Origin of the sequence: Sphingopyxis sp. (assembly GCF_965227415.1) — a bacterium.
GTDB lineage: Bacteria > Pseudomonadota > Alphaproteobacteria > Sphingomonadales > Sphingomonadaceae > Sphingopyxis.
The window spans coordinates 3069931-3185273 of the sequence record NZ_OZ245749.1; the positions used below are offsets into that span (position 1 = coordinate 3069931).

Consider the following 115343-nt stretch of genomic DNA (forward strand, 5'->3'; position numbering starts at 1 on the left):
GGCTCGGCGAACGGCTTGCGCTCGACCGTAACGACAATCTCCGCCGCGCCTTCGCCTTGTCGAAACAGACGTCGGGGCTCTCCGATTCAATCCTCGAGGCGCAATATCGCTCGATCCCCTATTTCTTCGCGCGCGACGCGGTGCGCGAGACCGCCGAGCTTTCGGTGGGCATCGATTATCTCGAGGGATGGGTCCCCCAGCCCTCCGACCCCGCACTGCCGACCCGGACGAAGATCCGCGCGTTCGGCGCCCGCGCCGTGCACATCATTGCGGGCAACGCGCCGGCGATCGCGATCAACACGATTGTGCGCAACGCCTATACCCGGTCCGACGCCGTCATTAAGACGCCGTCGAACGACCCGCTGACCGCGACGGCGGTCGCAATGACCATGGTCGAAATGGACCCGACCCATCCGCTGAGCCGGCATTTGACGGTGGCCTATTGGAAGGGTGGCGACGAGGAAATCGAAGCCTATCTCTATGATCCGCGCCGCATCGAGAAGATCATCGCATGGGGGGGCTTTGCGAGTGTCAAGCATGTGACGCGCTATCTCCAGCCGGGCATCGACCTGATCACGCTCGATCCGAAGCAGAGCGGGACCATCATCGGTGCCGAGGCGTTCGACGACGAGGCGTCGCTCGACGATGTCGCGACGCGTCTCGCGCTCGACGTGGGGAGCCTCAACCAGGAAGCCTGCGTCAATGCCCGCGTCGTCTATGTCGCGAGCGGGACCGACGAGCAAGGGCTGCGCCGGGCCGGCGAGCTTGGCGAGCGCGCCTTCCGCGCGATGCAGGATCTGCCCGCGACAATCAGCACCCAGCACAAGGCGATCGATGCGTCGCTGCGCGAGGAAATCGATGGCCTGCGTTTCGCGAGCAACGAATATCAGCTGATCGGCGGGCGCGGCGATGAAGGCGCAGTGATCGTATCGCTGAGCGACGCACCAGTGGATTTCGCATCCTCGCTGATGGGGCGCGTCATGAACATCGTTCCCGTTGACGATGTTGAGACCGCGGTGCGCTCGACGACCTCCTATACCCAGACTGTCGGTGTCTATCCCGACAGTCTGAAGGAAGCGTTGAGGGACCGGCTGGCTTTCCATGGCGCGCAACGCGTCGTGTCTCTCGGCACAGCGGTCCCAATCGTCATGCGCTCGGGTCCGCACGACGGAATCGAGCCTGTCCGGCGCATGTGCAAATGGCTGACTGACGAAACAACCGACGCCGCGCCGTTGATCGAGCGGGCGCGCGCACATCTCGTGGAGCCGGCGCAATGAGTGAAAATATGAAGAACGAACAGGCAGGAAGCGACCGTATAACGTCGCGCTTCGGGCGCGAGTCGACCGCCGCCGAGGTGGCCGAGGGCTTGGACCTGGCCGGCAAGTCCGCCATCGTAACCGGCGGCTCGTCAGGCCTGGGACTCGAGACCGCGCGCATTCTCGCAGCGAAGGGCTCGGCAGTCCATCTGGGCGTGCGCGACCTGGCGGCGGGTGCCGCCGCGGCGCGCAAGATCAATGACGCGATCGGCGCCGAGCGCGTGACGTTCGGTCGCATCGATCTGTCCGATCTGGCCTCGGTGCGCGACTTCGCCAAACAATGGGGCGATGCCCCGCTGTCGCTGCTCATAAACAATGCCGGGGTCATGGCTTGCCCTTTGCAGCAGACCAAGGATGGTTTCGAATATCAGTTCGGCACCAATCATCTCGGCCATTTTCTGCTCGCGACCCTGCTCGTCCCGGCACTCAAGAAGGGCGCACCGTCGCGGCTCGTTTCGCTCGCATCTTCGGGGCATCAGGCAAGCGCGATCGATTTCGACGACATCCATTTCGCGCGCCGCGACTATCAGCCCTTCGTGGCCTACGGCCAGTCGAAAACCGCGAATGCCCTGTTCGCGGTCGAATTCGACCGTCGCTACAAGTCCGACGGTATCCGGGCCTTTTCGGTTATGCCGGGCGTGATCTTCACCAATCTTGGCCGCCACATGAGCGACGAAACCAAGGCGCAGATGGGCTATACATCCGAGGCGGCCGAAGCGGCGCCCGATTTCTTCAAGACGATCCCGCAGGGCGCCTCGACCACCATATGGGCCGCGACCGCGCCCGAGCTGGAAGGCGCCGGCGGCCTCTATCTCGAAAACTGTAGCCAGGCTCGCCCGCACGGTCCCGACACACCGCGCGGAACCGGAGTCATGAAGCATGCGCTCGATCCCGACGACGCGCGGCGGCTCTGGACCGAGTCGGAGACCATGGTTGCGGCAGCACTTGCCGGCGAGACTGTGCGATGAGCGCTGCCCTGCTCTACGACGGCCTCGACTATTGGGCGCGCCACGCACCCGACCGACTGGCGGTGATTCTCGATGGCGAGGAAAGCCTCACCTACGAGGAACTCGCGCGCTGGAGCGACGGCGTCGCCGACCTGTTGCAGCGCTCGGGGGTCGCCGCGGGCGACCGCGTCGTGATCACCGGCATCAACATGCTCGAATGGCCGCCAGCGCTCGCGGGAATCCTGAAGGCCGGCGCCGTTCCGGTGCCACTCAACGAACGGTTCGTGGCCGCCGAATTTTCCGATCTCATTGATCGAATCGCACCGGCGGCGATCATCGCCGACGCACCGCGCGCCGCGCTCCTCGCGGAGGCGGTGCCTGACGTACCGCGCATCGCGATGGAAGAATTGGCGCAGGTTCGCGGTGGTGCGCGGCCTGGCTGGTCGGCGGTGCGCGTCGATGCGCGCGCGCTGTCGCTGATCGTGTTTACGAGCGGCACGACGGGACGGCCGAAGGGGGTCACCTTCACGCACGAGCGCCAGATGGCGAAATTCGCAGAATTCCGGCTGATCGAGGCCACGATGGTCGCTGGCATGAACGTTCTGATGCCCTTCGCGATGCAGTCGGGCCCGGGGAGCCTTTGGGCCTTTCCGCTTACGACCATCTATGGTGGAACGATGCATTTTGTTCGCAAGTTCGATGCCCAGCGGCTCCTCGAGATCATCGTCCGGCACCGCGTCTCCTACGTCAACGGCATGCCGGTGCTCTATGAGCAGATCGCGCGCCTTCCCGAATTCGAGACCGTTGACCTATCCTTCCTGACCATGGCGCAGGTGGGCGGCGCGCGCGTGTCGAAAGAACTCACTGCGCGTTGGCGCGAACGCGGCGTCGCGTTGCGCCAGCTCTACGGCATGACCGAGGCCGGCGGCCTCGCGATCGTCGCCAGCGAGGCCGACGCGATCGCAAGCCCCGATGCCTGCGGCCGCGGCGGGATGTTCACTCGGGTCCGCATCGTCGACGAGGAAGGCCGAGACTGCCCACGCGGGGTGCAAGGCGATGTGCGCATCAGCGGGCCCGGCTTTACGGCAGGATACTGGATGGATCCCGAGGGTACCAAGCAATTGTTCGATACCGATGGCGCGATGATCACCGGCGATATCGGCATGATTGACGAAGAGGGGCATTTCTTCTTCATCGACCGGTCGAAGGACCTCATCATTTCGGGCGGCTTCAACATCGCCCCGAGCGAAATCGAGCATGTGATCACCGCAATCGATGGCGTGGCGGAGGTCGCCGTCTTTGCAGTTCCCGATGCGAAGTTCGGCGAAGCGCCGGCCGCCTGTATCCACAGCATCGATCCGCTCGACGCGGAAGCGATCCGCGAGCACTGCCGCCAGCGGCTCGCCGGCTTCAAACAGCCGCGGCACATCTTCTTTCACGACGGTCCCTTGCCGCGCATGGCAAGCAACAAGATCGCCAAGCGCGACCTTGCGGCCCGATATACCGCGATACTCGATACCCAGGCCGCCGCCGAACCGGTCGCGACGGCCGCCAGCGCTTAGGGAGAATGATCATGTCGACAGCTGCCATTGCCCGCGTCCAAGACGTCCCGACGCTCGAGAGCCTGAGCGCCGACCAGATCGCGACGATCAAGGCGATCCCGCCGCATGTGGACGACGAAATCAAGGCCATCTCGGACTCGCGTCCGCTGTCCTTCTTCCTCGGCGAAGACCAGTTCAAGCTAGAACAGGAGAAGGTGTTCCGCCGGCTCCCGGTCCCGATGGCGGTGTCGGCGCTGCTTCCGAACCCTGGCGATGTCCTCGCGGTCGACAGCTATGGCCCCGATGTCCTGCTGACCCGCGCGAAGGACGGCGTCGTTCGCGCCTTCCTGAACGCCTGCACCCACAAGGGCGCCTCGCTCGTCGAGGCGGGCGAACCGGCGCGCGCACCGCGCCTCATATGTCCCTATCACGCCTGGACGTTCAGCCTTGAGGGCAAATTGATCGGTGTTCCCCGGCAGGAAGGCTTTGCGGGCCTCTGCCGCGAGAAGCGGAACCTCGCCGAACTGCCTTGCCGTGAAATCGGCGGCATGATCTGGGTCGGACTGACTCGCGACAGCGAGCCCGATTTCTCCGATCTCGAAGGCCAGTTGATGGTCGATCTCGATGCACTGCGGATACCGCAAATGTATGCTTATGGCCGCCAGCGTTTCGAGCTGAAAGCGAACTGGAAGCTGGTCCTCGAGCCCTTCCTTGAGCCCTATCATGTGAAGCGGCTGCACGCCAATTCAGTGGCTCCGCTGTTCGCCGACGTCGCGGGAATGTCGCACCGGCTCGGACGCAATATCCGGCAGATCTCAGGCAAGGTGCAATTCTCTCCCGACAAGGTCGAGGGCGGCGAGAATATCCACAAGTCGATCACCCACGCCTATACCGCATTCCCCAATCTGGTCGTCGTCACCAGCCCTTATTATATCAGTATGATGATCCTCGCACCGCAGGCGATCGATCGCACGATCGTCGATTATGTGATGCTGACTCGCGGCGCGCCCGACAATCCCAAGGCCGAGGAACTGTTCGCCAAATCCTATGCGATGATCCTTGATGTCTTCGGAAACGAGGATTTCAAGGCCGCCGAAAAATGCCACCGCGGGCTCGAGCAGGGCGCGATGCCCGACGTCATCTATTGCGGGCTCGAAGACATGATCCCGCTCTATTATTCGATCCTCGACGAGGAAACCGGCGCCGCCTGAGCGGTACCGGTTGCCAAGCGCTAGGCAGGCGCGCGTTCGACGCGAACTGGCAGGCAGTCGATGAGTGACATGCCCGAAACGGTTTCGACCCATTCGGCACCCGCGCCAGCAAGGATATTGGCGTTAGCGCCGCCTGTCGCATTGGCGCGGTTCCAGCCCGCCCGATGGCCCCAGCCATGCGGATAGCTCGCCGTTCCGGCGACGATGTCGTTGCAAATCTCCGCCTCGAGGGTGAGCGAGCCGTTCGCATTGGATACAAGTACCGCGTCGCCATCTGCGATGTCGCGCTCGCGCGCGTCGTCAGGATGGATGAGAAGCGTCGGCGCGCCCGCGCGGACAAGCTTGTCCACATTATGCATCCATGAATTGATCGATCGGATATCGCGGCGGCCGATCAGGATGAGGGTCTCGGGATCGCTCGCCGCGCCGCCGGGCGCTGTGCTCGCGACCAGTCGCTCGAACTCGGCAGCAATAAGGGGATGCCAAAGCCTCAGCTTTCCGTCCTCATGCGCAATGCGTTGCTGCCAGAGCGCGTAGTCGTCTGGAATATTCTCGACCATCACGCCATGCGGATGGTCGCGCAGCCGCTCACGGGACCAGCCCTCGGGATTGTCGCCATAGCGGTCACCTGCCGGCCCCTGACGAATGGCGGCGTCGAACTGGCCGACCGGATCAGGCAGTTCGCCCCGCCGCGCGGCCGCCTGTTTCTCGGGCGAAGGCGAGGGCGCATCCAGCCCGAGACGCCGCGCGATCTCGCAATAGATCCAATAATCGTCGCGCACGTCGCCCACAGGTTCGATGACCGCCTCAGTATATTGGAGGAACGGCTGTAGCAGCTTGCCCATGCCGACGAAGGGCCAGTCGGCCCTTTCGAGAAAGGTCGGCGTCGGCAGGATGTGCGTCGCGAGCCGGTTCGACTCGTTCATATAGAAGTCGAACGACACGAACAGCTCGAGCTGGCTCAGCGCGCGTTCGAGCACTGCGCCGCCGGGGGCGCTCAGGACGGGGTTCCCGGCCGACATGAGGAGCGCGCGGACCTGCCCTTCGCCCGGTTCCTCGATGTCGGCGGGAAGCATCGCCGTAGCCAGCATGCCGGCGATGCTCGGGATATGCCCGATCCGCGTGCAGGGCTCGCCGTGCCCGCCGCCGAACGGTTTAACCGCGCCTGCTAGATTGAGGCCGAAGCGCGTCCCGCCGGGCTTGCCGTACCGCCCAGTTAGCGCATTGAACGCATTGTACAGGAACGCGCCGAGCGCGCCATGATGGCCGCGGCAAAGGCCAAGACCGGCATAGAGCGCCGCGCGTTCGCTTGTCGCAAAATCTCGGGCCAGCGCGGCGACGTCCTCGAATGCCAGCCCGGTACGCTCGGCCGCCGCCACCGCATCGATGCGCGCAACCGCGGCGAACAAATCGCTCCAGCCTTCGCTGTTCGCCGCCAGCCAGTTGGTTGCGGCCAACCCTTCGTCGATGATCACCCGCATCATCGCTAGGAGCAGCCAGGCATCGCTGTCAGGACGGACCATGACATGTTCAAAGGGCCGCGCCGTCTCAGTACGGCGCGGATCGACGACGACGACGCGCCCGCGCGCCGCAATCGCGTCGAGATCATGCCGGATCCGCGGGGCGCAGATCCCCCAGCCGTTAGAAACGAGCGGATTTGCGCCGATAATCAGTAGAAAGTCGCAGCGCGCCAGATCCGGAATATTGAACGGGTAGGGCGCGCCATGCACCACGAAATTGCCCAGCATCCGCGCATTGGTGTCCTGTGATGCAGCGCCGTAGAATTTGCGGCAATTGATGGCGCCGAGAAACTCGCCAAAGCCGATGATGGCATTGGTCGAGAAAGCCGTCGGATTCCCGAGATAGCTCGCGACGGCCTCCGATCCATGCTCCGAGATGATCGTGCGCAGCTTGTCGCCGATCTCGTCGAGCGCCTGCTCCCATTCAATCTCGACAAACTCGCCCGCGCTCCCGCTACGCTTGAGCGGTTTTGTAACACGATCGGGATCGTGGGTGACGGCATGCATATTCACGCCCTTCACGCACACATGACCCTTGGAATGCGGGTTATCGCGGTCAGGACGCAGTCCGATCACACGGCCATCGGCCACCTCCGCGACGAGGCCGCAGAAAGCCTCGCATATACGGCAAAAGGTTACATGCTCGCCATTCTGGCCAGTTTTGACTCGCATATCGCGGATTCCTCTCCCATTTTGGGGTTAGCAAGTCATGATATTGCGCATATGCGATACAAAATCAATCCAATGTCACATTTTGGTTGATTGGTGCCCGTTCCTTTGGCATAGGGCGCGCATAACAAGAGACGCGGCCTTGGCCGTGCCGGTGGGCAGAGAAATGGGAAAGTGGTGTCAACACAGCGTCCCGTACCAAAGCGTTCGCGGATGACCGCCGCGGCGCCCCACTATGTCATCGTCGGCGCGGGCGCCGCGGGCTGCGTTCTGGCCGAGCGTTTGACCGCTGACGGCACGACGCGCGTGACATTGCTCGAGGCAGGTGGCGAAGCCCGGCATCCCTTTTTTCAGATTCCCAAGGCGGTCGGCAAGCTCGCGATGCGGCCGGCCAGCTTGTGGGCGCACCGCACTAAGGCTGAGGCAAGCACCGGCGACAAGGTCGAGAGCTGGCGGCGCGGCAAGGCGCTCGGCGGATCCACGGCGATCAACGGCCTCGTCTATGTCCGCGGCCAGCCCAGCGATTTCGACAGCTTCGCCGAACTGGGCGGCTCCGACTGGGGCTGGGACCATATCGGCCCCGCCTATGAGGCGATCGAGCGGCATGAAATGGGGGCAGGCGACGGGCGCGGCACCAAGGGGCCCCTGCGCATTTCGCTGCCCGGTTCCGATGTGCGCATGCGGTGGCACGAGCGCATTCTCGAAACCGGCCGCGCCTTCGGTCTTTCCGAGAAAGACGATATCAATGCGCCCGACGATATGCCGGCGGTCGGCTACTGCCCGCGCACCATCGCAAAAGGGCGGCGCCAGAGCGCCGCAACCGCCTTTCTCCGGCCTGCGCGCCGCCGACCCAATCTCACCGTCATCACCGGGGCGACGGTCGATCGCATCCTGTTCGACGGGATCCGCGCGACCGGCGTCGCCTTTGTCCACCGCGGGCAGCGGCGCGAACTGGCTGCGCGCGCCGAAATCATTATTGCCGGCGGAGCCCTGTCGTCGCCCGGGATCCTCGAGCGCTCTGGAATCGGCGATCCCGAACGGCTTGCGCACCTTGGAATCGATCTTGTTGCCGCCAATCTGCAAGTCGGCGAAAATCTCCTCGAGCATCGCGCCTTGCTGATGCAGTGGCGAATGGCCAGCGAAGCCGACAGCTATAATCGCAGCCACCGTGGCCTCGGGCTCATCGCGAGCGGCATTCGCTACATGTTCGGCGGACGCGGTCCGCTCGGGTCGGCGACGTTCGACATGGGCGCATGGCTCAAGAGCCGCCCCGAACTCAATCGCCCCGACGTCCAGTTCCTGATCGCGCCGCACAGCATGGACCGGACCGCCGGTAAGCCGACTACCGAAAGCTTTCCCGGCATGTCGATGGTCGTCTACCCGCTTCGCCCGAACTCGGCAGGCAGCGTCCATATCGACTCGCGCGATCCCGCGGCCCTTCCCGTGATCGCGCCCAATCATCGCTCGAGCGAGAGCGATCGCCGCGAGATGATCGCCGCTGTGCGCGCGGCCCGGCGCTTTGTCGCGATGGCACCGCTCGCAGCGCATGTCGCGGAGGAAACTTTGCCCGGCACGGCCTTTGAGACCGACAACGAGATTCTCGCGGCTTATGATCGCTTCGCGACCTGCGGCTACCATGCCGTCGGCAGTTGCCGGATGGGCAAGGACGACCGCTCGGTTGTCGACCCCAAATTGCGCGTGCGCGGCGTCGAGGGCCTGCGCGTGGTCGACACGTCGGTCATGCCCGTGGTGCCGTCCGGAAACACACAGGGTCCGACCATGGCCTTCGCCTGGCGGGCCGCCGAAGTCATCGCATCAAGCAAGCAGGAACGAAGCGGCCGGTGAGCCGCAATATTTTAAGCACAAACCTTATGGGAGGGGACAAAATGAAGACCACAGCAGACATGCGCCGTACCCGGCGCCAACTCGCCGCCGCCGGATCGGCAATCATGCTCGCGGCGATCCTCGCCGCGCCGGCCTATGCCCAGGAGGCCGCCGCAGACGTGACGCCCGCCGGTGCAGAAGAAACCAGGGGAGCCGAGGATATCATCGTCACGGCGCGGCGCCGCGACGAGCGCCTCCAGGACGTGCCGATCGCGATCAGCGCGATTACCGGTGATACGCTCCGCGAGCAGAATATCACCAATATCCAGGATGCGGCCAAGCTGGTGCCAACGCTTCTCGTCGGCCGCTCGTCGTCGGGTGCGGGGTCGGTCATCTATATGCGCGGCATCGGAACCGGGTCGCTCAGCCGCGGCTTTGAGCAGTCGATCTCCATCAATATCGACAACGTCCAGATCAGCCGCGGCAACGCCATCAACATCGGCTATCTCGACCTTGCGCAGATGGAGATCCTCAAGGGTCCGCAGGCGCTCTTCTTCGGCAAGAACAGTCCCGGCGGCATCATTACGATGACCTCTGCCGATCCGACCGACGAGCTCGAACTGTCGGTCAAGGCAGGCTATGATTTTGAATCGCGACAGGCTTATGGCGAAGCCGTGGCGTCCGGGCCGTTGACCGACACGATCGGCGCGCGGGTCGCCGTCCGCGCCTCCGACGCGCAAGGCTATTTTCATAACGACGCGGTCGCCTTCACCGACGCGCGCGGCCTGCTCATGGGTACGTTCGGCGGTCGCTACCCGCGCCAGCGCGAAATCGCCGGCCGCCTGACGCTCCAGTTCGAACCGAGCCCGGATTTCAAGGCCCGCTTAAAACTCTTCGCCTCGAAAAACGATGCGCAGCCGGTGATCCGCCAGAATCTCTACTGCCCGAACGGAACGCCGCAGCCCGTGTTCGGGGTGGTCGACCTGCGCGAGGATTGCCGCATCAATCGCAGCGTCTCGATCTACTCGTCGCCGGCGGCGCTGATCGTGGGTTATCCCGAGCCTCGCGATGGCGTGCCCTACACAGAAAATCGCGTGCTGTTGACGTCGCTCGACATGAGCTACAGCCCGGGGGATATCGATCTCACTTCGGTGACCGCCTATTTCGTCAACGACCAGAAGCAATATTCGACCTTCTCCTTCGGGCAGTTCGGGGCGAACGAACTTCAGAAATATTCGGCCTTCAGCCAGGAACTGCGCCTGGCGACGGACTTCGATTTCCCGCTGAACGCGACGGTCGGGACCTATTATCAAAAGACCAATTTCCCGGTCACCAACGCCGCGCTGTTTCAGAATACGCCGGTCGATCCGGTCACCGGCCGCCGCTTCACCGCGCAGCAGGACATGGATCTCGATACGCGCACCTATTCGGTGTTCGGCGAACTTTCGCTCAAGCTCGGCGACACGATCGAGATCAACGGCGGCGCCCGGGCAACTTGGGAGCGCAAGGATTTCGATTACACGCTGAGCTATGTCGCGCCGGCCCTGCGCGGCGCCTTCCCAATGGGCCGCAACGTCAACGATACCCTCAAGGAGAGCGACGTCTCGCCGCAGGTCACGATCGCATACAAGCCGAGCCGCCAGCTCACCATCTATGGCGGATACCGGACCGGCTACAAGTCTGGCGGCTATAACCAGAGCCAGTATCTGCGCAACGCTACGACGATCCGCGACCTGATCTTTCGGGCCGAGACGGCGTCCGGCTTCGAACTGGGCGCTAAGGGTCAGCTCGCCGACGGCCGCATGACGTTCAATGTGGCGCTCTATGATTACGACTACAAGAATCTGCAGACCCTTGTCTTCGATGCCGCGACCGTTTCCTACAATGTCGCGAACGCGGGCCTCTTGACGACCCGCGGTATCGAGATCGACACGAGCTACAATATTCTCGAAGGCGACAGCGACCTGCGCGTCAATCTCGCCGGCAGCTACAATGATGCGAAGTTTCACGACTATGTCGGTCAATGCTATGGCGGCCAGACCATCGCGCAAGGCTGCAGCCTGAACCCCAATGCCACCGGCGTCTTCACCGGCCAGGATTATGATGGCCGCACTCCGCCGCGGGCGCCCGAGTGGAGCCTTGGGGGAGGGTTTAATTTTGGAACGCCCGTCGGCGAGAATCTCCGCTTCAAGCTCGTGGGCGACGTTCGCTACACGAGCAGCTTCGATACGCACGACGCACTGAATCCGCGCGCGAAGCAGCCCGGCTACGCCCTAGTCAATGGAAGCGTAACGCTGGGACAGGAAGAAAATGGCTGGGAGCTTTCGCTGATCGGGCGGAATCTCACCAACAAGATAATCTATTTCGCAACAATTGATCAGACGGGGCAGGGGTCGGGAACGGGCACGGCGGCGAGCGTCTTTCCCGACCTCGTCTCGACCACCGAAGCGGGCCGTTCGGTGAGCCTGCAATTCAGTTATCGATTTTGACCTTTCCAGCCCTGCGGCGCGAGACCGCCGCAGGGCTGGATCGACGAAGGAGTAAGCAACGATGGCAAGCCTGGGCGAGATCCCGACCTCGGTCGCTACCGAGGCGCCGACGAGTCCCCGATCGACCGCGCCGCTCTTCAGGCCCTTTTCGCTCAAATCGCTAGAACTGAAGAACCGCATCGTAATGGCGCCGATGACGCGCTATTTCTCGCCCAGCGGCACGCCCGGCGACGATGTCGCGCGCTATTACCGCCGGCGGGCCGAAGGCGGATGCGGACTGATCATCACCGAAGGCACGACGATCGAAACGCGCGATGCCGGGGGCTACAAGGCGGTGCCGCATTTCTGGGGCGCTGCTGCGCTCGAAGGATGGCGCCGGGTCGCCGACGAGGTCCATGCGGGCGGCGCCAAGATCATTCCGCAGCTCTGGCATGTCGGATTGCAGCGCGATCCCGCCATTTGTCCCGATCCGGAACTCGTTGGCGTCGGTCCCTCGGGCCTCAACCGTCAGTTCGAGACCGTTCGCGACCCTGCAACCCCGGCCGAGATCCAGGAGATTGTCGACGCCTTCGCGCGCGGCGCGGCCGCCGCGATCGAGACGGGCTTCGACGGCGTGCAGTTGCACGGCGCCCATGGATATCTGATCGACCAGTTTTTATGGGCGCGCACCAATCTGCGCGACGATGAATTTGGCGGCAGCATCGAGCGCCGCGCCCGCTTCGCTATCCAGGTGGTCGAAGCGGTGCGGCGCGAGGTCGGCCCCGATTTTCCGCTCCTGCTACGCATCTCGCAGTGGAAAGGGCATGATTATGCGGCAAAGCTCGAAGATGCTCCCGAGCGCCTTCGGCAATTGCTCGCACCGATCGCCGCCGCGGGCGTCGACATGTTCGATTGTTCGCAGCGCCGCTTCTGGGAAGCCGAATATGCAGGGTCGACCCTCAATCTCGCGGGGTGGGTCAAGGAGCTGACGGGCGTGCCCACGATTACCGTGGGCAGTGTCAGTCTCGACCGTGACTTCATCGGCGGTGTGCTGCGCGCGGAAACGGCCGGCACCGGCGATCTTGGCCGGATCGACGAGCTGGTCGATCGGCTCGCACGGGAGGAATTCGATCTCGTTGCGGTCGGCCGCGCGCTCCTGTCCGATCCGTCGTGGCCCGAGAAGATTCGCGCGTCGCGCTTCGACGAACTTCAGCCCTTCGATCCGGCAATCCTCGCCACGCTAGAATGATGTGCCGTCGCGCCTTGAAAGGATCCAGATGACTGCCTCTCCCGATACTCTCGCTGATTTCATGACCGATCCGGTCGAATATTTCGACTGGTCGGCGACGCGCTTGTGGTCGATGCCCGATGCCGATCGCCAAGCCTTCCAGCTTGCTGGAATGAAGGCGCGCTTTGCGCAGCACCGCGATGCAATCCCCTATCTGAAGAAACTCGCCGATGCCGAAGGGGTCGATACAGTGGAGGATTTCGACGATCTCGTCCCTCTGCTGTTCGAACACACCGTTTATAAAAGCTATCCGGCCTCGCTTCTCGCAAAGAGCCAGTTCCGCTTGATAAACGGATGGCTCGAGAAGCTTACCACACTCAAGCTCGGGGACATCGACGTATCGGGCTGCGACAGCATCGACAGCTGGCTCGACGTCATGGATGCACAATCGCCGCTCGTCGTTCACCACAGCTCCGGTACGAGCGGCACCGTCTCGCTATTTCCAAAGGGCAAGCGCGAGGTCGATTCCTTCGGCAAGCAATATCCGCTGCGCTTTCAGACCTTCGGCGAGCCGCGGCCTGCTGATCCCAGCCCGAAAGCGCATGTCATCATCCCGAGCTACCGCGCCGGGGGCTCGGCGCATTTTCGCGTCAACGACGCCTATTTCAAATATATCGCCAAGGGCGACGAAGCCTTCATGCATGTCGCGCTTCCGGGCAAGATGAGCGCAGACATTCTCTACCTGGCGGGCCGGTTGCGCGCCGCGAAGGCAAGGGGCGAACTCGACCGGATCGAAGTGCCGGAGGCGCTCCTTTCGCGGCTCGAGCAGTTCGAAACGAGCCAGGCCGATCGCACGGCGCGCATGCACGCCTTTCTGGCCGACGTCAGCCGCGATCTGTCCGATAAACGCATCTTCATGACCGCGGCGCCGAGCTATCTGGTGCCGCTCGCCGAAAAGGGGCTCGCGGACGGGATGCGCCAGGTCTTCGCCCCCGATAGCTGCGTCTCCACCGGTGGCGGCGCCAAGGGGATGGTGCTTCCCGACGACTGGCGCGCGCGGCTCTGCGACTTTGCGGGGGTGCGGAACGTCCAGATGAACTACAGCATGACCGAGCTCAGCAGCAGCAATCTCGACTGCGAGCATGGCCATTATCATATCGCTCCCTGGGTCATTCCGTTCGTCCTCGACCCCGATACGAGCAAGCCGCTCCCGCGGACAGGAACGACCACCGGACGCATGGCCTTTTTCGACCTGCTTCCGGATATCCATTGGGGCGGTTTCATCACCGGAGACGAGGTCACCATGACTTGGGACAAGCCCTGCGCTTGCGGCCGGACGGGTCCCTATCTGGCGTCGCGGATCGGGCGGTTCAGCGAGCAGCGCGGCGGCGACGACAAGATTAGCTGCGCGGCCTCCTATGACGCGCATGAAGAAGCGATGGAATTCCTCGTCGGGATGCAATCGACCGCGGTGTGAAGCGCCGGCAGCAATGAGAAAGTGAATTCGATATGGCCTCCGTCCTGTATACCGAAACCCTGCCGCTCGCGCCGGCGATCATTCGCGGCGAGGTCGTTGCCTCCGGCCTCGTGCCGTTCGGCGGTCGCAACGGCGACCTTCAATTTGCGGCGCCCGATCCGATGTCGCTGCTCCGCCGGCTGCCGATGGGCAATCCCCAGCGCCTCGCCGACCTGCAGGCCATTCCCGTCGATGACATCGTCGAATATCTGCGCGCGCTGGGCGATGCGCTGACGCTCTCGCGCAACGAGCATCTTCAGGCATCGATCGAGCTCAGCATGCAGACCGCGCCCACGACGCCGCCGCTGGTGCGCAACCAATATGAGCGACTGCCCTCGCTTTTCACGCGTGACGCGCTCGAAGACACGATCGACCAGATCGGACGCCCCTTTCTCGAGGGCTGGGTCCATACGCGAACGGCCGAGTCCGGGGCGAAGCGGTTTGTCCGCGCATTCGGGGCGCGTTCGATCCATGTCGTCGCCGGCAACAGCCCCGTGCTTTCGGCAGTCACCGTCATTCGCAATGCCGTCGCGCGTAGCGACGCCATCATCAAGGCACCCTCGAACGATCCCTTCACGGGCATCGCGATCGCCCGAACGATGATAGACATGGCCCCCGATCATCCGATCACGCGCCACCTCAGCGTCGCCTATTGGCGCGGCGGCGACGAATCCTTCGAAAGCCAGCTGTACCAGCCGCATAATATCGACAAGATCGTCGCCTGGGGCGGCTTCGCTTCGGTCAAGCATGTGTCGCAATATCTTCAGCCCGGTCTCGAGCTCGTCACGCTCGACCCGAAGCGCAGCATCAGCATCGTCGGACAGGAGACATTCGCCGAGGAAGCGACGATCGATGACGCCGCGCAGCGCATTGCCGCCGATGTCGGCGCGCACAACCAGGAAGTCTGCGCCAGCGCGCGCGTCGTATATGTCCAATCGGGAACCGACGAAGCGGGGATCGCGCGCGTCTCGAATCTCGCAAAGCGCGTCTACGACCGGATGATGGTGCTTCCCGAACGGCTCAGCACTAAGCCCAAGCTCGGCATCGACCGCGAGCTGAAGAAAGCGATCGATGCAGCGTCAATGCTCGACGATTTTTATGAAGTGGTCGGCGGAAACGACGGCGAAGGCGCCATCATTGTCTCGAAACTCCCCGAGCCCGTCGATTTTGCGCCAACGCTGATCAACCGCGTCGCCAATCTCGTGCCGGTCGACAGTCTCGACGAAATTTATCCGAGGATCGACAGCTACACCCAGACGGTCGGCATCTATCCCGAAACGCTCGCGCCGCAGATCGCCGACAAGGTGGCGATCGCGGGCGGGCAGCGACTCGTTTCGCTGGGTTTCGCCGGGGCGACGATGACCGGTTTCGGCGGCCCGCAGGACGGGCTCGAGCCGACCCGGCGCCTCGTCAAATGGATTTTCCGCGAAGAGGTCGACCCCGCTGTTACCCGCCCGCTCTGGGCAGATTGACCCGGCGGCAGCAACTCATGGAGAGAGCATATGGAAACCCTGGTTAGCGCGGTGCCGCCGCATGTCGATCCGGCGCTTGTCGTCGATTTCGATATCTACCGCGATGCGGGACTGCTCGAGGACGTCCACCTCGCCTATTCGGCGTTGCAGCGCCGCGTGCCCGACGTCTTCTACACGCCGCGCAACGGTGGCCATTGGGTCGCGACGCGGCATGACGTCATTTCCGAGATCGTCCGCAGCCCCGAGCATTTCTCGACCCAGCAGATGAATATCCCTTACAATCCCAACCCGCCGGTATTCATCCCGCTGTCGCTCGATCCGCCGGAGAATATTCCCTTCCGGCAGCTGCTCCAGCCCATCTTCGCCGCCAAATCGGTTCGCGAGATGGAGCCCGATCTGAAAGCCTTTGCGGACGAGCTTATCGACCGGGTTGCGGACAACGGCGAATGCGACTTCCTCGAAGACATTGCCGCCCATTATCCAGTCGGGGTGTTTATGCGGCTGATGGGGCTGCCGATGGAGAAGCATAGTATTTTCCGCCGCCTTGCCGAAGAGCATTTCGCCGTTTCCTCGCCCGAGGAAATGCGTGCTTCGATGGCGGACATCACCAGCGAGCTGGGCTTGTGCATTGCCGAGCGCCAACGCGAGCCGCGCGAGGATCTTCTAAGCCAGCTCATCGCTGCCGAGCTCAAGGACGGCCGCCGCCTCACCGACAGTGAATTGATGTCGATGGTGCAACTGCTCTTCCTGGCCGGACTGGACACGGTGACCAATGTCATGACCTTCGGCTGCCGCCATGTCGCGCGCGACCCCGCCTTGCAGGAACGGCTGCGCGGCAATCCAGCCGACGCCGGAGCCTTTGCCGAGGAAGTCATCCGCATGTTCGGCGTCGTCAATACGCCGCGCCTCGTGGTGGAAGATATCGATCTCGCCGGCGCGCGCTTCCGCAAAGGCGACATGGTGCTGAGCATCCTCAGTCTCGCCGGCCGCGACGACCGCCACAATGACGATCCGCTCCGCTTCGATCTCGACCGCGAAGCGCGAAGCCATCTGACATTTTCGACCGGACCCCATCTTTGCCTCGGCCATGCGCTCGCCCGCACCGAATTGCGGATCTTCTACGAGCAATGGTTCAGCCGCATGCCCGAATTCCGCGTCGCCGATGATCGCAATCCGGGCAGCCGCGCCGGACTGGTGATGGCGCTCGACAGTCTTCCGCTTCGCTGGGACGCCGCCCCTGCGGAAGTTCGCGCGGCCTGATCGATGACGTGCATCGAAACACGCGCCGCCGCCCTGCAACTGACGATCGCCGGACGCGGCGTCGATGGGAAGGGGGCCGCGCTCGATATCGTCGATCCGTCGACCGGCGCGGTTTTCGCGCAGGCGCCTTGCTGCTCGGTCGAACAGCTTGACGAGGCCGTTACCGCCGCCCGCGCAGGCGCCCGCCTGTGGGCCGCTGTTCCCTTCGGCGAGCGCAAGGCGAAGGTCGCGGCCATCGCGCCTTTGATCCTCGCACACGCCGAGACCTTCATGGACCTGCTCGGCCAGGAGCAGGGCAAACCCCGCTGGCTCGCCGAGGGCGAAGTGCGCGGCGCGGCGGCATGGGCCGCGGCGGCGGCGGATTTCGTCCTGCCCGAGGAAAGCATGGAAGATGGGCGCGGAGGCATCGTTACCATCCAGCGCGTGCCGGTCGGTATCGTCGCGGGGATCATTCCCTGGAACTATCCGCTGCTGACGGCGATCATGAAAATCGTCCCCGCCCTGACCGCGGGCAATGCGCTGCTGTTGAAGCCCGCGCCGACGACGCCATTCTCGGCGCTGTACCTCGGCGAATTGCTCCGCGGCCACTTCCCGCCCGGCGTGCTGAACATATTGAGCGGGGGCGATGCGCTCGGTCCCATGCTTGTCGAGCATGAGGGGATCGACAAGATTTCCTTCACCGGATCGACCGCCGTCGGCAAGAAAATCATGCGCGCCGCCGCAGACCGTCTGAAACGCGTGACGCTCGAGCTGGGCGGCAATGACCCTGCGATCATCCTTGCCGATGCCGATATCGCCGCCGCCGCCGAACAGATTTTCTGGGGCGCGTTTCGCAACTCGGGCCAAGTGTGCGTGGCGACCAAGCGCGTCTATGCCCATGCGGATATTTTCGACGGCCTGTTCGCGGCCTTGACGAAACTGGCCCGCGAGATACCAATGGGGAGCTGGACGGACCCCGAGGCGCGTCTCGGGCCGATCCAGAACAAGGCGCAATTCGACCGGGTGAAGGCGCTCGCCGATGGTGCCCGCGCTGCGGGGCTCACGCTTGTCGAGGGCGCTGCCGGCGGCAACGCCAACGGATATTTCTTTCCCGTCACCCTCGTCGAAGACCCGCCCGAACAGGCACCCGTCGTCCAGGAAGAAGCTTTCGGGCCGATCCTTCCGGTGATGCGCTTTACCGACGTCGAGGATGTGATTGCCCGCGCCAACGGCACCCGCTTCGGCCTCGGAGCCTCGGTCTGGTCGCGCGACGTGGAAGCGGCCCGCAAGATTGCCGCGCGGCTGGAAAGCGGGACGGTCTGGGTGAATCAGGCCGGGGGCGGCGGACCGACCCAGCCGCTGGCCGGTCATAAGGAGTCGGGCATCGGCGTCGAGAATGGCTCGATCGGCATGCTGGATTATATGCTGGTGCGCGTGACGACCGTTCCCGCCGCGACGGCATGATTCGGGGCAAGCGTATCGTCCTGACGGGACTCACCGGGCGACTCGGCAGCGCTATCGCCGAGGCGCTCGCGGCGGACAATGAGCTGTTCGGGCTGGCACGCTATTCGGCGCCGGAGTCGGAATCCTATTGGAAGGCTCGCGGTGTGCACACGGTGCGCTGCGACTATGCGAGCGGCGATTTTTCCGGGGCGCCCGAGGCGGCAGACTATGTGCTCCACGCGGGCGTTTGGACCGGCGAGGGCAGCGCTGGCGGCGAAGCCGGCCATGCGATGGTGCAAAATGCCGAGGGCACGGGTCTTCTCATGGCCCGCTACCGCGGCGCCGCCGGCTTCCTCGCCTATTCGACCATGGGTGTCTATCATCCCGACCCGCCGGCCCGCGGCTATGGCGAGGACGATGATCTGGGTCCGGGGCCCGCAAGCATCAACTATACCGCGAGCAAGCTCGCTGCCGAAGGCGTGGTGCGCGCCTTGTGCCGCATCTATGGCGTCCCCACGACGATCGCGCGGCTGACCTGCCAATATGGCGAGCATGGCTCGGGCGGCATTCCCAAGATGTTCGCGCTCGATCCACTGGTATCGGGGCAACCGATTGTGGTTGCTCACGATGGCGAAAAATTGCGCTCGCCGATCCATAACGACGATGTCATCGCCTTCATCGAACCGATGCTCGCTGCGGCGTCTGTTCCTGCCACGATCGTCAACTGCGGTGGCGACGAGCCGGTCAGCGTCGAAGCCATGGCGCGCGAGTTTGCGCGGCTTACCGGAATCGAACCACTCTTTGCGGTCCGCGACCCTTACCCCTATCCCTACGGCCATCTCGATCCCGCCCGACGCATTGCGATCACCGGTCCATGCAGCGTGCGCTGGACCGATGGGATGCGTCGGCTCCTGCTCCACTCCTATCCGCAACTTCTGGTCGGCGACGCGACTGACTAAACTGCGGATTGCCGATCAGCCGTGTGCCGAAGTCTCGCCGGCACCGAAGTCGGGAGCCCGGCCGAGCAATAGGAGTAGCGACGCACAAACGAGCAATGCCGGTATGGCGAGGTGGAAGAGTAGCTGATAGTTACCGCTACTATCGTAGATCAGGCCAGCAACCAATGGTCCGGTCCCGGAACCCAAGGCAATCAAACCGACAACCGTACCCCAGAGAAGACCGTAATTTTTTAGCCCGAAATAGCGCGCCGACAGATAGGCAAGCACATCGATCTCAGCGCCGATCGCCAGTCCGAGCAGCGCCGCAGCGGTCGCTGCCCATAGCACTGAACCATCGTATCCTAGCAGTATGATGGGCGCGAACACCGGAATGCTGAACGCCAGCAGACCGATGATGCGCCCATCGATGTGATCGAGCGCCACGCCCGTTACGAACCGCGCAATGAGCGCGGCAACGCCAAAAGCCCCAGCCGCCGCCGCTGCCGACGCGCGATCGAGACCGCCACCGGTCACGATCGGCACAAAATGGACGAGCATTCCGGTCCCAGCAGCGGTCGCCAGGAACCCTGCCGTCGCGAGATGGATGAACGCACGCGAGCGAAACCCATCTGCGGCGGAGAGCCCCGGCCGCAGGCTCGGGTCGATGGCGATCTCGTTGCGCGTACGTCGCAAGTCGCTCGCGTCGAAGAACAAAAGCCATACCAACGGCAGGATAACGAAAAGTCCAAGTCCTCCAATCGCCAGATAGGCGCTTCGCCAACCGTGAAGTCCCGTCAGCCAGTTCAGGATGGGAGGGCCGATCATTGATGCGATGCCGCTGCCGCAAAGCGCAAAGGCGAGGGCAATGCCGCGATGCCGCTCGAACCGACTGACGACGGCCGCCGACCATACGGTCGGCTTGATCAGGATCGAGCCCGACGCCACGAAAAGCCAGCCAAGCCACCAGGTCCAGATGGTCGGACCGGCGAGCGGCAAGGCAAGCATCGCGACCGAATAGAGAAACACTCCAGTGAGCGCGATCCGCCGCGCGCCGAGCCGGTCGATGAGCCGTCCGACGAAGGGTGACCCGATAACGGTCGTGACGCTGACAATCGTGAGGCCCGAGGAGATCGCAGCACGCGACCAGCCATATTCCTGCTGGATCGGCGCGATCAAGACGCCGAGGCTATAGACGTAGAGCGTGCCCAGACCGAGCCCGACGCAGGCTGCGAATACGACCGAGGCGCCGGCATCCCTGATCATATTCATTCCCGTTCCCAGTCTCGCTTGCGCCGCCCGAGCGGCGCGCAATGCGAGTGCCTATTTTCATACATTTTATGTGATTTGTATCAGGGTAGCGCCGCGCCTTGTCAAGCGGACTTGCGCCGCGCACGATCGGCCAGCCATCAGTGCATGGTGGAAGGGGCGAGACTGAGTTCGACATCGAGACAGTCGATCAGCGTCATGCCTGTCGAGCGTTCCGTCCATTCGGGCCCAACGCCGAGCAGGATGTTCATATTCTCGCCCGCGGTGTGGTTCGCACGGTCCCACCCTGCGCCATGGCCCCAACCATGCGGGTAGCAGATCGTGCCGCGCACGATGTCCGGGGAAACCTCGGCCTCGAACGCGACCGCTCCGTTCGGCGATCGCACGCGGACGATATCGCCCGTCATGATCGAGCGGGCCTCCGCATCGGCGGGATGAACGAGCAGGACGGGTCGCTGCGAGCGGACCAGCTTATCGACATTATGCATCCACGAGTTCATCGAACGGATATCGCGCCGGCCGATAAGGCGCAGCGTCGCGGCGTCCCGGGGGGCTGAGGTTTCGGCCACAAGCCGCGCGATTTCCTCGCCGATCAGCGGGTCCCAGAGCCGAAGCAGGCCCTCGTCGTGACTGATCCGGAGGCGCCATTCATGCGCGTCGTCGGGCAGATCGTCGACCATCACGCCATGCGGAAAGTCGAGCAACCGCTCGCGCGACCAGCCGTCTTCGCGTTCGCCGAACCGGTCGCCCACCGGCCCTTCGCGCAGCATTGCGTCGATCTGGTCGCGCGGTGACGGCAGATTTCCGGCTTCGGCCAGCGCGATCTTCTCCGCCGAGGCCGTCGGCGCCGCCATGCCGAGGCGACGCGCGATTTCGCAATAGATCCAATATTCGTCGCGGGCTTCGCCCTGGGGATGAACCACGGCTTCGCTATATTGGAGGAATGGCGACTGAAGCTCGCCAAACGCGACGAAAGGCCAGTCGCCGCGCTCGAGAAAAGTGGTGGTCGGAAGGATATAATCGGCGAAGGAGTTCGTCTCGTTGCGGTAGAAATCGAACGATATGAACAGGTCGAGGGACGCCAGGGCCTGCTCGAGTATCGCGCCACCGGGCGCCGACAGGATCGGGTTGCCCGAGGACATGAACAGGGCGCGGACACGGCCCTCGCCGGGCTCCAATATGTCGCCGGGCAGGACGGCGAATGGCATCTTTCCACCGATCGAGGGAAGGTTGCCGATCCGGCTGAACGGTGCGCCATAGCTCCCGCTGAAAGGCTTGGCCGTCGACGCGAGCATCTGCTGGCCGAACCGTGTGCCCCCCGGCGCACCGTAGCGAAGCGTGACGGCGTTCATGACGCCGAGGAGAAAGGCGCCAAGCATCCCGTAACGGCCGCGGCACAGTCCGAGTCCCCCATATACCGTTGCCCGGCGCGCGCGGGCGAAGTCCGCGGCAAGCTGGCGGATCGCCTCGGTCGCAATCCCGGTCCGCGCCGCTGCGGTCTCGAGATCGATCCGCGCTACTGCGGCCAGAAGATCGGGCCAGCCGCTCGAAATTTTCGAGATTTCCGCCTCGTCGAGAAGCCCATCCTCCGCCATCGCCTTGAGCATCGCGAGGAGAAGCCAGACGTCGCTGTCGGCCTCGATCGGCATATGCTCGTAGCGCGCGGCGGTCTCGGTGCGCCGCGGATCGACCACGATGACGCGTCCTTTGGCCGCGACGCCGTCCAGATCGTGACGGATGCGCGGAGTGCACATGAGCCAGCCATTCGACACAAGAGGATTGGCGCCCATGATGATGAGAAATTCGCAATGCGCGAAGTCAGGGAATGTGACCGGGAAGGGGGCGCCGTGCAGGATATTCGTCGCCACCATCCGCGCGTTCGTGTCCTGCGATCCTGCGCCATAGGACTTGTAGCTTCCCAAACCGCGCATGAAGTCGAGAAAGGTCATCACGCAGTCGCTCGAAAAAGCGGTCGGATTTCCGAAATAAGATGCGATCGCCCCGTCATCGCCCACCGACTGAATCTCGGCAATCCGGCGCGAAATGTCGTCGAGCGCCTCATCCCAACTCACTTCAATGAATTCGCCCGGAGCGCCGGAGCGCTTAAGCGGACCTGGCACGCGATCGGGATCGTGCGTCACGCGGTGCATGTTCACGCCTTTGACGCAGGCATGTCCTTGCGAGAGCGGATTGTCCTTGTCGGGCGCAATCGACTCGATGCGTCCGTCCTTGACCCGCGCGACGAGGCCGCAATGGGCCTCGCAAATTCGGCAAAATGTGGCGTGATTACCGTCGCGACCGGTCTCCGGATTGCGTGTCACGAGCCTCTCCTTGCATCGCTGTGAGACGAATTCGGCTCAAACATGATACAAATTAGACTGAAAGTATAGGTAAACTGCTTCGCCGCCGCCGAAGCTAGGATGCGTTTCGCGGGAATTGCGGCAGTCCCGGAGGGATATCGACCCACGGAAGCGCCGATTCGGTCCAGACATGCAGCGCCGGAACGAACTGGCCCGGGTCGTCCGCCGTGCCCGCCTTGACGATCGCGATTTTCGGCGACGCCGCCGAAAGCGACCGGATCGGCGATCCGCAAGTGGCGCAGAACTGGCGCAGCACCGGCGAGCCGCTCTCGGTATCAAGATCCTCATAGGTCGCAAGCTCGCCGGTCAGGCTCATGGCGTCGGCCCGGACCACGACGTTGACCGAAAAGGCGCTTCCCGACTGGCGGCGGCAATTGGCGCAATGGCACACCGCGACGGCGAGCGGCTTGCCAGCGAGGCGATAGCGTAGCGCCCCGCAATTGCATCCGCCTTCGGTTTCGCCCTTTGACATCCTTCATCTCCCACAATCGGCTTTTCGGGTTGCACAATTATCTAATGACATTAGTTTGTAAAGTCGGGAAGCCAATCGAGCCGCGGAATAGCGGACATTCATGGGTGAGAGGTCGAATGAACGAAAATTTTGCAATGACGATCGATGGACGCGCCGCCTCCGCCGCCGCGACGATCGACGTGCGCAACCCCGCCACCGGCGAGATATTTGCCAAGGCGCCCGACGCTTCCGCCGCTGATCTCAATGCCGCGGTCGCCGCCGCGACGCGAGCCTTTCCGGCGTGGCGCGACTTGGCGATCGCCGAGCGCAAGGCGTGCCTTGTCCGCGCCGCCGAACTTATCGAGTCGCATGCCGACGAACTGGCAGCGCTGTTCGTGCGCGAACAGGGGCGCCCGCTTCCCGGTGCGATGGCCGAGATCCAGGGCGCCGCGATGTGGATGAAGGCGACGACGATGCTCGATATCCCGGTTGACGTCACCGAGGACAGCGACAGCCGCCGGATCGAAGTTCATCATGTCCCGCTTGGGGTGGTGTGCGGGATCGTCCCGTGGAATTTCCCGGTTCTCCTCGCCTCGTGGAAGATCGCCCCGGCGCTGATGGCAGGCAACACGCTGGTGCTGAAGCCGTCGCCCTTCACGCCGCTCTGCACGCTGCGCATCGGCGAAATCGTCCGCGATGCCTTCCCGCCCGGCGTGCTCAACATCATCAGCGGCGGCGATGCGCTCGGCCCGCTGATGACCGCGCATCCGGGTTTCGCAAAAATCAGCTTCACCGGCTCGACCGCGACTGGCCGCCGGGTGATGGAAACGGCGGCGAAGGATCTGAAGCGCATCACGCTCGAACTTGGCGGCAACGATGCTGCGATCGTGCTGCCCGACGTCGATATCGATGCCGTGGCGGCGCAATTGTTCGAGGGCGCGTTCAACAATACGGCGCAGGTCTGTGTGGCGACCAAGCGGCTATATATCCACGCCGATATTTACGACCGGCTGCGCGATCGCCTCCACGAGCTCGCGAAGAGCCTGCCCGTCGGCGACGGAGCGGAGCAGGGCAATCGCTACGGCCCGATCCAGAACGAACCCCAATATCGCCGCGTCCTAGCGCTGCTCGACGATGCGCGCGCGGCCGGGTTGACCCTGCTCGAAGGCAGCGCGGTGCCCGACCGCGGCTATTTCGTGCCGCTGACGCTCGTCGACAATCCGCCCGAGGACAGCCGCGTCGTGGTGGAAGAGGCCTTTGGGCCGGTGCTGCCGCTGCTCAAATTCACCGATGTCGACGATGTCGTCGCGCGTGCGAACGACAGCGATTATGGGCTCGCGGGCGCCGTATGGTCGGCCGATGTCGAGGCGGCGACCGCGATCGCGCACCGGCTCGATACCGGGACGGTCTGGATCAACCAGAATTTGCAGTCGACACCCTTCACGCCGCTCGCCGGGGCGAAACAGTCGGGCTTCGGACAGGAAAATGGCCTACCCGGTCTCCTCGAATTTACCCGGTCCAAATCGATCTTCATTCCCAAGGGCGGCACTAATGGCGCAGCTTGAGCCAATCGACGAGGCATTTCGCATCGAAGTTCGCGCCTTCTTCGAGACGGCGCTGACACCCGAACTCCGCCGTGCCGGCAAGCTGATGACCAGCGTCTACGCCGATCATGCGGCGCAAATGGCGTGGCATGCGAAACTGCATGCCAAAGGCTGGGTCGCGCCGGGCTGGCCCGTCGAATATGGCGGCTGCGACTGGAGCGTGGTGCAGCATCATATCTTCGCGAGCGAGCGCGTACGCACCGGCGCGCCGCCTGTCTCGCCGATGGGGATCCAGATGGCGGGCCCTGCGATCATCGGCTTCGGGACGGCCGAGCAGAAAGCCTATTATCTTCCGCGCATGCTCTCGGGCGAGCATTTCTGGTGCCAAGGCTATTCCGAGCCGGGCGCCGGGTCGGACCTCGCCGCGCTGCAGACAAAAGCGGTGCGCGAAGGCGATATGCTCGTCGTCAACGGGAGTAAGATCTGGGTGACACATGCGAATGTCGCCAATTGGGTTTTCTGCCTGGTCCGGACCTCGACTGGCGCGCGCAAGCAGCAGGGCATCACTTTCCTGCTCATCGATATGGCGTCGCCCGGGGTGACCGTTCGCCCGATCGTCATGGCGTCGGGCGAACATATTCAGAATGAGATTTTCTTCGACGACGTCCGTGTGCCCGTCGCCAATGTTCTCGGCGAGATTGACGATGGCTGGACGGTCGCCAAATATCTACTCGAGTTCGAACGCGGCGGCAGCGCGTACGCACCCAAGATCGAAGTCGCACTTGACGAACTGGCCGGGCAGCTCGCCGATCTGCCCCCCGCCGCCGGACGGATGCAGCTCGAAGCCCGCATCGCCGAGGCGCGCATCCGCTGCGATATTCTCGCGCAGCTCGAGAGCGACATCCTCTCGCGCCTGTCGGCTGGGGAGCCGGCGGGAACCGACGCCTCGATGATGAAGATCCTCGGAACCGAATTGCAGCAGCGCGTAACCGAACTCGCGCTCGAGGCCGCGGGTCCGCTCGCGCGCGCCTATCAACCAGGTGTCGCGATGCCGGGCGGACCGATCCCCGGCTATCTCGCCGACGATTATTGCAGCGGCGAGATTTGGCAGGCCATCGCGCCATTGCACTATTTGAACGAGCGCGCGAGCAGCATCTATGCCGGGACTAACGAGATCCAGCGCAACATCTTGGCAAAGGCCGAGCTCGGACTTTAGGCGAGCGCCATGTAGCGGGCGAGATGCTCGTCGCGGCCGCCGAACTCGCTCTCGATCACCGTCAGCCGCTTGAACAGCGCCGATATCGGCAGCGCGTCGGTCATCCCCATGCCGCCGTGTAACTGCACAGCATTCTGCCCCACAAAGCGGGCGGCGTCCGCCACCGCGACCTTGGCCGCGCTGACGGCCTTGGCGCGCGGGCCGGGTGCGAGCTCAAGAGCATCGACGGCGAGCGTTGCCGCCGCGGCAGCACGGCGCGCCTCGATGTTCATGTCGACGAGCCGGTGCTGCACAACCTGGAAATCGGAAACCTTCTGGCCGAACTGCTCACGGTCGCGGCAATAGTCGCGTGTGTCGGTGACGAGCCGCGCCATGATCGCGGCGGCCTCGGCGGCAACTGCTGCCGCGCCGACATCGAAAATCTGTGCGATGTCGTTGGGCGTCAATGCGAGCCGCGCCGAGGCGGGCAGCGATACATGGTCGAGCAATATGTCGGCGGCCCGCCGGCCGTCGATCGTCGGATAGGCCTTCATAGCGACCGCGTCGTGCGGCACGAGAAATGCGGCGCGCCCTTCGTCGGATTGCGCGATCAGGATCAAGACGTCCGCTTCGGCCGCCCCGATCACGAGCAATTTGCCGCCGCCGAGGCGCCAGCCGGTGGCCTCGCGCTCGGCGCGTGCCGGATCGGCGTCGTCGAGCCAGGCAAAGGCGAGGCGCGCCTCGCCCACCGCGACGCGCGGCAGCCAGCTCGCTGCATGGTCGCCGCCCGCCCGATCGAGCAGGGTTCCGGCAAGCAGCACCGATTCGAGATAGGGAAGCGCGATCGCGCGCTCGCCAAGCAGTTCGAGCACCGCGAAACCTTCGCGCGCCGCAAGGCCGAGCCCGCCATGCGCCTCGGCAAAAGGCAGCCCGAGCACCCCCGCGTCGGCTAGCTCCCGCCAGCCATCCTCGCCGGCTTTAAGCCGGTCGAACCGCGCGCCGAGCGCATCCTTCAAGGCGACTGCATTTTCCATTTACACGGTCCCCGCTGCCCGCGCGTCGCGCAGAATGATATCGGCGGCGCGCCAGGCCATAGCCATCGTCGGTCCATTGGTATTGCCCGAGGGGATGACCGGCATGATCGACGTGTCGATCACGCGCAGCCGGTCGGTCCCTCTCACGCGAAGCGCCGGGTCGACCACCGAGGCGTCGTCGGCGCCCATGCGGCAGCTCCCCACTGCATGATAGCCGCAGGTGCCGAAGCGGTCATAGGCGGTGAGGATCTCGGCATCGGTGGCGAAGGCCGGGCCCGGCATCGTCTCGCCGGCGATTAGCCCGGCGAGCGGCGCTTGCTTTGCATAGTCGCGCATCACCCGCACCGCTCCGACCATCGCGGCGCGGTCTTCCTCGGTCGAGCGGTAATTGGGTCTGAAGCTTGCCGCGATATCTGGATCGCGCGTCGCGATATGGATGCTGCCGCGCGAGGTCGGGCGAAGCGGATAAATGACGGCGTTGATCCCCGGATGTTTTTCAAGCTCGGCGCGCTGCTTTTCGAAATTGAAGCTGAACGGCGCGATCAGCATCTGCGCGTCGGGCCGGTTAAGCCCGGGGCGCGTCTTGAACCAGCCGCCAATCTCATAGGCAGCGGCGGCCATCGGGCCGTCGCCGGTGAGATAATAGCGCAAGGTCGCAAGCAACAGCCGCCAGCCGCCGAAGACGCGGTTCTGCGACATCGCCGCCTTGGTCAGCTTCCACTGCATGATGATGCCGCGATGCTCAATGAGCCCTTCGCCGACCTGCGGATTATGGTGGATGAGCGGGATGCCGAGCGCGGCCAGGCGGCTCGAATCGCCCACGCCCGAGCGCTCGAGGATTCCCGGAGAGGCCATGGCTCCGCCGCACAATATGACTTCCTGCGCGGCTTCGATGCGTTCGCGCGCGCCATGGTGGACAAGCTCGACCCCGACCGCGCGCGTGCCTTCGAACAGGACGCGGTCGACCGTACGGTCGGTCAATATGGTGAGATTGGAGCGCTTCTCGGCGGGCCGCAGAAAGGCCTCGGCCGCGCTCTGGCGCTTCCCTTTGAAGATGGTGCGCGGGGCATAGCCGATCGCAACCTCGTCGTCGGGGGCGTTGACGTCGGCCTTCCGCGTCCAGCCCAGCGCCTCACCCGCCGCGATCTGCGCGTCGGAAATCGGCAGACGCTGCGTCGGCATCGATATCTTGAGCGGACCTTTGTCGCCGCGCGTCGCATCGGCGCCGAGCTCATGATTCTCCAGTTCGCGATACGCGGCGCCGATATGCGTCCAGCTCCAGTCGTCGCTCGACTTTTCGGCGATCGCATCGAAATCGGCCGGCTGGCCGCGGACATACATCATGCCGTTCACCGAGGACGATCCGCCGAGCACCCGGCCGCGCACCCACGCCTCGGACCGGCCTTCTGTCGCGTCTTCGGGTTCGCTCATATGAACCCACAGGTGCTTGGGATCCTTCATCACTTTCGCGAGCCCCTTGGGCATCGAAATGAACGGATGCCGGTCGCGCGGCCCGGCTTCGATCAGGGCAACCTGGACCGCGGGATTCTCGGACAATCGATACGCCAGCACGCAGCCAGCAGCGCCCGCACCGCAGATGATATAATCGAAGCGCATCCTCTTATCCCTTCAAGCGAGCCGCCTTTTCGAGGTCCCGTCCGCCACCCATAAAAAACTATTGTCATTAGGTAAAGCCTCGAATAGGGTCGAGGCGTTGATCAGGAGAGGATCAGTCCCATGAACCAGGTTGCAGAGGTCGAACGGCCCGCACGCAAGGTCACGACGCTCGGCGATCTGACCGTCAGCCAGAATGAGGCGATTCGCAAGATTCCCGCCGAGAAGGACGCTGTCGTCGAACCCTTTGGCGCGACTCGGCCCAATGCGATCTTCACGAGCCGCGATCATTACGACCTTGAACAGCTGAAGATCTTCCGCCGCTTTCCCGTGCCGGTCACCGTGTCGGCGCTGCTCGAGCCCGGCAGCATCGTGGCATGCGACGGCTATGGCGTGCCCTTGCTCGTCTCGCGAACCCGCGACGGCACGATCAAGGCCTTCGTCAACGCGTGCCAGCACAAGGGATCGAAACTTCTCGAGGATTGCGCGGTCCACAAACAGGGCCGCGTGACCTGTCCCTATCACGCCTGGACCTATGGCATCGACGGCAAGCTGATCGGCGTGTCGCGCAGCGAGGCCTTTCAGGATTTCGACAAGAGCAAGCGCGGCCTCGCCGAACTCGAAGCACGCGAGTGGGGCGGCATCGTCTATGTCCAGCTCAACCGGGACGTGCCCGCCGACTGGTCGCAGCTGTCGCCGCAGATCGCCGGCGATTTCGAGGCGATCGGTATCCCGGCGGCGCATGTCTATGGCCGCAAGACCTTTGACCTCAAGGCGAACTGGAAAGTCGTGCTCGAGCCTTTTCTCGAAGGCTATCATGTCCAGCGGCTCCATGCCGCGTCGATCGGCGACAAGTTCCAGGACGCCCCCAATATCGTCGACATGTTCGGACCCAATATCCGGCAGGTCTCGGGGCGCATCGGTTATGTCCCCGAAATGCTCGACGAGGATCCCTCGACGAACGTCCACAAGCTCGTCACTCACGCCTATACGGCCTTCCCTAACTGCGTGATCGTCACCAGCCAATATTATACGAGCGTCATGCTTCTTATGCCGCGCGATACCGACCGCACGATCGTCGAATATTTCATGCTAACGCCCGAGGCTGCGTCGACGCCCAAGGCCGAAGAGGTGTTCGCACGCTCCTACGAGCTGATCCTGTCGGTCTTCGGCGGCGAGGACTTCCGCGCCGCGGAAATCAGCCAAGCGGGGCTCAATGCCGGCGTACCGAGCGAGACCATCTATTGCGGGCTCGAGACCAATATCGTCAAATATTATGAGGCGCTCGAAGCGCTTCTGTAACGACAAAGCCGGCGACCGACCGGGTGGAGAGGGATGAATGGCGCAGACATTGCCCGGCGCAATTGCATGGTGGGCGCGGATGCGGCCCGACCAGCCCGCCGTGGCGCTGGCGGGCGACCGGCTGACCTATCGCGAGTATAAGGACTGGGCCGACCGGGTGAGCGCGATGATCGAGGCCGACGGGCTGCGGCCCGGCGACCGTGTGGCGATCTGCTCGACCAACAGTCTCGCCTATTGCGCGTTGATCATGGGGATCATCGGCGCGGGCGGGATCGTCAGCCCGGTCAATTTTCGCTTTACGCCGCGCGAAATACGCGAACTGTGCGAGACCACCGAGCCGAGCTTCGCTTTCGCCGCGAGCGAATTCGAGGCCAATCTTGTCGCGGCCGGCCTGACGCCGCGCGCAATGTCCGAGATCGACGCGCTGCGCTTTGGCGACAACGCGGCGGTCGCGCACGATCCCGATCCCGATGCGCCAGTTGTGATCATCGCAACCAGCGGCTCCACCGCAAAACCCAAGGGCGTGGTGTTCACCAACCGGTCGATGACCGGTTATGCTGCGAGCTGGGCACTCGAAGATACCGCCTCCTCGGCCGGAGCCCGGGTAATCAGCCTAGCGCCGCTCAACACCTCTGCGGGTTTCGTCCAGCTTATCCATTATACGGTGCAGGGCTGCACCGTGTTCATGGAACCCGCCTTCGTCCCCGAGGCGATGCTGCAACTGCTGCAGGACGAAAAAATCACCTGCTTCGGTGCCGTGCCGACCTTTTTCGAAGCGATCGCGCGCTGTCCCCGTTTTGCCGAGGCCGATCTGTCTTCGATCCGCCTCGCGACCGCCGGGGGATCGCGCGTCAGCAAGCAATTGCTCGACGCCTACAAGGCCAAGGGCATCACCATCCGCCAGATCTACGGGCAAACCGAAATCGGCGGAAACGGTACGATGATGCCCGAGCATCTGGCGCTCGCCGAGCCTGAGAAATGCGGCTGGGGCGGCATCTTCATGGAACTCAGGGTCGTCCGGCCCGACGGCAGCGATTGCGATCCTGGCGAGCCCGGCGAGATATTGATGCGCTCGCCCGGAATGATGCAGGGATATTGGCGCAACCCCGAGGAAACGGCCAAGGCGATCCGTGGCGGATGGCTCTATTCGGGGGACATTGGGACACTCGACGAGCACGGCCTCCTGACCTTCGTCGACCGCATGAAGGATCTCATCATCTCGGGCGGGCTAAACATTTCCGCGGCCGAAGTCGAGAGGGTGGTCTGCGAATTTCCCGGCGTGATCGAGGCGCTGGCGATCGCGGCCCCCGATCCCAAGTTCGGCGAAACGCCCCTAGTCGTCTATCATGGTTCGATCGAGATCGATGTGGCGGCGCTGATCGAGCACTGCAACGCCAACCTGTCGAACTACAAGGTCCCGCGATACGTCGCGTTTTCACCCGAGCCGCTGCCGCGGCTCGCCACCGGCAAATTGTCGAAACCCGCCGTGCGCGAGCGCTACGCCGCTGCCCACGAAACCCTGAAACGCGTCCGATAGGGACGCAAGGAGCCACGAAATGAGCGCAGCCGCTCTCCCCGTACCCGACTATATTCCGGCGCATCTCGTTTTCGACTTCGACATCTATGGCGATCCGCGCATAGGCGAGGATGTCCAGGGAACCTATGCAGCGGCGCTCGAAGACGCGCCCGATATCTTCTGGACGCGGCTGAACGGCGGTCACTGGATCGTCAAAAGTTTCGATGGAATCAGCCAGATCGTGCTCGATCCCGAGCATTTCTCGGTCCGCGAAATGCAGATCCCACGCGTCGAAAATCCACCCTTCTTCATTCCCCTCAGCCTCGATCCGCCCGACAACCTGCCCTATCGTCGGGCAATGATGCCGATGTTCGGGCCGAACGCGATCAAGGCGCTCGAACCCCGCATCCGCGAATGGGCCGCCGGCTTTGTCGATGCGGTCGCCGCAAACGGCCAGTGCGATTTCCAAGCCGATGTGTCCAAAGTGTTTCCCGTCACCGTTTTCATGGAATTGATGGGAATGGACCTCGCTCGGCTCCAGGATTTCCGACATCTCGCCGAGAATTTCTTCTCGGCGCAGGGCGACGGCGCCGAGATTAGCCGGCTGAGCGGGCTCATTCTGGGCGAACTGAAGGCACTGATCGAAGCGAAGCGGGCCGCGCCAGACGACAAGCTCATGTCGCACTTCGTCCATGTCGATATCGACGGGAAGACGATGAGCGACGATGAGATATTGGCGATGAGCTTTGTTCTCTTTCTCGGCGGCATGGACACGGTCACCAATGTGACCGGCTTCGCATTCCAGCAGCTCGCCCAAATGCCCGACGTGCAGGCGCGTCTCGCCGCAGACCCGTCGCTGATCCCGGCCTTCGCCGATGAGGCCGTGCGGCTTTACGGCGTCGTCAACACGCCGCGGCTCGTCGTCAAGGACAAGCAGATCGGCGAGGCGCAGTTTCGCGAAGGTGCGATGGTCCTGAATATCCTTTGCCTCGGCAGCCGCGATCCCGCGAAGTTCGACCAGCCGAACATCTTCGACCTCGATCGCAAGAAGACCGCCCATTTGACCTTCTCCTCGGGACCGCATCTGTGTGTCGGCCATGTGCTCGGACGCGCCGAGTTGCGCATCCTCACCGAGGAGTGGATCAAGCGCATTCCCTCGTTCCAGGCGACGCCGGGCGAACGGCACGCCTTCCGAATAGGCACTGTGATGGCGCTCGAATCGCTGCCGCTCGAATGGGCGGAGGCGAGCTGAAATGAGCAATGTCGACGGGGCGGACGCTCCTTACTGGAGCGGGCTCGCCGAAGGCCGGCTGCTTCTTCCTCGCTGCACCGCCTGTGAGACGTGGATATGGCCCGCCGTGAGCCGATGCGGCCATTGCGGCAGCGACGCGATTCACTGGATCGAGCGCGCCCCGAACGGCCGCATCTTTTCCTGGACGCGGACCTGGCACCGCTTCGGGCTTACCGAGCATCTCGATCTTCCCTTCGTGTCGATCGTGGCGACGGTCGACGACTGCGGTATCCGCCTGCTCGGGCGGCTCGATGATCCCGATCAAGTCGATCCGGTCATCGGCGAACCGATTTCCGGCCGGATCGGCGCGACCCGCGCCGGCGAGCGCGACATTCCCACCATCCTCTGGAGTCGCAGCTGATGCATCCGCTTTTTGGCACGACCGCGATCGCCGGCATCGGGCTTCGCCAATATCGACGCGGCACCTCGCCGATGCCCGAGCAGGGCGTCCTCGCCGAAGCCATTCTGACCGCCTGCGCCGATGCGGGCTTCGATCCTGCCGATGTCGACGGCTTCGTCTCTTATGGCGACGACAAGAATGAGCCCGTGCGGCTCATGTCGACGTTGGGCACGCGCGAACTCAAATGGTCGAGCCTCGTCTGGGGCGGCGGTGGCGGAGGCATCGCCGGCGCGTTCGGCCTCGCGGCGGCTGCGATCGTGTCAGGTCAGGCGAGCGCGGTGGTCATTTTCCGCGCACTCGTCGAAGGATCGAGCGGCCGTCTGTCTGCAGCGGTCATGGCACACCATCTCAACGACCATATGCTCGCGGCAGGGCTCGTCGCCCCGGCGCAGATGTGCGCGGTTCGCGCCAACCGCATGTATGAGCATCATGGCGTGCCGCGCGCGGTTGCGGAGGAGCTGGTGCGCGCTTCCTATTATCATGGCGCGCGCAATCCCGAAGCGGTGGCCTATGGGCGCGATCTTGACGTCGAGGCGTTCCGGACCTCGCGCTGGATCGCCGAGCCCTTCCGTCTGTTCGACTGCAGCCGCGAGAATGACGGGGCCGGCGCCTTCCTGATGGTGTCCGCCGAGCGCGCCCGCGACCTGCAAAAACCCCCGGTCTATCTTCTCGGCTGCGCCAACGGCACCGAAAAGGGCTGGGGAGACCTCCTCGAGAATGACGATGAGACGCTATACGCGACCGCGGGCTTCCGCCCGATCGCGCGGCGCCTCTATGCCGACACGGGCTTGTCGCCCGAAGACATCGACGTCATCCAGCTCTACGAGAATTTCAGTGCGCAGGGGGTCGCATCGCTGATCGACCATGGTTTCTGTACCTTCGAAAATGTGGCCGACGTCGTGCAGTTCGACAATCTGATCGCGCCCGGTGGCAAGCTTCCGATCAACACAGGCGGCGGCAATTTCGCGCAGGGTTTCGTTCACGGCATCGGCACCGCGATCGAGACGGTGAAGCAATTGCGCGGCGAGTCCGCGAACCCGGTTCCCGGTGCCGAGACATGCCTGCTCGCGGGCGGCCCGGGGGCACCCACCGTCAGTTCGGCGATCTTCGGCAATGTCCGCCCCTAGACGGGCAATCTGCTTCGCTCGGGCGGAAGCGGCTGCCCGAGCGAGCTCGTCCGGATCCGCTCGCGCACCCCGATCAGGAAGATGCGGATCGACTCTATGAACAATTCCTCGTCATCGAGCGGGTTGTCGGCGATCGCCTTTGCGAGACTGGGATATTTTTCGGGATCGACCGCGGGCATGGCGGGGAGGCCGCGCGCGCGCGCCGCTGCTTCGAAAAGCGCCGTGCCATAAGTCAGGCGCTCGATCGCCTCGATGACGACCATCTGATAATTGGTAGGAAAGGGCTCTTCGGCCGCCGCGCGATCATAGGCGGCGAGGAGAATATGCTTGGGAAAATATCGCAGGATGAGGATCGCGGCATTCGGGTGCCGAAGCAGCTGTCGGCGGGTCGAAACGCAGAGCGTAATGATCCGCTCTTCATAGGTGCTCCCCGTCATCTTCATCGCGGGCAGGCGGACGAGCATGATCCGCGCCACTTCCTGAAGCAGCTCCGACTTGTCCTTGAAATGATGATAAAGCGACGGCGGCCTGACGCCGAGCTTGCGCGCGACCAGCCCCAGGCTCAGTTCTTCAAGCCCATGCTCGTCGATCACCTCGAGGGCGGCTTCGGCCGCTCCAGCGCGCGAAATGAGAGGTTTTAACGGTCGGGCCAATGGGAGATCCTCTTGCTTGCGCTGCACATGGCAGCGGATCACATATAGGGCTAGCCTAAAAGGAGAAGGTTTCGAACCCTCATCGCAGCATCAGGCCGCCGTCGACAACAATACTCTGGCCGGTGATGTAGGACGCCTGCGGCGAGGCGAGGAACAGCGCCGCGGCGGCTACCTCGGCGGGAGTGCCGAAGCGCCGCACCGGGATCGTGCGCAGCGTGTTGCCGGCTTTTCGTTCGTCGGCGCGGACCCCCGCGGTCATTCGCGTTTCGATGAACCCCGGCGCCACCAGATTGACCCTGATCCCGTCGCGTGCCCATTGGTCGGCGACAGCGCGGGTAAAGCCCATCAGGCCCGCCTTGCTCGCGGTGTAGGCGGGCGCATAGCCGATGGCGATGAAGCTTGCGCAGGATCCGACATTGACGATGGTTCCCCCGCGTTCGCGCAAGACCGGGTGGAAGAGATAGCAAAGCTCGGCCGCGGCGTTGAGGTTCACCTCGATTACCAGCCCATAACCTTCCGTCGAATATTCGTCAGGATGCGACTGGCCGGCATTGTTAACGAGAATGTCGATCGGCCCCGCGGCTTCGGCAAGCCGCGCGCGGTCTGCCGGCTCGTCCATCCGGGCCTGAATATAAGTGAAGAGCGAAAGGTCGTCCGGATAGTCGCCTGGCGCTTTGCGCGTACCGCTGATGATTACATGGGCGCCGCTCGCGGCAAAGGCGGAGGCAATGCCGAGGCCGATGCCCTGGGTTCCTCCCGTGACCAGCACGTTTTTGCTGCTGAAATCAAATGCCATCATTAAATCTCTCCCCGCCCAACAATCTATTGACGTTAGATAAAGTCAAGCGCAATATTTCTGGAGGAGATGGATCGACATGACCGGGACTTTGCGGACGACGAGCTATCTGGCTCCTGACGGTGTGCGCCTTGCCGCGGATCGCGGCGGCAATCCGAGGGACCCTGCCGTCATTCTGCTTCATGGAGGCGGACAGACGCGGCACAGCTGGAGCCGGGTTGTCGCCCGGCTGCTCCGGGAAGGCTTCCAGGTTATCAACTTCGACGCGCGCGGGCATGGCGAAAGCGACTGGTCGCCGGCGGGCGCCTATGCGCTATCCGATCGCGCCAGCGATCTCGCCGCGGTGACAGCCGATCTGGACGTCCCATTCATTCTTGTCGGGGCTTCGTTGGGCGGGGCTACATCGATTGTCGCGATCGATGCCGGGCTGCGGCCAGCGGGCCTCGTTCTCGTCGACATCGTTCCAGAGCCGGAACCCAAGGGCGTCGAGCGTGTCGTCGCCTTCATGAAGGGGCATGTCGGAGGATTTTCGACGATCGACGAGGCAGCCGCGGCGGTCGCCGCCTACAACCCGCAGCGAGTCCGGCCGATCGACGGCAGCGGCCTCATGAAGAATCTGCGAAAGCGCGGGGACGGCCGCCTGCACTGGCACTGGGATCCCCGCATTATCGATGTGGCCCCGACAGCGCATAATGCCGTGCTGCGCACCGCGTCCGAATCGCTCCGATCGCTTGAGGATTTGCCTGTCCTTCTCGTGCGCGGCCTCGCAAGCGATGTCGTCAGCGATGCTAGCGTCGGGGCATTCCAGCGCCAGCTGGAGAGGCTCGAGGTCCTTGATGTCGCAGGTGCCGGCCATATGGTGGCGGGCGACCGGAACGACGCCTTTAGTGACGGAATCGTCGATTTTGCGCGCAAGACCATCGGCCTGATGCAGGCGGCGCGGCGCTTCGAAAACGGCAACTGAGCGGCTTTTCAATCGACTCACAAAGAACCTACTCGCGTTAAATTCTTCGATTGACATATAACCTAATGAGCGTAGTTTATCGGACAAGGCCGCGGATGACGGCCTGTCTTTAGGAGAGGATTCTCATGACCCGCAGTGCTTCGCTTCGCGCCATCCGCTACGCCTGTCTGACTTCTGTCGCCGCCATCGCCAGCTTCGCGGTCCCGGCGCACGCGCAGACACAGCCCGCCGCTCCGGTGCCAGCTGCCGACGAGCTCGGCAATGTTCCTACCGAAGGCGAAATCATCGTCACCGCGCGTCGCCGCGACGAGCGCCTGATCGACGCACCGGTCGCGATCACCGCATTGGGCGGCGCTACGCTCGACAATTATGCGGTTACCGAGTTCAGCGACATGGCCTCGCTCGTCCCGACGATGGTCGCCGGCAAGGCGGCCTCGGGGTCCTCGGCCAGCATCTTCCTGCGCGGCGTCGGTTCGACCGCGCTCAGCGCCGGTTTCGACCAGTCGGTGTCCTTCGTCGTCGACGGCATGCCGATGAGCCGCGGCCGCGAAATCAGCCTCAGCCAATATGATGTGCAGCGCATCGAAGTGCTCAAGGGCCCGCAGGCGCTCTTCTTCGGCAAGAATGCCACCGGCGGCCTGATCTCGGTCAGCACGAACAATCCACGCGATGTTTTCGAAGCCGGCTTCAAAGCGGGCTATGGGTTCGAGGCTAAGGAAAAATATGGAGAAGGCTATATTTCGGGACCGCTCGCCGACGGGCTTCGCGCCCGCCTGGCATTCCGGGTCTCGGACAGCGAAGGCGCCTTCACGAACACGGCCGCAGAAACCTATCTCGATCCGCTTGGCATGGAGCGCCACCGTAACAGCAAATATCGCGGCTACGGCCGGACCTATAGCGGCCGCGCGACGATCGAATGGGATGCGACCGAGAATCTGACCTTCCAGGTCAAGACCGGCTACACCGACCAGAAGGATGGCGGACCGACCGACATCCTCGAACGGATCTGCGGCGGCGGACGCACCGTCCCCTTCGCCGCCAATGGCGTCCCGCCGAGCCCGAACGCCGATTGCACGGTCAATGGCCGCTCGGACAGCTCGTCGATCCCGCAGGCCGTTGCGGCAGCCGATTATCGTTACGCAGGCGATGGCCATATGTACGCACGTCTGAAGTCGGGCTTCGGCATATTGACCGCGACGCTCACGAGCGACGTCTTCGACGTGACGTCGATCACCTCCTATTATCGCTTCAAGCAGACCGACCTCAACAATGTGTCGGGCGAAGCCTATCCAGCGACCTTTGCGCAGCTTGCCGATTATCGCCAGACCGCCGAGGAATTGCGCTTCCAGTCGAAATGGGACGGGTCAGTGAATGTCCTGTTCGGGCTGTTCGCCTCGAGCAACAAGTTCATCTTTAACACCGATGCCTATATCTTCCCGGTACCGATCAGCCCGATCACCAATACCTACACCACCTTCAAGCGCGACGATGGCTTCAGCGGCAGCTCGATGTCGGCATTCGGCGAAGTCACGGCGAACATAACCGACTCGATCGAGCTCGCGGGCGGCGCGCGCTGGAGCTATGAATCGCGCGACAGCTACCAGCGTTCGCGCCCGGCGCATGTCGCTTTTGCGGGCGCCTTTCCTGGCGGGATCAACCTCGAAGACCGTTATCGCGAGACCGATGTCTCGCCGCAGGTCACGCTCCGTTACAAGCCGTCACGCGACCTGACTTTCTATGCCGCATATAAGGAAGGCTTCAAATCGGGCGGCTTCAACATCTCGCAGTCGCTGACGCCTGCCGCCTCGGTGGCGGCCGGCCAATATGGCGCCGAGCGCGCCCGTGGCGGCGAAGCCGGTGCCCGCGCGATCCTGCTCGGGGGCGCGCTCTCGCTCAACGCGACCGCTTATCTTTATGACTATCTCGACCTCCAGGTGCAGAATTTCGACCCGGTGACGATCGGCCAGGTCGTCGCCAACGCCGGAACGCTGCGCGTCAAGGGCATCGAGGGCGATTTCAACTGGCGTCTGGGCGGCTTCTCGTTGCGCGGTGCGGCAGCGTATAATGATGCCTCGTACAAGGACTATATCGGGCAATGCTACGCCGGCCAGACCGTCGCGGCCGGGTGCAACCTGCTGGCGCCCGCCCCGGGTGCGGCGTTTACCAGCCAAGATTATGATGGCCGCACCCCGCCCAAGGCCCCGCGCTTTGCCGGCCGTATCGGTGCAAGCTATGATCTGCCGCTGACCGATTCAGGATGGACGCTCCAGCTCTCCAGCGACGTTAGCTATTCGGGCAAATATAATTTCACCGACACATTGCGCCCCGACGGTATCCAACCGTCCTTCACGAAGATCGATGCGTCGCTTCGGCTGAACGGGCCGGATGATCGCTGGACGATCGGACTGATCGGGCGAAACCTCACCAACAAGCTGGTTGTCACCGCAGCAAACGACATTCCGTTTGCCGGCGGCACAGGGACTGGGACGGGGACGGGCGTATTGGCTGACATGTCGGCATTCGTCGACAACCCGCGCGAGATCTTCGTAGAGGTGGGCTTCAAATTCTAAAGGGGGAGCGGAGGGTGGTCCTTGTGGCCATCCTCCGCCGATTACAGTCCTCCCGATGCATTTTTTCGTTTCGCTCACCTTCCTGAAACATATTTGCTTCGATCAGCGGAGAGCGGCAAGATGCATTTCGACGTGGTGATCGTGGGCGCGGGACATGGCGGCGCGCAGGTCGCGATCATGCTGCGAACCCAGAAATTCACCGGCAGCATTGCGATTATCGGCGACGAACCCGAGCTCCCGTATGAGCGCCCGCCGCTGTCCAAGGAATATTTTGCGGGCGAGAAAGAATTCGAGCGCATCCAGCTGCGCCCCGCCAAATATTGGGACGAGCGCGAGGTGACGATGCTGCTCGGTAAGCGCGTCGTCTCGGTCGATCCGGTCGGGCACAATGTCACGACCGAAGGCGGCGACACGATCTCCTATAACAAGCTCGTCTGGGCGACCGGCGGCAGCCCGCGCATGCTCCCGATCCCCGGCGGAGACCTGCCCGGCGTCCAGGGCGTGCGCACCCGCGCCGATGCCGATGCGATGAAGGCCGCGTCGGAGACCGCGGGCCAGATCGTCGTGATCGGCGGCGGCTATATCGGGCTCGAGGCGGCGGCAGTGCTGCGCAAGGCGGGCAAGAAGGTCGTGCTGTTGGAAGCGCTCGACCGCGTCCTCGCGCGCGTCGCGGGGGCCGAGCTGTCGCGCTTCTATGAACGCGAGCATCGCGAGCATGGCGTCGATCTGCGGCTCGGCGTTTCGGTCGCGTCGATTGAGGGCCACACTCACGTAACCGGGGTGCGCCTTGCTGACGGCGAAGTCATCGCCGCGGATCTCGTCATCGTCGGCATCGGCATCGTCCCCGCGGTTGAGCCGCTGATCGCGGCGGGGGCCGAGGGCGGCAACGGCGTGCTCGTCGACCGCCTCTGCAAGACGAGCCTGCCAGACATCTATGCGATCGGCGACTGCGCCGCGCATGAGAATGACTATGCTGAAGGCGTCGTGATCCGGCTGGAATCGGTACAGAACGCCAATGATCAGGCGAATGTCGTCGCCAAGGGCATCGTCGGCGACGAAGCACCTTATCATGCGATCCCCTGGTTCTGGTCGAACCAATATGACCTCAAGCTCCAGACTGCGGGGCTGTCGACCGGCCACGACCGCGCCGTGATGCGCGGCGACCCGGCGACGCGCAGCTTTTCGGTGGTCTATCTGAAAGCAGGCCGCGTGATCGCGATCGACTGTGTCAACGCGACCAAGGATTATGTGCAGGGGCGAATGATAGTGACCGTCGGACTCCAGGCCACTGCTGAGCAACTCGCGGACACCGAAACACCGTTGAAAGCGCTCCTGCCAGCCTAGCGGCTGTGCCTTTGCCCTCGGAATTTCTTTCAACAGACATCACGATGACCAGGAGTAGCGCCAATGACCGTTCCCTTTGATTGCGCCGGCCGGGTGGTACTCGTGACCGGCGCGTCCTCCGGAATCGGGCGCCGCTTCGCGACCATATTGGCGCAAGCGGGAGCGGCTATCGTTCTCGGCGCGCGGCGTACCGACATGCTCGCTGACCTCGAGCGGGAGATCAGGGACAGCGGCGGCAAAGCACAGGCCGTCGCCATGGATGTGGGCGACGAGACATCGATTATCGGCGCTTTCGATCTAGCCGCCGATAGTTTCGGGCCGGTCGATACGGTCGTCGCCAATGCCGGGATGAGTGCGCCGGGAAGCGCTATGGGTCTCGAGGCGGAGGCGTTCGACCGGATGGTTTCGGTCAATCTGCGCGGCGTGTTTTTGACGGCGCGCGAGGGAGCGCGGCGCATGGTGGCGGCCGGCTCGGCGGAAAGCGGGCGCGGCCGGATCATTCTGGTCTCGTCGATTACCGGTGCGTGGGTGCCGTCGGGAAGCGTCGGATATGCGGCGACCAAGGCGGCCGTCAATCAGATGGGCCGGGCATTCGCAAAGGACTGGGCGCTCAAGGGGATCAATGTGAATGTCCTGGCGCCGGGATACATGGTGACCGAACTCACCGATGAGATGTGGGACCTGCCCGTCGGTCAGAAATTGCTCGCCGAGTTCCCGCGTCGCCGCATCATGTCCGCCGCAGCGCTGGACCCGATCCTTCTCTACCTCGCGTCCGATGAGAGTGCTGAAGTGACGGGTTCGATTTTCACCATCGACGACGGGCAGACGCTCTGAACTGCGCGTTCGGTGCTGCCATCTAGGCGACGCTGCGCATCAACTGGTGCTTTGCCGCGCCGCAGGCCAGCAAGCGCTCGATTTCGGCCGAGGTGCGTTCGACCGCGAGCTTCAATGCCTCGTCGATATGGACATAGTCCTGGGTCACATTCTGGGAGGCATGGCCGAGCATCGCCCGGATCGTCAGTTCGGAAAATCCGAGATCTCCGGCGACGCTCCCGAATGTGTGGCGAAGCGTGTGGGGCGTCACCCTTTCAATTCCGGCCAGTCCACAAACGCGCCGCAGGCACTCGCTGACGGCGGTGAAGGGCCCGTCGCCGACCGATGAAGGGAACAGGTGCGGATTGCCGGCGATCTCCACCTGCGTTTCGACAACCCGGACCGCAGCGGGTCCAATGGCGCGGACTTGCGCACCGCCCTTGGTATCGGGAAAGACGACATAACCGCGATCGGCATGAACCCAGCGGCGGCGCATCGCCTGCGCTTCCTCGCGGCGATAGCCCGTTAAAAGCAGGGTGCGCAGCACGCCAAGGGCAACGGGATTCTCCCCGTTAGTCTGAGCATAGGCGATCGCCTTTCCCATCATTTCGATCTCGGCGACGCTCAGCCTTCTTGTCCTCTTCTTCCCGGCGAGCTTCTTAGCCCCTAGGGTTGGATGGGTATCCAGCAGACCTTTATGCTTCGCATGCCCAATGATGGCTTGGAGCGATCCGACGCACCGCCCCGCCACGCCTGGTCCGCCAGTCGCCACGCCGCCCCGGCCTCCGGTCCGCGGCTTGGCCGTCTTGCCGTTCTTCACATCGGTCTGCATCTGCTCGACGTCGGGAATCCTGAGATGCTTGACGATGCGGTTGCCGAGAAGCGGGACAATGTGCGTGCGAATGCGGCTCTCATCCATGTCGAGCGACGAGGATTTGATCGGTCGATTGTTGCGACCCAAAATGTTGCCAGCTCGCGCCTCGGTCAAATACCAGTCGCACATATCCGCAACCGTTATACCTTGTCGAACCTGCCGCATCTTGTCGGCGGGATCTTCTCCGACAATCACTTCGGCTAGTTTCACTTTCGCGAGGTCGCGAGCTCCGTCGACGGTCAACACCCCAAAGCGTCCGAGATTCATGCGGCGCCTTATTCCCTCGGAATTGCGATACTGTACGACAAACGTCTTGATCCCGGATGCCATGACCCGGACTCCGAACCCCTTTACTTCCGTATCCCACAGGATGACCTGACTATTTTTGGGCGGTTGGAGGGCATCCACGGCCCGCTTTGTCAATTTCGCGATCGGCATACCCATCTCCTCGTGGAGACACGGCTTAGCGAATGCGCCATGTCTCCAATGTGTCTCCAAATAAAAGGAAACCACGGACATCTCCCGGATACAGGGCATCGCCCTTTAAATCAAGAAATAGAGCAAATATAGGGGTATAGCGCACTTTAAGAAGTTATGGAGAAGTTGCAATCGCATGTTGCCAAGGTTGGGGTCGAGGGTTCGAATCCCTTCGCCCGCTCCATCGTCGTTTGTACGATATCGTTGCCGAAACTTTCCCATCACTGACAGAATCCGTGCCGATATCGGAAATATCGATTTTGTCTCCAAGCCAAAGGTTCGGGTCGAAGGTTCGTATCGTGCCTAGATTGGCGGCTTAACGTCGCCAAACTGCGGCCAGCCAGAATAGCACGGCGCTTGCTGAGAGCATGTCGGGAGGGCCGCTTTGCGCCCAATCCCGGTCGCTCGGCGGCCGCCGGTTGATCTCCGAAAGCCGCCATTCGTCAGTCAACCTATACCAGCGGCGACGCGTAACTTGGCTGCCGGTTTTGACTGACCGAGGTTGCCCTTCTGTTCAGACGGGCGGGCGGTCACTGAAGGGAGATAGCCCCGCAAGGCCGCATGTAAATCTGATCCCTCCTTTGATCGTAAATTGCGTCCCAAAAACTCCTCCAGCGACTTCTGGTTCATGCCGAGGAGCTTTGCAGCTTCGGCAAGAAGTCCCTTGTTGTCGTATAGATGAAGCACTTTTTCATAGTCGTCTCGCGCGAGCGCATCTGACAGGTCGTTTTGCGCGCCCGTAAAAACGGCGTGGGCATTGATAGCCTTGGCGGCCGAGTCAAATTCGCTCACCAAAGAACCTATGTCCGCGCTCTTGAGGCCAATCTTCTTCATCTCAGCATCAATTCTCCGCTTTGTGTGCCGGAGGCAAATAGCGTCGGCTTCAACCGCTGCTTGCTTCATCACGTGGCCACGCAACGATGCTAGCATCGACCCGGCCGTGGCTTCATCAAATTTGAGTGCTTTTGCAGCAGCCACGAAAACGTTTGGTAGTAGGAGGAGGTTTTCAACTTCAGAAACCGGCAGACAATATATCCCTTTCCCTTGGAGGTGGGTCACCTCTCCAGGAGAGCGACCATCGGCATCAACGAGGCCAGCGCAACCAATGCGATGAAGGTCTTTCCTGGCAATAAAGCTCGCGACGGTATGAATTACTTGCTCGCAAGATCCTACGGGAATGACCGTGAAGCTGTCGTAGGCGCGGCGATAGATGGAGGAGTCCAGGCTGCCGCCATCACCCTCAACGAAGAGCACCGGCTGCCGGCTGCCGATTATGGTGGCAAGTACGTCGTCTGGCAGTTGTTTGTCTTCCGGAACGAGCTCCATGTCCCATCCCTCAGACGGCAACTTACGAAAGCTCCTCAAGGCATATTTGGTCGCGGCATGTCGCGAAGCAGCGAACTCAATGTCATGAGTGATATATAGGAAGCCACAATCCGACCGAGCCGACTCAATTTCATCCCACAGTTTCGCGAGAATCGCTTTGTTGATGTGGAGCTCGGGTTCATCGAAGATGAGTAGGGTGTCAGGCTTTGCGAGCAGCGATTGAGCGATCAGGTAAAAAATAACCCTTTCCCCATCGCTCATGTCTGATGCTGAGTACTCATGGCCTTCAATTGTACTGGTTTTGACGTTCCCGCCGAGAACAAGTAGGCGCCGGTGAGGGAGGACCTTCTCCCATATAGACTTGAGATTATCCATCTTTGTTGCCGGCGTCGCCGGACGCTTTCGCGGTTTTGCGAGGCACTGTTCGCGATAAGCGATCGAAACGTCGTTATTCTCCGCGTAAAGCGCCATTAGTACATGGTCAAAGTCATTTAAAAGGACCGTCTCCGGCTGCCCGTGATATCGGTGCCCGACTTTGTGCTGAAATCCGCCACCTTCATGGCCATAGAAGAGCCTGTTTTCTGCCTGTTCGCGGTTAGACGCGACTACATTTGGATCGAGCCTGAGCGAGCGGTGAGCACCTATTCGGTGAACCTCAACCGACGAGTGTGATAGCTGGTGGTCAATGAATACACCCAGCCTCGTTTTTCCTGCACCATTCGCCCCTATGAAGACAACGCTAGAGCCAGCATGCAGATCAATAGACTTTTTGCCTTCAAATAGCGGTATTTCTACACTCGCTGACAGCGACATCTCTTTTCCTGTTCTAAATCTCTAGACACCGAATAATGATTCCTGTGACGGCTTGCATTATCCCTATCTGCACGTTGGTGACGATGACGATATGGCATAGCCGTCGCTGTCTAACGACCAGTAGCCGCTAGTCGCAATGCGCCGGCAAGCGTACCGGTGCTGAGGCGACGTAGAGAGCAACGTAATCTTCGGGCTTCAGCCGATGAAAGCGAACAAAATTCGAGAGGATGTGTAGCCGCCGTCCGCCTGCTTTTTCATGAGCGAAGCGCAGACTGGCCGCATCGTTCGCAATGTTCAATTTGATAATCAAATCTTGCAGCTGTCCGGCGTGCGGCCATCTTGGCAGCACTAACGATGTCACAAGTCGCAGTCGCAAGATGTCGTTCCGTAAAGCACTGTTGCGGGAATCTGATTTCGCGCGATCGACGAAGTCACGTAATCCGCGCTCAAAATCGTTCGACCAAAAAGCTTCGGCTTCGGGAAAGACGCCAATTTCCTGGGGTATGATTCCGAGGTGAGCAGCGTCATTGTTGATCGCGGTATCAACTAGCGCAGGGGATCCGGTCCGGCGCTGCAAGATTGGCGCGCCGTCGAGCACCACGTCCTTCGCATGCAAAATTTCGTGAGCGATCATATGAGCAGGGGGCGTCAAACCGCTGGGGATCATAAGGTTTACCAACGGCCCGCGGTAGTCGCCTTCGATTTGGATGGCCGGGCAGTCGCCCATAGCCATTCGAAAATTATCAGGAAGAGGCCGCAGGCCGATCGCTCGCCCGCAGCGCTCCTCGATCTCTCGCACTATGCTTTGCATAGCTGAAGGGAGAATGTTCATCAGGGCGGCTTCCATGCCGCTTTTCTATCTCTGCAAGAAGTGTTCCGCTAGCTTCCGGCAGCATTTACCTTAAGTGAATCGCTGCGATCCATTGCTCGTCCGAATGCAGGTATAATACGCTCATGCCACAGGAGACCATATATTGGCCAAGCGCCGAAGGGCTGCTGTTCCCCGAGGTTGGATAAAACCGGAACGTCGGCAGTCGGCCACAAGCGACTGCGCCACTATGGATCGCTTAACGGCGCCTTGGGCTGCCCTTCCATCGTGGCATCTATCATGGCTCGATAGATCCCGCCGATGTCCTCGCTGACGCCCTCGGCAGCTTTTATGGTGCCTGCGCCGATCATGGCGGCGTCCGGTTCGCGCAGAGCCATGATTGCTGCCGATGCCTCGGGCAGATAATCCCGCCACAGCGGCTTGCCGCCTATCATGGCGTCAGGTGGATTGGCATCCAGCTCGCAAAGCGCACGGGCGACTCGTTCCAGCCCAGTCTTCATTCCGGTAGAATATCATAAAAGCTCACCGTACCGGGAGGGTACAGCTTGAAAATGTGAATGACATCGATAACAATTGCGGATAAGCGTCGATCTCGTTGGGAGAGAATCGATGGATTTGGGACAGGCGGATGCGCCTCGCGTCGTTTCGGCGAGCCACAGCGATCAAGCACGGCTGAGCCTGGGTGTATCGGGATTATATCTCGCACTCTATGCACATTACGGTTTTTTTGCCTTCCTGCCGCTCTGGTTGAAGGCGACCGGCGCGTCGGCCGGTGAAATCGGTGTGTTGCTCGCGATCCCCATGATCCTTCGCATTCTAACGGTTGCGCCCTTCTCTGCGTTCGTCGGGCGGCGTGGCTGGGTGCGCAACGCCATTGCCTATACCGCGCTCGCCTCGGCCGCGATTGTCCTGCTGCTGCTCGGCGAACCCGACCATGCCGGCCGCATCGCGATCGTCATCGCGCTCTCGATCGTTTGGGACCAGATTCCGGTGTTGACCGACGCTTATGCGGTCATGGCGGTGCGCAGCCGATCGCTCGACTTCGGGCGGCTTCGCGTTTGGGGATCGATCGCGGTCGTGGCATCGAATGTCGCGGCGGGCTGGGCGATCAGCGTGGCGGGGATCAAGATGCTGCCGCTGATGATCGCGTCTCTATTGCTCGCGCCCGCTATCGTCGCATTTTTATTGCCTGCCGATCGGGAATTGGCCGCGATCGACGCGGCAACCCGCCGACGATGGCGCGACCTAGTCGGCGACAGGGGGTTGATCCTAGCGATGGTCGCCGCCTCGCTGATCATGGGCAGCCACGGCGTGCTGACCAGCTTCGGCGCAATCCAGTGGGCCGCGCAGGGAATCTCGACGACGGCTATCGGCCTGCTTCAGGCCCTGGCGGTCGCTGCGGAAATTGGCGCCTTCTGGTTCGGCGCGAAGCTGCTCGGCAACCGCGACCCGCGCCTGTTGATTGTCGCCGGCGCGATCGCTGCGGCGCTGCGCTGGGCCATCATGGCGTCCGGCCCTGGCATTCCGGTCCTGGTCGCGGCGCAACTGCTCAATGGCGTGACCGCGACCGGCACGATCCTCGGCATCATGCTTGTGATCGCGAGCCGCGTGCCGACTGAGCTCAGTGCGACGGCACAGGGGATGAACGCCGTGCTGCTCGGCCTGGTCCTTGCCATTGCGACCGCGGGGTCGGGGCTGCTTTGGTCATACGGGCTCGCGGTCGCCTATGCGGCGATGGCGGTGCTCGCGCTGCTCGGCGCGCTTTGCGCCTGGCCGCGGGATACGGTTGCGACAGCGCCACTGGACACGGACGGTCTGTCCGCATCGGGAGTGAAAACATGACGCCTCACAAGACAGCTTTTTTTGCCGCGCTGCTTGCCGCCACGGTGCCTGCCGCGGCATGGGCGCAGGCCGCGCCCGCTGCCCCGCCGACCCTCGGCATGCAAAACTGGCCGCTCCCGGATACGGTGAGCGTAGAGGGCAAGGCCGCAACGGCAGCGGCGGTCGCGCAGGCGATGCCCGATCCTTTGCCACCGATTGCCGATATCCGAAAATTCGTCGACGCGATGCAGACGGCAATGGGGGCGCAGCTCGCAAAGCGCTATGAGGTGCGTGTCGAGGAATCTGCGATAGCGGGCATTCCCGTGCGCATCGTCTATCCCAAAGACGTCAGCGAACTCGGCAAGGGCCCGGTCCTGCTCAACCTGCATGGCGGCGGATTCGCGATCGATTCAGGCTCGCTGACCGAGACGATCCCGATCGCGGCGCGCACCGGCCTGCCGGTCGTTGCGGTTCTGTACCGCCTGGCGCCTGAAAATCCCTATCCAGCCGCGCTCGACGATGCGCTTGCAGTCTATCAGGCGCTCGAAAACGACCGGAAGGCGAACCGGATCGCGGTGTTTGGAACATCGGCGGGTGCGGGCCTGTCGGGGCAGTTGGTGGCGAAGCTTGCGAGCATGGGCCGGCCAATGCCCGCGGCGCTCGGTTATCTGTCGGGCAACGCCGATTTGTCGGTCCGCGGCGATTCCGAAAGCTGGATGCCGGGTCCCGGCTTCGACTGGGTCGCAGCCTATGCGGGCCAGACGCCGCTCACCAATCCTATCATTTCGCCGATCCGCGGCGACGTCTCGCGCTTTCCGCCGACATTGCTTCTGACGAGTTCGCGCGACTTCCTGCTGAGCCCGACGTCGATCTTCGCCCGAACTCTGCATGAGAAGGGAGTCGATGCAAGGCTCGTGATGTTTGACGGGCTGCCGCACGCCTTCTGGGCGTATATGCCAATCCCCGAGAGCGATCAGGCGAACGAGATCGTCGCTCGCTTTCTGAAAGAGAAACTCGACGCCGCGGCAAAATAGGGCCGCGTTTCAGCCGCCCGCCAAATGATCGCGGTATTGATCGCGAAGTGCCTTCTTGTCGATCTTGCCCGTCGCGGTAAGCGGCACCGTGTCGAAGAGGATATCGTCGGGCAGCCACCAGCGGACCACGCGCGTCTCCAGATGCGCGCGGATTTCGGCCGCGGTGACGGCTGCACCTTCATGCGCTTCGATGACAAGTAGTGGGCGCTCTTCCCATTTCGGATGCGCGACGCCGATCACCGCCGCAATGCGGACGCCGGGGCAGCCGACGGCGGCATTTTCCAGGTCGATCGAACTGATCCACTCGCCACCCGACTTGATAACGTCCTTCGCGCGATCGGTGAGGCGCAAGAAACCGAAGCGGTCGATCGTGCCGATGTCGCCCGTGTCGAACCACCCATTGACGCCGGCGGCGGGCAGGTCCGGATAATAGCGGTCGACCACCCACGGTCCGCGTACTTGCAGCCTGCCGGCCTGCTCGCCGTCCCAGGCAAGCGGGGCGCCGCTGTCGTCGATGATGCGCAACTCGATACCGAACTGCATCCGGCCCTGCCGGGTCAAGATCGTCTCGGTCGCAAATTCCTCGCCATCGGCGAGCAGAAGCGGTGTGGGGGTCGAGATCACGCCCAGAGGATTCGTCTCGGTCATTCCCCAGATCTGGAGTACCGTGACGCCATATTTCTCGCGGAAGGTTTCGGCCATCGCGCGCGGGACGGCTGATCCGCCGATGACCAGGCGCTTCAGATCGCCGACGCCTTTCCCGCTGGCTTCAAGATGGGCGAGATACATGGTCCAGATTGTCGGCACGCCGCCGGAAAAGGTCACGCCTTCGTCCAGGATCAGATCGGACAGGCTCGCGCCGTCCATCCGGTCGCAGGGCAGCACAAGCTTGCAGCCGTTGATCGCGGCCGTGAAGGGCAAGCCCCAGGCCGTTGCGTGATACATCGACGAACAGGGCATGATCGTGTCGAAGGCGCTGAAGCCGAACGCGCTGCTGAGCCCGGCCGCCATGCCGTGAAGCACGATCGACCGGTGGCTATAAAGCACGCCCTTGGGATCGCCGGTCGTGCCCGACGTATAACAGAGAAAGGCCGCGGCATTCTCGTCGAAGCGCGGCCAGTCGAAAGCGCCATCCTCGGCGCCGATCAATTCCTCGTAGGGCGCACCGAGCTCGATGAAATGTTCGACAGAGGGAAGCAACGTTTTCAGCCGCGCGACAAGGTCGGCGAGGTTGCCGTCGAAGAAGAGGATGCGGCTGCCCGCGTGGTTGATCGTGAAGGCGATTTGCTCGTTGCTGAGCCGCGGGTTGGCCGTATGCAACACGGCGCCGATGCCGGGAACGGCGTAGAAAAGCTCGAGGTGACGGTGCGTATTCCACGCAAGCGACGAAACGCGGTCGCCGCTTTCGATGCCGAGCGTCCCAAGCATCTGCGCGACTTGCCGCGACCGTTGCTCGCAACCCGCCCAGTCGTAACGCCAGACCGGCTCCCCCGCGAGTTTCGAGACGATCTCGCGCTCGCCGTGAGCCCGCGCGGCATGTGTCAGGATCGAACTGATCTGCAGCGGAAAATCCTGCATCAAACCAGGCTGCATCGTCTCTCCTTTTCGCGGGCGTTATCAGCGCGCCAGTTGGAAATATTTGCCGTCCCGCAACCATTGCAGCCTTTCGTCGCGCAAGGCTCCGCGGCGGACCTTGCCCGCATCGCTGCGCAGCGCTTCGGATACAACCTCATAGCTTTCGGGGCATTTATATTTCGCGAGCCGAGTGCGGACGAATGCGTCGACGGCATCGAGCGACAAATCGCCACGTCCTTGCAAGATCGCGTGAACACGCTGGCCCAGATCATCGCACGGCAAGCCGACGACGACGGCATCGTCAACCTCGGAACATTCGCTCAGCGCTGCTTCGACTTCGGCAGCATAGATATTTGCGCCGCCGCGGATGATCATGTCGGTGCGCCGGTCGGAAAGGAAAAGATATCCGTCCGCATCGACATAGCCAAGGTCGCCGAGCGAGAGCCGGCCGTGGCCGTCGAGCTTCGCGTCGGCGCCGATATAGTGGAAGTTCGTACCGGCATCGCCGCCGAAATAGATTTCGCCGATTACGCCCGGGGGACAAGGCGCGCCGTCCTCGTCGAGAATGGTGACGAGTTCGGGCGGCGCCTTGCCGACGGATCCGCGTTTGGCGAGCCATTCTTCGCCGGTGATGAACAGCGCGGCACCTTCGGTGCCGGCATAGACTTCGAAAATGCGGTCGGGGCCCAACCAATCTATCCATGCCTGCTTGAGCCAGGGCGGGCAGGCGGCGGCCATATGGACGACGTGTTGCAGGGAAGAGACGTCGTAGCGGCTGCGGACATCCTCGGGCAGGTTCCAGATGCGCTGCATCATCGTCGGCACCATGCACACCCACTCGACGCGTTCCTGTTCGATCAGGCGCAGCGCTTCTTCGGGATCGAAGCGCGCCATGCCGATCACGCGCGTGCTAGCGAGAAGGGCCAAATTGGTGAAAAGAAAAGGCGCGTTGTGATAAAGCGGCCCGGGGTTGAGCATCACGCCGCCTTGCGGCATCCGGACGAGGTTGGTGAGGCCCTGCAACCGTTCGCCAAAGCGCGCGGGGGCGTGGTCGACGATCAGTTTCGGACGGCCGGTCGATCCCCCGCTGGTCACGGCTTTCCAATGCGCGGCAGCGAGCCCGGACGGGACTTCCAATCCGACATCGTCATCTTTCCCCGGCGCAAGCTGTGTCACGCCTTCGGGCTGATCGCCATCGCGGATCAGCACCCGAGGCTCGGCAAGCTCGACAATCTGTGCAAGTTCATGCCCGGGCAATTTTGTCGGTAGGATGCAGGGTGTCGCGCCCGCGCGCCATGCCGCGAAGCTGCTGATATGATGTTCAGTCCCGTTCGGCAGGGAGACGGCGACGAAATCGTCGGATTCTACTCCGAGCGAGACCAGTCGCGCAGCGCGTGCGGCAGAGCGTGAGTCGAGATCCGCCCAGCTCAGACGTTCGCCCGGATAGGTAATCGCGGTCTCACCCGCAGTTGGTCCGGTTCCGAATGCCGCTATTATGTCGCCGAAGCTCGGATCGGTCATGCGCTACTCCGTCGGGGGCAGAAGGCCATAGCTGTCGATGAAATCGGCAGTGACGCCATTTGTCCACCCGAAACCCGTCTGGGGCGCATATTCTCCGCCGCCGCCGATCGTCGCCGTCTCGACGTCGTATTTCTCGAACAACAGGCCGGTTCGTGCAAACGTCGCGGCGACGGTGTGGACCCAACGTCGCGCGATCTCGCCGGCGAGTCTGTCATGGCGGTAACCCCGGAAGCCGGCGACGGCGATCCACTGCAGCGGCGCCCATCCGTTCGGGCTGTCCCACTGCTCGCCGGTCGCGACAAGCGTGGTACGCAGGCCGCCGGGCGCCAGCAATTCACGCTTGACCGCGATGGCCGTGTGATCAGCGTGGGCTTGCGTTGCTGCGCCAACGAGAAGCGGAGCCAGGGCCGCGGCGGTCAGGGCCGGACGAACGGCGCCGCGCTCGATGTCATAGTCACAGAAATATCCGCCTGCAGCGTTCCACAGATGGCGGGCCATCGCATCGTGCCGCTCCGCCGCCAGCCGAGAAAAATCTCCGGCCTCTTCGTCGCCGCTCGCCGCAATCGCGATCTCGAGACCGAAGAGGAAAGCGTTGAGATCGACCGGCGCGATCGCGGTGGTACGGATCGAAGGCAGCGTCGCATCGCCTAGCCAGCGTGACGAGAAGTCCCAGCCGCTTTCGGCACCCGCGCGCAGATCGCGATAGACCTCTTCCGGCTTTCGGTCGCTCGATGCCGCCGTTTCCACATCCTCGCGCCAGCTTTCGTCACGCGGCGTATCGCGCGGATCCCAATAGCGATTCAGCAAGGCGCCATCGGCAAGGCGAACCACGCGAGCAGCGCTAGAACCGGGTTCGAGATTTTGGGCGCCTGCCATCCACCACGCATGTTCGCGCTTCATCGCCGCCAGACGTCGTGCGGCAGCGTCGGACCCTTGGTCTCCAAGCAACTCGACCATCATATGGTAGAGCGGCGGCTGCGAACGCCCCAGATAATAGGTGCGCGTCCCGTTGGGAACATGGCCGTGCGTTTCGATCAGATCGGTCATCGCATCGACCACACCGGTCGCCAATTCGGTCTCGCCGTCGCGGACGAGGCCCAGCATCGTGAAAAAGCTGTCCCAGTAATAGATTTCGCGAAAGCGTCCGCCGGGCACGACGTGGCGATGTTTGACGGGCAATGCCGACCCGCGATCCGCTTGACGATCGGGTGCGCGGGCAAGCTCTTTCCAGAGCAGGCGAATATGATCGCGGAGCGGCTCGGCGGCGGCGGCCGGCTTGCCGCATATGGCAGTCGGAAGGTCGAAATTGTCGGCGACGAAAGCGCGAAGCGCTTCGTCGCCCGATGGCAGGCGCGCGAAATCGCGCATGATGTCCGCCACCATCCGTTTGGGCAGTGCGTCGACGAACGTCTTGCCGTCGGCCAGAATCGCACGCTCCTGCACCTTTGCGAGAAGTGGGCCATACAGGTCCGCCGGGCTGGGTGACGAAATCATGGCCGAAGGTCTGGATCAGGCCGCAAGGTGGCGGCTGAAAAATGCGGCTTGTGCCGCCAGCGCGTCTTCGGTTTCGGGACACTCCATATACGCCCAGAAGGCGTGGAGCATGCCTTCATAGACCATAAGATCGGCATCGACGCCGGCTTTGCCCAGAGCCAGGTGGAATCGCACGGTCTGGCTCAGCAACTGGTCGCGCGTGCTGGTCATCAGCAGCGTCGGCGGCAACCCCGACAGATCGCCGTAGAGCGGCGATAACAGTGCGTCGGTCCGCTCTGTCCCGCTGCTATAATCGGCCAGGGTGTCTGGCGCGCTGCGCGATCCCATGATCGAGGGCAAAAAAGCTTCGCAGTCGCTGATCAGTGCGAGGTCGGCCGACCCGGAAAAAATGCCGGCGGCCGCCGGCATCGGCAGGCCTTCGGCCTTGATCCGTGCCAGCAGCTGGCCCGTCAGAACGGCGCCCGCCGATGTGCCATAGATGCCGATCGATGCGGCATCCCGCTGCGACAGGGCGTCGCGGTACACCGCCAAAGCATCGTCCACCGCCGCAGGAAAGGGATGCTCGGGCGCCATACGGTACATCACCGTCACGACCGTTATTCCCGTCAGCCCGGCAATCGGAATGGTTTCGGTCTCCGACCCGGAGTCGACCATGAACCCACCGCCGTGAAAGTTGATCAGCAACCGTTTGTCGGCTGCCCAATCGCTCCCACGGTGCCGCACGAACTTCACCGGAACACCGGCGACGGTGCCTTTCTCGACCTCGACATCGAACCGCTTCGCACGGCTCTTGTTCATCGGCTTCAGATAGTTGGCTGCGGCCGCGCGCACGCCCCTGCGCGTGATCGCGTTGCGCATCAGCGTTGCGGTCAATTCAGGAGCCGAACCGCTTTTCAACATGGGTTCCATGACGGCCCGCGCCTCCGCGCTGACGGTCGGCGCGAAGGGCGGCTGGATGGGGCCGGCTTTCGCTCCCATGGGCTTAACCCCCGAACCGGTAGCCGATCCGCAGCCCATACATGCGCGGCTCGCTATAGGTCAGGCCGACCATGCCCGACGACTGCGCATATTGATCGAGCACACCGACCGGCTTCGCCTCGTTGGTGAGGTTGTTGACGAACAGGGTGAGGTCGATGGGCCGTCCGCCAATATCCTTCACCCCGATGCTGCCGTTGAGCAGGCCATAGGCGGGCAGGAAATTATAGAAGGAGCTGTTTGTCTGCGCGGTCGAGACCTTGGTCTGGCGAACATAGTTCAGGGCCAGCACCAGTTCGCCTGCACGCCCCAGAGGAGTCTCATACGAGCCCCCGATCGAGAACTTGTGCTTGGGCGTGTAGGGGAAAGGCGCGCCGTTGAGGATCTCCCCGGCGCTCGCGTCGGTGACTTGGGTATAGCGCGCATCGATGTACGAATAGCTGCCGTTCAACGTCAGCCCTTCGACCGGCATGACCGCCAGGTTCAGTTCGACGCCCTGGATCTTGCCCTTCGCCGCGCTGCGCGTGACGTTGAGCAGCACCGTGCCGCTCGGCGTGTTGACCGCTTCCGCCGTCGTGCGCTGGATATTGTCATAGATGCCGCGATAGGCCGCGACATTGGCGCGGACGTCGACCGTGCCGAGCGAGAATTGCGACTTCATGCCGACCTCGATGTCGGAAAGCCGCTCGGGTGCATACGTGCGGAAGGCAGAGCCGACCGGTACCGGCCCGTTGACACCGCCTGATTTATAGGCGTCGCGCGCGGTGACATAGACGTGAACGCCGGGCGTCACATCATAATCGAGCGTGGCGCTATAGCTCGGATAATCGCTGTCGACGGAGCCCGAGACTGCGGGCGGGCCGCCGATCGTCTGCGAGGTAAAGCTATGCTCCCAAGTGTAGCGCAGGCCGCCCGTCACGCTGAGGCCGGTCAGTGCGCCCGACAGCTTGCCAAGATCGACCGTCGCTTGTCCAAACACCGCCTCGCTCTTGTTCGTCTGCGTGAAGTAGCCCGAAATTGTGGGCACCAATGTGCCGATCGGGAAGAAGACATAGGTCTCGATCCCCGCCGGATCGGACCAGCTTTGCCGGTCGAGATAGCCGCCGATGGAGAAATCGACCGCATCGTCGAACAACGTGCCCTGCAACTGCAGTTCTTCGGTAAAGAAATTGGGCGCAATGGTCGGGATGCGTCCGCGCTGCCCAGCGATCGGAAAAGGCATGGCATCATAGTCATAGCCATAGATGGTGCGCAGTTCCGAATAGCTGATGATGTTGCGCAGCTTGATCGTGTCGCTCAGTTGCACCGACGCCTGGTTGATCGCCTGCCAATATTTCGTCTCCGAAAACTGGTCCAGATCATAGGAGACGCGGCGCGGACCCCGTGCCTGCTGTTCGGCGACCGCGGTCAATACGCCGGGATAGAAGGCTGCCACCGGAAGGAAGCCCAACCCCAGCGCCGTGGCGTCAAAACCCGCCGCGGGATTATACGCGCCGAGCACGGTGCCGCCGCCATTATTCTCCGAATGATAATAGCGCAGCATCGTATAGAGTTCGATGCTGTCGGTCGGCCGCACGGTCAGGCCAAAGCGGAAGCTTTCGTAAGCGAGGTTGTCATAATCCTTGCCCGCGAAAAAGGGGCCGACGTCCTTCGTATAGCCGTCGCGGCGCCCGACTTCGCCCGCGATGCGCAACAGCACGCGGTCGGGAACGATCGGCGTATTCAACGCACCTTCGATCCGGCGGTCATCATAATTGCCAAGCTGGACGCGGACGTAGCCCTCGAACGCGTCCTTTGGCTTGACCGGTTCGAACAGGATATTGCCGCCCGTGGCATTCTTGCCGAACAAGGTTCCCTGCGGTCCCGCGAGAACCTGGATATTCGCGAGGTCGAAATAGGTGCCGACGCGGCCGTCGATGTTCACGCTATTCGGCACTTCGGCAAAATAATTGACGACGCCGGGGGTCGAGCCGAAAGCCGGCCCTTGACCGCGAAGCGCGAAATAGGCGAACTCGCGGGGGTATCCGCCGCTGATAGTGAACAGCGAGGGGGTGTTGTCGGCGAGCGACGTGCGATCGGTGACGCCCTTTTGCTCAAGCGCCTCATCGGTGAAGGCGGTGACCGCGATCGGCACGTCCTGCAACTTCTCTTCTCGGCGACGCGCGGTCACGATGATATCGTTGAGGCCGCTGTCGGATGTTGCGCGCGTCTCGTCGGCGGGCGCCGCTTCGGCTTGCGCGAAGGCAGCGGCGGGTAGCAGGCTTGCGCTGCTCGCGAGCGCTAACAAAAAGGCGGAACGCATCGACATCATCACTTCCCTCCCAAAGGGTCTCCGGATTCGTCCGGTCGGAAAGAAAATTGCTGAAAATGTTATCGATGTCAATAGGTCTTGCATGGCGGAAAAACGCCAGTATGGTAGGTATTTGTAAAAGCGCTGGTATCGATAACAGAATGAGGATCTAATGGTCGACGCGAGACAATTCGGTGCATGGGTCAGCGAAGAGGCCCAAAGTCTCTTTCACGAAAGCGCTAACGCGCCCATCCCCCCGACCGAAATCGCCGACCTGCGGAAATTTTACGACATCTATAACCAGGGCCTCTTGGGAAAGGCTCTCGACCGCTACGCCGTCACGATCGTCGAGCGTGAGATTGCCGGGGTCAGGGTTCATGATGTGACTCCTGCGGGCGGAGCCAAAACGGGGTCGACGCTGCTGTGCCTTCACGGCGGCGGCTTCATGTGGGGCGACGGCGCAGGCGCTCTCCTCGAAGCTGTGCCGGTTGCTGCCGTTGCCGGTATGCGCGTCATCGCCGTCGATTATCGAATGGCGCCCGAGCATGTCTTCCCTGCAGCGGTCGACGATGTGCTTGCGGTTTACGCAGCGCTACTCAGCGAGCAAAATGCCGCAAGCATCGGCATATTTGGCTGCTCGGCGGGGGCGATGCTAACCTCTGAGGCCATTGCCCGGATCGCAAGCGAAGAACTGCCAATGGCCGGCGCGGCTGCGCTTCTCCATGGTGCCGGTCTCGAGTTTGGCGGCGATTCAGGGCTAGTGGCACAAATCCTTGATCCGAAGCTGGCGGCGCAGGGCGGCGCGCTGCCCAATATGGAGGATTTCCCTTACTTCACGGGCGCCGATGCCGCCGATCCCCTTGTGCTGCCGGGGCATCATCCCGACTGCCTCGCGCTCTTTCCGCCGACGATGCTCGTCACTGCGATGCGTGACTTTGCGGCAAGCGCCGTGTCAGTGATGCACCGGCGGCTGCTGGCGGCGGGAGTCGGTGCGCAGCTCGTGATGTTCGACGGCCTGTGGCATGCGCATCACATGGATGTCAGCCTGCCGGAATCGCGCGAAACCTATGACATTTTGGCGCAATTCTTTCTCCAGCATCTAAGCGAGGTTCCCGCTCAAAGCTGAGCGAGATCAACTGGTCTCGCGCACCACAAGCTCGACCGGAAGGGCGCCCATGGCGTCGCCGACCTTCGCTTCGACCATATTGACGATCGCGGTGCCGAGTGCGCGCCCTGCTGCAATGCCGTCCTGCCGGATCGTCGTGATGGCAGGCCGATGCACACTCGCGACGGGGGCGTCGTCAAAGCCGACGATCGCAACATCGCCTGGAACCGTTATATCACGCTCGATCAGGGCGTCGCACGCTCCCGCGGCAATGAAATCGCTGGCCGCGAAAATCCCGTCGAAGATCTTGCCCTCGTCGAGCGCGAACCGGACAGCATCGGCCGCGCCTTCGGGAGTGAAAGGGCAGGGGAATGCTCCGACGAGCATGGCTTCGCTCGACGCGAGCGCTTCGCGGAAGCCGGCAAGCCGCGCGGAAACTTCGGGATGTTTCGTATCGCCGAGAAACAAGAGGCGCGACCGTCCGCGCGCGATCAGATGCTCGGCCGCAAGCCGGCCCCCCATTTGATTGTCGCTGCCGATGACTTTGACATTCACGCCCGGCACAGGTTCGCCCCAGGCGACGATCGGCAGATTGAGCGCGGCGACTTGCCGCAGCCGGTGCGCATTTTCTCCCTGGCCGACGATGATCGCGCCGTCGGCGCCGACAGCGCCTGAAGAGAGGAAATGCTCGTGCGTCGTGAGCAGCGTCGAATAGTTTGCCGGCGTGAGGGTTTCGAGCAGGCCTCCAATGAGCACCAGAAGCAGCGGGTCTGCGTGCGACTGATTTTCGTGCGCATATTGATCAAGAACGACCGCAATTGTCCGCGACTCCCGCGTCCGAAGGCTGCGTGCCGCCACGTTCATTCTGTATCCCACCTGGGTGGCAATCTGGACGATCCGTTTCCGGACTTCGGGGCGAACGAGGTCACTGCCGCGCAGGGCGCGTGAAACGGTAATCGTCGAAACACCGGCCAGCGTGGCGACCATTCCCATGGTTGGCCGTTCGCCATCGCCTAACTTGCTCATTCCCGATCGTCCCCCGAATCCCGCTCTAATCGATCGCGAAATAGCGGCGAACCAGCCCGCCGATCAACTCATTCGCTGCGGCGACCGCCGGAATTGTGATCGGCAGAAACTGAAAGCCGTGCGGTAAACCATCCAGGCGTTGCGCGAGCGTCTCAACGCCCGCCCGGACAAGCGCTGCGGCATAAAATTCGCCATCGTCGCGCAAGGGATCTTCCGACGCAGTCACAACGATTGCGCGGGCCAGACCATCGTGCCGTTCGGCACGAAGCGGCGACGCAAAAGGATCCGAAATTTCAGCATCGCCGAGATAAAATTCACGGCATCCGTCGAGATAGGTTTTCGACAGGACAGGCGCTCCGACCTCGGCGAAAGAGGGAAGCGAGAAGCTCATGTCGGTCGCGGGATGGATCAGCAACTGAAAGTGCGGCTGCGCCTTGCCTTCGTCGCGTAGCCGCAACGTCGCGGCGGCGGTCAGATTTCCGCCAGCGCTTTCCCCGCCAAGCGCAATGCGCTCGGGGTCACAGCCGAGCAACCCCGCCGAGCGGCGTGCCCATTCGAGCGCCGTCATGCAATCTTCGAGACCAGCGGGAAATTTATGCTCGGGCGCAAGACGATAACCTACGCCAAGCACCGCGCAGCCGCTTGCGGCGGCAAGGTGACGCGCCATTGCGTCATGCGTCTCCAGATTCCCGAACATCCAGCCGCCGCCGTGAAGAAAAACGAGCAGGGGCAAGGGCGCGTCCGAGAGTGGGCGATAGAGGCGAACCGGAACGCCGTCGGCGTCGAAATCCTCGACATGATCGACGGGGGCGCCAGGCATTGTCGTGGCCATCAACACCATGTTCGCCCGAAGGAGTGTGATCAGTTCAGGGGTCAGCGCAGGCATCTCGGAAGGCGTGCCGACATGGGCGGCAATATCGGGATCAAGCATGGTCGTCTCGCTTTCAAATGACATCGATAACAATGATCGCACTGATAGATCAAGACGATTGTGAGGAAACAATGCGGTGTGCCAGAGGATCTCTGGCAGTTCTGGCGATCGCGATACCTAAAACCTCGGCGCGGTCACCGCGTATGTTGAAGCGACAAATCTTGAGCAGGCCACCCATGTCCCGCGCGTTCGCCGCGGCCCACGTAAGAGCCACACATCCGCAATTGATGGCTTGAAGTTGTTCACGCGAAATCCAAGCCAGTGTTGTCTAACTCGTGCTTGAGCCCCGAAGCAGACAGTCGGCGGCCGGCCACTAACGACTCGCTAGTATGTCGTAGTGTCGGCCGATGCCGTGCCGGGTGAAGCGCGCGAAACCGCAGCTTCGCAGTCGCGCCTCGATCGCATCGGCATCGGTCCAGCGCGCATCGACCTCATAGAAGATCGCCGCTATCCGGTTGCGATGCGCCGACGCCATCAGCGCTTCGATCACCGTCTCCTCATGCCCCTCGACGTCGACCTTCACGATCAGGGGTGCGTCGCCTTCGAGCAGCGTATCGACGCCCGATATGCCGAGGATGCGGATTTCCTCGCTGCCGTCCGCCGCCGCCTCGCGCAGGCTCGCCACTCCGCTATGCGCGCCGTCGGTCGCGATCCGCGCCATCCCCGAATGTAACGACACGGCGGCATGGACCGGACGGATCGTGGCCGCAGCGCCGTTCAGCGCGATATTGTCGCGCAGCAGGGCGAACGTCGCCGCAACCGGCTCAAACGCGATCGCGGCCGCGCAATGCGGGTTGCGCGCCGCGAGTAGGCTGTACAGCCCCTGGTTCGCCCCGATGTCAACGAAAGCGAAGGGCCGATCCTGCGCCGCGATATAGCCCGACAAGGCCCGGCCGTAGGTCGCATAACGGCAATATTGAAAGGTCCGGTCGTGCCAGTTCGCGCGCATCCGCACGCCATAGCGCGACCAGACGACAGGCTCCGACCGCGCGAGCGGCAGCGCGGTCAGCAGATGCACCCACGCCTTGTGCAGCGTCTTCTTCACCCCATAGTCGAGGAAGTTCGCGAGCGGGGAGGGGGCCGCGATGCTCATTGGCGCGCCATATAATCGAGGATCGCCTCTGCCGCGCGCTCGGACGAGGGTCGCTCCTGCAGGTCGAAGCTGTAGGCAAACAGACTCTCCTGCCGCTCGCGCATCGGCGGGGTCAGGCGTGGCACCTTGGCGAAGGCGGCCTCGAACTGTGCGAAGCTGCCCAGCACATGCCCGCTGCGCCAGTGCGCGAAGTCGGGGTTGTCCTGCCACGCATGCCCGCGCGGGTTGAGAAAGAAGCAGGGCCGCGGACGCCGGATGAATTCATACACTTGGCTGCTTGCATCGCCCATGTAGATGTCGGCTGCGTCGGTGTAGGTCATGTCGAGGCAGGCGGAGCTGCCGGTGTCGATCAGCATATGATCCTGCTCATAATCTCCCGGTCGCGGGCCGCGGTTCCAGCCCAGCGCGAACGGTGACAGCGACGCTGTGATCCGCTTCTTGAACAGCATCACATGCGGCGCGAAAATGAAATTGTATCGGTCGCTCTTCGCGAACCAGTCGAGAATCTGCGGCCCCATCCGGTACCAGGACGACAGCGCCGGCGAGGGATGCGGGCTATAGAGGACGGTCGGCTTGTCCTTCGCGAACAGCCGAGGATGCTCCGGCGGCGCGAGGTCGAACTTCGGATAGCCGACGATCGCATGGCCGTCGTCTTTCAGAAGCGCGGCCTCGGCCAGCCGGTCGCGGACCTTCTCGCCCGATAGTAGCACCAAGTCGAACCCCCCGCTCGCCTTGTCGAAACCGACCGCGCGGTCGCCCGCGCCATGGCGTGTGTGGACCAGCTTTAGCGACTTAAGGCCGAACAGGGATTTGAGCATCAGCGAGGTCTTCTCGGGCACCACCAGCGCATCGAGCTTGCGGAAGCGGTCGAGGTTGCGGTGAAGCGTCGAGATGATGTCGGCAGGGATCGCCCGCCCACTCGCCCGGTTCGCGGCGCGCGCTATTCTGGAGGGTGGGCGCAGGCGGACGATCTCGGGGATGGGGCCCGGTGTCGCGGCCGCCATGCGCCGAACTTCACCCTCGCAGCCCTCGGACACGAGCACGCTCACGTTGGCATTGGTGCCGCGTCGGAGCAGCGCCAGCGCGACCGGTAGCGCATGCGCGACCTGATGCCCGCCATGATGGTTGAAGAGAAAGCCGATATGCATCGCGCTCACGCCCGCCAATCCAGCACCGGCCAGCCGCGCGCCGCGGCAATGCCGCGCATCTTCGCCGACGGGTTAACGGCGATCGCCTCGTCGGCCAGCTCGAACATCGGCAGGTCGGAGGCATGGTCCGAATAGAAACGTATATGCGCTGCGTCGCGGGCGATCGCTGACCGCTTCATATAGGCTTCAACCAATGCGCGCTTGTCGGCGCCGTAGCAATTGGCCGACATGATTGCCGGTGTCAGGCGGCCGTTTTTCCAGCCCGATGCGGTCGCGACGACGTCGCCGATGCCCAACCGGCGCGCCAGCGCGGCGGTGTAGAAATGCGGCGCCGCGGTCGCGAGGACGATCCGCCGTCCGGCCTTCCGCTCGGCCTCGATCAGCGCGACGCCCTCGGCATAGAGCCCGCGCGCAACCAGATGCCGCGCGAAGCGATCAGCGAGCCGCGCCGCCTCGCGCTCGGGCAGCCCGCTGCCGAGCGCCATCCAATGCATCGCCTGTTTCATCCGGCAACGCGGGACCAGTTTCAGCGCATAGAGTGTCGCGACCGGCAGCAGCAGCGGGAGAAGGAGCAGGCGCCAAGGTGCACGGCTGCGTACCGCGAACCACAGGAAGGGGGTGTAGGTCGGCAGGATGGTAAGCGTGCGGTCGAGGTCGAAGATCGACAGCGCCGCCTGCTGCGGCCGGGGGGCGGAGGCCGCATCCTTTGTCTGCCGTTGTACCTTTGCCATCGCCTGCTCCTTAGCGAATGACAGTGGCAGCGCGGCCTGACGCGCCGATGGAGCATTCATTTGATTTTCGACATGTTCGCCCCGCGGCTGGCGATTTCACCAGTCAGCCGGTAACGGAGAGGCGATGCAGATATTGCTGATCGAGGATGACGCTCGCGTTGCGGAGCATATCGGCAAGGGGCTGAAGGCCGCCGGGCATCTCGTCACGGCCGAGGATGACGGGCGCAAGGGGCTGCTGCGCGCGGCGTCCGAGAGCTTCGACCTGATCATCGTCGACCGGATGCTGCCCTATGTCGACGGCCTGACCATCGTCCAGACGATCCGAGCGACCAGCGATACCACGCCGGTGCTGTTCCTCAGCGCGCTCGGCGAAGTCGACGAGCGTGTCGCAGGGCTGCGCGCAGGCGGCGACGATTATCTGACCAAGCCCTTCGCCATGTCGGAATTGCTCGCGCGCATCGACGTGCTCGGCCGCCGCGGCCCAGCGATCGTCGCCGAGACGAAGCTCAGCGTCGGCGACCTCGACATCGATCTGCTCGGCCAGCAGGTGCGTCGCCAGGGCCGCGCGATCGATCTCACCGCGCGCGAATTTCGCATCCTGACCTATCTCGCGCGCAACGAAGGGCGCGTGGTGACGCGCTCGATGTTGCTCGAACATGTCTGGGACTATCATTTCGACCCCCAGACCAACATCATCGACCAGCATGTCAGTCGCCTTCGGCAAAAGGTCGATCGCGGCCATGGCGTGCCGCTGATCCATACGGTGCGCGGCACCGGCTATGTCATGCGGGCAAGCGCGTGAGCCTGCCATCCCGCCGCGGGATCTGGCGCAGCCTGACCGTGCGGCTGGCGCTCGTGTATGTCGCGCTCTTCCTGACCTCCACCGCAGCGATGTTCGGCGCGTCCTATTGGTTCGGGGTCTATCAGCCGATGTTGAAGGAGGCGGCGGTGGTCAAGCGCGAGGCCGGCTCCCTAGACGCGGTCGACCGCGCCGGTGGACGCGACGCGCTGCTTCGCGCCCTGCAGATTCGCGAGAGGACGGGCCACCGTCGGGCGTTTCATGCCTTGTTGTCGCGCGATGGCAAGGCCGTGACCGCCAACCTGCCGAGCTGGCCCGATCGCGCCATCGCCGACTGGCAGCTTCTCGATGCCGACGTGTCGTTCCTTGGCACCGAACAGGATTATGCCGCGCTGTCGGTCGAACGCCGCCTTGACGATGGATCGCGCCTGATCGTCGGCCGCGATGTCGAGGATATCGACGATCGCGACGAAATCTTCTCGACGGCTGCCGTGTGGCTGATCCTGACCGCTGCGGCGCTGGCGATCGGCGGCAGCATCGCGATGGGCCGCGCCGTCGGGCGGCGAATCGACGCGGTGTCACAGACCGCGCGCCGCGTGATGGCGGGCAGTTTGACTGAACGCATCCCGCTCCGCGGTACCGGCGACGACTTCGACGAGCTCGCAGAAACTCTCAACCGGATGCTGGGCCGGATCGAGGAAGCGGTCGAGGCCGTTCGGCGGGTGTCGGACAATGTGGCGCATGAGCTGCGCACGCCCTTGGCGCGCCTCCACGCCGACCTCGACGACCTCCGCAACACCGAAGACGAAGGCGAGCGGCAACGCCTCGCAGAACAGGCCTCGGCGGAGGCCGCGCGGCTGCAGGCGATCTTCGACGCCCTGCTGCGCATCGCGCGGATCGAAAGCGGGCGACACCATGCCGGCTTCAAATCCGTCGATCTTTCGACCCTGCTCGCTGACGCAGTCGAATTTCACCTCCCCGATGCCGAAGCACGAGAACAGCGGATCGAGAGCGACATCGCCCCCGGCCTGACGCTCGACGCCGATCCCAATCTTCTGTTTCAGGCGGTCTCGAATCTGCTCGACAATGCCATCAAATATGGCGGCAACGGCGGCACAGTGAAGGTCAGCGCCGCCAGGGCCGGGGCGGGCGTAACGATCGAAATTGCAGATTCCGGCCCCGGCATTCCACCCGCCTATCGCGAGAAGGTGACCGAGCGCTTCTTTCGTATCCCCGATACCGCAGGCGAAGCGGGAACCGGGCTCGGCCTGTCGTTGGTCAACGCGATCGTTGCGCGCCACAACGGTGAACTGCGTATTGGAGACTCAGCGTCGGGCGCTCGCATAAGTCTGATATTTGGCGACTCATTCAGCGGAAGTTAGCGGCTGCCTACGTGCATAGAAAACGTAAAGCGGACTGTCTCAAACCGGCCGTAATCGCCTCGCCGGAATCGGGGAATTCAAGGCCCGCGTGCGTCGAGCGGGCATTCCGCTTTGGCAGTCAGCCAAGCCAGTCATTGACGACCGTCACCCCATCGGATTATGTCAATTAAGTTCACGAGTTTTGGGGTAGGTAATGCGAACCAGTCAGGCCGTTGCGAAAGCCGCTCGCATTGCTGCGAACAGAACGGCCACCATCGAGCGCGGGGTGTCTCGAAGCTGGGGGGAAACGGGGGCCAGAGTCTCGCGCCTCGCTGCGGCGCTGGTTTCAAAGGGGCTGGCTGCGGGCGACCGGATAGCAGTTCTCGCCAACAACGGTACGTCCTACTTCGAGGCTTGGTTCGCTATCCCGTGGGCGGCGGGCGTGATCGTCCCTCTCAACACGCGGCTCGCGTTGCCCGAACTTGCGTTTCAGCTTGGCGATGCCGGGGTTCGGCACCTGCTGTACGGCACCGAATATGGTGAGACCGCCCGTGCACTCTTGGCGCAGGGGGTCGTGACGTCCATCCTCGCGATGGATGGAGACAGCGTCGACAGTTGCGATACGCTGATTGCAGCGACGCCGCCGATCGACGAGGTCGCAGCGTCGATCGACCTTGCGGGCATTTTTTATACCGGCGGAACGACCGGCCTCCCGAAGGGCGTGATGCTCAGCCATGCCAATTTGACGGCGATGGCCTCGAACCTGCTCGCGCATATCGATTTTCGGGAAGGTGACGTGCTCTTCCACGCCGCGCCCATGTTTCATCTTGCCGATATCGGCACCTTGTTCGGCACCATGGCGGCAGGCACGCATGTATTTCGTCGGCAACTAGATGCCGAGACGATGATCGAGGATTTCATCGAACATCGCGTGACGCATTGTTTCACCGTGCCGACGATCATTGAGCGACTGGTTGGCTCGCCGAGCTCGCAGGGGCGCAGCTTCGATGCGCTCCGCATTCTGGGCTATGGCGGAGCTCCGATGACTTCTGGTTCGCAGGCGGCCGCTCGCGCGCGGTTTCCGAATGCCGGATTTTGCCAGGGTTATGGCCAGACCGAATTTCCTGCCGCGACGATATTGACGCCGGAAGATCATCTGTCGGACGATCCGGCCAAATTAGGCAGCTGCGGGCGTGCCTGTTTTGGGTATGATATTCGTATCGTCGATGACGAAGGTGGCGAATGTCCGGCAGGAACGGTGGGCGAAATCGTTGGCCGCGGCGACAATGTCATGATGGGATATTGGAACAGGCCCGAAGAAACGGCCGAGGTACTCCAATACGGCTGGATCCACACCCGCGATGCCGGGCGCATGGATGAAAATGGCTATATTACCGTCACCGACCGTCTGAAGGACATGATCGTCTCGGCGGCGGAGAATATCTATTCGATTGAGGTTGAAAATGCCCTCAGCTGGCATCCCGCGGTCGCCGAGGTGGCGGTCGTCGGCCTACCCGACAGCGAATGGGGCGAGCGCGTCCATGCAATCATCGCGCTGGCCGACGGTGCCGCCGAACCCGGCGCCGAGGAGCTGGCCGATTTCTGCAGAGAACGGATCGCGCGCTACAAGGTGCCCAAAAGTTTCGAGCTGCGCCGCGAGCCGCTGCCGCGCTCGGCGGCGGGCAAGATATTGAAGCGAAACCTGCGCGCCGAAGCGCTCGCCGCCGACGACTGAGGCGTCAGGCTGCATCGCTGGTGGCGCGGATCGATCGCTCGACGGCGCTGCGTCCGGTCCACAGAATCACCGCCGCCAGGGCCAGCGATACAGCCGATGTTGTCGCGAGCGATGCAGGCAGGGTGCCGAAGACATGATCGCTGAGCATTCCGATGACGAGCGGTCCCAGCCCCATGCCAAGCAGCGTGACGACGAGCAGATAGATCGCCATCGCGCGACCGCGCATCGCTGCCGGAGTCAGAAGCTGAACCGTCGTTGCCTGTAGCCCGCCGAGTATCGAAGACAGAAAGGTGCCCAGTCCGAGCAGGATGAGCACCCATCGGGTGTTTGCGGACAGATAGGCGGTACCAAGCGCAAGAAATTGCGGCGGCAGCGTCGCGAGAACGAGCAGCACCGGCGCGTGCACGGTGCCGCGCCGCGCGAGCCGGTCGGAAAGAATGCCGCCGGTCAGGACTCCGGCAAAGCCGCAAACCCCGACGACGACTCCGAGCGCAAGGCCGATTTCGGCAGGGCCCATCGCATGCTCGCGCGCGAGCAGCGCGGGCCCCCATAACAGGGGGATATAGGCGGAGATCACGGCGCAACCATAGCCGATAAACACCGTCGCAAAGGCCGCCCGGTGGCGCCGCATCGTGGCCAGCAATTCGCCGAATCCGGGTACCGGCCGGCCGCCGTCGTTGCGCGGAGCCTCGCGCATCGTCGCTAACAAAAGGAGCGCAAGCGGGAGTCCCAGCAAGCCGACGAGCAGCATCGCCAGCCGCCAGCCCTCGATCATCCCCCAGCCGGGGATGTCGATGCTTGTCCGTGCAGCCCATTCGGCGATCATGCCGCCAAAGCCCATCGCGAGCCCGCCGCCGAGCACGACGCCGGACGAGTAGATCGAGATTGCAAAACCCAGCCGCTCGGGTGGAAAGCGGTCGGCGATCGTCGATAGCGCGGCAGGCGATAAGGTGGCTTCGCCCACCCCGACGAGCGCGCGCATCAACAGCAGCCCGCCAAACCCTGCGACGAGACCGCTCCCCGCCGTCGCGAGGCTCCAGCCGACCAGCCCGAACACGATCAGGTTGCGCCGGTTGGTCCGGTCGGCCGCGGCACCGAATGGTACGCCCAGAACGGTATAGAAGAGGACGAAGCCGAAGCCGACAAGGAGCCCGATCTCGGTATCGCCCAGCCCGAATTCGGTGCGGATCGGTTCGACGAGGAGGCTGATGAGAACGCGGTCGAGGAACGACAGCATATAGGCGAGCATCAGCAGAACGACGATATAATAGCCGTAGCCCAGCGCGGGCCCGCGGCTCGCGCCGCCACCCTCCGAACTCAAAACGCGGCCTTCAACCAGTCATCAAAGAGCTGCACGCCTTCCTTCGCCTTGTCGGGCTGGCCGATCAGATAATGTTCGGCGCCCGCGATGACATGATGCTGCTGCGGCGCCTTTTCAGCGGCCGCCATCAGCCGCGCCGCATGGCTGGGGGTGCAGGCGTCGTCGGCGCCATGCTCGATCACCAGCATCGGCACCGAGACGCGCGCAGCGCAGCGAATGCCGTCGGCGTTGCTGTCGTCATAGGACCATTGCGAAAGCCAGCTGCGCAGTGTCGAGAATCGCGCGAGGCCCGTCGGCCCGTCATTGGCCATGCGCGGATCGCCGAGCATGCACCAGTTGGGCTTGCGCTCGCTCGGTTCCAGCGTCGCGTCGATGAACCGTGGGTCCGCCATCGTCCCATGCGTCGTAAAGCCGCGTTCGTCATGCGGGTGCGGCCCGGCCTCGATTGCCGCGAGCTCGTCCTTGACCCAGGCAGTGATGCGACGGTTGCGCGCGATCTGCGCTGCTCGATACCGCTCGATGAAAGCATCGTCATAGGGGGGCTGGGCGGGATTGGCGGGGTCGTAGATGTTGAGCGACGGATCGCGATCGAACGGACGGCTCTCGTCCGTGATCGAGGGGTCCATCCATTCGGTCAGCGTACGATTGCGCGACAAGTGGGCCGCGAGCAGCGCGATGCCGTCCGCCTGGACCAGCCCGGCGGCGACCAGGTCGACCGGGTCGCCTGCCGGCGTCGCGGTGACGCGCGGATCCTCGGCCTCGGCCTGATAGAACAGCGACAGCGCCCCACCGCCCGACCAGCCGCCGAGGATAACCCGGTCATAGCCGAGCCGCTCCTTGGCATCGCGGATCGCAGCGCCGAAATCGAGCGCGCATTTCTCCATGATCAGCGCGCTGTCATTGCCGCGATAGCGGGTGTTCGCATAAATGACATGCATGCCTGCCCGGGCCATGGCGAGCGGCAGCGGTAGCCACGCGCCGCCGCCGATAGGGTGCGAGAAAATTACAACGGTGTCCGACGGCGTGTCGGGTTTCAGGTGCAGGCATTCGATCGCAACGCGCCCTGGCACCCCGCCATAAGTATCCTTGAAAACGGCGCGTTCTTCGAAAACGACCAGATAGGGGATTTTCTCGACCGCCATCTTCAATGCCCCATCGCCGGCCAGCGGCTCCCACGGTTGCCGAGCGAATTGGCACCAAACTTTTCTTCTTTCAGCGCCCGCGTCCGCTCGCTCCACGCGGCGAGCACGTCCCCGAGATGCGCCTCTTCCTCAGCCATGATCCGTCCATGATCGGGGGTGCGGCAGGTGATCTCCACCTGGATGCCGTTGGGGTCGTACATATACACCGATTCGACAAAATCATGGTCGATCGGCCCGAAGCATTTCACCCCTAGCGCCTTGATGCGGTCCTGCATCGCCAGCATGTCTTCCTTCGTCTTCGCCTCGATCGCGACGTGCATGTCGAAACTATTCTTGGGATCGAACCAGTCGGGGTCGGCATCGAAAGGGGAGTCGAAGAAGGCGATATAATTGCCGTCGCCCAGCTCGAAAAAGATATGCATATACGGCGTTTCGGCGCCGGTCCCGGGGACGGTGTCGATGACCAGCCCCGCCGCAGCCTTCAGCCCCAGCACATCTTCATAGAACCAGCGCGTCTGGGCGGCATCTCGGCACCGAAAGGCATTGTGATGTATCCCGCGAAGGGGCACCGCCGGGGGCGCTTCGGCCATCGCATCTCTCCTCCTTCAGGCCCATTTTGGCCTCTGGTCAAATAGAAGCTCGCGAAGCAGAGATTGTCAAATATATTTACGAATGTCTATGATGAGATCAGGCCAGGACGGGAGTGGAACAGCGATGACGAAGCAGGCAGGCGGACCCTTGGCGGGGATCAGGGTGGTCGAGATGGGGCAGTTGATCGCCGGCCCTTTCTGCGGCCAGCTGCTCGGCGACATGGGGGCCGAGGTCGTGAAGATCGAGCCGCCCGGCGGGGGCGATCCGATGCGCGACTGGGGGCAGGGCGACCCCAAGACCTGGTGGCGCGTGATCGCGCGCAACAAATATTCGGTCGCGCTCAACCTGCGCAGCGCCGACGGGCAGGCCGACGCGCGCGCGCTGATCGCTGAGGCTGATATCCTGATCGAGAATTTCCGCCCCGGCACGCTTGAGAAATGGGGCCTCGATCCGGCCGACCTTCGCGCGTCGAACCCGCGGCTGATCGTGGTGCGTGTCTCGGGTTATGGGCAGACCGGGCCCTATGCAACCCGGGCGGGCTTCGGAGGAATTGGCGAAGCAATGGGCGGTTGGCGCGGCATCGTCGGCTACCCCGACCTGCCGCCCGCCCGCATGGGCGTGTCGATCGGCGATACGCTCGCCGCAACCTATGGTTGCATCGGCGCGCTTGCGGCGCTGCATCACCGTTCGGTCAGCGGCGAAGGACAGGTCGTGGACGCCGCGCTTTACGAATCGGTACTGCAAGTCATGGAATCGCTCATTCCCGAATATGCCGTTGCGGGGACGAAGCGGGCGCGGTCGGGATCGACGCTGCCCGGAATCGCGCCGTCCAACGTCTATCCGTGCCGCGACGGCGAATATCTGATCGGTGCGAATCAGGACATGGTCTTTGCCCGACTTTGCGATAGCATGGGGCGCCCGGAGCTCGCCGATGATCCCCGCTACGCCACGCACCTTGCCCGTGGCGAGCGGCAGGAAGAACTCGACGCGCTGATCGCGGATTGGACGCGGTCGCAGTCGGTCGCTGAACTCGAGGAGCGGATGATCGCGGCGGGCGTCCCGGCCGGACGCATCTATGATGCCGAAACCATGCTTGCCGACCCGCATTTCGCGGCGCGCGAGGCGATCGTCACCGTGGATGATCCGGTGCGCGGGCCGACGCCGATGCAAGGCGTCTTCCCGAAGCTGTCAGCGACACCGGGCAGTATCCGCAAGCCCGCGCCGATCGAGGTCGGCGAGGACAATGACGTCATCTTTGCACGGTGGCTAGGCACCAAGATGGAGCGATAACGTCAAATATATTGACATTATCGCTCCAGCGGCGACAATCCTGCAAAACAGAGATGGGAGAGCAGGATGAGCGAAGCGCTGGCCGACCGCCGGATCCCCAATGGCGACGATTATCTCTCGGCCGATGAATTGGCCACGCTGACCCCCGCGGCCCTGGTTGCGCGGACGGCCGCACTGCGTCCGCTTGTCGCCGAACATGCCGCCGAGGCCGAGCGCCTGCGCCGACCCGTCGATGCGGTGTGGGACGCTCTCCGCGCTAGCGGTTATTTCTATGTCTATGTCCCGCGCCGCTTCGGCGGGCTGGAATTCGACCCCGACACCTATATCAGCGCCACGCTGCCGATTGCGGAAGCTTGCCCGTCGACCGCCTGGGCGGCTTGCTTTGCCGCCGAACATAATTGGTTGATCGCGCAGCTGCCCGAGGCGACGCAGGCTGAGATATGGGGTCATTTCCCCTATGTTATCTCGCCCAGTTGCGCGTCTCCGCCGGGGCGCGCAGAACCTGTCGATGGCGGATTTCGCCTGACCGGCCGTTGGAAATGGGGGTCCGGCGTGATGCACGCCGACTGGGTGATGCTGAATGCGATGGTTCCGGTTCCCGACGGGGCGCCCCCCGACGTCCGCATGTTCATTCTGCCTGCCGGCGACGTCCGCGTCATCGATACCTGGCAGATGGCGGGCATGGCTGCGACGGGCAGCAACGACATCGCGGTCGAGGATGTCTTCGTCGCCGAAGATTATGGCTTCGCGGTCGGACCGGTCCGCTCGGGACGAGGCCATGGGCGCGCCATTCACGGGCATGGGCTGTACGGTTCGCCGATGCTGCCCAATCTGTGCGTCACGGCGGCGATTCCTGCGCTCGGTGCGGCGCGCGGAGCGATCGCGCTATGCCGCGAGCGGCTGACCAGCCATGTAAAGATGGGCGCGAGCTCGACGTCGGTTGAAAAGCCCGCCGCGCAGATGCGGCTTGCGCGCGCCGACATATTGGCGCGCTCGGCCGAACTGGCGATCCGCTCGGTCGCGCGCGAGAATATCGCGGTCGGCGCGATCGACGAACCCGAGCAGACGGTCGAGCGCATCCGCCTGCGGGCGCAGGTCGCCTTTGCGGTCCAGCAATGCGTCGATGCGGTGCGGACGTGTTGCGAGGCGGTGGGTTCGAGCGTCCACAGCCTGTCGAACCCGCTGCAGCGGATGCTGCGCGACGTGCAAGTGATGCAAAGCCACATCGTCTATGATCAGGATATCGCGACCGAACTCCATGGCCGCGCGCTCGTCGGTCTGCCACCCAACTCCGCGCTGTTGTGATTCCGGCAAACGGGCTTGGCAAAGCGCCGCTCTGGCGGGCATAGGGGCGATATGGGCGACACACCACTTCACCGTTCGGATTATCTCATCGTCCCGCTGCTGCAGGGCTTCGAATGGTTCGACGAAAGCCTTCAACGCAGCTTGGTTGCCAATGGTCAGCCTGCGCTGACGCGCCCGGAGTCGATGGTCATGATGCATGTCCAGATGGGCATCGTCCGTCCTGCCGACATCGCGCGCAGCCTGCGTATCACGCGCCAGGCAGTGCATTCGACAATTACATCGCTCATCGAACGCGGCATTTTCGCACTTGAGAATGACCCCGCCGATGGTCGGATCAAGCAGGTCGTTCTGACGCCCCTCGGCAATGCGATGCGCGCCGACGCCAAGCAGATCGTAGATCAGCTGACCGACGAGTTGACGCGGCGGATCGGCAAGCGCGGGGTACAGGCGCTGCGCGAAGCTTTTGCTTCCGATTGGGGTTCGCCCGCAACGATCGCGCTGCGCGGCGGCTGAGCAGCCGCGCAGACGCCGGATCAGAATTTATAGCGTGCTTGCACCGACACGTTGCGCGGCGCATCGACGACGGTCACGCGCGCGGCTGGGTTGAGGAAGGTGTTCGCGAGGCCCGCCGTGTTGCTATAGGCGTTGGTCAGCTTGTTGGTCAGGTTCCGGCCGACGAGCGCCAGCTCCCAGCCATCTTCGACGGTGCCCAGCGACACGCGTGCGTCGAGTTTCAGCCAGCCATCCTGCCGCGCCACCGGGTCGTTGGTGAAATCGCGGAAATTGCCCGACTGGAAACTTGGTGAAACCGTCGCTTTGATCTGCAGGTCGCTCCCGACCGGCACCGCGATCGTAGCGTTCACCGATCCTGAATATTTGGGCGTGAAGCCCAGCCGCTGGCCGGTCTGGTTACAGGTGCCGGGCAACGTGCCGTTGCTTGGCTGGAGCGCGTAACAAGGGCCTGCGGTGAAATCGACATATTTGGCGGTCGGCAACCACGCGAGGCTGCCGTCGACCTGGAAAACACCGCTGCGGGCGAGGAATTCCGCCTCTAGTCCGGCGACCCGGGCCTTGGGGGCGTTGCCCGTGAAGAAGATCGCGGCGAGCGAACCCGGAACCGAAATTCCGGCCGAAACCTGCAAGTCGCGGTAAGTTGTGTGGAAGGCCGCCAGGTTCAGATATCCCGTACCCGGAAAGCTCAGACGTGCACCCGCCTCGAACGCTGTCGAGCGTTCGGGTCGATAGGCGAAAGTCGCCGCCGAAGCGTTCGAAATCGCGCCCTGGAATCCCGCGCTCTTCGATCCTTTGCCGAAGCTCGCATAGAACATGGCGTTGCGGTTGACGTAATATTGGATCGATGCGGCGGGGTCGAACCGGCTGTCATTCGTGCTGCCGCTGAAATCGGCCAGCACCGCGCCGGTACGTTGCGTCGCCGCGAGCGTGCCGCCAAGGCGCAGATAGTCGGCGTTCTTCTTCTGATGCGTCCAGCGCCCGCTGCCGTTGATGCGCAGGCTTTCGGAGATGATCCAGGTCAGCTGGCCGAACAGCGACAGCGCCCGGTCTTCCTGTGTGAATTGCCGAAAAGTGCTCGCGGCGGGCGCAAAGAGCACGCCCGTCGTGCGTTCCTCATCGAGATCGGCGACCGAATAATAGGCGCCGAGCGAATATTCGATCTTGCCGCCCGAGGGAGAGGTAAGACGGATTTCCTGCGAGAGCTGCTGGAAATCCTGGTCGAAGTCGGCAGTAGCGAAATTGCCGGCGAAAAAGTCGGCGTCGATCAGGTTGCGGTTGCGGAACGCCGAAAATCCGCTGATCGAGGTCAGCGTCGGTCCGCCCAGGTCGATGTCGAACTGGACCACGGCATTATCGGTGACGATATTGTCATATTCGGGTCCGTTCAGCAGTCGGCTGCTTTTGCGGTAGTCGCGAAATTCATTGTTGGCGGGCGCAAAGACCTGCACCGGCGACCCTTCGATATCGACGTTGGCATGCTCATATTTGACCAGCATCGTCACCGGTCCGCTTTCGAGCACGCCGGTGATACGGCCGATGATCTCACGTCGCGTTGGCTGATTCTGGTCGACAAGGTCGTTATAGATATAGCCTTCGGTATCGGCGTACCGCCCGACGGTGCGGATCCTGAAATTGTCGGTCACGGGAATATCGATTCCCGCCTCGATGCTTGGCCCGTCGAAGGTGAAATTATAATCGCCCAGCACATAGCCGCCAAAGGTGTCACCCGGGCGCCGGGTCAAGATGTTGATCGCGCCCGCGCTGGTATTGCGGCCGACCAGCGCCCCCTGCGGGCCGCGCAACACTTCGAGCCGCTCGATGTCGAGAAAGGGCGCCGCGAACTGGCGGGCGTTGCCGGCGTAGATGCCGTCGACGAACATCACCACCGACTGATCGAGCGACGGGCTGCCCGCGCTCGATCCGATGCCGCGAAGGACAATCAGGTTCGCGGCCGGCGTCTTTGCGATGGTAAGGTTGGGGACGAGCGGTGCAAGCTGCTCGAAATTCTGGATACCACGGTCTTCGAGGGTGCTGCCCGATACCACGGCGATCGAGATCGGGACGTCCTGAAGCCGCTGTTCGCGCCGCTGGGCGGTGACCACGATATCGGTCGCATCGCTTGTTTCAGCCGCAGCTTCTCGCTCCGCGCCGCTGCCCGTCTGCGCATAAGCCGGCAGTGCGAGCAAGCTCGCGCCGACCAGCAATATCCCCTTGCCGGAAACGCCCATATCCCTCTCCCTCCAAGCTTCGCCAGCTCCCTGCGGTGATGCCGCTATGTAAAGCTGGTTGACATGTTGAAGATGACGCAAGACACTTATTATTGTCAACAGATTTGACGAAATATCATTTTGGCCGTGCCGCCAAGGCGAGAGTTGGAGAGGAATTCGCATGCGCAGTCCGCAGGAAGAAGCCGCGCTGGCCGTCGTCGATCGAATGAAGGAAGGCTGGCAGAAACTCGATGGTGAGTTGATCCTGTCGCTGTTTCATGACGATGCGGTGATGCAGAGCATGATGAAAGAACCCTATCGCGGGAAGGCCGAAATCAAGGCCATGCTCGATGGCTTTTTCGCGGTTGCCACGCGCGTCGAGATGGAAGTGCTCAATCGCCGCGTCGAGGACAATGTCGTGACGCTCGAACGGCGCGATCATTTCACCGCGCGGGGCAAATCGGGTGTCCTTCCCGCGGTCGGCATCTTCGAGATCGAGGACGGGCTGATCCGTACGTGGCGTGAATATTATGATTGGGGCATGTACGAACGGCAGATAGCCGACTAGCCATTGTCCATGGTCGAACTGGTCGAAGTTTCGCCGCGCGACGGGCTGCAGAATGAAGCCGCCATTTTGTCGGTTCAGGCGAAGGTCGCGCTCATCGAGCGTGCGGTGGCCTCGGGCGTCCGGCGGATCGAGGTCGCCAGTTTCGTGAACCCGTCGCGCGTCCCGCAAATGGCTGACGCCGAGGCCGTGATTGAGAACCTCCGTCTCGATGCCGCGGTGCGGACCATTGGACTGATCCTCAACGACCGGGGCGCCGAACGGGCGTTGGCCACCGGCATCGGAGAACTCGGGCTCGTCGTTCCGGTGACGGACGGATTCGCGATCGCCAATCAAGGCATGTCTGCCGAAGACTGCACCGCGATGGCGGTGCGTGTGCTGGCGCGAGCGCATGCCGCCGGACGGCCAGCGCAGGTCACACTGGCGGTTGCATTCGGTTGCCCGTTCGACGGCGCGGTGGCGCAGGGCAGAGTGGTTGCGCTCGCCCGCCGCTTTGCGGCTTCGCCGCTCCTTGAAGTCTCGCTCGCCGACACGATCGGCATTGCGCGCCCGCACGAGGTGGAACGCCTGGTCGGGCAGGTGTGTGATGCCATTCGGCCTATGCCGGTGCGCGTCCATTTCCATGACACGCACGGCATGGGGGTTGCCAACAGCATCGCCGCAGTCAAGGCGGGGGCGGTCACGGTCGATGCGGCGATAGGGGGAACCGGCGGTTGCCCCTTTGCGCCGGGGGCCGCCGGCAATGTCGCAAGCGAAGACATCGCCTATGCATTCGGACCGCAGCGGGTCGCGGTTGATCTGAACCTACTCGTCGAGGCGGCACGGTGGCTCAACGGCGAACTGGGCCGGACGCGCGAGAGCGCTGTAATGCGTGCCACTGCCGCGGCGGCGACGCGGCTATGATGGCGGCACGCGACTGCGGATTGACAGGCGCGATTTGACCCGACAGGATGTCGTCAAATAAATTGACATAAATGGAGAGGTGACATGGTCGCGGCCGATGCGTTCGACCTGCTCGATACGGCAAGCTTTGCCGACGGCCATCCGCACGACGCCTATGATGCGCTCCGCGCCGATCGGCCCGTGTTCCGCCATCCCGGATCGGACCGGCAGCCGCCCTTTTGGGTGCTGACCCGCTATGACGATGTCCGCGCCGTGTCGCTCGACGCGCAAAATTTCACCTCGACGAAAGGGTTTCGCGTCCCGACCGATCAGCGCGCCGCGATGGATCCCGAAATCGGCCGGACTTTGTCGCGTTTCATGCTTGCCATGGACAATCCCGAGCATGCTGACTTCCGCGCGCTCGTCGCATCGGCCTTCATGCCGGGCGCGATCGGGCGTTTCGAGCCGCGCGTCGAGGCGTCGGTCGCGGGCGTCATGGACACGCTCGCGGGGCGCGACGAGGTCGAATTCGTCGAGGAAGTCGGCGCGATCGTCCCGATCCGTTCGATATGCGCGATCATGGGCGTGCCGATCGAGGACGAATGGCGAATCTTCGAGTTCACCAATGCCGTGTTCGGCACCGACGACCCCGACTATGCCCCATCGCTGGAAGTTGCCAACGCGCGCTATCTTGCGATTTTCGACTATGGGCTCGACCTGATCGAGCAACGCCGCCGCGAGCCACGGGACGATCTCATATCGATCATCGCGCGGGCCAAGGTTGGCGGCCGGTCGCTCGACGATATCGAGCGGAAAAGCTTCTTTTCCAATATGATCGCCGCCGGGAATGAGACGACGCGCAGTTCATTGGCAGGCGCGCTCTGGGGTTTGTGGCGCTTTCCCGATCAGCGCCGCCGCCTTGTCGAAGATCCGTCGCTGATTCCGGCCGCGGTCAACGAACTGCTCCGTTGGCATAGCCCGGTTTTCCAGATGGCGCGCACTGCGACACAGGATGTCGAGATCGGCGGAGTAACGATCGCCGCTGGTGAGCGCGTTGCGATGCTGTATGGGGCCGGCAACCATGACCCCGCGATCTTCGATGATCCGCACCGTGTCGACGTAACGCGCGTCAATGCCAATCGTCATCTCGCGTTCGGCTACGGCGTGCATCATTGTCTCGGCTTGCGGCTCGCGACAATGCAGTTGCGCCACATTCTGACGGCGTTTCTCAAAACGTATCCGAATTACGAGGTCGTCGAGCCGCCGCAATTCATCCGCTCAAATTTCGTCGGGGCGATGAAGGCGCTTCGTATCGCCTTGGGCCCGACGCATTAGTGGGCGAACATTGTCCAATATTTCGCTTGAGTAGGGCCCGAGCGTCGCTTGCTGTTGGACGTCGTTGAAGTCACTTCGTCTTCCTCAACCAAAAATCGCGCTGTGGGAGCGATAAGCTTCCTCCCGGTCCGTTAGCCATGTCCGCTTTCGTGGCTCTGATGCCAAACGCGGCCTGATGCCAGCCGGCCAGTTTAGGCCATCAATACAGGGCTCGAATGGCGCCAACGGGTCATAAGTTGCCGCGCTTTATAGGCGCCGCTTGCGCTTAGGTTGCCTGCCATCAGCGTAATCGCCCGGCCGCGATGCACCTTCAGCGTTGCTCCGGTTGGCGAGTATGGCTCGACATCGCAGCGGCGCCCGGCCAAGCCGGGTCGGCCTTTCGTTGCAGCGATTGAAAGCGGAACGGCAATCCGGTTTGCGCATTCTTCGTATGGGAAGTGAGAACGCTATGGCCGCACGCGCTTATTGGAAAGGGCAGATCCGGCTGGCGCTGGTGTCTATTCCGGTCGAAATCTACTCGGCAACCAAATCGGGTGCCGCGGTTACTTTTCGCCAGATCCACGAACCGAGCGGCAAGCCGATCAAATATGAGAAGGTGGTGCCGGGAATCGGTGCGGTCGACCATGACGAGATCGTCAAGGGATTCGAATTGTCGAAGGGCAATTATGTTCTGCTGGACGAGGAAGAGATCGACGCGGTCAAGCTCGAGAGCAAGCGGACGCTCGAGCTCGTCCAGTTCGTCGATACCGACGCGATCGACGTCCTCTATTATACCAAGCCCTATTATGTCGTCCCTGCCGACGAACTCGCCGAAGAAGCCTATATCGTCCTGCGCGAAGCATTGAAGCGCACCAAGAAGGTTGGGCTCGGGCAACTTTCGTTGCGGGGCCAGGAACAGCTGGTCGCGCTGCGTCCGTGCGGCCGCGGGCTTGTCCTGGAAGTGCTGCGTTACGCCGACGAGGTGAACAAGGCGGCGAATTATTTTCGCGATGTGGGCAATGCCAAGCCCGACGCCGACCTGCTCGATCTCGCCGAAACGCTGATCGGCAAGAAGTCGGGTGCGTTCGACGCCAGCGACTATCACAACCATTATATCGACGCCTTGAAACGCGTGATCGCCAAGAAAGCGAAAGCCAAGGGCAAGCGCGTGCTCGAGGATGTCGAAGAACCCGCCAGCACCGGCCGAGGCTCGAACGTCATCGACCTGATGGCGGCGCTCAAGGCGTCGGTCGACGGCAAGAAGACGTCGCCGACCAAGGAAGCGGCGGCAAAAAAGTCCCCGGCCAAAAAGCCCGCCGCCCGCAAGCGCGCTTGACATGGCGAAGCGCGCCGACCCGCTCGCGCAATATAACGCCAAGCGCGATTTCAAACTGACTCCCGAACCCGCGGGCAAGGTTGCACCGGGTAAAGGCAACCGTTTCATCGTTCAGAAACACGACGCCACGCGCCTCCACTATGATTTCCGGCTCGAAGTCGACGGAGTCCTCAAGAGCTGGGCGGTCACTAAAGGCCCCAGTGCCGACCCTGGCGACAAGCGCCTCGCGGTGCGCACCGAAGACCATCCGATGAGCTACGCCGAATTCGAAGGCGGCATCCCCAAGGGCGAATACGGCGGCGGCACGGTGATGCTGTGGGATCGCGGCACCTGGGCGCCGATCGCAGGGAAAAGCGCCAAGGACATCGATGACGGTCATCTTCATTTCACCCTCGACGGAACACGGATGAAGGGCGAATGGCTGCTCGTCCGCATGAAACCGCGCCCGGGCGAAAAGCGGGAGAACTGGCTGCTGCGCAAGATCGACGATGCCTTTGCTGGCGGTACCGACGACCTCGTCGGGCGCGAGCTCACCAGCATTCTCACCGGCCGCACCATGGCCGAGATCGCGGGCGACACCGGCGGCGAGCAATCCCTGAAAGGTGCGAAAGGCGCAGCGTTCACGAAAAAGATGCACGCCGCCGCCGCGCACAACAAAAAGGTCGCCAAACCCAAAGCCGGCGCCAAGCCGCCCAAATTCCGCCCGCTCCAGCTCGCGACGCTGGTCGATGCGGTGCCCGTCGGCAACGGCTGGTTCCACGAGATCAAATATGACGGCTATCGCACCGCAATCGCTGCCGCGGGGTCGGACGTCAAACTCTATACCCGCAACGGTCTCGACTGGACCGACAAGTTCGCGCCGCTGGTCCGCCACATCGCCGCGCTCGGCCTGCCACCCTGCCTGATCGACGGCGAGGTCGTGGCTTATGGCACAGACGGCAACCCCGACTTCTCGTCACTGCAGGCGGTGCTCAAGCGCGGCCACGGCGCGCAGGACGATGCGACCACTCTCCATTTCTTCGCCTTCGACCTGCTCGAACAGGACGGCAAATCGCTTGCCAACCTTGGCAATCTCGAACGCAAGGAACGTCTCGAAGCCCTGCTGCGCAACGCCGCCCCGCCGATCGCGGTTGCCGACCACATCATCGGCGCGGGCGAGAAACTCTATGGCGCGATGTGCAGCGCCGGCCAGGAAGGCATTATTTCGAAGCGCGCCGACGCGGCCTATTCGGGCCGCCGGTCGAAAAACTGGCTAAAGGTCAAATGCACCCGGCGACAGGAGTTCGTGATCGTCGGATGGAACCCGTCAGCGACCAAATCCCGCCCCTTTGCCTCGCTCCTTCTTGCGCAACGCGAAGGCGACACGCTCGTCTACAAAGGCAATGTCGGCACCGGTTTTGACTCCGACGCGATGGCCGACCTCGCTAAGAAATTCTCGCGGCTTAAACGCAAAACCGCCCCACTCGACTTCGACGCCGCTTTGGCGCGCAAGGTTCATTGGCTGACACCCGACCTCGTAGCCGAAATCGCCTTCGCCGAATTCACCGCCAGCGGCTCGGTGCGTCACGCAAGTTTCCTCGGCTTGCGGAGCGACAAAGCGGCCAAGGATGTGCATCCCGAAAAGCAGCAGCCCGCCCCCGCTCTGCAAAGCGACGTGACGATCAGCAGCCGCGACCGCATCATCTTTCCCGAAGCTAAGGCGACCAAAGGCGACCTTGCCGACTATTATGCGGCCATCGCCCCCGTCATGCTCCCGCACACCGCGCGACGCCCGATCAGCCTCGTTCGCTGTCCGCAAGGACGCGGCAAGAAATGCTTCTTTCAAAAACATGATGCGGGCAGCTTCGGCGGCCATGTCATGCAGGTCCCGATCAAGGAAAAGGACGGCGGGTACGAGGATTATCTCTATGTCGAGGACGCCGACGGCCTGCTTGCCTGCGTTCAGATGGGGACGATCGAATTCCACGGCTGGGACAGCCATGTCGATACGCTTGAGGCACCCGACCGCATGGTGTTCGACCTCGACCCCGACGAAAGCCTCGATTTCGGCGACGTCAAAAAGGCGGCGCTCGATATCCGCAGCCATCTCGCCGACATCGGGCTGGTCAGCTTCGCCATGCTTTCGGGCGGTAAGGGCGTCCATGTCGTCGTACCGCTCGATCCCGGACACAGCTGGGACGCCCACAAGGATTTCTCGAAACGCTTTGCCGAAGCGCTGAGCCTTGCCGAGCCCGACCGCTTCGTCGCCACGATGAGCAAGGCCAAACGCAAGGGCAAGATTTTCATCGACTGGCTGCGCAACCAGCGCGGAAGCACCGCGATCATGCCCTATTCGGCCCGCGCCCGCGAAGGCGCGCCAGTCGCGGTGCCGATTGCTTGGGACGAACTCGACGGCATCGACCGTGCCGACGCGTGGACGATTGATGACGCGGACGCTTTGCTCGATCGCGCATCGGGGTTCGATCTGGGCGGATGGGGTTTCGCAGCGCAGTCGTTGCCTTCAATATAAGGCCAGCGCTCGCGACAGGAAATGTCCGCTTTCCAATTCTTGCTGACTTATTGCAGAAAGTCGGGAATCGGCCAGACGTTTCCATTTCCCTCGCGCAACCAATTTTCGGGATTCGCATTTTCCAATCGATCGCTGGCATCGGCATTTGAAAGGAGACGATCCGTGCGAACGATTGAAATCTGGCCGGACGAAATAGAGGGTGGAGATACCGAACGGGAGGGAAGGCGTTATGCCACGATGCGGTTCATCGACCATGAAGCCGAAACTGCGGTCGTGGTGTTCCTCCAGCCCGAGGTTGAGCGGGGCATGATCGCCGATCTTTACGGTTGGGCGCAAAGTCGGGGCATGACAGGACGAACGAACTGACCTGCGCGCGGATGATCAACTCTCCGGACGGCTTCAAGCGCAGGCGTCTAAGGCCGGAGGCAGACAGTCGCCTGCAGCCTACGCCCGTGATGCGCTAACGCTGGTTCACGCCAGCCCGTTCACATACTCTAGCAGTTGCCCTTCACCCCATCAGCGCAGTCTGCGGCCGATTCCACGTCCTTACCTGCACCCTGAACAGTGTTGCAGGCCGACAGGATCAACATCGAGGTGCTGATTGCGAAAATTGTCAGAAGTCTTTTCATTCTCTCTCTCCGGCGAAGAGGGCGAAGCACCCTGGTTTTGATTCTCGATACGGTCACAACAGCTGGTCGGAACGATCGTTCCGTTGCGTCGGCGCCTTCGTGACCGAGCGTTCAACATGATCGCTTCGTTACCCGGCTTCAGCGTCGGGACGTGGTCGCGCCAGTGCGCCCATATATTGCGAAGGCGCGGCGGCTTCCGGTCCTGCCGCTTGTCGAACGAACTCGCAGTGACCAACTAGGCGTCGACGAGCAATGAGAGGCCAACCTTTTGTCGAAGATTGTAAACGGAGCCAGCCTGCAGCCGCGCTCCGGCGAACCCCCGAAAAAAATCGTCCTGCTTCTACACGGCTTCGGGTCGAGCGGCACAGACATGATCTCGCTCGCTCCCGCGTGGCAGGAGGAACTGCCCGATACCCTGTTCCTCGCGCCGCATGCGCCGCAGCGCTGCAGCATGATGGGTGCGGGTTATCAGTGGTGGGGCCTGTCGGGCTTTGCGCCGTCTGCTTTGGCCGCCGGTGCCGCCTTGGCCGCGCCTGCGATCGATACCTTCATCGATCGGAAACTCGCGCAATATGGGTTGGCCGAGGCGGATCTTGCGTTGGTCGGGTTCAGCCAGGGGACGATGATGGCGCTGCATGTCGGTCTGCGCCGTCCGCGCGCGGTCGCGGCCGTGATCGGCTATTCGGGGATGCTCGCCGGTACGCTCGGTCTTGGGCATGACGCTTTCCCCAAGCCGCCTGTGCTATTGGTGCACGGGACGGCCGATCCAGTGGTTCCTATTGCGGCGCTGCACATGTCGGAGAGCGAGCTCAAGCGGCTCGGCGTCGATGTCACGACGCATGCCTCATACGGCGTTGCGCACACCGTCGACCCTGTGGGCCTCCGCCTCGGCAGGGATTTCGTGGCCGAGGCCTTCGCTCGCTCGTCGTGACATGGTCGGCTGCCGGCTTCGCACTACGCGGGCGGGACGGGTAAACTTTGCCGCGTGCAACTCTCTCGGCGGTCCGGCGTTAGCCAGCTAGTCTAAGCAGGGAGAAATATCATGAACAAGCTTTTCATCGGTCTCGCCGCCACGTCCGCGCTGGCGCTTGCCGCGTGCCAGAGCCCGGCCGCCGACAAGGTCGAGGATCAGGCCGAAGCCAAGGCCGAGGCGATCGACGCTCAGGCTGACGCGATGCCTGAAGGTCCGGCGAAGGAAGCTATGGAGAACAAGGCTGACGTCGTTGAGGAGAAGGGCGAGGAAAAAGCCAATGCCATGGACGACAATGGCGAGATTGCGCCGTCTGAAACCGGCGTTGGCGACACCCAAAAGAAGTAAGCCTGCCTTCCCTAAAAGGCAGCGTAAAGGGCGCCGTGATCCGGCGCCCTTTATCGTGTGCGGCTGTTTCTAGCGAGTCCTGGTTGGCCTTACCTAGGCGTTTGTTCACGCCGTTTTGTGATCGCCGGAACAACGGAAGGTACAGGACGTTCGACTCCCATCGGCACTGTGGGAGCAGGTGGAATGGACAGACTTCGACACCTCGAGACCTTCGCGCGCGCCGGGTGGTGCGCGCGGGGCGTGGTTTATTGCCTGCTGGCAGCGTTCGCGCTGACCGGCGTCGGTACCTCCGACGCCAGTCCGCAGGGCGTGTTCCGGTCGGTCCGCGATATGCCAGGCGGCACACCGCTGCTCCTGCTCCTCGCAGCCGGGCTCGCCCTCTACGGTGCCTATCGCTTGTACGGCGCCGCGCTCGACAGCGAGGGCAGGGGAAGAGATGCAAAAGGCCTCGCAATCCGTGCCGGTTACGCGGCAAGCGGTCTTGCACATTTCGGGCTGGCATGGGCTGCCAGTCGCCTCGCATCGGGAGAAGCGTCTGGCGGCGGACGCGAGAAGGAAGCCGCTGGAATGCTGCTCGACCTGCCGCTCGGCGGCACGCTTCTCGGGCTGATCGGTCTTGCCTTCGTGGCAGCGGCCGCGCAGCAGGCGACCAAGGCTTGGACGACCGAGTTCATGCGCGACTTGGCGCCTGGCGCGCCCTCATGGGCCGTGCCTGTTGGCCGCGCCGGGCTCGCTGCGCGCGCTGTGGTGTTCGCCGTGATCGGTATTTCGCTGATCAAGGCGGGCTGGTTCGGGTCGGTCGGCGAGGTCAAAGGGCTTGGCGATGCGCTCTCCTCGCTGACGGAGACCAGGCCGCTCTACCTGCTCGTCGCCGCCGGACTCTTCCTGTTCGGCGTCCACAGTTTCGTGGAAGCGCGCTGGCGCCGGATTCGCGACGAGGATGTGGTCGCCCGGTTGAAAGCGGCCGCACGCTAGCTAACCGTCGACCGCGGCTCGCGAGCTGTGCCATCGCAGGTAGGCCATGCCCCTGTTCCGAAGCAATCGCTTAAGGCAACCTTACACTATCGGTCGCCCACGATTACAAATGGCGCCCACGCGTTGGGGTGGGCCCAGCTATCCGATTCAGTGTCTCCTCGTTTGTCATCGCGAACCGTCTTCATTGCGACCTGGAGGGCCTCAGCGGGTGACCGTCCGGGGTTACGCTTCAGCCATTCGGTCGCTGCGACCGTAAGCCTCGGAGCGACGGCATCGCGGACCGGCCAATGCGAGACGAGCAAACTAGGAGCACCGGCGAAGAAGAAGGATCGCGCAAGCCCGGACAGGCCTTCGCTGTCAGCGCTACCGCTGCTCCCCGCCGTGTTACAGGCCGACAATATGATCCACTTCGAACGGATCTTGAGTTCGGCGATCTCGGAGCTGCTGAGGTAGCCGTCGTCGAATATGCTCGCTTCAGTCGGCGGCGAGAGAACGAGCCCCGGTTCGGACAAGCCGTTGATCTCCTGCGCGAGCAATCCGTGCGTCGCGAAAACGATAACATCGGCGTTTAGCGGCGTTTGACGAACGCGCGTTTCTGTTGCGGCTGCCGCGAGGAAAAGTGAATTGCCCGGCGCGCCAGCCGCGGTCCAAAGCGCATTCAGCTCCTGGGCCGTTCCGGGAAGCCGCGAAAGCTTCAAGAGCGCTCGCGGATCGGCAAGTGCTGTTTCACTTCCCGATATCAACTGGCTCTGAACGGCGCGGAGATCTGCGGCCGGTGGCCCCCGGCTCGCGCCGCGCAGCGCCGACTTGCCTTCCAGAACCGGGTCGCCGAAACCCAGGAATGGTTGCGCTTCGCTCGAATCGCGGTCGATCCGAAAACGCCGAAGAAGGGCGAGCGAGTTCAGCGAAGGGATTTGGATCTGCGCGATTTCATCGGCAAACCATTTGGCGGAGCGCAGCACCGCGGGGTCACCGTCGGGGCCTTTCGGGACCTCGCGAACTAATATCCCGAACGGCATGCTGGCCAGCGGTCCAGTGGCCGCGATGAACAGCACGTGTTTCGTCGAGAGTTGGTGCGCGACCGGCGCGACAAGGTCGGCATAGAGCATGTGCGCTGTCACAAAATCATAGGGGTAGGTGCCTTCGCCCTGCTGCTCCCACGCCGCGCGCTTTACCGGGTCGATATCCACCTTGGCTCCAACGTCCCACAGCAGACGGGTGACACTCCGCCCGATGGCGACGTCATTCTTGGCGCTACGTGCCCACGTCAGTCCTTCGCGGGTGACCAGGAAGATATGCGTGGCATAGTCCGTCGGCAGCACAAGCAGCGCCGCCTCGTCGCCCTTCAGCAATTTTTTCGCCTCTTCGATCGAAAGCGTGCCAGGCCGGACGAGCGCGAAATAATCAGGTGCCCGCGCGCGCAACAGCTGATCGATCTCCGCAACGCCACGCGCGGCCTCGCCGCGCCGGCTTGCAAGATCCCGCTGTAACCGCAAATCGTCAGAAGAGGCCGTTGCCGCCAGCGCAAGCAGGCGCCGATCAAGCATCTGCCATTCCGCACTGAGCGACTGGCGTTTCTCGACAGCCTCCGTCAGCCCCGCGGCGTCGGCCGATCGGTTCGCAGCCTTAAGCGCCACCGCACGGCTCGTGCTCCCGTTGAGAAGAAATTGCGCTGCTGCAAAGGCGGCCGCCTCTCGGTCGGGCGCGCGTCCGTGCCATGCCGCTTCGATCAACTGGCGCTCGGCCGCGCGTGCCTCATCTAGGTCCCGCGCGAATTGCGACTGATCTCCGACGCCAAAACCGCGCGTGGTCATGCGGTTCCGCAGGGCTGTCGTGACGTGCATTGCCAATGGATAGGCCTCGTCGGCGCCTTCCGGCACGCGAAGCAGAGCATCGGCGAGCGCCGCTTCGCCAAGCAACGTGTCGGGATGATCGGCGCCGAGCTTTTCGCGCCGGGCGCTGAGCGCTGAGCGCAACGTTGCTATTGCCGTCTCCCGATCGCCGCTCCCGAGCTGCGCGAGCCCGACGATAGTCTGGCTGGTCAGCGTATCAGGATGATGATCCCCGAGCGCGGCTTTGCGGCTCGCGAAGGCCGCCCCGCCGATCGTCAAGGCTTCATCGAACAGGCCGAGATCGATGAGGTTGGCGGCAAGATTATGTTTGGCGAGCCAAGCTTCGGGGGTGTCGCCTCTCGCGCCGCCATATTGTTCGGCCACCTCGCGAAGCAGAAGGTCGGCCTCGGCATAGCGGCGCTGTTCGTGCAGATTATGTGCAAGATTATTGGTGATCAGCCTTGCCAGCGGGCCCTCATTCTCGGTTCCATGGGCGACGATCTGCTCGCGAACCTCACGCAGCAAAGCTTCGGCGTCGCGAAGCCGGTTCTGGCCCGTCAGCGACCCTGCCAGCGTGTTGATAATCGTCCAGCGAAGGCGGCGTCCCGACGTCGACGTCGCCTCGGCGGCTAGCAGGACTTCCCGCAGAATTGCTTCCGCTTCGCCGTAACGTCCAAGAAAGTTCAGATTGGTTGCAAGGCTGTTGCCCGTGTTCAGCACCGTCGGATCGTTCGCTTCATAGCTCGCGCGATCCAGCGCGTAGGCGCGTCTGAAATGAGCCGTCGCATCGCCGGCGTCGCCGCGCCGGCTGAGCATCGCGCCAAGTTCATGGTGCGCAATCGCGAGCTCTTCGACGAGCGCAAGATATGTCGCCGAGCGCATGTCACCGGCGCCTGTCAGCCTTGTCACTTCGGCTTCGAGCGTATCAATTTCCGCTTGGGTGACGTCGGCTGCCATCACCGTGGTGGTGAGCGAGAAAGCGGCGAGGAACAGGGCAAGACCGCGAAGACATCCGGCACGCTCCATTTTGCCTAACCCGCTGTCGCCGTCATGGCCGGGCGATATTGATAGTCCTGCCCGCAGTTGCTGTGATGCGCCAGATAGTGGAACGCCGCCGGGCGCGTGGCCGCCAGCGCGTCGAGCATGCTGTAACCTTGGATGCGAAACTGCCCGCTCGGATGCTCGGCAAGCCACAGCCCCCACAGCAACGGATCTCCGTCACTCTTGATCCAGTCGGGTCGCGGCAGGTCCGCCGCCGTAACCCATTTGAGCCCGATATCTTGGAGCGCGCCGCCGTTGTCGGCGATCCGGATCGTATCCGCATCTTGGATCGCCTTTGCAGGAAGGCGGCTGAAGTTTTCCAAGGTTCCGGTGACCGTCTTCGCCCGAAGTACATCACCCGACTGGTCCTCGCCGCACCAACCCCACAGCACGTTCGCCAGCTTCCGGTCGAGCAGTTGGACCGGGACGGTCCCAAGCGCGCTGTCGCCGGCAAGATAGACCGCCCGCGGAGTGCTGCCGATACTCATTCCACGGGTAACGCCGCCACGGCGGCGGCCGCTCCCTGTCAGGCTTCGTTCGATTGCCGTCAACTCGGCAAGCGAAGGCCAGTCCAGCGAGGCTATGAAGTCTCGTGCTGCGACCGGAAATTTTCTGACCGGCGGGCCGTCGACGATCAGCGGCGTGCTCGCCGCGTCGATCCGTGTTTCGCGCCCGACTTGTCCTCGCACGATGGTCCAGCCATTCGCCCCGGTCGCGCACACCCGGTCGCCCGCAAGGAGGGGCGTGCCGCTCGCCGCTACGCGCCATGACTTGGTGTCAGCGCGCTGAATGGCAGCGGGCCCCAGAGTTCGGCTAATGACAGCAACTGCTTGAATGAAAAACGCCGGGTCCGGCTTGACGTCGTCTTGGACGGCAATGATCGCACCACAGACCGGCTCCGCTGCCGACGCGCCTGAAGGCAGGACGCCGCAGAACGCGACCGTGGCGGCAATGGCCGCGCGATGCCAGATCATATCCACCCCATTGTTCTGTGGCCCGCCGCCTACCCGACTTGCTACCCGGCCACGCTAGACCGAGCGCTAGCGTCGAGCAAGTTTGCCGCCGACGCGATCATTCCCAGGGTCATTCTTTAGAGTGATGCTTGCAGCCGGTAACCACAGCGATGGATTGGGATCACTTCTCCGTTGCTATTGTTCCGCCCGGTACCGAGTCATTGCATCGAGGCCCCACAAGCGTCTGCTCTTCAAGACATGCCCATGAAAGCTGTCAGTCCGCAAACGGCCAAAGGCTGCCAATCAGCGCCCCCCGAGATAGTCTTCTGCAATCGCCCTCGATACTGCGTCCGCGGCAAGCTTGGTTGCGTTGTCGATATGAACATATCGCTGGGTGATTCCGCGAGGCGCATGGCCGAGCAGCGTGCAGATGGTCAGCTCCGAGAAGCCGAGCTCGCCGGCAATGCTCGCGAAGGTATGACGCAGGGTGTGCAGCGTGACCCCTTCGATTTCTGCCGCGGCGCAGATTCGCGCCAATATCCGCGGCAGACCGACAAGGTGGCCATCGGAGAACTCGCTCGGGAAAACATAGGTGCAGTTCTCGCGCTTGGGCTGAGCCTGGATGTGGGCGAGCGCAGCGGCACCGATCGGGCGCACCTGCGGCCCGGTCTTGGTGTCGGGGAAGCGTACGCATCCCGACACGTCGTCGACCCACGGCCATTGTAGGCCGAGCGCTTCCATACGCCGAAAGCCTGTGAGCAAAATCAAACGTACGGCCGCGGCAGCCACCGGGCTCTCAGCTTCGTGCCGAATCAGCGCCTTTCCGAACCGTTTGAGCTCATCGACCGAAAGGCGCCGATCCCTTTTCACATCCATCGATATTTTGCGGATGCCGCGGGCCGGGTTGGTTTCGATGACGTTCCACCTAGCCGCCTGCTCGAAGATCGTGTGGAGCATCCCCACGGTTCGACCGGCGACGCCGGCGCCGCCGCTGGTGACGCCTCCGCGGCCGTGGCGATCCTTTGCCGTCTTTCCGTCTCTGATGTCGGCCTGAAAGCGTTCGAGATCCGCGATCGACAACCGTTGCACCGAGCGGTTGCCGAGGAGCGGCTTCACGTGACGCTCGATCCGGCTGCGATCCAGGGCGAGTGTCGAGGATGCTATAGGTTGCCTTCGTCGCCCGAGCAGCCGTCCCGCCTCCGCTTCGTCCAGATACCAGTCGCACACCTCGTTGACCGTAATCCCGGCACGACGAGGCCTGGCAGGGTCCTCACCCGCCGCGACTTCGCCCAGTCGAACTTTTGCGAGATCGCGTGCCTGGTCCACGGTGATGACGCCAAATCGACCGAGGTTGATCCGGCGCTTGATGCCATCCTTGTTACGGTACTGAACAACGAAGGTCTTCAATCCGGAGGGCATGACCCGCACGCCAAAGCCCCTGGTCTCGCTGTCCCACAGGATGATCTGCTTTTCCGTCGGAGGCGCTAACGTATCGACGGATTTCTTCGTCAGCTTCGCGGTCGGCATATCCTAGCTTCCTGTCAATGGAGACAATCACTGCAAAAGCCCATGTCTCCAATTCGTCTCCAACCGAAATGGAGTTGCAGGAAACGAAAGGTAAGGATGTAATGAGTTAAAATCAACAAATATAAGGATAATCAAAATCTAGGACAGAATAGGAAAGCCTGTCGTAGCCTGCACTACTTATTGCCAAGGTTGGGGTCGAGGGTTCGAATCCCTTCGCCCGCTCCAGTTTTCTCGAAATCCGGATATCACGCTGTGCGATGCGCGCTGCGCTCGCGCGATTCGCAACGGCAAAACCCCGTGCAGCGAACGGCCGCACGGCGTGCTGCTCGGTTCGCGGCGGATCGTTCAGGCGGTCCAGCGGCCTCCCAAAGCGCGAAAGACATCGACCTGCGCATCGGCGATGCGGGCATCGGCGAGCGCCAGCGACGCTTCGGCTTCGGCAAAGGTTCGTTCGGCGTCGAGCGCAACGAGCCCGTCGATCTGGCCCTCGCGTTGCTGCGCGCGGGTGATCTTCACGGCAATCTCGGCCTGATCGCGCGCGGACTGGAGCGCTGTGCGGCGGTCGAGCATGTGCGCGTAGGATGACAACGCCGTCTCGGTTTCCTCGAGCGCGCGCAGGACCGTGCCGTCAAACGTAGCCAGCGACGCCTGGGTATCGGCCTCCGACCCGGCGATGCGCGCGCGCGCGGCTTCCTGATTGAGGAAGTTCCAGTTGATCAGGGGGCCGAGCAGCCAGCGCAGCGGTCCGCCGCCGAACAGGTCGCCGAGCCCGCCGCTCGTCTGGCCGATCGATCCACCCAGCATGATCTTCGGGTAAAGGTCGGCGGTGGCGACTCCGATCCGCGCGGTCGATGCTGCAAGCCGGCGTTCGGCGGCAGCCACATCGGGCCGCCGCGCGAGCAAGGCAGCGCCATCGCCGACCGGGATCGGTTGGTCGAGGCGCAACGTGGTGCGCCGCTCGGCGGCGATTTGTGGCAACTCGGCCGGGGTGCGCCCGGTCAGCGTCGCGAGCCGGAACAGCGCTGCGTCACGCTCGGCAGCGATCGAGGGGATGTCGGCGCGGCGCTGGTCGCGCAGCGCAGCGACGCGCGCGGTGTCGAGCCTGGTCGTCAGCCCGACCTCGGCGCGGCGCGCGGTAAGCGCGACCGACTTGTCGAGCAGGGCAACGATATGTTCGGCAACGGTCAGGCGTTCAGCGGCTGACGCGGCATCGGCATAAGCGCGCGCGGTTTCGGCGGCGACGGTCACGCGTACCGCGTCGGCGTCGGCCTCGGCAGCAGCGACATCGCCGCGCGCGGCCTCGATCCCGCGCGAGACGCGGCCGAACAGGTCAACCTCGTAACCGACGGTCAGCCCGGCATCGACCTGCCAGCCGGTGCGGTCGGCGCCCGGCGGCACCTGGCCTTCGCTGGCGCGGCCATAGGTTGCGCCGGCGCTGAGGTTCGTCGAAGGCAGCCGGTCGCCGCGTACCTGGCGCAAGGACGCACGCGCCTTGGCGATGCGCGCGACCGCGACGCGAATATCTGTATTCGCGGCGAGCGCCTCGGTCACCAGCCCGTCGAGCACCGGGTCCTTGTAGAGCCGCCACCATTCGGCATCGGCCGGAGCGGCGCTCGTCACGCCATCGCGCGTCGAGAGGAAGGGGCCGGACGCCGTCACAGGGGGCGTGGGGGCGACGAAGTCCGGCCCGACCGCGCACGCCGAAAGCGTCAGCGCGGATACCGTAGTGAGAATGGCGCGAAGTAGCATCGAAGATCTCCTGAACTTGCTTTCAAGATACCTGTGTTCCCCCGCGAAGGCGGGGGTCCATCATCGGACAGTCAAACCGGGACCGACTTGAGATGGCCCCCCGCCTTTGCGGGAACACACAGATATTGGCGAAAACATCACTCCGCCGGCTGCAACACAGGTTCGGCATGACCGCTGCGGCCGCGAAGGGTCGCAAGACGGTCGCCGAGCGCGCGGCAGACGACATAGAAGGTGGGGGTAAAGAGCAGGCCGAAGGCGGTGACGCCGATCATTCCGAAGAAGACCGCTGTGCCGAGCGCCTGGCGCAGCTCCGCTCCGGCGCCGCTGGCGATCAGAAGCGGCACGGCGCCGAGGATGAAGGCAAAGCTGGTCATCAGGATCGGGCGCAGGCGGTCGCGGGCGGCACGCACCGCAGCTTCGACCGGAGACAGACCATCCTGTTCCTCGGCCTGCTTGGCGAATTCGACGATCAGGATCGCATTCTTCGCCGCGAGCGCGATGAGGACGACGAGTCCGATCTGCGTCAGGACATTATTGTCCATGCCGCGCAGGTTCACGCCGACCATCGCCGCGAACAGGCACATCGGGACGATCAGGATGATCGACAGCGGCAAGGTCAGGCTTTCATACTGCGCCGCGAGCACGAGGAAGACGAACACGACCGCCAGCGCGAAGACGAGTGCAGCCGTGCTGCCTGCCGCCTTTTGCTGATAGGCAATGCCGGTCCATTCGGTGCCGTACCCCGCAGGCAGCGTTTCGGCAGCGAGCTTTTCCATCGTCGTCAACGACGCGCCCGAACTGTACCCCGGCGCCGTGTCGCCATCGACTTCGACGGCGGGGTAGAGGTTATAGCGCACGACGCGGTACGGGCCGGTCTTGTCCTTGAACGTTGCGACCGAACCGATGGGGACCATTTCGCCGGTGTTCGAGCGCGTCTGGAGGTTGGCGATATCGGCGACCGACTGGCGGAAGGGGGCGTCGGCCTGCGCAGTGACGCGGTACGTGCGCCCGAGCAGGTTGAAGTCGTTGACGAACGCCGACCCCAGATAGACCTGCAATGTCTCGAAAACGCGTTCGGGCGGGACGCCGAGGAGATTCGCCTTCGCGCGATCGATGTCGGCATAGACGCGCGGGCTTCCGGTATCGAAGAAGGTGAAGATCTGCGCGAGTCCCGGCGTCTGGTTCGCCTTGCCGATCAGCTTGCCCGATTCTTCGGCGAGCTTCTGATAGCCGTGGCCGCCGCGGTCCTGCACCATCATCCGGTAGCCGCCCGCCGAGCCGATGCCCTGGATCAGCGGCGGCGGGATCACGATCACGCGCGCTTCGGTGATGTCGGCGACGTCGGCGCGCGCCTCGTTCATGATCTCGTCGAAGCTGACGCCGAGCTTCCGGCGTTCCTCGAAGCTCTTGAGCGGGAAATAGGCGGCAGCGGCGTTCGGGGCGAGCGTTTGCGAGGGGCCGTCGAAGCCCGCAAGCATGACCGATCCGAGGATGCCCTTGTTCGGCAGGATCCGTTCCGCGACCTTTCGCAGCGCCGCATCGGTGCGTTCGACCGAGGCGCCGGGGGGCAGCTGGACAACCGCCAGGAAGTAACCCTGGTCCTGCGCCGGAATGAACCCCGTCGGCGTCGCCCAGAACAGCCCCATGGTCGCGGCGATCAGCCCGCCATAGGTGATCATCATCCGCTTCGGCCGCCGGACGAGTCGCGCGGTGAGCGCGGCATAGCCGTCGCTCAGTCTTTCGAAGCTGCGGTTGAAGGCATCGCCGGCGCGTTGCGCGACCGCGCGGATGCGCGAAGGCTTTGCCGGCGCGGCGTGCGGCTTGAGCAGGATCGCCGCGAGCGCAGGCGACAAGGTCAGCGAGACGATCAGTGAAATGATCGTCGCGGTCGAGATCGTCACCGCGAACTGCTTGTAGAACGCGCCCGACAGCCCGGTCAGGAACAAGGTCGGCACGAACACCGCGCACAGCACGAGCACGATCGCGACGAGCGCGCCCGACACCTCGTCCATCGAGGTTTGCGCGGCCTTCAGCGACGACAGCCCGCGTTCGAGGTTGCGCTCGACATTCTCGACAACGACGATCGCGTCATCGACGACGATGCCGATCGCGAGCACAAGCCCGAAGAGCGAGAGGTTGTTGAGGCTGTAGCCGAGCGCGGCGAGCACCGCGAACGTGCCGACGAGCGAGATCGGGATCGCGACGATCGGAATCACCGCGGCGCGCCATTTCTGCAGGAACACCAGGATCACGATCACCACGAGCACCATCGCCTCGAGCAACGTGTCCTTCACGGCGTCGATCGACTGCGCGATGAATTTGGTCGGGTTATAGATGACGCGATATTCTAGGCCCTTGGGAAAGCTCTTCTCGGCCGCTTTCATCTCGGCCTCGACGGCGTTCGCCGCGGCAAGCGCATTCGATCCCGGACGCTGGAAGATGGCGAGAATCACCGTCGGGTCGCCCGACAGATAGGTGTTGCTGTTATAGTCCGACGCCCCGAGCTCGACCCGCGCGACGTCCGACACATGGACCTGGCGCCCGTCGGGATCGGTGCGGATCACCACTTCGGCAAACTGCTGCGGATCGATCAGGCGACCCTGCGTTTCGACGTTGAGCTGGTACGCGCTGCCATTGGCGTAGGGCGGCTGACCCAGCGAGCCTGCCGCGACCTGGACATTCTGCGCGCGCAGCGCCTGGACGATCTCGCCCGCCGTCAGGTTCAGCGCCGCAGCGCGCGTCGGATCGATCCAGACGCGCATCGCATAGTCGCGCGCGCCGAACAGGCGGACATCGCCGACGCCGTCGATGCGGCTGAGCCGGTCCTTGAGCTGGGTCAGCGCATAGTTGGAGATATAGCCGCGATCGAGCGAATTGTCGGGCGAGACGAGGTTCACCACGGTCAGAAAGTCGGGCGAGGTCTTGCGCGTCACGACGCCGAGCCGCTGCACTTCTTCGGGCAGGCGCGGGACCGCGATCGCGACGCGGTTCTGTACCAGAACCTGCGCGGCATCGAGGTCGGTGCCGATCTTGAAGGTGACGGTGATCGTCACCGTGCCGTCGCCGGTCGACTGGCTGCTCTGATAGAGCATATTGTCGACGCCGTTGATTTCCTGCTCGATCGGCGTCGCCACTGTCTCGGCGACGGTCTCGGCCGATGCGCCGGGATAGTTGGCGGTGACCGTGACCGTCGGCGGGACGATGTCGGGATATTGCGAGACGGGCAGCGACCAATAGGCGATCGCGCCGACAAGCGTGATGATCACCGCGATGACCGCGGCGAAGATGGGACGGATGATGAAGAAGCGTGACAGACGCATGGCGGGGTTCCCCGGTTGGAGGATCGAATTTCCAGTTCCCCCTCCTGCTTGCGGGAGGGGGAGCGAGGCTTGCGAGCTTGCTCGCTAGCCGCAGCGGGGAGGGTGCCAGGCGGACAGGCCCTCCCCGAACCCCTCCCCGAAGGGAGGGGTTTCAACGTCAGCGCGCGAAGGTCGCCTCACCGATCAGCGCCGTCGACGGCGGTGCTGCTTCGGTCACGGTCGGCGCAATCTTGCCCGCACGCGTCTGCACCTTCGTTCCGGGCTGCGCGAGCTGGGTACCGGTGATCACGATACGATCGGTCGCCGTCACGCCGCCGCGCACGACGCGCAGGCCGTCGACGACAGGGCCGAGCTGGACCTCGCGCACCGCGACCTGGCCGTCCTTGCCGACGACGAGCACGGTCTTGCGCGCCTGGTCGGTCTGCACCGCCGAGTCGGGCACGAGCAGCGCGCGTTCCCTGGCGCCGCTCGACAGCCGCATGTTGCCGAACATGCCAGGCGACAGGAACAGGTCGGGGTTCGCGATCACCGCGCGTCCGCGGATCGTCCCCGAACGGGGGTCGATGCTGTTGTCGGTGAAGTCCAGCTTGCCGGTCCGACTGAAGCTGGTCTCGTCCTGCAGCTTGACCTGAACGGCGGAGCCCTTGGCGCCCTCTTCCTGCGCGCGCTTCGCTTTCAGGAACAGACCTTCGGAGCCGTTGAAGCTGAAATAGATCGGGTCGAGCGCGTTGATCGTGGTGAGCAGGCTGCCCGCTGATCCTTCGCCTGCGGCGACGAGATTGCCTGCGTCAACGCGGCGGTCAGAGATACGGCCGCTGATCGGGGCGCGCACCTGCGTGAACTCCATGTCGAGCGCGCGCGAGCGGACGCGGGCGTCGGCAGCGGCGAGCGCGGCCGACGCCGCGCGGACCTTGGCGTTCAGCTGGTCGAGGTCGCTCTGCGACACCGCATCTTCTGCAATGAGCCGGTTGGCGCGGGCCAGATTGGTTTGCGCCAGCGCGAGGTCGCTGCGTGCGCTCGCCGCATCGGCGCGCGCTTCGGCGAGCGATGCGGCGAACGGCCGCGGGTCGATCGAGAAGAGCAGCTGGCCTTTGCGGACGATCTGTCCGTCGGTGAAGTGGACGCCAACGAGTTGGCCAGAGATGCGCGGGCGCACCTCGACCGAATTCACCGCTTCGAAGCGGCCGACATAATCGTCCCATTCGTTGATGTCGCGCATCAGCGGCGCGGCGACCGTGACGACGGGGGTCGGCGGCGCGGCGTTCGCCGGCGCCTCGCGATGGGTAATGCCCCAGCCGGCCGCGACCAGCAGCACGACGGGAAGGCCGACTTTCAGGCCGCGGCTCTGCCAGCGGCGCTGCGCAATATCATTCGGGGTGGGAACGAGGGCGGCTTCTGCCGTCTCCTCGCCCCGGATCGGGGAGAGCATGTTCATGGATCTTACTTTCGGAAGAGGCGAGTGATGTGCACTTCGGCAACGCGCTTGCCGAGGAGTTCATAATGGTCGTCGCTGAAGCCCGCGGCGAAGAAATCGTGAATCTCGTGCTTCGGCACCGAATAGCTGTGGTGCCAGGTCAGCACCGCCATGCGGCGCAGCGCTTCCAGCTTCGGGTCGGCAAGGCGGCGGTTGAAGCCATCGCCAAAAATGCGTCCCAGAAATTTCTGGAAGCGCCCCGGCTCGCGCAGGCTCGAAGGCCGGTCGTGACGCGCAAGCATCACGACCGACCACTCGAGCGCCGAGAAGCCGGCGGGAATATCGGCTTTCGGCGCCGCGGGGGCGAAGTGCTTGGGGGTTGCGGCGGCAATGGCGCTGGCGAACTGGTCGTTGAGTGCAAGATAAGCCATGATCGGTCCTCCTGGAGCGGTGGTCGGTAAGGGGGTGCCGGGCGAGGGGGCGCATGCCCCGGGGACACTCGCGCCCGGCGAGGGGAGATTCTGGATGCAGAGAACCACCTGCCGCCCACGGGGCGCCAGCGTCTCGTTCCGGAAAATGTTAAGGTCGGACTAGGAAACTAGCCCGGGGTGCAATGGCAGTGGCGCATCGGCGTTTCCCTTCGCTTTCGGCGGCGGGCTGGAGCGCCCTGACCATCTGTACTAAGCGGTATATAAACCCGCCGTTCATCTTGTCAAGGAGTTTTGTACCGATCGGTATCGAAAAATTCTCGGCGACGATATTCTTGTCTTTTCATCAAACCGACTGGATCCGGGATCGGTCGGATTAGGCGGCTGACGTCGATGCGTGCGTCACTTGCTCGGCCACAGCGCAAGGCTGGTGTCGACAAGCTTCTCGAGCTCGGCGCGCGACGCGCCGGCGCCGGCCTGCACGGTGATCCCTTGCAGGATCGCATAAAGAAAGCTGGTGAGGCCCGCGGCGTCGATATGCGCGGGCAGGTCGCCCTCGCGCTTCGCCTGCTCGAAACGCTCCACGAGCGCGCGCTGCGATGAGGCGCGGCGGTTGATTACGTCGGCCTTGATCGACTCGGCTTCCGGACTGCACGCGAGCGAACTCATCAGCCCCATGCAGCCTTGCGGCTCGCCTTCGGCGGCATGTACATCGACGCCGCCGCGCAGATAATATTCGGCGACGCTGCGCGCCGTCGGCTGTTGCAGCGCGCTGCGCGTATATTCGAGCTTTTCGGACTCATAAAGGTCCAACGCCTTGTGAAACAAGGCTTCCTTGTTGCCAAAGGCGGCATAGAGGCTGGGCTTGGTGATCCCCATTGCTTCGGTCAGATCGGCCATCGACGCGCCATCATAGCCCTTCGCCCAGAAGACGTGCAGAGCTTCGGCCAGCGCCTGGTCGACACAGAATTCGCGAGGGCGCCCTTTGACAGGGGTGGCTGTTTCGATTTCCATAACGGGCGGTATATAATGGAGCGGCGAAAAATGTCTAGGGGCGTGGTGGTGGGGCGTCCGATCGAGCGGATTGGCGGGTCGCGAGCGGTGTTCGCCGCCAACAACCCCCGTCAGAACAGGCCCGGCAACTCGCGCTGCGCGGCACGCGGTTGTTCGGACACCAGCATTTCGGGCTTGGCGGTCGTGCGGTTGCCAAGGCTCTGCGCTGACAGACCCGACGTATCGGCGATCCGCGTCGTACAGGCGTTGCCGGCCAGAAAGTCGATGGCCGAACGAACGGATGCTTCGCGCGCATCGCCAAGCGGCAACGTCAGATCGTCTGCCGCCGCGCAGCTGTTCGCGATCTTAGGCGCGAGGCCGCTGTAATAATCGCTCTGGCCGGTCGCATTACCGGTGGCGAATGCGATGACGCGGATGCGGTCGTCGCATTCGGCCTTGTCGAGTGCGATCTGGCCGACCGGCTTGCCATAGGTGTTGCTGCCGACCAGCGTCATGTTGGTACCCAGATAAGGCAGCATGCCGTTGATCACCAGCTCGCTGGCCGATGCGGTCGATCCGGTGCCGATGAAAGCGATACGCGTGGGCGCGATCGATTCGGGTTGAGTGGTGAAGAAGTGGCGATCGTTCTCGGCCGATTTCGACGGGCGGAAATTGGTCTGCGAGAAAAGCTCCGACGAGGTGCGGTTGCGGCCGAGGAGGTCGCCGAACAGCTCTGCCGTCGAAACGAGTCCGCCGCCGTTGTAGCGCAGGTCGACAATGACGTTGGTGACGCCCTGATTGCGAAAATTCAGGAACGCCGCGCGCAGCTGCGGGTTCGCCGAACTGATGAAGGTGCGCAGGTTGAGATAGCCATAGCTGCGGCCGCCATCGGTAATGATCTTGGCGCCATAGCGGTCCGAAATCGGATCGAGGTCGTAGTTGGCCTTTGTCACCGTCACGTCGCGGCTTCCCGCAGAATCGACGACGCGGAGCACGCGCGACACGCCGGGGTCGCTCGGTCCCAGCGCGCTTGTGATGCCGGCCGTGCCTTCGGCCGCGACGATCGCGGCAACCGTGCGCATATTGCTCGCGCTGGTGCCGATCGCGGTGATCCGCGAGCCGCGGTCGATTCCCGCTGCGAAGGCCGGCGCATTTTCATAGGCTTCGGCGATGATGACCGACTGGCTGACGGGATCATAGCTTATCCGGACCCCGAAACCCGCGCTTGACCCGCTGTTGAAGAAGGCATTCTCCTCGGCGATCGACGTGATGTATGTGAAAAAACGGTCCTTGTTCAGCGCCCGCGCCGGCGCGACGAGCGCGTCGATATAGGTCTGCACGTCGGTGAAACTGGCGGGATTGACGCCGCTCGCGACGTCGCTCGGGAATAGATACCATTCGTCGATCACGGACTTGGCGAACGCCTGTCGCGTTGCCAGGCCGCAGCCGGCGGTCGGTGTGGGAGTCGGTGTGGGTGTCGGCGTGACGGTGACGGGACCGCCGCCGCCCGAACCGCCGCCACCGCCGCCGCACGAAGCAAGCAGCAAAGACAGGATAGTCAGCGACGCAACGCCAGCACGCATAAAATTTCCCCGGCAATCAAACTGGATCGACTGATAGGCAGTTGACGCTGAATTGAAAATGAAGAAGCGCGCGTCGCAATCGCTGACGCTTTTTTCTTCAGCCAGCGGGCTCGGTGCCGCCGCGTCCCTTGAAACCCTGTGCAACCACATAGAGTTCGGGCGACCCCTTGCGGCTTGCAGGCGGTTTCGCGTGTTTTACGCTGGTGAAATTGCGCTTGAGGACCATCAACAGCTCGCGGTCGGCGCCCCCGGCGAAAACCTTGGCAATGAAAACGCCGCCAGGTTGCAGCGTCTGCACCGCGAAATCGGCGGCGGTCTCGGCAAGGCCGATGGTGCGCAGGTGATCTGTCTGGGGATGGCCAACGGTGTTCGCGGCCATGTCCGAAATGACGAGGTCGGGCGCGCTGCCCAACGCTTCGATCAGGGCATCGGGTGCGGCATCGTCCATGAAGTCCATCTCGAGGATGGCGACGCCCTCGATCGGTTCGCACGCAAGCAGATCGATCCCGACGATTCGCGCGCGCGGATTGACCTTGCGCGTGACTTGCGACCAGCCGCCGGGTGTGATGCCCAGGTCGACGACCGCGCGCGCTTTCTTGAGGAACCCGAATTTCTCGTCGAGCTCGATGAGCTTGTAGGCAGCGCGCGAGCGATAGCCCTCCGCCTGGGCGCGGCGGACATAGGGATCGTTGAGCTGCCGTTGCAGCCAGCGCGTCGACGACACGCTGCGCTTGCGCGCCGTCTTCACGCGAACGTGCAACCCGCCGCGTCCGCTGCCGGCGCCGCTCTTTTTTCCGCCGCCGGTCATTTTCGATGCTCGCGCCGTGTTACGGGAACGTCGCGGCCCTGCATTGCAAGCGTGCGCAAAATGCCTTCGCGGATCCCCCGATCGGCAACCCCGACGCGCGCCGCGGGCCACAGGTCGATGATGCTTTCGAGGATCGCGCAGCCCGCGACGACCAGGTCGGCGCGTTCGCGACCGATGCATCCGATTTCGGCGCGGGCCTCGATGCTCGCTTCGGCGAGGCGGCGGCTGATGTCGCGCATCGCGTCCGACGGCACAACCAGGCCGTCGACCGCGCGCCGGTCATACCGCGGCAGGTCGAGAAAGACGCTCGCCAGCGTCGTTACGGTGCCGCTCGTGCCGAGCAGGCGCAGCGGCTGCCCGGCAAAACGCTCGGCGCGGCCGGCGAAAGCGGCAAAGGCCTCGCGCGTCACCTCGCGCATATGGGCATAGCAGGCCTGGCGCGCGCCGAGACTGTCTTCGGCCGCGACCGCATGCTCGGTCAGCGACACGACCCCCCACGGCACGCTGACCCAGTCGTGGATCTTCACATCATGGTCGGACACATCGACGTGCATCAATTCGGTCGATCCGCCGCCGATGTCGAAGATCAGCGCCGGGCCGTCGCCGGGTTCCATCAGATTGTGGCAGCCCAGCGCCGCGAGTCGCGCCTCTTCGGCGGCCGAAATAATGTCGAGCACGATGCCCGTTTCGCGTTTGACCCGCGCTGCGAGTTCGGTGCCGTTCGACGCGCGGCGGCACGCCTCGGTGGCGACTGCGCGCGACAGGCTGACGTGGCGGCGGCGCAGCTTGTCGGCGCAAATCGCCAGCGCGGCGACGGTGCGATCCATCGCGGCTTCGCTGATCTTTCCGGTGTGGTGCAGCCCTTCGCCCAGCCGCACGATGCGCGAAAAAGCGTCGATCACGACGAGTTCGCCATCCTGCGGCCGCGCAATCAGCAGCCGACAATTGTTCGTACCAAGATCGATGGCGGCGTAGCTGCGCGGCCGGACAACTGGACCGGGTCGCGCGGGCGCTCCGGCCCTTGTCTGTCCTGTCGCCGCCGACCCCGTTCTCGAACCTGGCTGCGGCGATCGCCCTGATGGCGCTGCCATTTGCCGCATGGCTATTGTGACCTGTCTTTTGTCTCACGCGCCCACAAATGCGCAGGCGTGCACTTGGGGCCGAGATTAGGCCGCATGCGGCGGGATGGCAACCCCGCGGCCGGGACAGAAAAACCCCGCCCGGCGCGTGCCGGACGGGGTCAAAGAGGCAGGAACTTTATTGGGGTTCGGGTCTGCCTTAACGGCGGCAGCCGTCATTACCCTTATCGATCGCGCGGCCAGCAATGGCGCCGACAGCGCCGCCGATGATCGTGCCGACCGTGCGGTCGCCACGGCCCGCGATTTCATGACCGGCCAGACCACCGGCAATCGCGCCGATCACGGTGCCGCCGGTGCCATTGTCGCACTGGCGATAGTCGCGGCGATCATTGCGATAATAATTGCGCTCGTTGCGGTAATCGCGGCGATTGTCGCGGCGATAATCCCCGCGACGATCATAGCGGCGGTCGTCGCGATCGTAGCGGACATAATTGGTCTCGTAGCCGCCGTTATAGTATCCCTGCTGGGCTGCTGCGGGCGCTGCTACGCCCAGCGTCGCGGTGGACATCAGGGCGGCGAGCGAGAGAGTCATCATCTTGTTCATCGTCATTCTCCTACTTCGTCGTTCTGCCCGGTTGGGCGTCGGGTCGATGAGGCGGTTATGGGGCCGCTGCATTGAGCGAAGCCTGAACATGACTGTTGGCTGAGGTTCAGCTTCCGCGTCCTTCGCGCTTGCGCATGCAGGCGCCATCGCCCTATCGCCTCGCCGATGCGCCGGGCCCTTGCCGCCATTCTGATCTTCCTCTCGGTCGGCCTTGCGCCGGGTACCGACCAGCGACTGACGAAAGTCGACAAAAGTTCGCAGCGGATCACGGCGAGCGCGCTCGATGATCCGGCGGCCCGGAAGGGCATGCTGCGCTTCGTCCGCGGCTGGCGGCTCGAAAGCCCGAACCCGGCGTTTGGCGGCTTTTCGGCACTGGCCATCGTCGGCCCCGATCGATTCCAGCTTGCCAGCGACGGCGGCTATGGCGCGCGGCTGACGCTGCCGCCGGGCGGCCGGGTCGAAGACGCGCTTATCGCGCCGCTGCCTTCGCCAGGCCGACGCGCGAACAAAAAGTCCGCGGGCGATTTCGAGGCGATGGCGTTCGATCGGGCGAGCGGTGTGACCTGGGTCGCGCTCGAAGGGCGTAACCAGGTCTGGCGATTTGACGCTGCGCTGGCGCGCGTCGAATCGCGCGCTGTGCTGCCAAAGCCACGCTGGCCCGTGAATAGCGGGCCCGAAGCGATGGTGCGGCTCGCCGACGGCCGGACGCTGATCTTCTCCGAGGACGCCAGCGACGATCCGCGCGGGCGGGCGGCGCTGCTCTTTGCCGGCGATCCGGCGGTTCCCGGTGCGCGCGCGACGCGGTTCGTCTATGCGGACGAGGGGAAAGGACTGGTCAGCGATGCCGCAGCCTTGCCCGACGGGCGAATCCTGCTCGTCCACCGCAAGCTGGGGCTTCGCCCGGTGTTCACGACGATCCTTGCGATCGCCGATCCCGCCGATATCAGGCCCGGTGGCGTGATTCGCTCGCGCGCGATCGGCCGCGTGCCGGCGCCGCTTGCCGAAAATTATGAAGGCGCGGCGGTCGAGGTGCGCGGCGGCCGGACGTTCCTCTGGCTCGTCTCCGACGATAATTTCAACAGCTGGCAGCGCAGCCTGCTCATCGAGTTCGAGCTTGTCGGGCTGCCGCGGCGGCAATCCCCACGAACGGCGGACAGCAAAAAGGCGGCGCCGTAACCGGGCCGCCTCTTGCGATTCGACAAGCGTGAAAGCTTAGGCGGCCTTTTCGGCCAGCTTCTTCGTCACTTCCTTCTTCAGCTTGCGCGCCGAAGCCGACAGCTGGTCGTCGCCGGCCTTCAGCAGCCAATTGTCGAGGCCGCCATTATGCTCGACGGTGCGAAGGCCGTGCGTCGACACGCGCATCTTGAAGCCCTTGCCGAGCGCGTCCGACAGCAGCGTCACATTCTGCAGATTGGGCAGGAAGGTACGCTTGGTCTTGTTGTTGGCGTGGCTGACATTGTGGCCAACCTGGCGGCCCTTACCGGTCAGTTCGCAAATGCGCGACATGGTCTTCGTCCTCACAAAATCTGGGCGGCGTGCCGGTTGGCGCCAAAGGCACCGAAAGGACCGGGTGGGCCGGGAAAGGCGCGCGCTTATCGGCTTGCCGGAGATTCGTCAAGGGACTAGCGGGAAAAGCGATGTCGCAATTTCCGCTTCCCGAACCGATGCGCCGCGCGCTCGACCTAGCAAAAGCTGCCGCCGAGGCGGGCGAAGTGCCCGTCGGCGCGGTCATCGTCAAGGAAGGCGCGATCATCGCCGAGGGGCATAATGCCCCGCGCGAATCGCACGACCCGACCGCCCATGCCGAAATCGTCGCGATTCGCGCCGCCGCTGCCGCACTCGGCAACGAGCGGCTCGACGGCTGCGACCTCTATGTGACGCTGGAACCCTGCGCGATGTGCGCCGGCGCGATCGCCCACGCCCGTATCGCGCGACTCTATTATGGCGCCGACGATCCGAAGGGCGGGGCGGTCGTCCACGGCCCGCGTATCTTCGCGCAACCGACGGTGCATCATCGGCCCGAGGTTTACGACGGCATCGGCGAGAGCGAGGCGGCGGCGCTCCTCAGGGATTTCTTCGCGGCGCGGCGCTGAATACAGAGGTCTGCTTTGTGGAAGAAAACCGACGTTTTTGCACCAAAGTTCAGTAAAGTTCAGCCCTATAGCGTATCCCCGATCAGCTTCTGCCGCGGGCCGGACGCACGAGGCCGCGACCGCTCGCGTAAACCGGGCGGCAACCGTTGTGATAGACCGGGAGAAAGAGCCGGGATCGACGCTGACATAGCCGGATATTGTAGGAAAGGCCTTTTTGGGGCGTCGGCTTTGGGGTGGGAGCGGTCATCTCCACCGTCGTCATGGAACCCGGATCCAGTCCGGGATGACGAGGAGAGATATGTCCTCCCCATCGCTGCGCGACAGGGAGGGTCAACGGCCGCTTTTGGTCGTTACCTGCCGCCGTTGCTGCCCAGTATCTCGTCCACCCACGCCGGCACCAGCTCGGTCGCAGGGCCATGGCGCGCCTCGTCGAACCAATGGCTCCCCTGGCTCGGCTCCATATTGAGTTCGAGCGTCCGTGCGCCCGACGCCCGCGCTTCGCGGACGAAGCCCGCGGCTGGATAGACCGCGCCCGAGGTGCCGAGCGACACGAACAGGTCGGCGCGGTTCAGCGCGTGATAGATTTCGTCCATCCGGTACGGCATTTCGCCGAACCAGACGATGTCGGGGCGCAGCGTTCCTGCGGCGCCGCAACCGGGGCAGGTGGGTCGGTCGAGCAACGGCCCGGTCCAGGGCATCCGGGCATCGCAGACGGTGCACCAGGCATTCAGATGCTCGCCATGCATATGGATCAGCCGCTTTGCGCCCGCGCGCTCGTGCAAATCGTCGACATTCTGGGTGACGATCAGCAGTTCGCCCGGCCACGCGGCATCGAGCCGCGCCAGTGCCTCGTGCGCGGCGTTCGGGGCCTTGGTCTGGATCGCTTCGCGGCGCATGTCGTAAAAGCGCAGCACCAGGTCGGGATCGCGCGCAAAGGCTTCGGGGGTCGCGACATCCTCGACGCGGTGCTGCTCCCACAGACCGCCCGCGTCGCGAAAGGTGTCGATGCCGCTTTCGGCCGAAACCCCGGCGCCGGTCAGGATCACGATGTTTCTGATGTCGATCATGCCCCCTCATATCCGCCCGCATCGAGAGAAGTCGAGATGTCCGTCGGCGTCGGCCCAATCTCGCGGGGTGTCTCGACTTCGCTCGACACGACCGGCTAAAGGGGGCGGGCAAACAGGGGACGGCATATGACCAGCATCGGCATTATCGGCAGCGAAGGGCGGATGGGCGTCGCGCTCGCCGCTGCCATCGCCGAAGCGGGCGGTCGCGGCTGCGGCGTCGACAAGGGCGGGAACATTCTGAAGCTCGCGAGCGAAAGCGACGTTATCGTCGATTTCTCTTCGCCGGTTGCGCTCGAATCGACGCTTGACGCGTGCGTCGCTGCGCAGAAGCCGATCGTCATCGGCACGACGGGCCTCGAAGAGCGGCATCATTATCTGATCGACGACGCGGCGGCGGACATCGCGGTTCTCCAGACCGGCAATACCTCGCTCGGCGTGACCTTGCTCGCGCATCTGGTGCGCGAAGCGGCGGCGCGGCTCGATGCCGACTGGGACATCGAAATTCTCGAAATGCACCACAACCGAAAGGTCGACGCGCCCAGCGGAACGGCGTTGCTGCTGGGGCAGGCGGCTGCGGAAGGTCGCGGTATAGATCTCACGACAGGCTCCGAACGCGGCCGCGACGGGCTCACCGGCGCGCGCGCGCGCGGCAAGATCGGCTTTGCATCGCTGCGGGGCGGCACCGTCGCCGGCGATCATGATGTGATCTTCGCGGGACCCGAGGAGATGATCACGCTCGCGCACCGCGCCGAAAATCGCATGATCTTCGCGCGGGGCGCCGTCCGCGCCGCGCTGTGGCTGATCCATCAAACGCCCGGGCGCTATACGATGCCGCAAGTTTTGGGGCTTTGATTGCCGCCGCGAACGTGTATTATAAACATAATACAGCTGGAGGATTGCCATGAGTTTCGACCCCGCCGCCGCAACCAAAGCCTATGTCGACAGCCTTGGCCCCGCCGCGCTCGCCAAGGCCGAGGCCTATACGACCGGAAATGAATGGCTGCTGCTTGCGGGACTGATCGTCTCGGCGATCGTCACCTTCATCTTCGTGCGGCTGCGCCTTCTCGACCGGCTCGACGCGCGGCTCGCGAAGCGCGGCTGGGCGCTGCGCACCTGGCTGATTTCTGCCGCCTTCTTTCTGATCGCCGCGATCGTGACGCTGCCATGGGACATATACGAGGACTGGTGGCGCGAGACCGCCTATGGCCGCACCGGCCAGCCGCTCGGCGACTGGCTCGGTCAATCGGCGATCTCGACGGTCATCACCGCGATCTTCGCGGGGCTGTTCTTCCTTGGCGTCTATGCGCTGATCCGCCGCACCGGCAAGCGCTGGTGGATCTGGTCGGGCGCGCTGGCGGCGGTTGCCGTTTCGGCGATGCTGCTCGTGTCGCCGATCCTAATCGAGCCATTGTTCAACAATTACAAGCCCGTGCCCCCCGGCCCGGTGCGCGACGCGCTCGTCGAAATGGCGGCAAAGGCCGACATCCCCGCCGACCGTATCTTCCTGTTCGACGGCTCGCGCCAGTCGAACAATTTCACCGCCAACGTCTCGGGCCTCGGCCATTCGGCGCGGATCGCGATTTCGGACGTCGCGATCGGCAAGGCGTCGCTCGACGAGGTTCGCGCGGTCACAGGGCACGAGATCGGCCATTATGTCGGCGGGCATATCTGGCGGATGATCATTGTCTTCGCCGCGCTCGCGGCGCTGCTCTTTTTCCTGGCCGACCGCTTCTATCCGCGATTTGCGCGGGCTTTCGGCAGCGATGCGACGATCGGAGAGGCGCGCGGACTTCCCGTCCTGATGTTCTTCGTGTCGTTCTTCGCGCTGCTTGCGACCCCGGTGATCAACACGCTGATCCGCATCGACGAGAGCGAGGCCGATCTCTATTCGCACCGCACCGAAAATCTTCCCGACGCCTTTGCGACGGCGCTGGTCAAGACCGCCGAATATCGCAGCCCGCGCCCGGGCGCGATCGAGGAAATCATCTTTTACGACCATCCCTCGGTCGAACGGCGCGTGCGCGTAGCGATGGACTGGAAGGCGGCGCACCCGGCGAACGCGCCCGAAAAGGCGAAATGAAGAAAGCCGATATCTTCGAATTCTACCGACGCCTGGCCGAGCTGAACCCCAGCCCCGAGACCGAGCTGGAATATGGCAACATCTATCAGCTGCTCGTCGCGGTCGTGCTGTCGGCGCAGGCGACCGATGTCGGGGTGAACAAGGCGACGCGGAAGCTGTTTCAGGACGTGACGACGCCGCAGGCGATGCTCGACCTTGGCGAGGATGGGCTGAAACAGCATATCAAGACGATCGGGCTGTTCAACGGCAAGGCGAAGAATGTCATTGCGCTGAGCGAGATTCTGGTGCGCGACTTCGGCGGCAACGTGCCCGCCGACCGCGACACGCTGGTCGCACTGCCGGGGGTCGGGCGCAAGACCGCCAATGTCGTGATGAACTGCGCCTTCGGGGCGGAAACCTTTGCGGTCGACACGCACATCTTCCGCGTCGGCAACCGCGTCGGGCTGGCGCCCGGCAAAACGGTGCTCGCGGTCGAAAAGCAGCTCGAAAAGAATACGCCGCAGCCATTCCGGATCGGCGCGCATCACTGGCTGATCCTTCACGGCCGCTATATCTGCAAGGCGCGCACGCCCGAATGCTGGCGTTGCCCGGTCGAGGATCTGTGCCGGTACCGGCCGAAGACCGCGGCGCCGAAGGCGAAGAAGGCCGCCTGATCCGTTGCGGCATGAACGGACTGCCAGGGGGCGGGGAGTGGACGTTCGCTTTTCGTCTTTCGTCATCGCGGACCTGGTCCGGGGTCCGCGACGGCGGCGCGGCATGGATCCCGGATCAAGTCCGGGATGACGAGGAACGAAAAGTCCGGGATGATGGGGACAGACAAGTCCGGGATAACGATGAACGACAGGTCCGGGATGACGGGGACAGACAAGTCCGGGATGACGATGAACGACAGGTCCGGGATGACGGGGACAGACAAGTCCGGGATGACGAGGAACGACAGGTCCGGGTTGACGAGGGCAGACAAGCCCGGGATGACGGGGAACGACAAGTCCCGGATGACGAGGAAGGAAAGGTCAGCTTCCGGTGGTTGACGGCCTTTTCGCATCGGCCTTTCGGCCCCGCGGTCGTCGCTATCGCACGGGCGAAGATTGACGCTTGCCGTTTGCCTGTGACGCGCCATAGTCCGTTGCTATGCGCAACCTTACCGCTCCGTTCGCTCTCGCCGCCGCCTTGTTGGCCGCCGCGCCCGTCCACGCCAAACCCGCCGATACCGACGCAGCGAAGAAGATATTGAAGGACAGTATCGCGATCCCGACCGTCATGGGGCGCGGCAAGGTGCCCGAACTGGCGGCCTATTATGCGAGCGTGCTGAAAGCGGCGGGCTATGCGGACAGCGACATCGAAATCACCCCGATGGGCGAAACCGCAACCTTCGCCGCGACGCTGCAAGGCACCACCAAGCAAAAGCCGATCGTGCTGCTGGGCCATATGGATGTCGTCGAGGCCGATCCGAAGGACTGGACGCGCGACCCCTTTGTGCCGGTCGAGGAGGAAGGCTATATTTTCGGCCGCGGGTCGGAGGACAATAAGTTCGACGTCTCGATGATGGTCGCGACGATGGCGCAGCTCAGGAAGGACGGCTTCAAGCCGAAGCGCGCGATCATCCTGCTGCTGTCGGGCGACGAGGAAACCTCGATGACGACGACGCGCGCGCTTGCCGCGAAATACAAAGGCGCCGAGTTCGCGCTGAACGGCGACGGCGGCGGCGGGCTGATCGGCGAGGACGGCAAACCCAAATATTACGGGCTGCAGGCGGGCGAGAAGACCTATGCCGACTTCATCCTCGAAGTGACCAACCCCGGCGGGCACAGCTCGCGCCCGTCGGACACGAACGCGATCGTCCAGCTGTCGACCGCGCTCGCGAAGGTCGGCGCCTATCGCTTCACGCCGCAGCAGAACGAGCTGACGAAGGTCGGCATGCCGATCGTCGCCGATCAGGTCGGCGGCGACATCGGTGCAGCGCTCAGAGCCTTTGCCGCCAACCCGGCGGACGCGAAAGCCATCGCCGCGATCCGCGCCGATCCCGAATATGTCGGCCAGATCGGCACCACCTGCGTGCCGACGCTGGTCAAGGGCGGCCATGCCGAAAACGCGCTTCCCCAAAGGGCCACCGCGAACATCAACTGCCGCATCTTTCCCGGCGTGCCGGTCGAAACGGTGCGCGCCGAACTCGAAAAGGCCATCGCGGACCCCGCGGTCAAGGTGAACACCGATCCCGACGCGACCGCGAGCGATGCGTCGCCGCTGCGCCCCGACGTCGTCGCAGCGGTGACCAAGGCGGTGCATGCGCGCGCGCCCGGCCTGCCGATCATCCCGTCGATGAGCGCCGGCGCGACCGACAGCTATCATTTCCGTATCCAGGGCGTGCCGAGCTATGGCGTCGCGGGGCTGTTCAGCAAGGCGAGCGACAGCTTTGCGCACGGCCTGAACGAGCGGGTTCCGGTCGATGCCATAGCTCCCGCGCTGGCGCATTGGGACAGCCTGCTGCGCGATCTGTCGAAATAGCCCGATCAATCCTTCTCGCCTTGCGGGAGAAGGATTGAAGGCTTTGAGCGAAGCGAATGGGCCCTGGCGTTCGAGAGCCGAGGTTGCGTTCGCGCGCACTGGACCCCGGCCTTCGCCGGGGAGCACGTCAAGATCGTTTGCCCTCCGTCATGCTGAACTTGTTTCAGCATCCATGGCCTGACCTCTCCTTTCGCGCCGTGTCGCAGGAAACGGCAGGCCATGGATCCCGGATCAAGTCCGGGATGACGAGGCAATAAATGTCGCGTTCTGGTCGAAAGCGGGCATCGCTCCCTTCGTCATTCTGGCGAAAGCGCGAAGCTGGCGACCCAGCGTGTTCCCCGGCGAAGGCGGGGGCCCAGGGCGTTCGAGAGCCGGCGTTGCGTGCGCACGCTCTGGACCCCGGCCTTCGCCGGGGAGCACGTCGCGATCGTTTGCGATGGGTCGTTTGCCCTCCGTCATGCTGAACTTGTTTCAGCATCCATGGCCGGAGCTCTCCTTTCGCGCCGTGTCCAAGGAAACGGCAGGCCATGGATCCCGGATCAAGTCCGGGATGACGACAAAAGGGACGTCTTCGATTGGTTGGTAGCTGCCATTCCCCTCCGACCAGCATGGGGCGGCGTCGCTATTCGAGCAGCGCCTCGACTGCCCTCTCCACCATCGCGACCGCCGCCTCGGCGCCGAAGCTGGTCGAATCGAGCGACAGCTCGAGCCATAGCCCGTCGACCATTGCGGTGAGCATGATCGCGAGCCGCTCGGCATCGCGCGCGCCACAAGCGGTGAGCATTTCGCCGAGGCGGGCGCGATAGCCGGCGTAGCTGTCGGCGTGAATCCCCGCCATGCGCGTATCGTTTCGCGCGAGCGCCCAGAAGGCGGTCCACGCGCCGAGCAGTTCGGGATCGGTCACCGGGGGACGAAAGCTTGCGGTGAGGTACGCGGTCAGCCGCGTGCGCGGGTCGCTGCCCGCACCCTCGACCGCGGCGGCGAAAATCGCGTCCATGCGGTCGCTCGTCGCTTCGTAGGTCGCCGCGACCAGATCGTCGATGCCGCCGAAATAATGACGCAGCAGTCCAGGCGACACGCCTGCCTTTGCGCAGATCGCGCGAACATTCGTCCCCGCGAGCCCCTGTTCGGCGAGCACCGCCGTCGTCGCCTCGATCAGGTCTGCCCGGCGGGCGTCGGCGCTTTCGCGCGTAAAGGCTTGGCGAACGGCGGTCATGTTGTTATACATACGTACAACAAGGAACGAGACATGGCAACTGCACCCCTTCGCGATTCGAATCTCGACCCGCTCGATGGCTGGTCGTTGCCCGCCTGGACCTATAGCGATCCCGATTTCCATGCCGCTGAAATGGAACGCATCTTTCGCCCGAGCTGGCAGGTTGTCTGCCACGACAGCGACATCCCGAACGTCGGCGACTGGCATAGCATCGACTATTGCGGCGAGAGCGTGATCGTCGTGCGCGGTACCGACCGCCATGTGCGTGCGTTCACCAACGTCTGCCGCCACCGCGGCTCGCGCCTCGTCGATGGCGCCGCAGGTTGCGCCAAGAAACTCGTCTGCCCCTATCACGCCTGGACCTATGAACTCGACGGCCGGCTGACCGGCGTGCCCGACAGCGCCAGCTATCCGACGCTCGACAAGGGCAAGGCGGGGCTCGTTGCCGTCGGCCTCGAACAATGGCGCGGCTTCTGGTTCGTCCGGCTCGAGGACGACGGCGGCCCGTCGGTTGCATCGATGATGGCGCCGTATGAGGCGCAGGTCGCGCCCTATCGCTTCGAGGAACTCGGCGCGCTCGGTCGCGTCACGCTGCGCCCGCGCGCGGTGAACTGGAAGAATGTCGGCGACAATTATTCGGACGGACTCCACATTCCCGTCGCGCACCCCGGCCTGACGCGGCTGTTCGGCAAGAGCTATGGCGTCGAGGCCGAGGACCGCGTCGACCGCATGTGGGGCGACCTGATCGACCGGCCGTCGGTCAACTGGTCGGAGCGCATGTACCAGCGGCTGTTGCCGCCGGTGCCGCACCTGCCCCGGGACAAGCAGCGCCACTGGCTGTATTTCAAGCTGTGGCCGAATGTCGCGTTCGACATCTATCCCGACCAGGTCGATTTCATGCAGTGGCTGCCGACCGGTCCGACGACGTGCCTGATCCGCGAAATCAGCTATGTGCTTCCCGATGCCTATACGGGAGAATGGCGCCGCGAGATGAAGGCCGCGCGCTATCTGAACTGGCGGATCAACCGCCAGGTCAACGCCGAAGACACCGAGCTGATCACGCGCGTCCAGCAGGGGATGCAGTCGAAAAGCTTCACCATGGGGCCGCTCAGCGACAAGGAAGTCTGCCTCAAGCATTTCTGTTCGCGGATACGCGCGATCATCCCCGAAGCGCGGCAGGACCATGCTCCGCCGCCGGGGTGGAGCAGGTAAAGCGCCCCTCTCGCTTGCGGGAGGGGCCAGGGGAGGGCCTGTTCCCTCCCGGTCATTGTCAACGGGACAGGCCCTCCCCCGGCCCGTCCCGCAAGCGGGAGGGAGAAAGATGAGCGATCCAGTCATCATCGTCGGCGGCGGTCCTGCGGGTATGGTCGCGGGCCTGCTCTTCGCGCGCGCGGGCGTGCCGGTGACCATCCTTGAAAAGCATGCCGATTTCCTGCGCGATTTCCGTGGCGACACGGTGCATCCCTCGACGCTCGAACTGTTCAACGAGATCGGATTGCTCGAAGCGCTGCTGAAAGAACCCCATGCCGCGATCGACACGATGACGCTCAACCTGCTGGGCGGGCGCTATACGATTGCGACGATGAAGCATCTGCCCGTCGCCGCGCGCTTCGTCGCGATGATGCCGCAATGGGATCTGCTCGATTTCATTGCGGGGCAGGGAAAATCCTATCCGACCTTTGACCTGCGCATGTCGACCGAGGCGACCGGGCTGACCCTCGATGGCGCGAACCGCGTCAGCGGGGTGACCCTGGCGAGCGGCGAGACGCTGGCGGCGCGGCTGGTCATCGCCGCCGACGGGCGCCGATCGGTGCTGCGCGACGCCGCCGAATTGCCGCTCGAAGACCTGGGCGCGCCGATGGACGTGCTGTGGTTCCGCGTCCCCGTCCCGGCGGGCATGGCGATGTCCGAAGTCGCGCTCGGGACGATCGACAAGGGCGGCATGGTCGTCGCGATCCCGCGCGGCGATTATTGGCAATGCGCGCAGATCATCGAGAAGGGCGGCTTTGCGCCGATCGAATCGCGCGGCATCGCGGCGTTCCGCGACCGGATCGTCGAAATCGCGCCCGGGCTCGCGGCGGGAATCGACGCGATCCAGAGCTTCGACGACGTCAAGCTGCTGTCGGTCGCGCTCGACCGGCTGACACGCTGGTCGCGCCCCGGCCTGCTCGCGATCGGCGATGCCGCGCACGCGATGTCGCCCGTCGGCGGCGTCGGGATCAACCTGGCGGTACAGGACGCGGTGGCGGCGGCGAATATTCTCGCCGCGCCGCTCGCCGCCGGAGCCGATCCCGATTCGCTGCTCGCCAAGGTGCAGGAACGCCGCTGGACGCCGACGACGCGGATGCAGGGAATTCAACGTTTCGCGCACCAGCGTGTCATCGAACCGATGCTGCGCGGCGACATCACGCGCGTGCCGTTCGCGGTGCGCCTGCTCGACGCCATCCCGCTGCTCCGCCGCATTCCGGGCCGCATCCTCGGCCTGGGTTTCGGTCGCCAGCATGTCCAATCCCCGCTTGCCAAGGATTTTCAATGACCAAAGCCTATGACGCCCTGATTATCGGCGCCGGCCACAACGGCCTCGTCTGTGCCTTCTATCTCGCCAAGGCGGGGCTGAAGGTGCGCATCGTCGAGGCGCGCGACGTCGTCGGCGGCGCGGCGGTGACCGAGGAATTTGCGCCGGGGTTCCGCAATTCGGTCGCGAGCTATACGGTCAGCCTGCTCCAGCCGAAGGTCATCGCCGACATGAAGCTTGCCGAGCATGGCTATCGTGTCATCGAACGGCCGATCAGCAATTTCCTGCCGCAACAGGATGGCGGCTATCTGAAGCTCGGCGGCGGGCTCGAGCGCACGCAAAAGGAGTTTGCGCGCTTTTCGAAGCATGATGCGGCGCGTTTGCCCGAATATTATGACATGCTCGAGGGTGTCGCCGATGTGCTGCGCGATCTCGCGCTCAAATCGCCGCCGAATGTCGGCGACGGCTTCAAGACGTTGCTCGACGCGGCGCGGCAGGGGCGCGGGCTGACCAAGCTCAGCCTGTCGCAGCAGCGCGACGTGCTCGAACTCTTCACCAAGTCGGCGCGCACCTTCCTCGACAGCTGGTTCGAGAGCGAAGCGGTCAAGGCCGCCTTCGGCTTTGACGCGGTCGTCGGCAATTATGCCAGCCCCGATACGCCGGGCAGCGCCTATGTTCTGCTCCATCACGTCTTTGGCGAAGTGAATGGCAAGAAGGGCGCGTGGGGCCACAGCGTCGGCGGCATGGGGGCGATCACCCAGATGATGGCGAAGGTCTGCACGCAGCTCGGGGTCGAGATCAGCCTTGAAAGCCCGGTCGACAAGGTGTTGGTCGAGCCTGCCCCCGCGGAGGCGGGGGGCGGCAAGGCCGTCGGCGTCAAGCTGGTCGGCGGCGAGGAGATTGCGGCGGCGCGCGTGATCGCCAATGTCGGGCCGAAGCTACTCTATGAACGGATGTTCGACGAAAGCGATATCGCGCCCGAATTCCGCCGCCGCATCAAGGCGTTCAAGGCGGGCAGCGGCACCTTCCGCATGAATGTCGCGCTGACCGAGCTGCCGAAATTCACATGCCTTCCCGAACCCGGCGAGCACCACCAGTCGGGGATCATCATCGCGCCGACGCTCGACTATATGGACAAGGCGTTTCTCGACGCGAAGGAGCATGGCTGGTCGAAGAAGCCGATCGTCGAAATGCTCATTCCGTCGACGGTCGACGACAGCCTGGCGCCGCCCGGCCAGCATGTCGCGAGCCTGTTCTGCCAGCAGTTCGCGCCCGAGCTGCCGGCCAATCCCGATGGAAGCGCCCGCGATTGGGACGCCGAGGAGGGCAAGGCGGCCGATACGATCATCGACACCGTCGAGGCGCATGCCCCCGGCTTTCGTGCGTCGATCGTCGGGCGCCAGATCCTCAGCCCGAAGGGACTCGAACGCAAGTTCGGGCTGGTCGGCGGCGACATCATGCACGGCAATATGAGCCTCGACCAGCTCTGGTCGGCACGCCCGGTGCTCGGCAACGGCGCCTATCGCGGGCCGCTCAAGGGCCTGTATATGTGCGGAGCGGGGACGCATCCGGGCGGCGGCGTGACCGGCGCGCCAGGGCATAATGCAGCGCAGGTGATCCTACGCGACCGGGGCTTCTTCGCGCCGCGCTGGCGCTGACCGGCGCCGCATGACGACATAGATCGGCAGGCCGGCGGCGGTCATCACGAGGCTCCACAGACTGGCCTCGAGCCCGGCGCCGTAAAAGGCCCAGGCGCTGTAGAGGAAACCGATGATCGTCGCGGCAGCGAAGCCCGCCGACATCTTGATCGCGCCGCGGCGTTCGAGCCAGAACGCCGCGGCGGCGCCGACGATATAGAGGATGATCGCGGTCGAGGTCGTGACCTTGACCATGAACGCGAACAGGTCGGCGAGCCCGCGCGAATAATTGGCATAGACGATGATGCTCGCGAGCCCGCTCGACACGAGCTGGGTGATCCACGGCGAGGCGAATTTATTGTCGCGCGCGAAGGCGGCGGGAAGCAGCCGCCGGTGCGCGAGGTCGCGCGGGATGTCGCCCTGAAGCAGCACGAAGCCATTGAGCGCACCGAGCGCCGCGATGGCCGCGAAC

Annotated in this window: 93 protein-coding genes (2 of these 93 only partly in view); 50 read left to right on the forward strand and 43 right to left on the reverse strand. The window is 63.6% G+C overall.

Features of this window, described 5'->3' with window-relative positions:
• The 4 genes in view from ACO055_RS15025 to ACO055_RS15040 are tightly spaced (at most 11 nt apart) and all read left to right on the forward strand, a layout consistent with a single transcriptional unit that may run on beyond the window.
• On the forward strand, positions 1-1277 hold the 3' portion of the coding sequence (locus ACO055_RS15025; protein WP_422059643.1) for an acyl-CoA reductase. It extends 202 nt beyond the left edge of the window; 1277 of the gene's 1479 nt are visible here — the last part of the coding sequence; its start codon lies beyond the left edge, outside the window; the stop codon is at positions 1275-1277.
• Entirely contained in the window at positions 1274-2284 is a 1011-nt protein-coding gene (locus tag ACO055_RS15030; protein ID WP_422059644.1) for an SDR family NAD(P)-dependent oxidoreductase, read from the forward strand. The genes ACO055_RS15025 and ACO055_RS15030 overlap by 4 nt, the downstream gene beginning before the upstream one ends.
• A complete protein-coding gene (locus ACO055_RS15035) occupies positions 2281-3825 on the forward strand; it encodes a class I adenylate-forming enzyme family protein (RefSeq protein WP_422059645.1) in 1545 nt (514 codons plus the stop codon). The genes ACO055_RS15030 and ACO055_RS15035 overlap by 4 nt, the downstream gene beginning before the upstream one ends.
• A gap of 11 nt (positions 3826-3836) precedes the next feature.
• Positions 3837-5015: an aromatic ring-hydroxylating oxygenase subunit alpha gene (locus tag ACO055_RS15040; RefSeq protein WP_422059646.1), complete on the forward strand. Its 1179-nt coding sequence runs from the start codon at positions 3837-3839 to the stop codon at positions 5013-5015.
• Between the two features lie 20 nt (positions 5016-5035).
• Here the strand turns inward: ACO055_RS15040 and ACO055_RS15045 are convergent, their stop codons facing one another.
• A complete protein-coding gene (locus ACO055_RS15045) occupies positions 5036-7207 on the reverse strand; it encodes a molybdopterin-containing oxidoreductase family protein (protein ID WP_422059647.1) in 2172 nt (723 codons plus the stop codon).
• A 210-nt stretch (positions 7208-7417) separates the two neighbouring features.
• On the opposite strand from ACO055_RS15045, the gene ACO055_RS15050 reads away from it, so the two are divergent.
• The 8 genes from ACO055_RS15050 (at position 7418) to ACO055_RS15085 (ending at position 19353) form a co-directional block, all read left to right on the forward strand.
• The gene (locus tag ACO055_RS15050) at positions 7418-9049 is read left to right on the forward strand and encodes a GMC family oxidoreductase (RefSeq protein WP_422059648.1); all 1632 of its coding nucleotides are present in this window, start codon (positions 7418-7420) and stop codon (positions 9047-9049) included.
• 41 nt (positions 9050-9090) lie between these two features.
• Positions 9091-11517, forward strand: coding sequence for a TonB-dependent receptor (locus tag ACO055_RS15055; RefSeq protein ID WP_422059649.1), 2427 nt, complete (start codon positions 9091-9093; stop codon positions 11515-11517).
• Between the two features lie 61 nt (positions 11518-11578).
• Complete coding sequence (locus tag ACO055_RS15060; RefSeq protein ID WP_422059650.1) at positions 11579-12745, forward strand: NADH:flavin oxidoreductase; 1167 nt, start codon at positions 11579-11581, stop codon at positions 12743-12745.
• 28 nt (positions 12746-12773) lie between these two features.
• Entirely contained in the window at positions 12774-14201 is a 1428-nt protein-coding gene (locus ACO055_RS15065; RefSeq protein ID WP_422059651.1) for a hypothetical protein, read from the forward strand.
• Positions 14202-14233: 32 nt separating this feature from the next.
• The gene (locus tag ACO055_RS15070; protein ID WP_422059652.1) at positions 14234-15712 is read left to right on the forward strand and encodes an acyl-CoA reductase; all 1479 of its coding nucleotides are present in this window, start codon (positions 14234-14236) and stop codon (positions 15710-15712) included.
• 30 nt (positions 15713-15742) lie between these two features.
• Positions 15743-16972, forward strand: a complete 1230-nt coding sequence (locus tag ACO055_RS15075; RefSeq protein WP_422059653.1) for a cytochrome P450 — start codon at positions 15743-15745, stop codon at positions 16970-16972.
• 3 nt (positions 16973-16975) lie between these two features.
• Complete coding sequence (locus ACO055_RS15080) at positions 16976-18415, forward strand: aldehyde dehydrogenase family protein (RefSeq protein WP_422059654.1); 1440 nt, start codon at positions 16976-16978, stop codon at positions 18413-18415.
• Positions 18412-19353 (forward strand): NAD-dependent epimerase/dehydratase family protein, encoded by a 942-nt coding sequence (locus ACO055_RS15085; protein ID WP_422059655.1) that lies wholly within the window; start codon positions 18412-18414, stop codon positions 19351-19353. The genes ACO055_RS15080 and ACO055_RS15085 overlap by 4 nt, the downstream gene beginning before the upstream one ends.
• Positions 19354-19368: 15 nt before the next feature.
• Here the strand turns inward: ACO055_RS15085 and ACO055_RS15090 are convergent, their stop codons facing one another.
• The 3 genes from ACO055_RS15090 to ACO055_RS15100 all read right to left on the reverse strand — a co-directional run bounded on the left by ACO055_RS15090 (position 19369) and on the right by ACO055_RS15100 (position 23430).
• The gene (locus ACO055_RS15090; RefSeq protein ID WP_422059656.1) at positions 19369-20508 is read right to left on the reverse strand and encodes an MFS transporter; all 1140 of its coding nucleotides are present in this window, start codon (positions 20506-20508) and stop codon (positions 19369-19371) included.
• A gap of 230 nt (positions 20509-20738) precedes the next feature.
• On the reverse strand, positions 20739-22919 hold the full coding sequence (locus ACO055_RS15095; RefSeq protein WP_422059657.1) for a molybdopterin-containing oxidoreductase family protein: 2181 nt from the start codon (positions 22917-22919) through the stop codon (positions 20739-20741).
• A 94-nt stretch (positions 22920-23013) separates the two neighbouring features.
• Positions 23014-23430, reverse strand: a complete 417-nt coding sequence (locus ACO055_RS15100) for a GFA family protein (RefSeq protein WP_422059658.1) — start codon at positions 23428-23430, stop codon at positions 23014-23016.
• Positions 23431-23546: 116 nt separating this feature from the next.
• On the opposite strand from ACO055_RS15100, the gene ACO055_RS15105 reads away from it, so the two are divergent.
• Positions 23547-24974: an aldehyde dehydrogenase family protein gene (locus ACO055_RS15105; RefSeq protein ID WP_422059659.1), complete on the forward strand. Its 1428-nt coding sequence runs from the start codon at positions 23547-23549 to the stop codon at positions 24972-24974.
• Entirely contained in the window at positions 24961-26169 is a 1209-nt protein-coding gene (locus ACO055_RS15110) for an acyl-CoA dehydrogenase family protein (RefSeq protein WP_422059660.1), read from the forward strand. The genes ACO055_RS15105 and ACO055_RS15110 overlap by 14 nt, the downstream gene beginning before the upstream one ends.
• On the opposite strand, the gene ACO055_RS15115 is transcribed toward ACO055_RS15110, so the two are convergent.
• Together ACO055_RS15115 and ACO055_RS15120 are read right to left on the reverse strand one after the other, a co-directional pair.
• On the reverse strand, positions 26166-27182 hold the full coding sequence (locus ACO055_RS15115; protein WP_422059661.1) for an acyl-CoA dehydrogenase family protein: 1017 nt from the start codon (positions 27180-27182) through the stop codon (positions 26166-26168). The genes ACO055_RS15110 and ACO055_RS15115 overlap by 4 nt on opposite strands.
• On the reverse strand, positions 27183-28799 hold the full coding sequence (locus tag ACO055_RS15120) for a GMC family oxidoreductase (protein WP_422059662.1): 1617 nt from the start codon (positions 28797-28799) through the stop codon (positions 27183-27185). It abuts the gene before it with no gap.
• 120 nt (positions 28800-28919) lie between these two features.
• On the opposite strand from ACO055_RS15120, the gene ACO055_RS15125 reads away from it, so the two are divergent.
• Genes ACO055_RS15125 through ACO055_RS15145 form a run of 5 tightly spaced genes read left to right on the forward strand, consistent with a single transcriptional unit; the run spans position 28920 to position 34432 of the window.
• Positions 28920-30098, forward strand: coding sequence for an aromatic ring-hydroxylating oxygenase subunit alpha (locus ACO055_RS15125; RefSeq protein WP_422059663.1), 1179 nt, complete (start codon positions 28920-28922; stop codon positions 30096-30098).
• Between the two features lie 37 nt (positions 30099-30135).
• Complete coding sequence (locus tag ACO055_RS15130) at positions 30136-31635, forward strand: class I adenylate-forming enzyme family protein (RefSeq protein ID WP_422059664.1); 1500 nt, start codon at positions 30136-30138, stop codon at positions 31633-31635.
• A gap of 19 nt (positions 31636-31654) precedes the next feature.
• On the forward strand, positions 31655-32866 hold the full coding sequence (locus ACO055_RS15135) for a cytochrome P450 (protein ID WP_422059665.1): 1212 nt from the start codon (positions 31655-31657) through the stop codon (positions 32864-32866).
• Position 32867: 1 nt separating this feature from the next.
• Positions 32868-33266 (forward strand): Zn-ribbon domain-containing OB-fold protein, encoded by a 399-nt coding sequence (locus ACO055_RS15140; protein WP_422059666.1) that lies wholly within the window; start codon positions 32868-32870, stop codon positions 33264-33266.
• A complete protein-coding gene (locus ACO055_RS15145; protein WP_422059667.1) occupies positions 33266-34432 on the forward strand; it encodes a thiolase C-terminal domain-containing protein in 1167 nt (388 codons plus the stop codon). The genes ACO055_RS15140 and ACO055_RS15145 overlap by 1 nt, the downstream gene beginning before the upstream one ends.
• Here the strand turns inward: ACO055_RS15145 and ACO055_RS15150 are convergent.
• Together ACO055_RS15150 and ACO055_RS15155 are read right to left on the reverse strand one after the other, a co-directional pair.
• Positions 34429-35025 carry a TetR/AcrR family transcriptional regulator gene (locus ACO055_RS15150; RefSeq protein ID WP_422059668.1) on the reverse strand — a complete coding sequence of 199 codons (597 nt, stop codon included), beginning with the start codon at positions 35023-35025 and terminating at the stop codon, positions 34429-34431. The two genes, ACO055_RS15145 and ACO055_RS15150, sit on opposite strands and share 4 nt — an antisense overlap.
• A gap of 139 nt (positions 35026-35164) precedes the next feature.
• On the reverse strand, positions 35165-35884 hold the full coding sequence (locus tag ACO055_RS15155; RefSeq protein WP_422059669.1) for an SDR family NAD(P)-dependent oxidoreductase: 720 nt from the start codon (positions 35882-35884) through the stop codon (positions 35165-35167).
• 76 nt (positions 35885-35960) lie between these two features.
• Between ACO055_RS15155 and ACO055_RS15160 the strand changes: the two genes are divergently transcribed.
• The 4 genes from ACO055_RS15160 to ACO055_RS15175 all read left to right on the forward strand — a co-directional run bounded on the left by ACO055_RS15160 (position 35961) and on the right by ACO055_RS15175 (position 41593).
• Entirely contained in the window at positions 35961-36845 is an 885-nt protein-coding gene (locus ACO055_RS15160) for an alpha/beta fold hydrolase (protein WP_422059670.1), read from the forward strand.
• 125 nt (positions 36846-36970) lie between these two features.
• Positions 36971-39415, forward strand: coding sequence for a TonB-dependent receptor (locus ACO055_RS15165; protein ID WP_422059671.1), 2445 nt, complete (start codon positions 36971-36973; stop codon positions 39413-39415).
• Positions 39416-39535: 120 nt separating this feature from the next.
• Complete coding sequence (locus ACO055_RS15170; RefSeq protein WP_422059672.1) at positions 39536-40759, forward strand: NAD(P)/FAD-dependent oxidoreductase; 1224 nt, start codon at positions 39536-39538, stop codon at positions 40757-40759.
• A gap of 63 nt (positions 40760-40822) precedes the next feature.
• Positions 40823-41593 (forward strand): SDR family NAD(P)-dependent oxidoreductase, encoded by a 771-nt coding sequence (locus ACO055_RS15175; RefSeq protein WP_422059673.1) that lies wholly within the window; start codon positions 40823-40825, stop codon positions 41591-41593.
• 22 nt (positions 41594-41615) lie between these two features.
• On the opposite strand, the gene ACO055_RS15180 is transcribed toward ACO055_RS15175, so the two are convergent.
• The 4 genes from ACO055_RS15180 to ACO055_RS15195 form a co-directional block, all read right to left on the reverse strand.
• Positions 41616-42884 carry an integrase arm-type DNA-binding domain-containing protein gene (locus tag ACO055_RS15180; RefSeq protein ID WP_422059674.1) on the reverse strand — a complete coding sequence of 423 codons (1269 nt, stop codon included), beginning with the start codon at positions 42882-42884 and terminating at the stop codon, positions 41616-41618.
• Between the two features lie 486 nt (positions 42885-43370).
• Complete coding sequence (locus ACO055_RS15185) at positions 43371-45062, reverse strand: AAA family ATPase (protein WP_422059675.1); 1692 nt, start codon at positions 45060-45062, stop codon at positions 43371-43373.
• 127 nt (positions 45063-45189) lie between these two features.
• Positions 45190-45894 carry a hypothetical protein gene (locus ACO055_RS15190; RefSeq protein ID WP_422059676.1) on the reverse strand — a complete coding sequence of 235 codons (705 nt, stop codon included), beginning with the start codon at positions 45892-45894 and terminating at the stop codon, positions 45190-45192.
• Between the two features lie 224 nt (positions 45895-46118).
• Positions 46119-46391: a hypothetical protein gene (locus tag ACO055_RS15195; protein ID WP_422059677.1), complete on the reverse strand. Its 273-nt coding sequence runs from the start codon at positions 46389-46391 to the stop codon at positions 46119-46121.
• Positions 46392-46500: 109 nt separating this feature from the next.
• On the opposite strand from ACO055_RS15195, the gene ACO055_RS15200 reads away from it, so the two are divergent.
• Together ACO055_RS15200 and ACO055_RS15205 are read left to right on the forward strand one after the other, a co-directional pair.
• Positions 46501-47733: an MFS transporter gene (locus ACO055_RS15200; RefSeq protein WP_422059678.1), complete on the forward strand. Its 1233-nt coding sequence runs from the start codon at positions 46501-46503 to the stop codon at positions 47731-47733.
• Positions 47730-48746 carry an alpha/beta hydrolase gene (locus tag ACO055_RS15205; protein ID WP_422059679.1) on the forward strand — a complete coding sequence of 339 codons (1017 nt, stop codon included), beginning with the start codon at positions 47730-47732 and terminating at the stop codon, positions 48744-48746. Before ACO055_RS15200 ends, ACO055_RS15205 begins: the two co-directional genes overlap by 4 nt.
• Before the next feature lie 9 nt (positions 48747-48755).
• On the opposite strand, the gene ACO055_RS15210 is transcribed toward ACO055_RS15205, so the two are convergent.
• The 5 genes from ACO055_RS15210 to ACO055_RS15230 form a co-directional block, all read right to left on the reverse strand.
• Positions 48756-50339 carry a long-chain fatty acid--CoA ligase gene (locus ACO055_RS15210; RefSeq protein WP_422059680.1) on the reverse strand — a complete coding sequence of 528 codons (1584 nt, stop codon included), beginning with the start codon at positions 50337-50339 and terminating at the stop codon, positions 48756-48758.
• 24 nt (positions 50340-50363) lie between these two features.
• Complete coding sequence (locus ACO055_RS15215; RefSeq protein WP_422059681.1) at positions 50364-51842, reverse strand: AMP-binding protein; 1479 nt, start codon at positions 51840-51842, stop codon at positions 50364-50366.
• A gap of 3 nt (positions 51843-51845) precedes the next feature.
• On the reverse strand, positions 51846-53336 hold the full coding sequence (gene treF, locus ACO055_RS15220; protein WP_422059682.1) for an alpha,alpha-trehalase TreF: 1491 nt from the start codon (positions 53334-53336) through the stop codon (positions 51846-51848).
• 15 nt (positions 53337-53351) lie between these two features.
• Positions 53352-54245 (reverse strand): alpha/beta hydrolase, encoded by an 894-nt coding sequence (locus tag ACO055_RS15225; protein WP_422059683.1) that lies wholly within the window; start codon positions 54243-54245, stop codon positions 53352-53354.
• A 73-nt stretch (positions 54246-54318) separates the two neighbouring features.
• The gene (locus ACO055_RS15230; protein WP_422059684.1) at positions 54319-56619 is read right to left on the reverse strand and encodes a TonB-dependent receptor; all 2301 of its coding nucleotides are present in this window, start codon (positions 56617-56619) and stop codon (positions 54319-54321) included.
• A gap of 154 nt (positions 56620-56773) precedes the next feature.
• On the opposite strand from ACO055_RS15230, the gene ACO055_RS15235 reads away from it, so the two are divergent.
• Positions 56774-57727, forward strand: coding sequence for an alpha/beta hydrolase (locus tag ACO055_RS15235; protein WP_422059685.1), 954 nt, complete (start codon positions 56774-56776; stop codon positions 57725-57727).
• A gap of 6 nt (positions 57728-57733) precedes the next feature.
• Here the strand turns inward: ACO055_RS15235 and ACO055_RS15240 are convergent, their stop codons facing one another.
• From ACO055_RS15240 to ACO055_RS15260, 5 genes are all read right to left on the reverse strand, one after another.
• Positions 57734-58732, reverse strand: a complete 999-nt coding sequence (locus tag ACO055_RS15240; protein ID WP_422059686.1) for a substrate-binding domain-containing protein — start codon at positions 58730-58732, stop codon at positions 57734-57736.
• A 25-nt stretch (positions 58733-58757) separates the two neighbouring features.
• The gene (locus tag ACO055_RS15245; RefSeq protein WP_422059687.1) at positions 58758-59687 is read right to left on the reverse strand and encodes an alpha/beta hydrolase; all 930 of its coding nucleotides are present in this window, start codon (positions 59685-59687) and stop codon (positions 58758-58760) included.
• Between the two features lie 289 nt (positions 59688-59976).
• A complete protein-coding gene (locus tag ACO055_RS15250) occupies positions 59977-60756 on the reverse strand; it encodes an FkbM family methyltransferase (RefSeq protein ID WP_422059688.1) in 780 nt (259 codons plus the stop codon).
• A complete protein-coding gene (locus tag ACO055_RS15255; RefSeq protein ID WP_422062481.1) occupies positions 60753-61904 on the reverse strand; it encodes a hypothetical protein in 1152 nt (383 codons plus the stop codon). Before ACO055_RS15255 ends, ACO055_RS15250 begins: the two co-directional genes overlap by 4 nt.
• 5 nt (positions 61905-61909) lie before the next feature.
• Positions 61910-62635: an HAD family hydrolase gene (locus tag ACO055_RS15260; protein WP_422059689.1), complete on the reverse strand. Its 726-nt coding sequence runs from the start codon at positions 62633-62635 to the stop codon at positions 61910-61912.
• A 124-nt stretch (positions 62636-62759) separates the two neighbouring features.
• Here ACO055_RS15260 and ACO055_RS15265 point away from each other — a divergent pair, with 124 nt between their 5' ends.
• The 3 genes from ACO055_RS15265 (at position 62760) to ACO055_RS15275 (ending at position 66530) form a co-directional block, all read left to right on the forward strand.
• Complete coding sequence (locus ACO055_RS15265) at positions 62760-63437, forward strand: response regulator transcription factor (protein WP_422059690.1); 678 nt, start codon at positions 62760-62762, stop codon at positions 63435-63437.
• Entirely contained in the window at positions 63434-64816 is a 1383-nt protein-coding gene (locus ACO055_RS15270) for an ATP-binding protein (protein ID WP_422059691.1), read from the forward strand. The genes ACO055_RS15265 and ACO055_RS15270 overlap by 4 nt, the downstream gene beginning before the upstream one ends.
• 265 nt (positions 64817-65081) lie before the next feature.
• Positions 65082-66530, forward strand: a complete 1449-nt coding sequence (locus ACO055_RS15275; protein WP_422059692.1) for an AMP-binding protein — start codon at positions 65082-65084, stop codon at positions 66528-66530.
• Positions 66531-66534: 4 nt separating this feature from the next.
• On the opposite strand, the gene ACO055_RS15280 is transcribed toward ACO055_RS15275, so the two are convergent.
• The 3 genes from ACO055_RS15280 to ACO055_RS15290 are packed head-to-tail and all read right to left on the reverse strand — an operon-like array spanning position 66535 to position 69583.
• Positions 66535-67851: an MFS transporter gene (locus tag ACO055_RS15280; RefSeq protein ID WP_422059693.1), complete on the reverse strand. Its 1317-nt coding sequence runs from the start codon at positions 67849-67851 to the stop codon at positions 66535-66537.
• Positions 67848-68993: an alpha/beta hydrolase gene (locus ACO055_RS15285; protein ID WP_422059694.1), complete on the reverse strand. Its 1146-nt coding sequence runs from the start codon at positions 68991-68993 to the stop codon at positions 67848-67850. The genes ACO055_RS15280 and ACO055_RS15285 overlap by 4 nt, the downstream gene beginning before the upstream one ends.
• Before the next feature lie 2 nt (positions 68994-68995).
• A complete protein-coding gene (locus tag ACO055_RS15290; RefSeq protein WP_422059695.1) occupies positions 68996-69583 on the reverse strand; it encodes a VOC family protein in 588 nt (195 codons plus the stop codon).
• A gap of 124 nt (positions 69584-69707) precedes the next feature.
• On the opposite strand from ACO055_RS15290, the gene ACO055_RS15295 reads away from it, so the two are divergent.
• The 3 genes from ACO055_RS15295 (at position 69708) to ACO055_RS15305 (ending at position 72692) form a co-directional block, all read left to right on the forward strand.
• Entirely contained in the window at positions 69708-70874 is a 1167-nt protein-coding gene (locus ACO055_RS15295; RefSeq protein ID WP_422059696.1) for a CaiB/BaiF CoA transferase family protein, read from the forward strand.
• A gap of 66 nt (positions 70875-70940) precedes the next feature.
• Positions 70941-72179, forward strand: coding sequence for an acyl-CoA dehydrogenase family protein (locus ACO055_RS15300; RefSeq protein ID WP_422059697.1), 1239 nt, complete (start codon positions 70941-70943; stop codon positions 72177-72179).
• Positions 72180-72230: 51 nt separating this feature from the next.
• Positions 72231-72692, forward strand: coding sequence for a MarR family winged helix-turn-helix transcriptional regulator (locus ACO055_RS15305; protein ID WP_422059698.1), 462 nt, complete (start codon positions 72231-72233; stop codon positions 72690-72692).
• A gap of 20 nt (positions 72693-72712) precedes the next feature.
• Here ACO055_RS15305 and ACO055_RS15310 read toward each other — a convergent pair whose 3' ends face one another.
• Positions 72713-74920: a TonB-dependent receptor gene (locus tag ACO055_RS15310; RefSeq protein ID WP_422059699.1), complete on the reverse strand. Its 2208-nt coding sequence runs from the start codon at positions 74918-74920 to the stop codon at positions 72713-72715.
• Between the two features lie 160 nt (positions 74921-75080).
• Between ACO055_RS15310 and ACO055_RS15315 the strand changes: the two genes are divergently transcribed.
• The 9 genes from ACO055_RS15315 to ACO055_RS15355 all read left to right on the forward strand — a co-directional run bounded on the left by ACO055_RS15315 (position 75081) and on the right by ACO055_RS15355 (position 84427).
• The gene (locus tag ACO055_RS15315) at positions 75081-75467 is read left to right on the forward strand and encodes an SgcJ/EcaC family oxidoreductase (protein ID WP_422059700.1); all 387 of its coding nucleotides are present in this window, start codon (positions 75081-75083) and stop codon (positions 75465-75467) included.
• Between the two features lie 9 nt (positions 75468-75476).
• Complete coding sequence (locus tag ACO055_RS15320) at positions 75477-76367, forward strand: hydroxymethylglutaryl-CoA lyase (protein ID WP_422059701.1); 891 nt, start codon at positions 75477-75479, stop codon at positions 76365-76367.
• Positions 76368-76451: 84 nt separating this feature from the next.
• On the forward strand, positions 76452-77681 hold the full coding sequence (locus tag ACO055_RS15325) for a cytochrome P450 (RefSeq protein ID WP_422059702.1): 1230 nt from the start codon (positions 76452-76454) through the stop codon (positions 77679-77681).
• 448 nt (positions 77682-78129) lie between these two features.
• On the forward strand, positions 78130-78996 hold the full coding sequence (locus ACO055_RS15330) for a Ku protein (RefSeq protein WP_422059703.1): 867 nt from the start codon (positions 78130-78132) through the stop codon (positions 78994-78996).
• 1 nt (position 78997) lies between these two features.
• Positions 78998-81505, forward strand: a complete 2508-nt coding sequence (gene ligD / locus ACO055_RS15335; protein ID WP_422059704.1) for a DNA ligase D — start codon at positions 78998-79000, stop codon at positions 81503-81505.
• Between the two features lie 162 nt (positions 81506-81667).
• The gene (locus ACO055_RS15340; protein ID WP_422059705.1) at positions 81668-81871 is read left to right on the forward strand and encodes a hypothetical protein; all 204 of its coding nucleotides are present in this window, start codon (positions 81668-81670) and stop codon (positions 81869-81871) included.
• Positions 81872-82504: 633 nt separating this feature from the next.
• Positions 82505-83065 (forward strand): alpha/beta hydrolase, encoded by a 561-nt coding sequence (locus tag ACO055_RS15345; protein ID WP_422059706.1) that lies wholly within the window; start codon positions 82505-82507, stop codon positions 83063-83065.
• Between the two features lie 111 nt (positions 83066-83176).
• Complete coding sequence (locus ACO055_RS15350; RefSeq protein ID WP_422059707.1) at positions 83177-83452, forward strand: hypothetical protein; 276 nt, start codon at positions 83177-83179, stop codon at positions 83450-83452.
• A 183-nt stretch (positions 83453-83635) separates the two neighbouring features.
• On the forward strand, positions 83636-84427 hold the full coding sequence (locus tag ACO055_RS15355) for a DUF1206 domain-containing protein (protein ID WP_422059708.1): 792 nt from the start codon (positions 83636-83638) through the stop codon (positions 84425-84427).
• Between the two features lie 86 nt (positions 84428-84513).
• On the opposite strand, the gene ACO055_RS15360 is transcribed toward ACO055_RS15355, so the two are convergent.
• The 12 genes from ACO055_RS15360 to ACO055_RS15415 all read right to left on the reverse strand — a co-directional run bounded on the left by ACO055_RS15360 (position 84514) and on the right by ACO055_RS15415 (position 101758).
• Positions 84514-87285 carry a CHAT domain-containing tetratricopeptide repeat protein gene (locus ACO055_RS15360; RefSeq protein WP_422059709.1) on the reverse strand — a complete coding sequence of 924 codons (2772 nt, stop codon included), beginning with the start codon at positions 87283-87285 and terminating at the stop codon, positions 84514-84516.
• 5 nt (positions 87286-87290) lie between these two features.
• Complete coding sequence (locus ACO055_RS15365) at positions 87291-88274, reverse strand: hypothetical protein (RefSeq protein WP_422059710.1); 984 nt, start codon at positions 88272-88274, stop codon at positions 87291-87293.
• 282 nt (positions 88275-88556) lie between these two features.
• Positions 88557-89780: a tyrosine-type recombinase/integrase gene (locus tag ACO055_RS15370; protein ID WP_422059711.1), complete on the reverse strand. Its 1224-nt coding sequence runs from the start codon at positions 89778-89780 to the stop codon at positions 88557-88559.
• 345 nt (positions 89781-90125) lie between these two features.
• Complete coding sequence (locus ACO055_RS15375) at positions 90126-91529, reverse strand: efflux transporter outer membrane subunit (protein ID WP_422059712.1); 1404 nt, start codon at positions 91527-91529, stop codon at positions 90126-90128.
• Between the two features lie 137 nt (positions 91530-91666).
• A complete protein-coding gene (locus ACO055_RS15380; protein ID WP_422059713.1) occupies positions 91667-94849 on the reverse strand; it encodes an efflux RND transporter permease subunit in 3183 nt (1060 codons plus the stop codon).
• Between the two features lie 157 nt (positions 94850-95006).
• A complete protein-coding gene (locus ACO055_RS15385; RefSeq protein WP_422059714.1) occupies positions 95007-96284 on the reverse strand; it encodes an efflux RND transporter periplasmic adaptor subunit in 1278 nt (425 codons plus the stop codon).
• A gap of 5 nt (positions 96285-96289) precedes the next feature.
• Positions 96290-96694 (reverse strand): hypothetical protein, encoded by a 405-nt coding sequence (locus tag ACO055_RS15390; protein ID WP_422059715.1) that lies wholly within the window; start codon positions 96692-96694, stop codon positions 96290-96292.
• A 399-nt stretch (positions 96695-97093) separates the two neighbouring features.
• Positions 97094-97705 carry a TetR/AcrR family transcriptional regulator gene (locus ACO055_RS15395; protein ID WP_422059716.1) on the reverse strand — a complete coding sequence of 204 codons (612 nt, stop codon included), beginning with the start codon at positions 97703-97705 and terminating at the stop codon, positions 97094-97096.
• A 110-nt stretch (positions 97706-97815) separates the two neighbouring features.
• The gene (locus ACO055_RS15400; RefSeq protein ID WP_422059717.1) at positions 97816-99267 is read right to left on the reverse strand and encodes a S41 family peptidase; all 1452 of its coding nucleotides are present in this window, start codon (positions 99265-99267) and stop codon (positions 97816-97818) included.
• 97 nt (positions 99268-99364) lie between these two features.
• Positions 99365-100075: an RlmE family RNA methyltransferase gene (locus ACO055_RS15405; protein WP_422059718.1), complete on the reverse strand. Its 711-nt coding sequence runs from the start codon at positions 100073-100075 to the stop codon at positions 99365-99367.
• The gene (locus ACO055_RS15410) at positions 100072-101175 is read right to left on the reverse strand and encodes a Ppx/GppA family phosphatase (protein WP_422059719.1); all 1104 of its coding nucleotides are present in this window, start codon (positions 101173-101175) and stop codon (positions 100072-100074) included. Before ACO055_RS15410 ends, ACO055_RS15405 begins: the two co-directional genes overlap by 4 nt.
• A 178-nt stretch (positions 101176-101353) precedes the next feature.
• The gene (locus ACO055_RS15415; RefSeq protein ID WP_422059720.1) at positions 101354-101758 is read right to left on the reverse strand and encodes a glycine zipper 2TM domain-containing protein; all 405 of its coding nucleotides are present in this window, start codon (positions 101756-101758) and stop codon (positions 101354-101356) included.
• A 165-nt stretch (positions 101759-101923) separates the two neighbouring features.
• On the opposite strand from ACO055_RS15415, the gene ACO055_RS15420 reads away from it, so the two are divergent.
• On the forward strand, positions 101924-102934 hold the full coding sequence (locus ACO055_RS15420) for an esterase-like activity of phytase family protein (RefSeq protein ID WP_422059721.1): 1011 nt from the start codon (positions 101924-101926) through the stop codon (positions 102932-102934).
• Between the two features lie 36 nt (positions 102935-102970).
• Here ACO055_RS15420 and rpmB read toward each other — a convergent pair whose 3' ends face one another.
• Positions 102971-103264, reverse strand: a complete 294-nt coding sequence (rpmB, locus tag ACO055_RS15425; RefSeq protein ID WP_422059722.1) for a 50S ribosomal protein L28 — start codon at positions 103262-103264, stop codon at positions 102971-102973.
• Between the two features lie 131 nt (positions 103265-103395).
• Between rpmB and tadA the strand changes: the two genes are divergently transcribed.
• On the forward strand, positions 103396-103851 hold the full coding sequence (gene tadA, locus ACO055_RS15430; RefSeq protein WP_422059723.1) for a tRNA adenosine(34) deaminase TadA: 456 nt from the start codon (positions 103396-103398) through the stop codon (positions 103849-103851).
• 350 nt (positions 103852-104201) lie between these two features.
• Here the strand turns inward: tadA and ACO055_RS15435 are convergent, their stop codons facing one another.
• The gene (locus ACO055_RS15435; protein WP_422059724.1) at positions 104202-104918 is read right to left on the reverse strand and encodes an NAD-dependent deacylase; all 717 of its coding nucleotides are present in this window, start codon (positions 104916-104918) and stop codon (positions 104202-104204) included.
• A 126-nt stretch (positions 104919-105044) separates the two neighbouring features.
• On the opposite strand from ACO055_RS15435, the gene dapB reads away from it, so the two are divergent.
• Genes dapB through nth form a run of 3 tightly spaced genes read left to right on the forward strand, consistent with a single transcriptional unit; the run spans position 105045 to position 107651 of the window.
• Positions 105045-105770 (forward strand): 4-hydroxy-tetrahydrodipicolinate reductase, encoded by a 726-nt coding sequence (gene dapB / locus ACO055_RS15440; RefSeq protein WP_422059725.1) that lies wholly within the window; start codon positions 105045-105047, stop codon positions 105768-105770.
• Positions 105771-105819: 49 nt separating this feature from the next.
• The gene (locus tag ACO055_RS15445; RefSeq protein WP_422059726.1) at positions 105820-106998 is read left to right on the forward strand and encodes a M48 family metallopeptidase; all 1179 of its coding nucleotides are present in this window, start codon (positions 105820-105822) and stop codon (positions 106996-106998) included.
• A complete protein-coding gene (nth, locus tag ACO055_RS15450; protein ID WP_422059727.1) occupies positions 106995-107651 on the forward strand; it encodes an endonuclease III in 657 nt (218 codons plus the stop codon). Before ACO055_RS15445 ends, nth begins: the two co-directional genes overlap by 4 nt.
• A 62-nt stretch (positions 107652-107713) precedes the next feature.
• On the opposite strand, the gene ACO055_RS15455 is transcribed toward nth, so the two are convergent.
• Positions 107714-108118, reverse strand: coding sequence for a hypothetical protein (locus ACO055_RS15455; RefSeq protein WP_422059728.1), 405 nt, complete (start codon positions 108116-108118; stop codon positions 107714-107716).
• Between the two features lie 11 nt (positions 108119-108129).
• Here ACO055_RS15455 and ACO055_RS15460 point away from each other — a divergent pair, with 11 nt between their 5' ends.
• Positions 108130-109503, forward strand: coding sequence for a M20/M25/M40 family metallo-hydrolase (locus ACO055_RS15460; protein WP_422059729.1), 1374 nt, complete (start codon positions 108130-108132; stop codon positions 109501-109503).
• A gap of 622 nt (positions 109504-110125) precedes the next feature.
• On the opposite strand, the gene ACO055_RS15465 is transcribed toward ACO055_RS15460, so the two are convergent.
• Positions 110126-110719, reverse strand: coding sequence for a TetR/AcrR family transcriptional regulator (locus tag ACO055_RS15465; RefSeq protein WP_422059730.1), 594 nt, complete (start codon positions 110717-110719; stop codon positions 110126-110128).
• Between the two features lie 33 nt (positions 110720-110752).
• Between ACO055_RS15465 and ACO055_RS15470 the strand changes: the two genes are divergently transcribed.
• The 3 genes from ACO055_RS15470 (at position 110753) to ACO055_RS15480 (ending at position 114892) form a co-directional block, all read left to right on the forward strand.
• A complete protein-coding gene (locus ACO055_RS15470) occupies positions 110753-111931 on the forward strand; it encodes an aromatic ring-hydroxylating oxygenase subunit alpha (RefSeq protein WP_422059731.1) in 1179 nt (392 codons plus the stop codon).
• Between the two features lie 109 nt (positions 111932-112040).
• Positions 112041-113255: an FAD-dependent oxidoreductase gene (locus ACO055_RS15475; RefSeq protein ID WP_422059732.1), complete on the forward strand. Its 1215-nt coding sequence runs from the start codon at positions 112041-112043 to the stop codon at positions 113253-113255.
• Positions 113252-114892: a phytoene desaturase family protein gene (locus tag ACO055_RS15480; RefSeq protein ID WP_422059733.1), complete on the forward strand. Its 1641-nt coding sequence runs from the start codon at positions 113252-113254 to the stop codon at positions 114890-114892. Before ACO055_RS15475 ends, ACO055_RS15480 begins: the two co-directional genes overlap by 4 nt.
• On the opposite strand, the gene ACO055_RS15485 is transcribed toward ACO055_RS15480, so the two are convergent.
• On the reverse strand, positions 114854-115343 hold the final stretch of the coding sequence (locus tag ACO055_RS15485; RefSeq protein ID WP_422059734.1) for an APC family permease. 860 nt of this gene lie beyond the right edge of the window; only the last 490 of its 1350 coding nucleotides appear in the window; its start codon lies off the right edge, out of view — the gene reads right to left on this strand; it ends in the stop codon at positions 114854-114856. The two genes, ACO055_RS15480 and ACO055_RS15485, sit on opposite strands and share 39 nt — an antisense overlap.

What these genes read in the sequence shown, in the direction of transcription:
- ACO055_RS15030 (WP_422059644.1), top strand. Translation starts at nt 1,274, where the DNA reads ATGAGTGAAAATATGAAGAACGAACAGGCAGGAAGCGACCGTATAACG.
- ACO055_RS15035 (WP_422059645.1), top strand. Translation starts at nt 2,281, where the DNA reads ATGAGCGCTGCCCTGCTCTACGACGGCCTCGACTATTGGGCGCGCCAC.
- ACO055_RS15040 (WP_422059646.1), top strand. Translation starts at nt 3,837, where the DNA reads ATGTCGACAGCTGCCATTGCCCGCGTCCAAGACGTCCCGACGCTCGAG.
- ACO055_RS15045 (WP_422059647.1), bottom strand. Translation starts at nt 7,207, where the DNA reads ATGCGAGTCAAAACTGGCCAGAATGGCGAGCATGTAACCTTTTGCCGT.
- ACO055_RS15050 (WP_422059648.1), top strand. Translation starts at nt 7,418, where the DNA reads ATGACCGCCGCGGCGCCCCACTATGTCATCGTCGGCGCGGGCGCCGCG.
- ACO055_RS15055 (WP_422059649.1), top strand. Translation starts at nt 9,091, where the DNA reads ATGAAGACCACAGCAGACATGCGCCGTACCCGGCGCCAACTCGCCGCC.
- ACO055_RS15060 (WP_422059650.1), top strand. Translation starts at nt 11,579, where the DNA reads ATGGCAAGCCTGGGCGAGATCCCGACCTCGGTCGCTACCGAGGCGCCG.
- ACO055_RS15065 (WP_422059651.1), top strand. Translation starts at nt 12,774, where the DNA reads ATGACTGCCTCTCCCGATACTCTCGCTGATTTCATGACCGATCCGGTC.
- ACO055_RS15070 (WP_422059652.1), top strand. Translation starts at nt 14,234, where the DNA reads ATGGCCTCCGTCCTGTATACCGAAACCCTGCCGCTCGCGCCGGCGATC.
- ACO055_RS15075 (WP_422059653.1), top strand. Translation starts at nt 15,743, where the DNA reads ATGGAAACCCTGGTTAGCGCGGTGCCGCCGCATGTCGATCCGGCGCTT.
- ACO055_RS15080 (WP_422059654.1), top strand. Translation starts at nt 16,976, where the DNA reads ATGACGTGCATCGAAACACGCGCCGCCGCCCTGCAACTGACGATCGCC.
- ACO055_RS15085 (WP_422059655.1), top strand. Translation starts at nt 18,412, where the DNA reads ATGATTCGGGGCAAGCGTATCGTCCTGACGGGACTCACCGGGCGACTC.
- ACO055_RS15100 (WP_422059658.1), bottom strand. Translation starts at nt 23,430, where the DNA reads ATGTCAAAGGGCGAAACCGAAGGCGGATGCAATTGCGGGGCGCTACGC.
- ACO055_RS15105 (WP_422059659.1), top strand. Translation starts at nt 23,547, where the DNA reads ATGAACGAAAATTTTGCAATGACGATCGATGGACGCGCCGCCTCCGCC.
- ACO055_RS15110 (WP_422059660.1), top strand. Translation starts at nt 24,961, where the DNA reads ATGGCGCAGCTTGAGCCAATCGACGAGGCATTTCGCATCGAAGTTCGC.
- ACO055_RS15115 (WP_422059661.1), bottom strand. Translation starts at nt 27,182, where the DNA reads ATGGAAAATGCAGTCGCCTTGAAGGATGCGCTCGGCGCGCGGTTCGAC.
- ACO055_RS15120 (WP_422059662.1), bottom strand. Translation starts at nt 28,799, where the DNA reads ATGCGCTTCGATTATATCATCTGCGGTGCGGGCGCTGCTGGCTGCGTG.
- ACO055_RS15125 (WP_422059663.1), top strand. Translation starts at nt 28,920, where the DNA reads ATGAACCAGGTTGCAGAGGTCGAACGGCCCGCACGCAAGGTCACGACG.
- ACO055_RS15130 (WP_422059664.1), top strand. Translation starts at nt 30,136, where the DNA reads ATGGCGCAGACATTGCCCGGCGCAATTGCATGGTGGGCGCGGATGCGG.
- ACO055_RS15135 (WP_422059665.1), top strand. Translation starts at nt 31,655, where the DNA reads ATGAGCGCAGCCGCTCTCCCCGTACCCGACTATATTCCGGCGCATCTC.
- ACO055_RS15140 (WP_422059666.1), top strand. Translation starts at nt 32,868, where the DNA reads ATGAGCAATGTCGACGGGGCGGACGCTCCTTACTGGAGCGGGCTCGCC.
- ACO055_RS15145 (WP_422059667.1), top strand. Translation starts at nt 33,266, where the DNA reads ATGCATCCGCTTTTTGGCACGACCGCGATCGCCGGCATCGGGCTTCGC.
- ACO055_RS15155 (WP_422059669.1), bottom strand. Translation starts at nt 35,884, where the DNA reads ATGATGGCATTTGATTTCAGCAGCAAAAACGTGCTGGTCACGGGAGGA.
- ACO055_RS15160 (WP_422059670.1), top strand. Translation starts at nt 35,961, where the DNA reads ATGACCGGGACTTTGCGGACGACGAGCTATCTGGCTCCTGACGGTGTG.
- ACO055_RS15165 (WP_422059671.1), top strand. Translation starts at nt 36,971, where the DNA reads ATGACCCGCAGTGCTTCGCTTCGCGCCATCCGCTACGCCTGTCTGACT.
- ACO055_RS15170 (WP_422059672.1), top strand. Translation starts at nt 39,536, where the DNA reads ATGCATTTCGACGTGGTGATCGTGGGCGCGGGACATGGCGGCGCGCAG.
- ACO055_RS15175 (WP_422059673.1), top strand. Translation starts at nt 40,823, where the DNA reads ATGACCGTTCCCTTTGATTGCGCCGGCCGGGTGGTACTCGTGACCGGC.
- ACO055_RS15180 (WP_422059674.1), bottom strand. Translation starts at nt 42,884, where the DNA reads ATGCCGATCGCGAAATTGACAAAGCGGGCCGTGGATGCCCTCCAACCG.
- ACO055_RS15185 (WP_422059675.1), bottom strand. Translation starts at nt 45,062, where the DNA reads ATGTCGCTGTCAGCGAGTGTAGAAATACCGCTATTTGAAGGCAAAAAG.
- ACO055_RS15190 (WP_422059676.1), bottom strand. Translation starts at nt 45,894, where the DNA reads ATGAACATTCTCCCTTCAGCTATGCAAAGCATAGTGCGAGAGATCGAG.
- ACO055_RS15195 (WP_422059677.1), bottom strand. Translation starts at nt 46,391, where the DNA reads ATGAAGACTGGGCTGGAACGAGTCGCCCGTGCGCTTTGCGAGCTGGAT.
- ACO055_RS15200 (WP_422059678.1), top strand. Translation starts at nt 46,501, where the DNA reads ATGGATTTGGGACAGGCGGATGCGCCTCGCGTCGTTTCGGCGAGCCAC.
- ACO055_RS15205 (WP_422059679.1), top strand. Translation starts at nt 47,730, where the DNA reads ATGACGCCTCACAAGACAGCTTTTTTTGCCGCGCTGCTTGCCGCCACG.
- ACO055_RS15210 (WP_422059680.1), bottom strand. Translation starts at nt 50,339, where the DNA reads ATGCAGCCTGGTTTGATGCAGGATTTTCCGCTGCAGATCAGTTCGATC.
- ACO055_RS15215 (WP_422059681.1), bottom strand. Translation starts at nt 51,842, where the DNA reads ATGACCGATCCGAGCTTCGGCGACATAATAGCGGCATTCGGAACCGGA.
- treF (WP_422059682.1), bottom strand. Translation starts at nt 53,336, where the DNA reads ATGATTTCGTCACCCAGCCCGGCGGACCTGTATGGCCCACTTCTCGCA.
- ACO055_RS15225 (WP_422059683.1), bottom strand. Translation starts at nt 54,245, where the DNA reads ATGGAACCCATGTTGAAAAGCGGTTCGGCTCCTGAATTGACCGCAACG.
- ACO055_RS15230 (WP_422059684.1), bottom strand. Translation starts at nt 56,619, where the DNA reads ATGTCGATGCGTTCCGCCTTTTTGTTAGCGCTCGCGAGCAGCGCAAGC.
- ACO055_RS15235 (WP_422059685.1), top strand. Translation starts at nt 56,774, where the DNA reads ATGGTCGACGCGAGACAATTCGGTGCATGGGTCAGCGAAGAGGCCCAA.
- ACO055_RS15240 (WP_422059686.1), bottom strand. Translation starts at nt 58,732, where the DNA reads ATGAGCAAGTTAGGCGATGGCGAACGGCCAACCATGGGAATGGTCGCC.
- ACO055_RS15245 (WP_422059687.1), bottom strand. Translation starts at nt 59,687, where the DNA reads ATGTCATTTGAAAGCGAGACGACCATGCTTGATCCCGATATTGCCGCC.
- ACO055_RS15250 (WP_422059688.1), bottom strand. Translation starts at nt 60,756, where the DNA reads ATGAGCATCGCGGCCCCCTCCCCGCTCGCGAACTTCCTCGACTATGGG.
- ACO055_RS15255 (WP_422062481.1), bottom strand. Translation starts at nt 61,904, where the DNA reads ATGCATATCGGCTTTCTCTTCAACCATCATGGCGGGCATCAGGTCGCG.
- ACO055_RS15260 (WP_422059689.1), bottom strand. Translation starts at nt 62,635, where the DNA reads ATGGCAAAGGTACAACGGCAGACAAAGGATGCGGCCTCCGCCCCCCGG.
- ACO055_RS15265 (WP_422059690.1), top strand. Translation starts at nt 62,760, where the DNA reads ATGCAGATATTGCTGATCGAGGATGACGCTCGCGTTGCGGAGCATATC.
- ACO055_RS15285 (WP_422059694.1), bottom strand. Translation starts at nt 68,993, where the DNA reads ATGGCGGTCGAGAAAATCCCCTATCTGGTCGTTTTCGAAGAACGCGCC.
- ACO055_RS15290 (WP_422059695.1), bottom strand. Translation starts at nt 69,583, where the DNA reads ATGGCCGAAGCGCCCCCGGCGGTGCCCCTTCGCGGGATACATCACAAT.
- ACO055_RS15295 (WP_422059696.1), top strand. Translation starts at nt 69,708, where the DNA reads ATGACGAAGCAGGCAGGCGGACCCTTGGCGGGGATCAGGGTGGTCGAG.
- ACO055_RS15300 (WP_422059697.1), top strand. Translation starts at nt 70,941, where the DNA reads ATGAGCGAAGCGCTGGCCGACCGCCGGATCCCCAATGGCGACGATTAT.
- ACO055_RS15305 (WP_422059698.1), top strand. Translation starts at nt 72,231, where the DNA reads ATGGGCGACACACCACTTCACCGTTCGGATTATCTCATCGTCCCGCTG.
- ACO055_RS15310 (WP_422059699.1), bottom strand. Translation starts at nt 74,920, where the DNA reads ATGGGCGTTTCCGGCAAGGGGATATTGCTGGTCGGCGCGAGCTTGCTC.
- ACO055_RS15315 (WP_422059700.1), top strand. Translation starts at nt 75,081, where the DNA reads ATGCGCAGTCCGCAGGAAGAAGCCGCGCTGGCCGTCGTCGATCGAATG.
- ACO055_RS15320 (WP_422059701.1), top strand. Translation starts at nt 75,477, where the DNA reads ATGGTCGAACTGGTCGAAGTTTCGCCGCGCGACGGGCTGCAGAATGAA.
- ACO055_RS15325 (WP_422059702.1), top strand. Translation starts at nt 76,452, where the DNA reads ATGGTCGCGGCCGATGCGTTCGACCTGCTCGATACGGCAAGCTTTGCC.
- ACO055_RS15330 (WP_422059703.1), top strand. Translation starts at nt 78,130, where the DNA reads ATGGCCGCACGCGCTTATTGGAAAGGGCAGATCCGGCTGGCGCTGGTG.
- ligD (WP_422059704.1), top strand. Translation starts at nt 78,998, where the DNA reads ATGGCGAAGCGCGCCGACCCGCTCGCGCAATATAACGCCAAGCGCGAT.
- ACO055_RS15345 (WP_422059706.1), top strand. Translation starts at nt 82,505, where the DNA reads ATGATCTCGCTCGCTCCCGCGTGGCAGGAGGAACTGCCCGATACCCTG.
- ACO055_RS15350 (WP_422059707.1), top strand. Translation starts at nt 83,177, where the DNA reads ATGAACAAGCTTTTCATCGGTCTCGCCGCCACGTCCGCGCTGGCGCTT.
- ACO055_RS15355 (WP_422059708.1), top strand. Translation starts at nt 83,636, where the DNA reads ATGGACAGACTTCGACACCTCGAGACCTTCGCGCGCGCCGGGTGGTGC.
- ACO055_RS15360 (WP_422059709.1), bottom strand. Translation starts at nt 87,285, where the DNA reads ATGGAGCGTGCCGGATGTCTTCGCGGTCTTGCCCTGTTCCTCGCCGCT.
- ACO055_RS15365 (WP_422059710.1), bottom strand. Translation starts at nt 88,274, where the DNA reads ATGATCTGGCATCGCGCGGCCATTGCCGCCACGGTCGCGTTCTGCGGC.
- ACO055_RS15370 (WP_422059711.1), bottom strand. Translation starts at nt 89,780, where the DNA reads ATGCCGACCGCGAAGCTGACGAAGAAATCCGTCGATACGTTAGCGCCT.
- ACO055_RS15375 (WP_422059712.1), bottom strand. Translation starts at nt 91,529, where the DNA reads ATGCTACTTCGCGCCATTCTCACTACGGTATCCGCGCTGACGCTTTCG.
- ACO055_RS15380 (WP_422059713.1), bottom strand. Translation starts at nt 94,849, where the DNA reads ATGCGTCTGTCACGCTTCTTCATCATCCGTCCCATCTTCGCCGCGGTC.
- ACO055_RS15385 (WP_422059714.1), bottom strand. Translation starts at nt 96,284, where the DNA reads ATGAACATGCTCTCCCCGATCCGGGGCGAGGAGACGGCAGAAGCCGCC.
- ACO055_RS15390 (WP_422059715.1), bottom strand. Translation starts at nt 96,694, where the DNA reads ATGGCTTATCTTGCACTCAACGACCAGTTCGCCAGCGCCATTGCCGCC.
- ACO055_RS15395 (WP_422059716.1), bottom strand. Translation starts at nt 97,705, where the DNA reads ATGGAAATCGAAACAGCCACCCCTGTCAAAGGGCGCCCTCGCGAATTC.
- ACO055_RS15400 (WP_422059717.1), bottom strand. Translation starts at nt 99,267, where the DNA reads ATGCGTGCTGGCGTTGCGTCGCTGACTATCCTGTCTTTGCTGCTTGCT.
- ACO055_RS15405 (WP_422059718.1), bottom strand. Translation starts at nt 100,075, where the DNA reads ATGACCGGCGGCGGAAAAAAGAGCGGCGCCGGCAGCGGACGCGGCGGG.
- ACO055_RS15410 (WP_422059719.1), bottom strand. Translation starts at nt 101,175, where the DNA reads ATGCGGCAAATGGCAGCGCCATCAGGGCGATCGCCGCAGCCAGGTTCG.
- ACO055_RS15415 (WP_422059720.1), bottom strand. Translation starts at nt 101,758, where the DNA reads ATGAACAAGATGATGACTCTCTCGCTCGCCGCCCTGATGTCCACCGCG.
- ACO055_RS15420 (WP_422059721.1), top strand. Translation starts at nt 101,924, where the DNA reads ATGCGCCGGGCCCTTGCCGCCATTCTGATCTTCCTCTCGGTCGGCCTT.
- rpmB (WP_422059722.1), bottom strand. Translation starts at nt 103,264, where the DNA reads ATGTCGCGCATTTGCGAACTGACCGGTAAGGGCCGCCAGGTTGGCCAC.
- tadA (WP_422059723.1), top strand. Translation starts at nt 103,396, where the DNA reads ATGTCGCAATTTCCGCTTCCCGAACCGATGCGCCGCGCGCTCGACCTA.
- ACO055_RS15435 (WP_422059724.1), bottom strand. Translation starts at nt 104,918, where the DNA reads ATGATCGACATCAGAAACATCGTGATCCTGACCGGCGCCGGGGTTTCG.
- dapB (WP_422059725.1), top strand. Translation starts at nt 105,045, where the DNA reads ATGACCAGCATCGGCATTATCGGCAGCGAAGGGCGGATGGGCGTCGCG.
- ACO055_RS15445 (WP_422059726.1), top strand. Translation starts at nt 105,820, where the DNA reads ATGAGTTTCGACCCCGCCGCCGCAACCAAAGCCTATGTCGACAGCCTT.
- nth (WP_422059727.1), top strand. Translation starts at nt 106,995, where the DNA reads ATGAAGAAAGCCGATATCTTCGAATTCTACCGACGCCTGGCCGAGCTG.
- ACO055_RS15455 (WP_422059728.1), bottom strand. Translation starts at nt 108,118, where the DNA reads ATGGCGCGTCACAGGCAAACGGCAAGCGTCAATCTTCGCCCGTGCGAT.
- ACO055_RS15460 (WP_422059729.1), top strand. Translation starts at nt 108,130, where the DNA reads ATGCGCAACCTTACCGCTCCGTTCGCTCTCGCCGCCGCCTTGTTGGCC.
- ACO055_RS15465 (WP_422059730.1), bottom strand. Translation starts at nt 110,719, where the DNA reads ATGACCGCCGTTCGCCAAGCCTTTACGCGCGAAAGCGCCGACGCCCGC.
- ACO055_RS15470 (WP_422059731.1), top strand. Translation starts at nt 110,753, where the DNA reads ATGGCAACTGCACCCCTTCGCGATTCGAATCTCGACCCGCTCGATGGC.
- ACO055_RS15475 (WP_422059732.1), top strand. Translation starts at nt 112,041, where the DNA reads ATGAGCGATCCAGTCATCATCGTCGGCGGCGGTCCTGCGGGTATGGTC.
- ACO055_RS15480 (WP_422059733.1), top strand. Translation starts at nt 113,252, where the DNA reads ATGACCAAAGCCTATGACGCCCTGATTATCGGCGCCGGCCACAACGGC.